The sequence below is a fragment of the Rugosimonospora africana genome (assembly GCF_016862975.1).
GTDB classification, from domain to species: Bacteria; Actinomycetota; Actinomycetes; order Mycobacteriales; family Micromonosporaceae; genus Rugosimonospora; species Rugosimonospora africana.
The window spans coordinates 1-115,343 of record NZ_BONZ01000021.1 but is presented as its reverse complement, the minus strand read 5'-3'; the positions used below and the strand labels follow the sequence as shown (position 1 = coordinate 115,343).

Sequence of the window (115,343 nt, the reverse complement as noted above, 5' to 3'; positions counted from 1 at the left end):
TACGCGGCCAACTCCCGCGAGGTCCAGGCGCGGATCAGGCGCTACTGGAAGCGCGACGCGACAGTCATCAACCCCCCGGTGGACGTCGACTTCTTCGCCACCTGCCCGCCCGAGCAGCGCGACGCGCCCCGGGAGTACCTGCTCGGGGTCGGGCGGTGGGTGCCGTACAAGAACTTCGACCTGATCGTCGCCATCGCCGCGGAGGCGGGGCTGCCGCTGGTCATCGCGGGTTCGGGTCCGATGGAGGCCCGGCTGCGCCGGCTCGCCGCCGTCGCTCCGGTACCGGTCACCGTCGAGGTGCGGCCCAGCCGGGAGCGGCTGCGCCAGCTGTACTGGGGAGCTCGCGCCCTGCTCTTTCCGGCGCACGAGGACTTCGGCATGATCCCGGTCGAGGCACAGGCGTGCGGCACCCCGGTGATCGGCCTGCGCCGCGGCGGCCTGCTGGAGACAGTCGTCGACGGCGAGACCGGGTACCTGGTCGACTCCCTCGAACCGCGCCCGCACGCGGAGGCGGTCCGGCGCCTGCCGGACCTGGCGACCGACCGGATCCGGGCGCACGCCCGCACGTTTTCCCGGGACCGGTTCGACGCCCGGATGGCGGAGTGGATCGCGGATGTCGCCGCCTGAACCGGCCTCCGTGGCCCGCGAACACGTCGACGGCCGGGCAGCGGGCCCGGTCACGACGATCGTCGACTGCAGCGGTGTCGGCCCCGGCGGGATCACCCGGGTGCTCACCGAGATCGTGCGGCACTGGCCGGCGGGGCACCGGCTCGAACTCGTCGCGGTACCGCCGGCCTGGGCGGTCCCGCCCGGACGCGATGGCGACGTGATCGTCCTCTCTGGACAGTCCGGCGGCCGGGCCCGCACGATCGCCACGGCCACGGCCGCGCTGCGCCGGGCGACCGGCCACGCGTCACGCGGTTCCGGGCGGGAATCGTCCGGCGGATCGGTGCGGGTACTGTCACTGAGCCCGTCGCTCGCGATCGCCGGCAGCCGGCTGCCGGTCACGACCGTGGTGCACGACCTGGCGTTCAAGCTCTGGCCGTACGGCATCCCGGCGGCGGTCCGCCAGTACCGGCGGGTCAGCTACGCGACCGCGGTCCGGCGTTCGGCGCACCTGATCTGTGTGAGCGCACGCACCCGGCACGACCTGTCCGGCGTGTACGGGGTGCCGGCCGCGCGCACCGCGGTGTGGCACCCGGGCAGCGATGTCGACGCCACCGGGCCCGGCCGGCTCCCCGCGTCGCTGGCCGAGATCCAGGCGCGCGGCCAGCGGTACCTGGCCGTCGCCGGCCACGCCGCACACAAGGGTGTGGAGCTGGCCATCGACGCGCTCGCGTCCGACCCGCGGTACGTGCTCGCGGTGCTCACCGGGGGCCAGCGGATCCCGGAATTCGAACAAGCCGCGGCGGCGTCCCCGGCGGCCGGACGGATCGTGTTCCTCGACCGGCTGAGCGACGAGGACTACGTCGCGGTGGTGTCCGGCGCGGCCGGGTTCCTGATGCCCAGCCACTTCGAGGGCTACGGGCTGCCGGCCGCCGAGGCGCTGCGGCTCGGTACGCCCACGGTCATCTCGCCCGATCCGGCACTGGCCGAGGCCACCGGCGGCGCCGCGATCCAGATGGACAGCTGGACCGGTGCGGCCCTGGCCCGCGCGCTCGCCCGACTCACCCAAGCGAGCACCGTCCAGGTAGGAACGACGGAGCGCAGCCGGAGCCGGGGTGTGGCGGAGGCGCCGCGTGAGCTGCCGGCCCGGCGCTCCTGGCGCGAGGCGACCGAGGAACTGTCCGCGCTCGTCCTGGGGGCTCCGGCGGCGCCCGTTCTCGGTTAGGGGCTCACCGTGCGGATCGCCATGGTTCATTCGTCGTTCGCCGTCCGGGGTGGCGCCGAGTATTACGTCCGGGAGCTGTCCCGCGAACTCGTGGCGCGCGGGCACGAGGTTCGCGTGTTCTGCCGCGGTTCCGAGCACCGGGAGGCCGGCGACCACACCGTCCGGCGCCGGTTCTCCGCCCGGATTCCGGTACTGCGGAAGGTGTTCACCCACCTCGGCGACCTGGCCGACCCGACCGGGCTGAGCCTGGCCGACCTGGACGGCTTCCGTCCGGACGTCGTCCACGTGCACAACTGGCAGGGCCTCGGCATCCTGCCCGTCGCCCGGCTGTCGCGCCGGTACCCGACCTGCCACACCGTCCACGACCACGCGATTCGCGACCCGAACAACGCGCTGCCGCAACGCGGCGGCGGAGCGCCGGTGAACGCGCTCCTCGCGCTGCGCGCCGCCTGGCTGGCGCGGCAGTTGCGGGACGTGACGCCGATCTGGCCGTCCGAACGCACCCGCGATCTGGTCAACGCGCGCGTGCCGCGGGCGCTGCGCCGCCCCGGCCGGCTCATTCCCCCGATGCTGCCGATGCCCGAGCGGGACTGGGCACCCGGGGGCCGGGACGTCTTCCTCTTCCTGGGCGCGCTCAGCCCGCACAAGGGGATCAGTATGCTGCTCGACGCGTGGCGCGCTGTCGCCGGTGAGGTCGGCGGAACCCTGCTGATCGCCGGCGAGGGGCCGCGGCGTGACGAGGTCGAGGCGGCTGTGCGGGAATGCCCGTCCATCCGGTATCTGGGCCATCTCGATACCACGGGAAAGGTGCGGGCGATGCAAGAGGCCGGCTGGCTGGTGTTTCCGAGCCAGTGCCTGGAGACCTTCGGGATGTCGTGCGCGGAGGCGCTGAAAGCCGGGCGACCGGTCATCAGCAGCGACATCGCCAGCCCGCCCGCCGCGTCGGAAGACTCCGTCATCCGGTTCGGGGATCTGGCCGGGCTCCGCGACGCCCTGCGTGCTTCGGCGGGGATCTCGGCGCAGCGGTACCAGGAGATGTCGGCATCCGCCGCCGCGGACGGCAAGCGACTCGACTGGGCCGGCCACGTCGACGAGGTGATCGGCACTTACCGGGCGCTCGAGGCCGCGACGGTCTCCGGGGTCGGCGCGGCATGATCGATCTCGCACGCGGAGTCGAGGCCCGGGTCGAGCCGTCGGCCGCCTGGTTGCGCCGCCACGCGAGGATCCTCATCGGTGGCGCGGCGCTGCTCGTCATGGCGACGCTCGCCTGCGCGTTCGCCGGCCTGTCGCCCTGGCTCCCGGTTGTGCTGGTCTTCCTCGCGCTCGTCGCGAGCCGGCCGATGGCCGGCCTGGTGTACGCGATCGTCGTGCTCAGCATGCCGCTCGGGCTGTGGGCGATCGGAGTGAAAGCCGTCGTCGGCACGGCGTTCGGTGACCGCGACTACATGCTGGACATCACGGCGGCCGCCGTGGTGTTCCTCCACTTCGCCCTCACCGCGATCCGGTGGCGCCCGTCCCGGAACCAGACGATCGCCGCGGGTGTCGCCGCGGCCGTGCTCCTGGCCTCCGCGCTGGTCGGCTTCGCGCACCACGGAATTCCGCAGACCCTCATCGGCGTCCGGTACGTCCTGCTCCCCGTGGCGGTCCTGGTCGTGGTCGTCGCGCGGTCGGCCCGCGACCTCACCCGGCTGGTCGGCCTGCTCGCCTGGGCGATGATCGCCAACGCGCTCGCCGCCGTCGGCGAGTTCATCATCGGCCCGCCGCGACTGGTCGCCTGGGGCCTCTCCGACGGCAACGCGATCCGCTACATCGACGGCAACTTCCGGGCGCCCGGACTGACCGACTTCAACGCCGAGCTGGGCATGCTCGCGGGCGCGTACCTGCTCGGGTACGCCGGCCTCTGGCTGACCCGGGACTCCCGTCCGCGGCACCGGGCCTGGCACGCCGGCGCGGCCGCCGCGGCGGTCTGCCTGGCGCTGTCCACCAGCCGGTCGGGCGCGGTCCTGCTGGTCGCCGGCCTGGTCGTCGGGGTGGTGCTGAACCGGGCCGGCGGCGCCGCCGCGCGCCGCCGCTCGCGGCTGCTCGGGCTGGCGGTGCTCGTCGCGGTCGCGGTCGGGTTCGTGGCGGTCGGCGCGACCGGCGCGGACAGCCTGATCCAGCGGCTCGACGTGTGGCGCTCGCTGCTGCACGGCGACGTACCGCTGTACGGCCTGGGGGTCGGCGCCGTCGGCGCGGCCTCGAACTCCCGGGTAGCGGCCGGATCGCAGGTGTTCGTCGACAACTACGTGCTCAGCGTCGCGCTGCAGTTCGGTCCCGTCGTGGCGGTGGCGTTCGTCGCGTTGATCGTGGCCGCGCTGGTGTGGCTGTACCGCCGATCCGCCGACCACCCGGGCGACGTGCTGTACATCGCCGTGGTCGCCGGGCTCGCCGCGTCGTTCCTGCTGATCGAGAGCTGGGAGTACGGCAGCGCCATGGCGTGCCTCGCGGTGTTCGTCGGGTACGGGCTGCGCCACCGGCCCGAGACGGTGCCGTGAGCGCGCGCTTCCTCGCCCGTACCGCCGGCCACCTGCAACGCTCCCAGCTGTCGGTTCAGGCGGTCAGCCGGCTGTCCAGCGTGGTCGTGTTCCTGCTGGCGTCCTGGACGGACGGGCGGCACCTGGCACTCGTCGCGCTCCAGGGCGCGCTGTTCGCGATCCCGTACACGCTGATCGAAGCGCTCGTCGGCCGGCCGCTGTCCGCCGGCCTGGTACCGGCGGAGTGGAACGTCGACCGGTGGGCGCGCCGGGCCGGTACGGCGGCGATCCTGCCGGTCGCCGTGGTGGCGTACCTGTCGGCGGCGGTCGCCCTGCCGCACACCGGCCCGGTGAGCCGGCTGCTGATGATCACGCCGGTACTCGTCCAGTTGCCCCTGGAGGCGGCGTTCTGGTCCCTGGCCCGGACCCGGTCCCGCGAGTACGCCAACCTGGTGCCTCAGCTCGTCTCCGCCGGTACGGTGCTGGCCGGCGCGGCCTTCGCGGTGCTGCACGTCCGGATCGACCTCGCGGCGCTGCCGGCCCAGGTCATCGTGCTCGGCTGGGTGTTGCTGCGGAAGCCGTCCCCGGCCGCCGGGCAGGTCCGTCCGCCGATCTGGCGCAGCGTGCGCATCGGCGCCGCGTACTGCCTGGCGGCCGGGGTCGACCTCGTCTACACCGTCGCGCTGCCGTCGGTCGCCGGCCGGCTCGTCGGGCCGCAGGCGATCGTGGTCCTGCGCGCGATGGAGTTGGCGTTCGGTCCGTTCAACGTCGCCCTGGCCGCCACCGTTCGGGAGGACATCGTCGGGGGCCGGTCCAGCCGGCTGCGCACCGGCACCCGGGCGCTCACCGTGGTCCTGCTGGTCGGGGTCAGCGCCGTCGTGCTGGGCAGCCGCTGGGTGCGGCACCTGCTCGCGGACGACCTGGCGACGGTGGGCCTGGGGGCGGTCGCGGCCTACTGCGGGTACAAGGCGGTGACGACCGTGTCCACCTGGCTGTCGGTCCGTCACATGATCTGGGCGGCGCCCCGGCGCTTCCTGGTCTCCGCCATCGGCTCCCGGGTCCTCGCGCTGGCCGGCATCGCCGCGTCGGTCGCCTTTGTCCGGCACACCGCAGGGCTGTTCATCCAGCTGATGATCGCCGAGGTGCTCGTCGTCATGTGGTACTGCCTGCGGATGCGCTCGGCACCCACCGACGTGTCCACCGCCGCCCGGTCTCGATCGACGGACGCTCCAGCAGCCGGTGCACCAGCCAGCCGACCAGCGGGATGACCAGCAGGTTGACGATGACGAAGACCGGTCCGTCGGGCAGGCCGGAGCGCCGGTGCAGGATGTCGATGACGATCGGGTGGAACAGGTATACCGCGTAGCTGATGGCGCCGGCGAACAGCAGCGGCCGGCCGAACTCGTGACGGCGCAGGGCGCGGCAGCCGACGAACAGCGCGATGCCCGCCAGGAACGAGACCGAGTAGGTGAACGGCGGCCACTGGCCGTCGGGGTCGGCACCCAGCACCGCGCCGGCCGGAACGAGTACCACGCCGGCCAGCAGCAGCGGAAGCCAGGCGCGCGAGCCCGACCTGTCCCGCAGCCAGAGCGCGTGACCGACGCCGGCGGTGAACAGCAGCGCCGGCAGCGTGGTGGGCATCGCCCGGGACGTCTTCCACTCGACCAGGCACAGCAGCAGGTACAGGGCCAGCCAGGCCAGGCCGAGGTACGCCGAGATGTCCAGCCTGCGTACCGCCTTCGCGGCGGCGGACTGGAGGTAGAAGATGAGTTCGATGCTCAGCGTCCACGCCGGCGGCAGCGCGCTGACGATCCCCACCATGCCGTGCACCATGAGCACGTTCAGGACCAGCCCAGGCGTGCCCACCTGGCGCACGATCTCGTCGAAGTGCAGGGCCAGGTAGAGGGCGAGGGCCACCCAGTATGAGGGGTAGAGCCGGAAGAACCGGCGGGTGGCGAACGTGCGCAGGGTCTGCCCGGACAGGCTCAGCGGAATGACGTACCCGCTGACCAGGAAGAACGCGACCACACCGACGCGGCCGAGGTCGAGGTGGTGGTAGGTCCAGCGTTGGTAGGCCGGGAACTCGTCGGCGAGCAGGTGTTGGAGGACCACCAGGGTGGCCGCGATGCCGCGGACCGCTTCGAGGAATTCGATGCGTCTCGTCCGATCGACGATGTCGTTCGAGACGGCCTCTGTCGTCGCCATGCGCCCCCCTGCTGATCGCGGGTCCTCCGACACCGGCCGCGCTGCATAGTAGTGGACCCTGTCCCGCCGGGTGCCGGCGGACCTGCGCCGTCGTGGGTTCGGATACGCTCTCAGGGTGGTCGCATCGAACAGCCCTCGTCCCGCCGCTTCCCGTTCGACCGGGAGAGTGTGAGGGGCGCATGGTTCGGGACGACCGGCTTCGGCTGCCGCGGTCCCTCACCGCGATCTCCCGGCGAGCCATGCTCACCCGGGGTGGCGCGTTCGCGACCGGCGCCGGTGCGGCGATCCTCGGCGGGGCGGTGGTCGGCGCCGCATACCACGGCGACTCGGACGACGGTGGCCAGTCCGCCGAGACGGCCTTCAACGTGCGCCACTTCGGCGCCGCGGGCGACGGCACCACGGACGACACGGACAGCCTGCGGAAGGCGATCTCCGCCGCTCGGGAGCACGGCGGCGTGGTGTTCTTCCCGCCCGGCACCTACCTGACCCGGCGGCTGACCATGTATTCCGGGGTACATCTGCGCGGCTCCGGCGGCGACGCGACCACGCTGCGGCTCCACCCCGGCGCCAACTCCGCCATCCTCGAATCCGACGGGTTCGCCACGCTGACCGGCACCGGCCACAACGGCGGCATCACCATGTTCAGCGTCCGTGACCTGGCTCTGGACGGCAACAAGGCGCACAACCCCAAGGCCGGCTACGGCCTGCGGGTGTACGGGTACGGGTACGAGTTGACCGAGGTCGTCGCGTTCGACTGCCGCAACGACGGCATCTACAGCGAGTGGGCGCCGATCGGTGCCCTGCCGGCGCCCTCGCACCAGATGGAGTCACGGCTGACCGCGATCCGCTCGCACGACAACGGCGGCGACGGGATCCGCTTCAACGGTCCGCACGACTCGATGTTTCTCAACTGCGTCAGTTCGCAGAACGCCGGCGCCGGTTTCCGGCTGGACGGCGACAGCGCCGGCACGTCGATGGTCAACTGCCACGGCTGGGGCATCGACCAGAACGTGTCGTTCGAACTGGCGGCGCCCACGATCGGCTGCATGAACTGCTATGCCGACATCAGCGGCGGCGTCGGGGTACGCATCTCCCGCAGTGACTGCCGGTGGCTGGGTGGGCTGGTCATCGGCGGAAACCAGGCGCCCCCCATCCGGGAGATCGGCATCCAGCTCCTCGCCGCCCAGCAGACGCCCGAGCCGGCCGGCGTGGTGATCGACACCAAGATCATGAACTGCGGGACGGCGGCCATCGATTTCGCCGCGGACCGGGGAGCGTCCAACATCCGGGCCGTGGTGTCGCAACCCGGCGCGACGACCGGCGGCGGTGCCACGATCGCCGGCACCGGACTGGGCTGGCTCGGCAAGCCCCACCCGACCACCCAGGTCGAGATCACCGGTGGGCTCGGCAACACGGCGCAGGACCTGGTCGTCCGGCCCGCGTTCGACCTCCGCGCGCAGCCCACACCGCCGGCCCCGGACCCCGCGACGGTGCGCGTCTTCAGCCGAACGAACGGCGGCAGGACCGAGTTGTGCGCGCTGTTCCCCAACGGCGTGGTGCACGTGTTGGCCGCGGAGGCGTGAGCCCGCCGCGGTGACCGGCGACGCCGCCCGCCATCACGGACGCCGGCCATCATGGACGTCGGCCGACAGACACACAGCGGTCATGGGCATCCGCGCACCCATGACCGCGACGGCCGGCTCGATCCCGGTGTCAGTGCTGGAACTTGGCGACGTTGGCCTTCTCGCGCGCCTGCATGATCTCGGCCGCCTTGAGGACCGCGCCGCGGATGCCGCTCAGCAGTTGGTGGATGTCGTTCGCCGCGTTCGTCCACTCCGTCTTGCGCTGCACGAACGCCTGCTGGGCTTCGCTCTGCCAGGTGTGCACCAGCGGCTGGACCTGCGAGTTTATGTTGTCCAACTCGGACTGCATCGACGACAGTGCGCTGTTGATGTCGTCAGCCGCCTGCTGCAAAGCGGCGAACTGGACGACGATCTGCGTGCCGGACAATGGTTCCTCCCCGTTCGACTCAGTTGAGCTTGAGTGCCTGGGTGATCTCGCCCGCCGACGCACCCGCGCGCTGCATCTCCGACTTCATCTCGTCATCGCTGACGGTGTAGTCGCGGCCGGCGCTGCCAACCGCCTCGGCGATGCTGCGAAGCGCCACGTTGAGGTTGGCGACGTCACCGTCGAACCGGTCCTTGACCTGTTGGAACGACGAACCGCCGGAACCCACCCAAGCGGACTGCAGCGGCGTCAGCTCGTTCATCAGCTTGTTGAACATGCTTGTGAGCCGGTCCACCGCGCCGTCGATCTCCTGAGCGGTCTTGGCCATCGTCGCGGCATCGGTGGTTACGCCATCGCCTGCCATCCCGGACCCACCTCCATTCGGTCTGTCCGCGCCTCCCCGTCGGGGCGGCATTGCCGAATCGTGCCCGCCGGCACGTCTGTTGGGTACGACGGTATCGAAGGAATGCCACTTCCGGACAGGGGCAACTACGAACCTGACACCGGAAGCTGCGCGTCCGCGGGATCCAGGCTCGGCCCGACCGGGATCCGCGAGACCACGAGCGACGGGAGGTTCAGCGGCTTCACCGACCCGTACCCGAGCCAGGACAACTGCTCCACGTCCGGCACCGGGTACCGCTTGCCCTCGTCGGTCACCAGGAAGAGCGTCCCGAGGCCGGAGTCCGGTGAGGACAGTGCCCGCACCACCGCCGCGTAACCCGGGGGCACCACCACCCGGTCGACGACCGCGGTCGCCGAGTCGCCGCCGGTCCCGACACCCTGGCCGTACGATGCCTGACTCACGTCGTACGCCAGCGTCGCCCCGGACGTGCCGTCGCGGTACATCGCGCACACCGCCGCGTTCGGGTCCGGCCGCGCCATCGTCGGTATCCGCGCCGGTGGGCTCTCATCGGTGGACGCCGGACGGGTGGCCTTGGGTACACCGGCGATCTCGGCAGGGTTGACCTGCCTGACGGTCGGCGTGGCGCCCGGATAGGCGCTCGCGGTCGCCGGGTCGGCCAGTTCGGTCGCCTCCTCGACGGCCGTCATCGGCAACAGGTCGGCCGCCCGGACCAGGTAGTACTGCGTGTCGCCGCCACCGGTCGCCGCGTAGATCTGGCCGATCAGAGCGCCCGGTACCGCCGTGGACGGCCGCCCCCGCCCGTCCAGGCCGATCGGCGAGATCGCCTGCCCGGCCGGTACCGCGTCGAGCCAGGCATCGTCCACGGTCAGCTGCGGCTGCTGGTCGCCACCCAGCGCGGCGAGCATCAGGTTGCTCGTCAGCGGGTACCGGTGGCCGTTCGTGACCAGGTAGATGGCGCCGGTCGACTGCTCTTTCACGATCAGCGCGGCGTTGCCCAGCGCCTTGCCGTCGCGCGGCGCGCGCCCGGCGAGCAGCCAACTGGTGGCCGTGGTGGCGCCGGTCGCGTCGGTGCCGGACTGCGCGCAGACCGTCCACGGCGCGCCCAGGACCCGCCCGGCCGGCGGCAGCGCGTCGGGCGCGCCGACGATGCCGATGAGCGGACCGCGGGTGACGCCGACGAGCGACTCCCGGGAGACCGAGACGGTGCTGCCGGCCCCGCCCAGGGCCAGCACGGCGGAGACGTAGTTGGCGACCGGGTACAGGGTGTTGGCCCGGTAGATGTAGCGGGTGCCGGTCTCCTTCTCGACGATGACCGACTGCGGGTTGCGCCACGACGCGTTGCCGCCGTGCTTGATGAGGCCGAAGACGCCGACGGCGGCGACCACCAGGGCGGTGATCATCACGCCGGCGAACCCGGCACCGGCCAGCCGCCGCATGGGGGACAGCTGCGGGTCGGTCTCCCCGGCGACGAACGCGTTGACGACCCGCTGCATGAGGTACTGGTAGGACTGGACCTGCTCCCGGCGGGACGGCATGCGCGGCTCCCCATCCTCCCCACGCGCCGAAAGGGCGTTCGGCTGCCTACGATAGGCCAGGCTGACCCGTGAGGGCGAGGCCGAGCCGCCGAGGCGTGCCGCGACGCGGACCTGCGTAGCGGCCATCCGGGGGAGGGTGTCTGGTGGTAACCGCAGAACAGGCGACGGAGCTGGCCAGGCCGTGGGCGCTGGCCAGCCTGCCGGCCAGCCGCGGCGCGGTGGGCCTGTACGAGTTCGAACTCGGCTTCGTGGTCTGGCCGCTGCCGCCACCCGCGCCGCCCCGGGACGGCCCGCCGGCCACGATCGGCGCCCCCCGGCTGGTGATCGACAAGGAGACCGGCGAGCAGTCGATCTGGCCGTCGCTGTCCGCGGAGGCCATCGCCGAGCGGTACCGGGTGGAGCGCCGGGCCGGCCAGCGGTTCACGGCCGAGGTACGCGAGGTGCTGTCCGGCGCCGGCTGGCAGCCCGGCCGGGACGTGTCGGCCTGGGTGTCGCAGTGGCTGGCGAAGGTGTACGAGGAACATCCCGACGCGGGGCGCCGGCTGCCGATGTTTCCGGCGGCCCGGGCCGCCCTGGCGGAGTTCGGCGGGCTGCGCTTCACCCAGCTGTCCCGGGTGGGCTACGCGGGTGGCGGCTTCCGGGTCGAGGTGTGGCCGGACGTCGGGCGGGTACTCGTGGACCTGTTCGCCGAGTTCGCCGCGGACATCCGTGTGCCGGTGTTCCCGTTCCTGTGGTACGAGGACGGGCCCAGCGACGCCGTCGTCGACGAGAACGGGAGGGTGTTCCTGCTGCACCCGGCCGGCGAGTTCCTGGTGGCGGACAGCGTGGACGAGGCCGTCACCGCGTTCGTGCGCGGACCGGAGCTGCGCGCGGTCGACGACCACGGCGAGGTGATCGGCGGGCAGTGACCGGTGGCCGGCCGGCGCTTGAGTCCGGCCGGTTCAGCCGCCCAGGCCGCGCACGTACCCGTAGACCCCGAGTACCCCGCAGGCGATCGGGATGGTCGCGAGGACCAGCACGATGTCCGCGATGTCGGCGAGCCGGCCGACGTACACTGACGGCCCTCGCCGGCTGTACCGCAACCCGGCCGCGATCGTCGCGCCGGCCGCGAGAACCAGCAGCACGCCCGCGCCCATCCGGATGCCGAGTGCCTCCCGACCCAGTGCCGGCAGCAGAGTGGCCAGCCCCAGCAGGCCGGTCACCAGCCACGGCAGGCGGTGCCGCACGGTACCGAAGATCCGGGCGCGCAGCAGGCAGACCAGCGACACCACGGCGATCAGCAGCGGCGCGGCCACCCCGGAGGCGCGGCTGATCAGCCACAGGGAGACCACGTTGACCGCGGTGAACGCGAGCATGCAGCCGGTGAGGATCTCGTCGGCGCGGGCCACCGTGGCGTACGTCGACACGGCCGGTGGAGTCGGATCCTGCTGGAGCAGGTCGTCCGCGGTCCGTGGCAGGGCGGGCAGCGGCACCTTGCCCAGGCGGATCGACAGCAGCGGCAACGCCGGTGCGAGCAGGGCCAGAGCGGCGACCGTCGCGGCGGCGGTGGCCGGCGCTCCCAGCCCGGTGAGGCCGACCAGTCCGGCCAGGATGCCGAGCAGGCCGGCGGCGGCGCCGGCGACGAACAACCGCACCATCGCCGCCACGCCGAGGTAGCCGAGCAGGCCGAAGACGAGCAGGACGGCCGAGCCGAGCAGCAGGTGCGGCGCGCCGAGCCGGCCGAGGGAGTCGTGCCCGCCCAGCACCGTGAGGCCGCCGGCGAACGCGTACACCAGACTGGTCGCGCCCACCGTCGCTCCGGCCATCGCGTCGGGCAGCGTCCGGGACACCACGATCGCGGCGATCAGCAGGCAGACCGCGACGGCCAGCGCCACGGTCGACGGCACCACCCAGCCTGGTCCCGAGGTCAGCAGCATGCCGAGCGTGCCGAGCAGCACGCACACCCCCGCGACCAGGCCGGTCACCCGGGTGGCGGCACTGCTCCAGGCCAGCCCGTATCGGCGCGCGCCGGCCGCGATGGCTTCGGCGACGTCGTCGTACTCCAGCTCCGGCCACTCCCGGTAGCGGGGAGTCAGGTGCAGGATCTCGCCGTCGCGCACGTTCTGCGCGGCCAGGGTCCGGCCGAGGTCCAGAGTGGACCCGTCGGTGCGCCGCAGTGTCCAACCACCGTGTTCCAGGCCGCTGTCGGCCAGCGCCTCGTCGGCCCGGGGCAGGACGCTGGGCAGCAGCATCGCGAGCGGGATCTGTTCGGGCAGTGCCAGGTCAAGCCGGCGCTTCGGGGCCGCTATCACCACCTTGGCCAGTCCGGCGCCTGGGCTGTCAGCCATCGCTGTGCCTCACCATTCGACTCCGTGGATCGGTGTGGTCGGGACAGCCACGACGGTCGAACCGTCGCGCGTGCCCAACGTAGCAGCCGCGCGACTACCATGTGCCCTGGTACGCGGGACCGATGTCGGCACAGCACCGCACTGTCGCGACCGGGCATCGGCCACCGCACCTCACGGAGGTGACGCAGGGGTGAGCACCATCGTGCACCGCCGGCCGGCACGCCGGCCGGAGCCGGAGTACCCGTCGGGTGAGATCCTGCTCGATCCGCCGCCGGAGGTTCCGGCGCCGACCGGCCGGGGCTGGGCGCAGCTCATGATGATGGTGCCCATGCTCGCCGGGTCGGGCTCGATGGCGCTGATGTTCGCCGGCCAGCGTGGCGGGTCGCTCGCGTACCTGACCGGCGGCATGTTCGGCCTGTCCGCGGTGGGCATGCTCGCCTCCCAGCTCGGCCAGCACAGCGGTCCGGGCAAGCAGGAGATGCTGCTGGCCCGCCGCAACTACATGCGCCACCTGAGCCAGCGCCGCCGGCAGGTGCGCCGCAACGGCGAGAAGCAGCGGGCGGCACAGCTCTACCGCTACCCGGATCCCGAGTCTCTGTGGACGATTCCGGGCAGCCAGCGGCTGTGGGAACGGCGGCCCGGCGACCGCGACTTCGGCATGGTACGGATCGCGATCGGCACCCAGGAACTGGCCACCCCGCTGGTACCGCCGCAGAGTAAGCCGCTGGAAGACCTCGACCCGATGTGCGCGGTCGCGCTGCGGAAGTTCATGACGACCTACGCGAACATCGACGGCCTGCCGATGGTCATGGCGCTGGACGGCTTCGCCCGGATCTACCTGCGCGGCGAGCAGGCCAGCACCCGCGCCCTGGTCCGGGCCGTGATCGCGCAGGCGGCGGCGTTCCACGCGCCCGACGACATGCTGGTCGCGGTGTGCGCCTCGCCGGCCAACGCCGGTCACTGGGAGTGGCTGAAGTGGCTGCCGCACGGCCTGCACCCGAGCCGCACCGACGCGCTGGGCCAGCTCCGGCTGATCGCGCCCAACGTGCCGGGCCTGGAGGCCATCCTCGACGACGTGCTGGCCAACCGCCCACGGTTCAACCCGTCCGGCAACGAGAACAGGGTCGGCGGGCCGCACCTCATCGTCGTGCTCGACGGCGGCGACGTGCTCGGCTCCGACCACCTGAGGACCGACGGCGGCGTCGAGGGCGTGACCGTTCTCGACCTCACCGGCACCCCGCCGCGCATCCTCGACCAGACCGCGCTGGTGCTGGACATCGACGACGCCGGCGGGCTGGCCAGCACCACGTTCGAGGGGCGCGCCGAGGTGGGCGCGGCCGACGGGCTGGGGCAGGTCGAGACCGAGGGGCTCGCGCTGCAGCTGTCGCCGTTGCGGCTGTCCGCGGCGTCACGCACCGAGCGGTCGATCGGCGGCGAGATCAACCTGCCCGACCTGCTGGAGGTCGGAGAGCTGTCCGAGTACCGCGCCGTGGACCACTGGGTGCCCCGGCCCCAGCGCGACCGACTGCGGGTCCCGATCGGCTGGTCGCCGGACGGCAGCGCGGTGGAGCTGGACCTCAAGGAGTCGGCGCTGGACGGGATGGGCCCGCACGGCCTGCTCATCGGCGCGACCGGCTCCGGCAAGTCCGAGCTGCTGCGCACGCTGGTGCTCGCGCTGGCGGTGACGCACAGCCCGGAGAGCCTCAACTTCGTGCTCGTCGACTTCAAGGGCGGCGCCACGTTCACCAAGCTGGACGCCCTGCCGCACACCAGCGCCGTCATCACCAACCTGTCCGACGAGCTGCCGCTGGTCGACCGGATGACCGACGCCATCAACGGCGAGCTGCTGCGCCGGCAGGAGTTGCTGCGCAAGGCCGGTCAGTACGACAGCCAGCGCGAGTACGAGAAGGCCCGGGCGGCCGGAGCGCAGCTGGCTCCGCTGCCCAGCCTGCTCATCATCTGCGACGAGTTCAGCGAGCTGCTCACCGCCAAGCCCGACTTCATCGACATGTTCGTGCAGATCGGTCGCGTCGGCCGGTCGTTGGGCGTGCACCTGCTGCTGGCCAGCCAGCGGCTGGAGGAGGGCAGGCTGCGCGGGTTGGACACCCACCTGTCGTACCGGGTCGGCCTGCGCACCTTCTCCGCGGTGGAGAGCCGGATCGTGCTCGGCGACACCGCCGCGTTCGAGCTGCCCCGCTCGCCCGGGCACGGGTACCTGCGTTTCGGCACCGAGCCGCTGCGCCGGTTCCGGGCTGCGTACGTCTCCGGCGTGTACCGGCGGGACGCGCCCGCGCTGCTCGCAGCGACCGGTGGACCGGCCGTCCGCGACTACATCAGCGGGTACGTCGCACCGCCGGTCACCGAGGAGCCGGCGGAGGCCGAGGAGGAGCAGCAGGAAGCGGTCGGCGAGAGCGTGTTGGACCTGCTCGTCGAGCGGATGCGGGGGCAGGGGACGCCGGCGCACCAGGTCTGGCTGCCGCCGCTCGCCGAGCCGCCGACCCTGGACGCGCTGCTGCCGCCGTGCACCGCCGACCCGGATCGCGGGCTGAACGTGCAGGTGCCGCAGTTGCAGGGCGGCCTGATGGCGGTCGTCGGCATCGTGGACCGGCCGCTGGACCAGCGCCGCGACCCGCTGTGGTGGGAGCTGGCCGGCTCGGCCGGGCACGTGCTCGTGGTGGGTGGCCCACAGAGTGGCAAGAGCACCCTGATGCGCACGCTGATCCTGAGTCTCGCGCTGACCCACACCCCGCGCGAGGCACAGTTCTACTGCCTGGACTTCGGCGGCGGCGCGCTGGCCTCGCTGCGCGACCTGCCGCACGTGGGCGGGGTGGCCGCCCGATTGGACACCGGAGAGGTCCGCCGCACGGTGGCCGAGATGACGGTACTGCTGGCCGAACGGGAGCGGCACTTCGCCGAGCACGGCATCGCGTCGATGGCCGACTACCGCCGGGCGCGCCGGGCCGGCCAGTTCGCCGACGACCCGTTCGGCGACGCGTTCCTCGTGATCGACGGCTGGTCCACCATCCGCAACGACTTCGACGACCTCGAGGCCAGCATCAACGACCTGGCCAACCGCGGCCTGACCTACGGCATCCACGTGGTCGCCACGGCGAGCCGGTGGGGTGACCTGCGGCCCGCCGTGCGCGACGTCTTCGGCAACCGGTTGGAGCTGCGTCTCGGCGACCCGGGCGACTCGATGATCGACCGGCGCTCGGCGATGAACGTGCCGGACCGTGCCCCCGGTCGCGGCATCGTCACCGGTGGCCTGCAGTTCCTGTCGGCGCTGCCGCGGATCGACTCCCGGCAGGAGGTCGACGACCTTTCCGAGGGCGTGGACAAGCTGGTGCAGGAGGTGCGCAACGGCTGGCAGTACGCCGGTGCGCCGCCGGTGCGGCTGCTGCCCGCGGTTCTGCCGTACGAGAGCCTGCCGGTCACCGATCGCGACCACCCCGGCCTGCCGATCGGCATCGCCGAGGCCGACCTGCGCCCGGTGTGGATCGACTTCGACACCGAGTCGCACTTCATCCTGTTCGGTGACTCGTCGTCGGGCAAGAGCGCCTTCCTGCGCGCACTGGGTCAGTCCATCGTGGACAAGTACGAGCTGACCGAGGCACGGGTCATCGTCGTCGATTACCGCCGCAGCCTGCTTGGCGCGATCGACAGCACGCACCTGATCGGCACCGGGAGCACCGCCGAAGGCACCGTGAAGATCATCAACGAGGTCTGCGACGTGCTGCGCTCCCGCCTGCCCGGCCCCGACGTGACCGCCGACCAGCTGCGCAAACGCAGCTGGTGGAAGGGGCCGGAGCTGTACATCCTGGTCGACGACTACGACCTGGTGGCCGGTGGCAACGTCAACCCGATCACGCCGCTGCTGGAGTTCCTCAGCCAGGCCAGAGACGTGGGCCTGCACCTGGTCGTCACGCGTCGCAGCGGCGGTGCCAGCCGGGCGCTGTACGAGTCGGTGCTCATGCGGCTGCGGGAACTCGGCTCACCCGGCATCCTGCTCTCCGGTGACCGCGAGGAGGGCACGTTGCTCGGCAACGTACGCCCGTCGGCGCAGCCGCCCGGGCGCGGATGGCTGGTCACCAGGCGCGGCGGCAGCCAGCTGGTACAGCTCGGATGGCTCCCGCCGCCGGAGTGACGGCCGCCGTTTCGTGCACAATCGGACCGCAACCCTTCAATGTCCTTGCAGGTGGCCGGTACGATTGAGCGAAGTCGATCACGTATCCGCCGCGCCCCGGGGGAGGCGACATGGGCAAGCCCACCGACAACTGGCATCCGGTCGATCAGGCGCCGATCAAAGTCGACATCAGCGGTCTGCAGGATTTCGCCAAGCTGCTCGATGACGAGCTGAAGAACGACTTCCAGGTCAACCTCAAGCAGGGCGTCGAGCCGATGTTGCACGTCGCCGCGCCGTTCGGTGGCGGTGGCTTGAAAGAGGGCCAGTTCTTCAACCAGATGCACCGCAACAGCGAGCTGTCGATCGGCCGCATGCTCGGCGACGTGGCGATGGGGCTGCAGGCGCTGAGCGCGGCGGCCACGTCGATCTACTTCGAGTACCTCGGCGGCGACAACCTCGGCTCGGCCGAGGTCGACGACGTGATGAACGCGTTCTACCCACCGCCCGGCACGATGACGCTGCGGCAGAAGGCCGCCCAGGACGACAAGGCCAACGACGGCGACCAGTCGGACGGGAAGACTCCGAGCGAGGACCCGAACATCCCGAAGATCGACCCGAACGCGAAGGTGCCGAGCTTCAACGCGGACGATCCGCAGGTCATCGCCAAGGGTCAGGCTGGCGAATACACGATCCCGGGCGACAGCGACCACATGGCGGACACGCCGGCGGATCCGATCAAGCCGTGACCGGTTGGGCCGGCGCGAGCGGACGATAACGGGGAGGCAGCGATGTCCGACGACGACAAGAAGTACTTCGACTTCACGCCGGTGGCGATGCCCTCGGACATCGCCCGGTACGACGACTACATCACGCCCGACGAGCAACTGCACGAGGCGACGTACGAGCCGACCCAGTGGGACGACTTCAACCGCGCCAACATCGACTACATGTGGGAGTGGATCAAGAACGAGTCCGACGAGCGGGTGACCGCGACCGCCGACATGTGGCGACGGATCTACACCCTGCTCGACAACACCTCGATCCACCTGCGCCGCTTCGCCGACGCGCTGGACAAGAAGTGGAACTCGGACGCGTCCAAGGTCTTCCTGAGGGAGATCGGCAAGTCGCTCTACTCGCTGGACGAGTGGAAGACGATCGCGCACACCAACGCGTCGGGCCTGGACGTCGTCGCCGGGAGCATCAAGAAGAACCAGGAGAAGGCCAAGCCGATCTACCTCACCTACGTCAAGGCGATCAACAATCCGGGATCCGTCGCCGGCAGCGCCGCCAAAGAGGGATTTTTCAGCACGGAGAGCGAGGACGACCGCAAGAAGCGCCTCCGCCAGGACTACACGAAGCAGATCAAGCCGTTCGTGAAGGACCTCGCCGACACGTACATGGAAGTCTTCTTCCACCACCTGAGCCGGGGCGGCAAATACAAGGGTCCGACCGACGCGGTGTTCCCGACTCCGCCAGCGGCCCCGCACGGCAAGCTGCCTCCCGGCGGCCTGCCGATGCCGAGCTTCCCGAAGCCCAACCTGCCCAAGCAGAAGCTGCCCGACCCCAACCTGATGCACATCACCGGGCAGCCCACTCCCGACCTGCCCACCGCGGACCTGCCGACCGCCAACCTGCCCACCGGCGACCCGCACTCGCTGACCCTGGCCGGGCAGATGTCCGCGATGCCGCAGGTGGACATGCCCAACGTGTCGAACATGCCGACGGTGTCCGCGCCGCCTCCACCGAACGTGCCGGCGATGCCGGTCCCGCCCGGCATGCCGAACGTCGGCGGGCGCCCGCCGGGTGCCGGCGAGCCGGGGGCGGGCAGCGGCTCGGAGCCGGCGGGGACCCGACCGTCCATGCCCGGCCGGCCCAACCTGTCCGGGCAGCGCAAGCCCGGGCAGGCGCGGCCACCCGCGCCGGGTCGCGGCCGGCCGAACCTGCGCGGCGCCAAGGACCGGGCCGGGCTGCAGGCCGAGGGCTCGGACCTGCGCGAAGAGGTCGAGCACCCGAACGCGCGCGGACCGATGTCGCCGCGGCTGGCCGGCCGTCGGGACGGCACCTCCGGGCAACGGCCCGGTGCGGGTTCCGAGGAGGAGCCGCCGGGGCGCGGTCCGGGCATGCGGACGCGGGCGGGCGAGGAGTCCGAGCGGCTGTCTGGCCGGCGCCGGCCGGGCGGGCCGGAGGAGGAGCAGGAAGCCTTCCGCGAGCACGGAGCCGGCCGGCCCGACCTGGAAGGCCGGTCGGCGGCCCGGCACGGTGCGGTCCCCGCGGAGCCGGAGGAGGCCGGCCACGGCCCGGCGCTCGGCGGCAGGAACGCCCAGCCGACCAAGGCGCGGCGGTCCGGGGACGACGAACGCCAGGACGGGTACGACTTCGTCCCCGAGCCCGGCGGGGAGGACAGGCTGTGGGAGGTCGAACAGGCCGCGCCCACGGTCATCGACGCGCCGCACACGCCGCGCCGCGCCGACCCCGGTCCCGCGCTGGGGCGGCCGGACTGACCCTCGCTCCGCCCGAGGCACGCCCTCGTGATCGCGACTGGTCTGGGTCGTGGCGCGGCGCCAGACGCGCCGAGCCAGACCAGTCGGAACTGCTTCCGGATCGCGACCGGACTTCAGCTGAACGTCAGCCCAGGTCGCGATCCGGAAGCGCGAAGAACACCGTCTCGGGCTCCTCGACCGTCGGTGGAATCCTCGGCGGTGCCGCGTTGCCCGGTCGCCAGTCGCGCAGCCGCCCCCGTCGCACGGCCACCGCGAACCCGGCGCCGCCGGCCGCCACCAGTACGGCGAGCCCACCGACGATCAGCGCCACCTGACCGTGGTGGTGCCAGTCGGCGGTACGCGCCACTGCGGCGGGGTCGACCGTGGCGGCGGGTATCGGGGCGGGGGACTGCGATCCCGCCACCGGCAACTGCTCGCTCAGCGCGCGGTACGGGTCGACCAGCCCGTACCCGTACTCCGACCCGTGGTTCGAGCCGGGCATCGGATCGGCGGTGTGCGTCAGCTGCCACATCACGTTGATGTTGCTCATCGCCGGGTGCGTCGACCACAGCAGGGCGGCGGCAGCGCTGACCAGTGGCGCGGCCATGCTCGTGCCGTTCCAGTACCCGTACCCGCTCACGCGGGTCGCGGCGAGGACGTTGCCCCCCGGTGCCACCAGGTCGACATACGGTCCGACCTGCGACTCGTCCAGCCGTTTGCCGCCCTCGTCGATCGCGCCCACGCCGAGCACGTTCGGGTACGCGGCCGGGTAGGACGGCGGGTCGCTGACCGCCGACGGGCTGACCCCTGGCACGGATGGCGTGGCGCCGGTGGTGACCGTGTGGTGGTTGCCCACCGACGCCACCACGACGCAGCCCTTGACCTCCTGCGCGTACCGCACCGCCTGCGCGACGGCCGGGAAGTCCGCGTCCAGGGTGAGCGAGATGTTGATGATTCTCGCGCCGCTGTCGGCCGCGTACCGGATGGCGTCCGCGAAGACCTGCGGGCTGACCGCGTCCTTGGGATTGTTGTCGTTGTCCTCGTGGTCGCTGACCCGCAACGGCAGGATGGTGACGCCGGGCGCGAGCCCCTCGAACCCGATGCCGTCCACGTGTTGGGCGGCGATCAGGCTGGCGACCGCCGTGCCGTGGGACACGCAGTCGAAGTTTCCGCCGGGAGTGTTGCGCAGGTAGTCGTAGCCGGGCAGCACGCGGCCGGCCAACTGCGGGTGCTGCGCGTCCACACCCGAGTCGATGACCGCGACCGTGATCCCGGCGCCGGTCGACAGTGGCCGCAGCCGGTCGATGGCGAGAAGCTGCTGCGCCCATGGCGTCTGCCGGATCATCGTGCCGGGGTCGGCCGCGTTCGTGCAGGCACCGGCCGGCGTGGCCACTGCCGGAGCCGATATCGCGAGACCAGCCGCCAGCCCCACCATGAGGGCCGCCACCGGTGCCACCCGCCTGAGCCGGCGAGGTTCTCCACGATGCACTCCGCGCGCCTTTCTGACGGTGCGAATGGTCTGGTGATGGGTAGCAGTGTTTCAGTATCCTCCGAAGCGGAGGGATGCTGCGGGGGAGGCGGCGTGGATTACCGCGAAGACAACCGTCAGTTGAGAGCGCGCGCGGAAGAGCTGATGGGCGAGTTCAACCGCCTGCGCACCGGCATGGGCGAACTCCAGCAGAAACTCCGCCAGATCACCGCGACCGCCAAGTCCGACGACGGCTACGTCAAGGCCACCGTCGGGCCGCGCGGCCAGCTCATCCGGCTCGACCTCGATCCCCGCATCTACCGGCGTCCCGACTCCAAGCAGCTCGCCGAGACCATCACGGAGACCATCAAACGCGCGACGGCCGACGTGATGGCCCAGGTGTCGGAGGCGTGCAAGCCCTACATTCCCGAGGAGGAGTTGCAGGCGCATCTCCAGTTCGACGTCGACGGCATGCGCCGCCGGCTGGACTCCGAGCTCGAATTCCTCAACCTGGAGCGGCCATGACAGGCGAGAAGGCGACCGCGGTCGATCCGACGGCGGCCCTGACCGGAGCGGGCCAGCTGACCGGTGTCGGCGACCAGATGCTGACCAAGTGGCGCAGCCTGCGCAAGCGCATCGACGATCTGAACGCCAAGCGCCCGTGGGGCGACGACGAGGTCGGCAAGCAGTTCAACAAGAACTACCTGCAGGACGGCGACAAGTCGCCGGCCCACAACATCCTCGACGTCGGAGAGACCCTGGTCGTCGCGGTGTCGAAGCTGGGCCCGCAGATCACCGAGGGCGTGAAGGGCACGGAAGACCTCGACGATCTGACCGCGCAGTGGTTCGGCAAGCACTGAGATCGCCCGCGACGGTCGGTTGAGACGGGGAGCGGGTCGACGTGGCTATTGATCGACCGACTCTCCACCCGTTCGACTGGCTCTTCGACGCGGTCTGCATCATCGGCGGCGGCTCCGCCTGGCCGGACGGCGATGAGGATGTGCTGCGTGAGCTGAGCGACGCCTGGCGCGACCTGGCCAGCGAGCTGAACAAGAGTCTGGCCAGCGCCGACAACGCCGCCATGCAGGTGTTGACCGCCTGGGGCGGTGACGCGGGCGAGGCGTTCGACAGCTTCTGGAGCGCGATCGCGGTCGGGCCGAGCAACGGCCTGCCGCAGATCATCGACGCCGCTCAGAACTTCGCCGACGCCAGCGACGACGCGGCGATGCAGATCGAGTACGCCAAGCTGGTTCTCACCATCACCCTGCTCGTCACCGTCATCACCCTGATCATCTGCCAGGTGCTCGCCATCTTCACCGGTGGCGGCTCGGAGGCCGTGGCCGCCGGTGAGGTGGCTGCCGCCCGTACCGTGGCCGGTCAGATCTTCCAGCAGCTGATGAAGTGGATCGGCAAGAGCCTGCTGCGCAAGATCCTCGCGAAGTTCATCATGCACGAGGTCCAGCAGGTCGTGCTGCAGGTGGGCGCCGACTTCCTCGCGCAGGAGATCCAGATCAGCGAGGGTACCCGCAAGTCCCTCGACACCGAGTCGCTGAAGCACAGCCTCATCTCCGCCGCCATCACCGGCGTGCTCACGTTCCCCGCGGGCCTGATCCACCTCAAGATTCCTTCCGGCTGGAAGAAGGTGGCGACCAACGCCCTGATCCACACGGTGAACAACACCATCGCGATGCCCGCCTCGATGATGCTCACCCAGGGTCTGACCACGGGGAACTGGAACTGGGACAACCTGACCAAGGACATCTCGCTCAGCACGTTCCTCGACGCGGCCCTGATGGGCGGCGGGATGGGCGTCATCGGCCAGGCCAAGCTCCCGGAGTCGGTGAGGAACAGGATCAACCCTCGCGACACCCGCACGGCGGCGCCGACCACGACCGACAGCTCGACGTCGGCACCCGACGTGGCACCCGATGTCGCTCCGGACGGCACGTCGGACGGCACGTCGACCGGCTCGCCGGACGTGACGACCGCTCCGTCCGGCGACGCGACCGAGACGTCGACCGGCCAGCAGGGCACCGACACGGCGCCCGGCACCGGGACGACGGGCACCGAGGGCACGGGCACCGGAACGACGGGCACCGAGAGCACAGGCACCGAGAGCACAGGCACCGGAACGACGGGCACCGAGAGCACCGGCACCGATCGCACCGGCACCGGGACGAGCACCGACACCACGAGCACTGAGTCGACAGGCACCGAGTCGACGGGCACGTCGGGCACGGACACCGCGGGCCGGGACACCGCGGGCACGGACACGTCCGGCACGGGCGCGACTGGCAGGGACACCGCGGGCACGGATACCGCGGGCAGGGACACGTCGGGCAGGGACACGTCGGGCACGGGCACGTCGGGCAACGGCACGTCGGGCACCGATACCGCCGGCAGGTCGGGCACGGACGGCACGGCCTCGACCGGGTCGGGCGAGGGCGCCGGGTCCGGCAGGGACTCCGCGCCGGGCGACGGCCGGTCACTCGCGCCGGACACGAGCGAGCCGTCCGGCGGTTCGGTGACCGCGCCCGCCGACCAGCAGGCCGCGGCGTCCGACACCCGATCGGCCGACGGCGGCTCGACCACGGACCGGTCCACCACGACCGAGCCGGTGACCTCGACGGGCACCGACCGGCCGGCGACGACCGACGCCGCCGCGCCGGGAGACCGGGCGCCGACCACGGTCGACCGGTCGGCCGAGCCGACGGCCACGACCGAGGACCGGGCCGCCGTGCCGACCGAGGACCGGGCCACAGCACCGTCGGACACCGAGGCGGTACCGGTCGAGAACGCGACCGCACCGGTCGACCCGACCCGGGAGGCGGCACCGGCCGGCAGAGAGACGGCACCCGCGGGCAGGGAGCCCGCGACCGGCAACGAGCGCGCGGTCGCCCCGACCGACCGTGCCAGCGATCCGGCCCGGCCCCGCGTCGAGGCGACCGACCGGCCGGCCGACCAGACCAGGGCCGACCAGACCCGGGCCGACCCCTCGCGGACCGATCCGACGAAGTCCACGACCGCGCCGGCCGACCGGTCCGCGACCGGCTCCCGGCCCACCGACGCGCCCAGGAGCGACCGGCGCGCACCGGACGCCACCAGACCCGACTCCAGCAGGCCCGACTCCAGCAGGCCCGACTCAACGAGGCCCGACGCCGCCAGGCCGGACTCCAGCAGACCGGACCAGAACAGGCCGGACTCCACCCGGACCGATGACAAGAAGGCCGCGGCCGCCGGACCGGTGGCCGCCGCCCTGCCGCTGATCGAGCAACGGTCCGGTGAACTCGCGCTCGCCGGGTCCGGCTCCGGTGAGCACAGTGGTCCACCCGCCCGGCTCGGCGGCGGGCACGACGAGACGACGGTGACCACCGATCGCACCGAGCAGACCACGTCGCCGTCCGACCAGCCGACCGCGAAAGACGGCGGCTCCGGCGGTGGCTCCGGCGACGGTGGTGGCGGCGGTGGCAACGACCGGCCGCCTCCGCCGGGCGAGCACCCCGACAACGAGTACCCGGCGCAGCAGTCCACCACCAAGACGGCACACGACACCCGGAGCTACGAGGGGCCGGTCAAGCAGTTCGAGGGCGACCCGCAGGGCACCGAGGCGAAGCGGGCGGTCACCGACGCGTCCCGCAAGTTCGCGGACTCGGTGCGCGACAAGATGAGCAGCGAGGGGCTGGGTACCAAGAACAAGGTACGTATGTCCGGCGCGATGCTCTCGGACGAGCACGGGACGACCAACGTCCGTAGCCACTCCAGCATGCGGACGATCTCCCCCGGCGACGGCAGCCCCAAGGTCGAACCGCGGATTCATCCCGAGGCGCAGCGCGTCCTCGACCGGATCGCCGCCGATGCGGAAGCGGACCCGAACAAGCACGTCGGCGCCAACCACGGCAAGTGCGCCGAGGTGGCCCTGATCTCGGACCGTCTGTGGGACCTCCAGGCGCAGTGGGAGGCGGAGGGGAGCCCGGGCGACTTCGCCAACTACGCCCGGGACCATCTCGACGGCAGCCTGATGTCGACTCACTGGGTTGGCGACTCGACGAAGCAGTCGCACGGCGACTACGAACCGCCCTGCAACACCTGTGAACCGTTCATGGACGACTTCCACGTCCAGGCGGTGGACCCGCGGGACGGGTTCGAGCCGCCGCCGGGTCAGGATCCGCACGGGCCCGGCGGCCCGGGCGACCCGCCACCACCGGGCTCGCCGCCTGATCACCCCTCCGCCCCGCACGGGCACGATTCGCAGACCCCCGCTCCGCCCCGCGACCTCGGAGCGGTCGGGGACGGCGTACCGCTGGAGGACACCCGGCCGTATGGCAGCGACCTGTCCCCGCCGGAGGAACATCACCAGGAGATCCTGGAGGCGCTGGTACCGCGCGGGCGGGACGGCGAGCCGCTGGTGCACCCGGATCCGCGCCGGGGCGACTGGGCCGGGCGGGTCAACGACGGTGGCTCGCGGGTGTTCGGGCGCGCGAACAACTGCGTGGATGTGTCGATGTCGTTCCTGGCCACCTGGTACGGCGACCCGACGGTGGCCGCGTCGATGCTCGATCCGAGCCTGGCGGGCGAGACGGGCGGCCCCGTCCGGATCGTGGACTGGACGCGGTCGAGCTGGGACCACCTGGGTACGGACCCGACGGCGCTGAACGAGGTGGCCGCCCGCCTGCGCGACGCGGGACCGGGTTCGTCGGCTGTGGTCGTGGTCGAGTGGACGTCCAAGGACACCGGTCACGCGTTCAACGCGGTCAACGTCGATGGTACGGTCGTCTGGGTCGACGCGCAGGTCAGCGCGGTGTCCGATGCCGGGCCGATGCACGACACGAACATCTCCGGCGTGTGGTCGATCGTGCTGGACGCCAATGGGGAACCGTTCACCCCCGGTGCCCAGCCGGAAGCGCTGGCGCCGACGCACACCTCGCTGGATCCGAGCGCGTCGTTGGAGTTCACGCTCACCCACGACGAGTCGGGCACCCGCCCGGAGGAGCCCTCGTTCACCGAGCACGACGGCGGTGACTACGACGGCGGTGATTACGACGGAGGCGGCGACCCTTACGGCGGCGGTGATCCGTATCGCGGTGGCGACCCCTATCGGGGCGGCGATCCCTACCGCGGTGGCGAGCACGGCGGCGACCCGTACGGCGGCGGCGAGCGGTACGGCGATCACGCGGAACCGCCGGCGTCCCACGAACGGACCGACGGGGTCGAGGGCGGCCGGCCCGAAGACGGGCGACCGGGCGACCGGGGCCCCGGGGGCGGGCCGCACGACGACCGGGGCCCCGAGGACGGGCGACCGTCCGGCGGCCGTCCCGAGGACGTGCGGACAGAGGATCGCTCCGGCACCCCCCGGAGCGACGACGAGCGGGCCGGGGCGCCGGATCCGCGCACCGAGGGGCGCGGTCCGGAGGAGCCGCTGATCCCCAGCCAGCGCGAGGCGTCATCGATCGAGCACCTCGCCGCGGACGAGCACGGCACGCCGGAACAGCGAGGTCCGCTGGATGACTCGGTACGGGCGGACGAACCCGCGCCGATCCGGGACGAGCAGGCGATCCCGGACCAGCGGACGCCGGTGTTCGATGAGCGGCGGCCGGCGGATGAGTCGCTGGCGCGTGATGAGCGGGCGCCGGTGTTCGATGAGCGGCGGCCGGCGGATGAGTCGCTGGTGCGCGACGAGCGGGCGCCGGGGTTCGATGAGCGGCGGCCGGCGGATGAGCCGTTGGCGCGCGACGAGCGGACGCCCGTCGACGAGCGGGCCCGGCCTGAGCGGACGTTCGCGCCGCGAGACGAGCACGAGACCCTGCCACCCGGACGCGACGACCCGACACCGTCCGGGCGCGACGACCTTCCGCCCGGCGGACGCGACGACCTTCCGCCCGGCGGGAGCGATCACCTTCCGCCCGCTCGGCACGAGATCCTTCCGCCGGGTGAGCACTCGTCGCTGCCCGAGGTTGGCGCGCGGGAGCGCGAGGTCGAATCCCCGGAGAAGTGGACCGAGGACGATCTGGAGACGACCTCGGTCAAGCTCGCGCGGTTCAGCGACCCGCTGTCGAAGGACTCCGAGGGAAGGTTCCACTTCCCCGGGGACGCGAAGAACACGTACCGGACCGCGTCGGGGAAGCCGCGGTTCTACCGCAGCCAGGAATGGGCGCCCGACCCGCGTGCCGGGGAGATGATCGACCTCAAGGTCAAGGCTGACCAGGGGCCGCCCGCTCCGCATGACCTGTCGAATGACCCGAGGTCACCGGCAGGCGATACGACCGGCGCGATCCGGGAGGCGTCACGGGCCTGGCACGCCGCCCACGAACGCATCCTCGCCCTGGAGCCCGAGCAACACCGGCTCGTCGACGAGGCGAACCGGCGGATCGCGGAAATCAACGACGCCGCCGGCTACGAGCGAGTGAAGCCGGTCAAGCCCAGCGAGTTCAACAGGAAGAACCTGTCCCGTACACAACGGAAGCTGTTCAACGCCGGAGTGGACACCGGGCTGATCGACCGGCTCAGGGATACCTCGACCCGGCTCAGCGACGCACACGCGGACCGTACCCAGGCGGTCAACGAGATCGGCATGCACGGCGGCCGGGACTACGTCCTCTCCACGCTGGGCAAGGACGGCGACGGCATCCCGATCGAGGTGTACGGCGATCCGCGGGCCGAACCGCGCAGCGGTGAGCTGGACCTGATCGGGCTCAAGTGGGACCCGAACGATCCGGGCCACAGCCGGCTGGTCATCGTCGAGGCGAAGGGCGGCGCGGGCGAACTCGGCACCCGGGTCATCGAGGGGTACGGCCGGGTACAGCAGGGCAGCGCCCCGTACCTGGCGCACTTCCTCGAACACGACGCCACGCTCCGCCAGCTCTTCCGGGACAATCCCGGCCTGGCCGACGCGATCCGCGACGGTACGGTCCGGGTGGAGTACTACAAGGTCTCGCAGGACGTGTTGCCGCGCCTTCCGGAGCTGGGCCCGGACGGAAGGCCCCTGGTCGAGGTTCCCGACGGGCCGACGACCGAGGTGCGGCAGTTCCGGTTCCGTGAGCCGCCGAACGTGCTGGACCCGTCGCGCCTCGACCTGTCGGGACGGCCGGACGAGGCGCCACCCCCGTCGATCGGCGGCGCACGACCGGTCGAGACCGACGGGCTCGGCCCGCACGCCGGCCCGCTGCCGCACGACGGTCCGGGCGAGCACGACGGGCCGGTCGAGCACGACGGTCCGGGCGACGACGGGCCGGGCGAGGGCAGCGGGCCGCCCGCGGACGACGGGCCGGGCGGGGGCAACGGCGGACCGCCGCACCGGGACGACGGTGGCGGACCGCCGGGTGCGGGTGGGTCGCACGCCGATGCGCCCGACCTGCGGCACGCCGCGCTCGGGCATGAGCTGGGCGGCGCGTACCTGGCCGACGCCGACCCCGCCCGTACCCACGCGGCACTGGCCGACACCCTGGCGACGCCGGAGTTGTTGCCGCACGGTGCCGTGGTCGACCCGACGACCGGGCACGTCCGGCTCCAGTTTTCCGGCGATCACGCGTACGAGGTTCGGTTCGAGACCGCTCCGGTGGGCGAGCACGACACGGTCACCGCGGAGGGGCAGCGGTACGCGCCGACCGCGTCCGTGCGCTACCAGTCCGATCACGCCGTCGTGTACCTGTCCGAGAACGCGTCAGCGGAGCACGTGCGGCGGGCCGTCGCGGCGTCGCTGGCCGAGGTCGACTCGGTTGCCGGCGACCGGATGGCCGGTACCCGCTCCGACGTGACATCGATCCTGGGTGAGGGCGCCGTCCCGTCCGGTCGGGGCCGCCACGGCCTCGGCCCGTTCGACCGGGGGCGGGCTGCGGCCATGCGCACGCTGGTGTTCGACCTGCGGGCGGCCGACGCCGCCGGCGACACGGCCCGGGTGGAGCAGTTGCGGGCGGACGCGGCCGGGATGGCCGTGGCGTACGGGCTGGACGACCGGGGCTCGCCCGGCGACATACACAAGCTGGGGTCGAACCGGCCGAAGGTGGGCGACGCGGCGAGAGAGGCGCGGGAGAAGGCCCTGAGCCGGTACCTCGGTCGGAACAGCGGCGAAGTCAGCACGATCACCGCGAGCCTGATGGGCGACGACGGGCGCCTGCCGCTGGCCGACGAACTCCGTGCGCTGCGGCACGCCGACCGGCTGCGGCTGGCCGACGGAGTACGGGACCTCATCGCGCGTCGCGACACGGCGGACGGGCTGCTGTGCGAGCGGGTGGACGCCGCGCTGACCGGCGGTATGCTGCCGGTCTTCGACCGTCTCATCATCGGCGACGGCTGGGCGGCCACGTCCGACTACCTGAACCTCGGGGCGGCCGGCGACCGCGGCGACGGGGTACCGCCGGTGATGTGCATCGGCGACCACGGCGAGCCCTGGCTGGGCCGCGGCGAGCTGGAGACCGGCCAGCTGCCCCTGGAACTCGAACTGCGCGGCCTGCCGCTGCAGCCGAGCCAGTTCGCGCTGGACGGCACCCGCTTCACCCGGTCGGACCACTTCGGGCTCGCCGTCGGCGCGGCCCGGGCGATGAGCGACATGCCGACCTATCACGGATCGGTGACCTCCATCGAGGTACGGCCGGGGGAGCACGCGCCCGGTTGGCCGGACGGCGCGACGTACCGGGTGACGGTCGACGGGCGCCCGCCGATGTACGCGAGCGCGGTGGACGTGGCGAGCGGACCGGGGCCGGCCCGCATCCCCGGGATGGGAGAGCGGGTGCCCGCCGGCCGGCTGGTCGATCCGGCGACCCGGTTCAGTGTCGACCACGCGAGCGGGACGCCGACGTACCGCGACCCGTCCGGCGGCGTGGTGGCGCCGCGCGACCTTCCGCGCGAGGTGCAGACCCGGTTCGGCCTGGACGGGGGTGGCGAGCCGCTGGAGTTCCGCGGGAACCCGGTCGGGCCGCTGCTGGCGGACAACTCCGGGCGGCTCACCGATCCCCGGGTGGTGGACCCGGCCACCGGGTTCTCGGTGGACCCGGACACCGAGCGCCTGTACGACCCGGGTGGGCGCCCGATCCACCAGTCGTCGGTGGACCCGGCGGCGCTGCGCCGGCTCGGCTTCGGACCGGAAGGGTTCAGGGATCCCCGGTTCGTCGACCATCCGTCCGGGTACTCCGTGCACCCCACCACCGGGGAAATCGTGCGCACCGGCGACCGTACCCCGGTGGACCCGGCCGACCTGCCGCCCGGCCTGCACGACGAGCTGCGGCAGGCGGCGAGTACCCGCCAGGTGCAGTTCGGTGGGCACAACCTGGCCGGCGACTACCGGCCCGAGGACCGGGTGCTGGTCTATGGCGCGGGCGCGTCCGGCGCCTGGGACGTGGAGCAGGCGGCGGCGAGGCCGGGACATCACGTCGACTGGACCGCGTTGGACACCCTCGGCGGCGGGACGCACACCCGGGCCGAGGTCGACGGGGCGTTCAGGAAGGCGGGCGGGTACAACCGCCGCAACACCGACGAGCACGGCGCGTACTCGAAGGAGGTGTGGAGCCGGGTCCGGCGGTCGCTGCGCAGCCCGGTCGAGGTGCTCCAGACGACCGAGGGCAGGCTGCGGGTCCGCTTCGACACCGGGGACGTCGAGGTGTACGACCGGATCGTGATCTCCATCGGTCAGGAGAGCTCGTACCCGACCGGTGTCGCCGACGTGGTCTCCAGGCACGAGCTCCAGCCGCTGTACGGGGTCAACGGCGAGATCCACGGCCTGCGTGACGCCGGCGGCGGGCTGCGGCTGCTCGGCTCGGCCGGGGTCGTCGGGCGACCGGGCACGGCACTGTCGGAGAGGCTGCCGGAGCACCTGCGAGCGGCCGCCTCGGCGCTGGTGGGGGAGCAGGCGTCGGTGCTCCCGCACGACTCCCGCGACATCCCGCCGAGCATCCGCAACCAGGCGGGCCGCATAGCCGATGTGAACCTGCCGGTGGAGCACTTCTCGCCCGCGGTCGCCGATCCGCGGGGCCACCTCGGCGACCAGTCACGCACCGTCGCCGACGACCTGGCCGCCGCGGGTGTGGCGGTGCGCGGACTGCCGGAGATCAACGGCGAGTCGGACGTTGGCCTCCTGCGGTACGGGCCGGACAGCCCGGGTGCCGTCGCTCTGCTCCGCGAGCTGCCATCGGCGTCTCGCGGCCTGCTGAAGACCTCGTTGGAGAACGCCCTTGAACGGGCCCGCGCGGCCGATCTCTCAGAGATCGTGCTGGACGGCCGCAGCGCGGGGCTGACCATCGCCCAGGCCGATGACGCCCTGCGGCAGGTCCCCGATGGAGTCCGCCGCGGTGTCATGGTGCGGTTTATCGTGGACGGCGGTTCGCTGCACCCACCGTCCTCGGAAGGCCAGTGATGAGTTCGCTGCAGATCGAGTTGCGCGCCGACACGCCCGCCTACGCCGTGGCGGCCCAGCTCGCGGCGCGGCTCGGCTTCCGCATGCGGCGCACGGTCAAACGGCTCAATCTTCTGGAACGGCCGATGTCGGGCGAACCGTCGAAGACAGTCACCGTACGCGTCAGTGATCGCCGGTGGGACCCGTCGCGGGTCAACATCTCGCAGGGGTACGGCACCGAGCTGCAGGTCGCGGTGCCCGCCTACCACAGGTCCGATCGGTTGGCCGAGGTATCGGCGCTGTTCGACGAGGTGTGCCGGGAGTTCGGCTACCCGGCGCTGCTGCGGGACGACGTCCTGCTGCTGGCGGCCTGGTCGCCGGCGCTGGGACGGCGCGATTTCCCGGCCGAGACGTTCGTGATCGCCGACGACGAGCGGCGGTGGGCCGAGTACGCGCTGCCACCGGTCACCGCGCCGATCGCGGTGGCTCCCGAGGATGTCCTCGGGCAGCTGTACGCGCGCATCGTGGCGGAGCCGGACGACGACGGGCTCCGGCTGGCCTACGCGGACGCGGTGGAGCCGGAACATCCGGACTACGCGCGGCTGATCCGGCTGCAGGTGCGGTACACGCTGGACCGGCAGGCGGGCGTCGCGTGGAGCCCGGTGCGGCTGAGGGAAATGAACCAGCTGGAGCGCCAGTACCACACCGAAGTGGTACCGCCGGAGGTCTGGGGCCCCATCGGGAAGGACTGGCACGTCCGGCGCGGGTTCGTCGAGGCCGTTGCCATGAAGGCGAGCTGGTTCATCGAGGACGCCGGGCTCTTCGTGGCCCACGTGCCGCTGCGCATGCTGTACCTGACCGGCGAGGCGGATGAGCGGATCGACGAGCTGGCCGCGCTACCGGAGTTGGCCCGGCTGCGGGGGCTGTCGTTCTGGGGCAACCCGATCGGCGACGACGGCCTGCACCGGGTTCTCGCCTCGCCGTACCTGACCGGGCTGCGCTGGCTGAGCCTGGACAACACCGGGGTGACCCTGGCCGGGATCGAGGAACTGGCCGCCAGCGACGCGCTGCCCGAACTGCGGTACCTGCGGGCGGACCGGAACCTGCGGCTCAACGCGCTGCCGGGGTACGACTACGACGGCACGCTGGTCAGCGTCGACAAGCCGTACCGGGCGATGGAGCTCGCCGAGCGGTACGACCGGGCGTGGCTGCGCTGGCAGCCGAGCGGTGTGGACGAGCAGGTGTTCGACCCGGAGTACGCGGAGGTCTGACGCGTGCTCCAGCGCGGACGGCGCCGCGCCGGGCTTCGATTTCGGACGCGGCCGGGCGGCACGGACGGCGCCGGTTCGGGCCTCGAATTCGGATAGGGTGAGCGCATGACTGAGGGCCAGCCGGTGCAGCGGGAGGCCGCACGCGAATGGCGGATGCTGTCCGCCGACGAGGTCCGTTCGCTCGCCCAGCGATTGATCGACGTCGAACCGATGCTGCGCCGGGCCGAGCCGGCGCAGATCCTGGCGCGTCTCGGGTGGCGGGCGGCCGAGGAGCCCAGCGGGATCCGTAACCTGCTGTTGGCGGACTCCGGGTTCGGTCTGACCGACAGCCCGGGCATGCTGTGGCTGGATGACCACGATTCGAGCCAGGTGGCCTCCGTCTCGACGGCGGTGTGCGACACCATCAAACCGTTCGTTCCCGCGGTGGAGCCCTTCCTGCAGGACACCTTCGCGCTGGCTACCCGGGCGTTGACCGAGTCGTTCGGCCAGCCGACGGAGGTGGAGGGCGGCCTGGACGCCACGGCCGCCTGGCGCATGGACGTGCTCACCCTGACGCTGGAGAAGGAACCGACGACGGTGACGCTGGTGCTCGACCGCAACAGCGACCTCGACTTCGCCGACGAGACGTCGGCGTACGGGTCGTGACCGAGGTGGGCACACCGGCGCCGGACGGCGCGGCCGACGGGTGGGACGGCTTCGCGCGGGCCCTCGGTCACGAGCTGAAACGGCTGCCCATGGAAGCCACTCTGATCATCATTGAGCGCGGCAATCCACTGCACTACGCACAGTTCTTCCAGGACAAGGGGGAACTGCAGGCCGAGGCGCCCGGCGGGACCTTCGACGACCCGATCGGGTCGCTGTCGATGCGGGACCGGCGGCTGCTGGCCGCCGTGGGTTGGCGCGAGCCGACCCGCGAGGACGAGGTCCCGAACTGGACCATCCGGCTGCCGTGGCCGGCGACGACCGGGGAGTACGAGCGCCTGACGGCCGCCGTGGTGACCGCGCTGCGGGACGTTCAGGAGATTCCGGCTCCGGCCAGCCTGGTGTACCGGTCGTGGGAGCTGACCAACCGGCGACGGGCGGTGGGGCTGCCCGGGGTCGAGCCCGACGAGGGCTACGCACCCGAGGAGGACGGCGCGGCCTGAGTGCCGCTCAGTCTTGGGCCAGCGGGAGGCCAACGCCCGTCAGCTCTGCGTGGCGGAAGGCCGGCGCTCGTCAGCTCTGCGTGGCCAAAGGCCAGCGCCCGTCAGCTCTGCTTCGCCGGGGACGGCACCGGTGGCAGCAGGTCGGGCCGGTAGGCGCGGACCCACTCGCCGATCCGGCCGGTCTGCCAGTCACGGTCGATGACGACCAGACGCAGCCCGAACTGGTCCAGTGTCTGCCGGTACGGCAGCCACTCCGGTCCCTGCTTCCGCTGCTGGTCCGCTTCCGCCCGGGTGAGGCTCTCGCCACGGCCGAGCAGACCCGGCCCGGTGTTCGCCGCCACGTACGCGCTCATCGACGCGCCGGCCGCCGCGCGTGCCACACCGTACGGCGCCACGATGCTCCGGCCGCTCTGCGCCACCACGGCCACCTGCTCGATGTCCGGCCAACGCATCCGTACGATGCCGCCGTCGCGACGGAGCAGCTCCACCCCGTGCCCGGAGACCCGCAGGCCCTGTGACCGGCTCGCGTACCGGCTGAGCGCCACGATCGCGGCGATCAGCACCACCGGAATGACGACCGAGGCCACCGGCCCGCCGATGACATATCCGATAACCCAGGTGAGCAACAGGATCACGATGTTCACCGGCAGCCACGGACGCAGGTTGAGCTGCCAGGTCTGCGACCAGGTCGGCCGGAACACCTCCGGCTGTCCGTCCTGCATGGTCATGCGGTCCACCTCCCCGGGCCCGGCAGTGGTGGTCAGCCGGTTCCGGTGATCGCGTCGATGTCAGACTTTTCGATGAGCCGCAGCTCGTCAAGGCTGGGCCGGCGCCCGAGAACCCGCAGGCGCTGCGCCTGTGCCTTGCGAACACCCTCGAACAGCTTGCGCGCCTCCCGGGCGTTGCCGAAGTTCGCGTCCCGCTCGATGGTGCTGAAGTGTATCAGCAGGGTGTGCTCCACCTGGGCACCTAACACGTAGTCGTCCGCCGCGCACATCCGCTGCACGATGCGGAGCAACTCCTCGGGGCTGTAGTTCTCGAAGACGATGCTCTTGGAGAACCGCGACGCGAGGCCGGGGTTGGCAGACAGGAACTCCTCCATCTCGACTGTGTAGCCGGCGGCGATCACCGCGATCTCGTGGCGATGGTCTTCCATCAGCTTCACCAGCGTGTCGATCGACTCCTGGCCGAAGTCGCCACCGGAGCCCATCGAGCGCGACAACGTGTATGCCTCGTCGATGAACAGCACGCCACCGCGGGCTTCCTCGAACGCCGCGGACGTCTTCTCGGCGGTGTGGCCCAGATATTGACCGACCAGGTCCCTGCGGGCGACCTCCTTGAACGCGCCCTTCGGCAGCACGCCGAGCGCGGCGAGCAGCTTGCCGTACAGCCGCGCGACCGTGGTCTTACCGGTGCCCGGGGCGCCCGAGAAGATCAGGTGATGGCTCATCCCGCCGACCGACAGGCCGGCGCTGCGCCGCCACTCGTTGACCTGGATCTCGTCGATGAGCGCGCGTACCTCGCCCTTGACTCCGGTCAGGCCGACCATCGAGTCCAGCTCGGTCAGCAGCGCCTCGACCGCTTCGGCGTCACCACCGGCGTTCGGGCCGGGATCGCCCATCTTGAGCGGGGGAGCGTCGGGTGCGGCGGCGACCACCGTCGTGGTGGCGCCGTCGGCGATCTCCACCGCCGGGTCGGCGGTGTTCTCCACGCGGCACTCCTCGACCGAGCCGGCACAGCCCCGCGCGAACGACAGGCCCACGCCCTGGGTGTCGTGAACCCAGCAGCGCCGGATCGTCGGCGAACTCTGGTGCGCGACGGCGATGCCCACGTCGCCGGCCTGGGTCACCTCGCACCCTTCCAGGGTCGGGCGGCCGAACTGGTAGATGTAGACGCCGCGCCGCCCGCAGCCGCGGACCGAGCTGGCCGTGACGACCGGATCGGCGCCGATGCGCAGGATGATGCCGTCTTCCGCCACGTCGCTGATGTGGCAGTCGTCGACGATGCCGGACGCGTCCTCGATGACGATGCCGTACTGCGCCCCGGCGATCGTGCACCTGCGCAGGTCGACGCGGCCGCCGGTGACGTCCACGCCCGGGCCGAACCGGGCCGCCAGGTCACAGCCGGACAGGGCGAGCTCGGTGCCCCGAGCGGTGACGACCGGGGCGTCGCCGGCGCGCAGCGTGAACCCCTCGATGGTCAGGGTCGCGTCGCGGCAGCTGACCGCCGGATGGGGCATCCGCGTCGCGTCCAGCGTCACCGTGCCGCCGGACTCGGCCGGGATCAGGCGTACCCGTTTGTTGGTGAGGTAGATGGCTTCGAGGTAGGTGCCGGGCGCGACCGCGATCACCGAGTCGTCGGTGGCCGCGGCGAGGGCGTCGCCGATGGTGGCGTAGGCACCGCGCTGCGCGGGGGAGACCAGAAGGGTGCGGCTCATAGCTCCAGGCTGGGTCGAGGGCCGGAGTCGGGCGGTGTCGCGTCGACTCCCCGCATTATCGCAGCCGACCGCGATCCAGACGATGGGCGACGTGGTGTGCTTGCGCCCGCCGGCCGCGCTCCGGTCGGATGTTCCCGCCTCGCTGGGCGGCCCGCGCGGCGGGTACGCCGGATAGGGTGTCAACCACGAGGCCCGAACCGGTGGTGGAGGCATGGCGACGAGTCAGACACGAGGCACCCGGCAGCTGCCGCTGACCGCGGGGGCGTTGCTGGTCAACGGCGCCGTGTACCAGCACACCTCGGTGCGCGGCGACACTCCTCCCGACCTGCATCCGGTGGTTCGCCGGTTCCTGCACGAGCTGCCCGTCGAGCTGCGCGAGCGCTACACCGGCTGGTGCGCGGAGGCGGTACTCGTCTCCGACGTGCTCTACGCGGCACAGGCGGAGGCCGGCGGCACGCTCACCGCGAACGCGGCACGGGCGCAGCTGTGGGGGGCGCAGTTGTCGCTGTGCTGGATCCGCGAGGCCGGCGACCCGGCGCACGGTCTGGCCGCGGCGCCGTGCCGGAGCTGCGCGGCGATGCTGGAGTGGTTCGGCGTGGAGGTGGTCGAGGAGTGAGCCGGCCATGACCGATCGGTTCCCGCCCGACGTGGCTCAGGTCCTGGCCGAGGCCGGTTGGACGCCCGGCCGGAGCGAGCCGGCCCGCGCCCGCGCATGGGCCCTGGCACTCGCCGCGCACGCCGCACCGGACGGGCGCCAGCACACCGTGGTCGATGCCGCGCTGCCCGCCTTCGCCGAGTTCGGTGGCCTCGCGGTGGGCCAGGACGGCGCGGGTGAGCAGGTGGCCCGGTCGAGCTTCGTGCTGGACCCGATGCGCGGCCTGCACAGCGTGGCGGCGCTCGCCGAGCTGGGTGCGCTGGTCGGCGCGCGGCTGACCCCTCTCGGCGAGGAGGGCGGCGGCACCGGGGTGCTGGCCATCGACGAGCAGGAGCGGGTGTTCCTGCTCGACCACACCGCTGACTGGCACCTGGGCGATGACCTCGGGGAGGCGCTTTCCACGCTGGTACGGGGCCGGATGCCGGAGCGGGTCCGGGAAGACGGCACATGGACGTGAACCCGTCGTCGGTGCTGCGCGCCGACTGGCAGCCGGCGACCGAGGCGGAGACCGCCATGGCGGCCGCGGCACTCGACCGGGACCAGACCGCATACCTGCGCGCGTTGGGCGGCACCGCGCTGGTCCTGCCCGTGACGGGTGCCGCGGCGGCCGGCCGGGAACCGGCCAACTGGGCCACCAGCGTCGCGCGCGGCACCACGTACGTGCTCGCGTTCACGTCGATCGCGGCGCTGCCGCCCGGCCCGCCGATGGTCGTCCGGCGCAGCCCGGTGTTCGACGTGGTCCGCGCGATTACCGAGCTGGGGTGCGGCCTGGCCGTCGACCCCGGGCTGCCGATCCAGGCGTTCTTCACCCCGGAGGCGGTGGCCGACCTGCGGGAGTGGGAGCCGGAGTGCCAGCCGCTGGACGCCGCGCTGCGCGCCGCCGTGGCCGCGGACGACCGGGACGCCTACCTGGGTGCGCTGCTCGGCGCCAGGCTGGTACTGCCGCTGCCGACCGAGGCCGACGCGGAGTTGGAGGCCGAGCCGGAGCCGGAATCCGAGTGGACCGGATCGGCCGGCGCCGGCTCCTGGACGGCGGCGGGTAGCGGGCCCGGCGACCAGCCGCCGGCCGACTACTGGACCGCGGTGCGCAGCGACCGGCCGTTCGTGGAGGCGTCCGCGGTCTCCCGGGACGTGACCGACCCGGAGTTCCCGTGGTGGCGCACCGAGCGGTTGGACGGCGAGCCGGTGATCCTGGCGTTCACCTCGGCGGCCCGGATGGAGGCGGAGCTGGGCGAGCGCGAGTGGGTAGAGCCGACCTTCATCGAGACCGTCGCGGCGTGGCCCGACTGGAGGGCCGGGCTGCGACTGAATCCGGGTACGGACGCCGGGATGGAGCTGCCCGGGGACGCCCTGAACCGGATGTACGACGCGTTCGTGGAGACGATGCGGGAGCGGAACCCGGGCCTGCGTGACGAGGACGGCGACCGGCGGGGCTGAGCGGCGTCAGCGCCGGGGAGCGCCGTTGTACTGGCGCTCGATGCCGGTCGGCGAGAGCCACACGTACCGGGTGTCCCCGTCCAGCAGCGCGAGCATGTCCTCGCCCATCAGCTGGAGCAGCTGGGTGTTCTGGCCGGTGAGGCCCATGGCCTGTACCGCGACTGACGCCTCGGGCGCGGCCAGGCGCTGCATGATGACCAGGTCGCAGTCCTGGAGGGCGCGTACGTTGTCGGCGCCGAGCTGCCGTACGACGACGAGCTGCGTCTGCCACGGGCGGGGCTCGGGCAGCGGCGCGGCCCCGTACGCGCCGGTGTCGTGGATGATGAGCGCCGGCTGCTGCGCGGTCGCCGGGACGACCGGCGGCCGGGGGTTGTTCCACAGCGCGACCCGGTCGGACCGGCCGGTCGCCAGCTCGCCGAAGCCCTGCCAGGCACCGGGGTCGGTGGTGATCAGCACGACCCGGGCGCCGAGAGCGAGCGCGCGGAACGCGAGCAGCCGCTGCGCCCACACCCCGCCGACGAGGGTCACCTTGGTCGGCGTCGGCCGGAAGAGCCGTACCAGAATCGGCTGGCGCTGCTGGTCCACGCCGAGGATCAGGCCGGTGCCCGGCGACGTCCCGGTCATCCGGCGCAGCGTCTCGGTGGTCACCAGGTGCCAGCCCGCGTGCAGGGCGGTGAGCCGGTGGGACAGTGCCCGCCGCCGCGCGTCGCGCAGCGCGTGCTGGCTCTGCAGCACGGTACCGCGGGGCGGTCCGTCGTCCGGTGCGATGGCGGCCGGGAACGCCGGAGCTTGCGCGGCCCCGGCCGCGGCGGCGGCTGCGCCGGCCGCCGTCGCCTCGGCGGTCACGGAGGTCTGCCAGGGCGCGACGATGGCCGGCACGGTGTAGGTCGTGGCCGGCGGTGTGGCGGCCTGAGGCGATTGCGCGGCGGTGGGCTGTGCGACGGACGGCTGGGCGACGGATTGCTGCCCGGCGGTGGGCTGCGCGACGGATGGCTGTGCGACGAACGGCTGCGCGGCGGACGATTGCGGCCGCGCGACCGCCGGGGGAGTCTGCGCGGCGGGCGGAGCCTGCGCGGCGGGTGGTCGCGGCTTCGCGGCGGCCGGCGGAGTCTGGGCGGCCGGCGGAGTCTGGGCGGCCGGCGGAGTCTGCGTGGCGGGCGGAGTCTGCGTGGCGGGCGGAGTCTGGGCGGCGGGCGGAGTCTGGGCGGCGGGCGGAGTCTGGGCGGCCGGCGGAGTCTGCGCGGCGGGGGGCGGCTGCGTGGCGGCGGGCTGGCCGGGCGCCCGCTGGACCGGTATCCGCGGCTGCCACGGGCTCGGCCCCGCAGGCTGCTGCGGCTGCGAGGGCTGCGGCTGCGAGGGCGACGGCTGCGAGGGCTGCGGCGCCTGCGGCTGGCCGGGCTGCTGGGGCGGGTGCTGGGGCGGGTTCTGCTGTGGTGGGTTGGGCTGCTGGCCGGAAGGCCGCGGTCGCTCGTCCGGGTCGTGGGACGGGGGCTGCGGGTCGCTCACGCGGCACCTCCTCCGGTGGGAGCGGACGCGTATACCGCCGGTCCCTGCTCGCCGTCGAGCCGGAACAGCTCCGCGTTCACCGCCCGCGCCCGCTGGTCGAGCGTCTCGCACAGGTGCGCCAACCCGTCGCCCGGCGCGGCCACCCTGATCAGGCAGCGCATCGCGAGGTCGCCGTGGTCACGGGTCAACGCGAGGGAGACGGTCGTCGACGCGGACGGGGTGGCGGACAGCCCACCGAACAACGTCGCGGCATCGTCGACCCGTGGCCAGTCGCGGAGCCAGAACGACGCGTGGGCGGCCCGCCCGGAATGCCAGGCGGTCCACTCCTCGCGGGGCGCCTGGGCCGCGCCGCCGGCGTCCGAGTCGAGGTCACAGGCGCGGCTCAGCGCGTCGATCAGCTCGTCGGCGGACAGGACCTGGTGCGGCAGCCGGGACTCGCGCAGCGACCGGCTCACCTTGCGGACGAGGTTCGCGACCAGGGTGGGCGCGTGTTCCGCGTCGTACCCGCCGGCCACACCGGCCTCGGCACGGGACCGCGCCTCAAGGCGTACCGCGACCCAGGTGGTGCGGTCTGCCGGTACCGGGCCGGCGAGGGCCTGCAACTCCTGGTACGAGTGGGCGGCGAGGTGCCGGCTGTCCATGTCGAGGCTCGGCGCCGGTACCGACTGCGTGACGACCTGGACCACGGCGCCCGGCTGCTCGGCGTCGTCGAGGGATCGGGCCAGCACGTCGAGCGGTACGCCGGACCCGCCGTCCCCGTGCATGCTGTCCGCCTCGCCGATCGCGATCGCCCCATACCAGCCGGCCGCGTCGCAGGCGATCCCGGTCCGCGCGCCGGTTTCCGACTCGACCTCCGAAACGGTGAGCCCCGGTGTGAGCCAGTGCAGCGCGGCGAGCCGGGGATCCTTCTCCCCGACGTCCGGGTGGCCGCGACGGCGCCGGTACTGCCGGGCCACCGTCTGCTGCTCGAACCACCAGCGCCCGCCCCGGCGCAGCGTGGCGGCCAGGATGAGCAGGGCCCCGGCGCCCGCGGTGATGCCGGCGGCCAGGTAGTTGTGGGTCAGCGCCCCGAGCACGCCGAACAGGACCGCTTCCACCAGCAGCAGTTGCACCACGTGCACGGCACCCAGGTAGCCGGGGCGGCGCTTGAGCTGGGGTTCGGCGTCGTCGCGGACCGGCTCGACGGTGGTCACTTGGGCCACGGCCCGCACGCGCGGGGGCGCTTCGGTCATCCGATCGGTACCCCCATCGGTTCGTCTGCTCCCGGCCGTTCACGATGCGCTCACGAAAGCCTACCGACTGCGGTGGTCGTTGGGCGGTCCCGGCTTCCGGCACTAGCCAGAGTAGATCCCTTCTGGGACACCTGACAGGCCGCCGATCCGCTGATGTCCGTCGAACCGATACGGTCGTGGACGTCCATCCGACAGGATCGCCGTGCGGTCGCCGTGCGGACCGGCCGCGAGGAGATCACGAGTGAGAGTCATCGACAAGGTCGCCTGGATTCGCCTGGAGGACGGCGCGATCCTCAGCTCCCGTTCCCGGGGCAAGGACGTCTACTACCTGCCCGGCGGCAAGCGGGAACCCGGTGAGGACGACATCGACACGCTGGTTCGTGAGGTCCGCGAGGAGCTGAGTGTCACGATCGCCACCGGTACCGCCCGGTACCTCGGGACCTTCGAGGCCCAGGCGCACGGGCACCCGGACGGGACGGTGGTGCGGATGACCTGCTACACCGCCGACTACGACGGCGTACTGCGGCCGGACAGCGAGATCGAGGAACTGGCCTGGCTCTCGTACGCCGACCGTGGCCGCGTGTCACCGGTCGACCAGGTCATCTTCGACCACCTGCGCGAGACGGCCGGCCTGCGCTGACCCGCCCGGTCCGGCGCTTCGGCCCGGGTACCGGCGGAGCCGGTAGGGTCGGCGGGCATGTGCGACGGAGGAGACCGGCCCGTCCCGGAGATGGCCCGCGATATCGTCGGCGCGTACCTGAGCGCAGTCGACGAGGAGGCGCCCGGTCTCGTCGAGGGGCTGTACCTGACCGGTTCCGTGGCGCTCGGCGACTTCCGCCCCGGCGCCAGCGACATCGACTTCGTCGCGGTCACCGCCGCCAAGCCCACGGACGAGCAGATCGCGGCCGTGCGCCGGGCGCACGACCGGGTCTCCGCCCGGTACCGCCGCCCGTTCTTCGACGGCCCGTACGTCACCTGGGACGAACTCGCCGGTGACCCGCTGAGCGCGGCACCAGGCCCGTACCGGCATCGGGATCGCCTCGCGGCCTCGTCCCGCGACGAGCGGCACCCGGTCACCTGGCACACGCTGACCCGCTACGGCACGGCGTTCCGCGGCCCGCTGCCGGGCGAGTTCCCCGTCCACGCCGACGACGCCGGGCTGCGCGCGTGGACCCTCGGCAACCTCGACACCTACTGGCGGTCCTGGCGGGCACGCGCCGGCAGGCTGCCGTCGCCCACCGGCCTGGCCTGCCTGAGTTCGTTCGGTCCGGTGTGGGCCGTCCTCGGGGTGAGCCGGCTGCACCACACGCTGGTGACAGGGGCGATCATTTCCAAGGCTGCCGCCGGAGACTATGCCCGCGACCGGTTCGACGTGCGGTGGCACCCGATCGTCGCGGAGGCGCTGCGCATCCGCCGCGGTGGCACGGATCCGCGCGGCTACCGCGACCCGCTCCGGCGGCGGCGCGACACGCTCGCCTTCATGGACCACGTCATCGAGGACGCCCACGGGTTCGGCGAGCACCAGACCGGCGAGGCGGACGAGACCGGCGGGACGGGCGGCACGGGCAGGGGCGGGGACCCCGGTCTGGCCTAGAGCCGGACCGCCCGGCGTACCGCTCTGGGGTAGTAGCCGTGCCCCTCCAGCCGGGCGATTCCCCCGACGTCGCCCATGGTCGGTCCGTTGACCGTCGACCGGGACGAGATGAACCGCAGGTGTCCCTGGTTGTCCTCGCCGAGGAACATGCCGGCGTGGGACAGGTACCGGGGGTCGCTGTGCAGGGCGAAGAAGACCAGGTCGCCCGGTTGCAGCCGGCCGAGCTGCTTGGCCGAGGGCGGCGCGTCCACGCTGTCGAAGACGGGGACCACGAGGGCGCAGCCGGCGATCTGACGGGCCTCGCGGGGCAGTGCCGCGGTGTCCCTGCCGGCCGCGCCGGGGAGCATGGGCAGTCCCATCCGGTACCCCCAGACCAGGCGCAGGAAGCCGGAGCAGTCCACGTCCCGGTACCGGTTCGGTCGGGGTGCCGAGGTGGTGCCGTCCGGCCAGGTCCACGGGATGCCGAGGTAGTCGTAGAAGTCCGACCGCTGGTCGCGGACGCCGTCGATGAGCGGGCCGAACCCGGCGTCGCCGGCGTACGGGACGCCGGCGCTGTCGACGAGCCTGGGCGTACCCGTGACGTACTGCATGGCGATGCCCATGGCGTCCGGCCGGGTCGAACCGTCATGGGCGGCGAACCAGCCGGTGAACCAGGTCTGCGCCTGCGCGCCGAAGTGCCACGGCCGGGGTGCCAGGCGCACCCAGGAGTTCGATCCGACGTGCGCCCTGGTCGTGGCGGGCTCGGCGAACCTGCGGCGCGGGCCGGTGAACACGACCGTCCGGGCGCCCTCGGTCAGGGTCGCGACGGGCGTGCTGTGCTCGTCGTACACCGCCGTGCGGTCGGGGTGCGACAGCCGGACGTACCGGTAGCGGCCGAACAGGGGCTTCGCTCGCGCGCTCACCTCGGACCGGTCGATGCGCTCCAGTACCCGCGGGGCCAGGACCGGCGCCGCGCCGAGGCTGCCGGCCGCCGCGGCGCCGGCCACGCACCAGCTCAGCATCTGGCGCCGGGTCAGGGGTCTCACAGCGCCACCACGGCGAGCGCGACGACGGCGGAGGCCAGCGTGATGACGCTGGTCGCGACGAGGGTCGGGAGCTTCGGCTGGCGCACCAGCTGGTACGCGACCAGGCCGGGCACCACGAAACCGAGGGTGTCGTGCGGGAACAGCTGCGGCTGCCGGTTGTGCAGCGCCAGGAACGCGGTCGCCTCCAGGAACACGCCGACGAGCACGACGATGGCGAACAGTCGCTTGCCGTACAGGATGGACCAGCGCTGCAGCAGCTTGGCCACGACGAACGTGGCCACCATGGCCACGCCCGTGATCAGGATGGTGTCCACCCCCTCCACGAGGGTCAGCGCCAGCCAGCCCGGCACGATCATCCCGCCCGGGGACAGGTTGGTGAACGCGTAACAGACCAGGGAGAACAACAGGCCCAGCGCCAGTACCAGGCTCGCGGTCGAGCTGTCGAAGTCGACGTGCGTCGGCATGTCAGTTCGCTCCGGACAGGGACGGCGGCTCGACGGCGGGCTCCAGGCGTACCCGAGGGAGGAGCGCGGGGTCGTCGACCGCCGGCCGGGTGGCCCCGCCGATCAGGGCGTCGAGCAGGTGCTCGCCGCGGCCGTGGATGTTGCCGACCATCACCAGCCCGTGGTCGTCGCGCGGCATCTGGGCGGTGATCGCGGACAGGAGCTGGGTACCGCTGCGGTGCTCGCCGCCCAGGTCCACCACCCGGTGGCGCAGCTCGCTGGGAATCGTGCGCAGCGCGGAACGGGTCGGCGTGCCGATCAGGTACACCCGTTCCGGACCGATCTTGGCGACGATGTGGCCCATCTGGCCGTTGCGCTCGATGCGGTCCGGCCGGCAGTTGATGACCATCGACAGCGAGCCGGGCAGCTGCCCGGTGTTCTGCAGCAGTTCGAGGTTCATCAGCGTCGACTCGGGATCGTTGGCGGCGAACAGGTTCGCGGCGAGGAACGAGTGGCCGGCGTGCTCGCAGCGGTCCACCCGCAGGACTCCCGGGTCGGGATCGGCCCGGTACATGCCGGCCAGCGCGTCGGCCCGGGGTACCCCCATCAGATCCGCGACGGCGAGCGCGACGGCGACGTTCTCTTTGAAGGTCACCCATCCGAATCCGGCCATCTCCCGGTCGGAGACGGACTCCGGATCGGCGACGACCAGTGAGCAGTTCCGCCGGTCCGCCTCGGCGCGCAGGATGTGCAGCCGGTCCCGCTCGGCGGTGACACAGACTCCACCGGCCGGCATCGAGCGGCACAGCGACCGGGCGACGTCGTCGAGGGTCGGGCCCATCACGTCGAGGTGGTCCTCCCGCACGTTGGAGATCACCACGATCGTGGCCTGGATCAGCTTCTCCTGGTTGAGCTGTTGCAGGTCCGGGTTGACCGCCATGCACTCGATGACCAGCGCCCGCGCGCCGGCCTTCGCCGCGTCGGCGACGACGTCGACCTGCTCGATGATGTTGGCCAGACCGAAGCGCCGCTCGAACGGCACCTCGTGGCCGTCGGCGAAGATGAAGCGCGCCGCGGTACCCGTGGTCTTCGCGACCGTGGGCAGTTGGCCGCGCAGGGAGCCGGCGACGAGGCGGGTGATTGACGATTTGCCGCGGATACCGTTGATCACGATCCGGACGGGGACGCGCGCGAGCCGCCCGCGGTGACGGTGGCCCTCCACCAGTAGGGAGATCAGTACGGCCGTGAGCCCGATCGCGAACACGACGTAGAACGTCGAGTAGTGGCGCCCCACGCCTACCCCCATGGTCGTATGCCCGTTTCATCAGGATATAGGGCAGATTGGGCGCGATGGTGTAGACGACCATGTCCGATAAATCATGATTTGTGCCCGTGCTCTGGTTCGCCACGGATGGCGCGAACCGTCCCACCGGGCCGGATGAAGCGAACCGCCCACCGGGCCGCGCGGAGGCGGCCGGTGGGCGGGGTGCTCGTGGGTCGGGCGGGTGCTCCTGGGTCCGGCGGTGCTCCTGGGCCTTGGCGGTGCTCCCGGGCCTGGCGGTGCTCCTGGGCCCGACGGGCTCAGCGTTCCTCGCGGAACTCCACGTGCCGGCGAGCCACCGGGTCGTACTTGCGCAGGATCAGCCGGTCCGGATCGTTGCGGCGGTTCTTCCGGGTGACGTACGTGTAGCCGGTACCGGCGGTGCTGCGCATCTTGACCACCGGGCGGACGTCGGCTTGGCGAGCCATCGGATCGGTACCCTCCCTCGGCGCGCGACAACTGCGCCGCCGGAACCCGAGGTGGTGGCGGCAATGTCGCGTCTGCTGCGGCACTACCCGCGAGGCCGGCTCCGAAACGGCGGCTCCCCCATGGCGGCTCCCAGACGCCCGGCTCCGAAACGCCCGGACCAGGGTCGCGAGGCGGCCTGCCGCTGCGCGCAACGACCTGCTGCCGCGCACCGAGTAGTGTGCCTGGGCATGATTCGGGCACGGATCGTGGCGATCGGTGGCGCCGTGGTCGTCCTCGTGGCCGCGATGTTCTTTCCGGTGACCACGGCGTACACCGAATGGTTCGGCGCCCGGGCCGTCGCGACCGTCACCCGCTGCGAACCCGGCGGGAAGGCTCCGCGCTGCCACGGGACCTGGGTCGACGCCGGTGGGCGGCACCGCTCCGGCGTGATCGCCGGTGTCACCGACGGTGTCGGTGAGCGGGTGCGGATCCGGACCGGGCCGCTGGGTGCCAGCGCCCAGGCGGGCCTGGGGTGGACATCGGTGATCATCGTGGTCGTGTTCGGGGTCGCCCTGCTGGCCGGTTTCGTCGTGGTCGCGCGCCGGTTCCGCCGGATGCGTGATGCCGGCGAGGCGCTGCTGGCCGGCGTCGCGCCGGGCGCGACCGTGTTGATCGTCGACCGGGAACGGGTGTGGCGACCGGACGGATCCACGGTCGCGGTGCTGCGACCGGCGCCGCCGTCCGCTCGCGTCGCGGACGCACGGCCGGCGCCGCGATCGGGGTCGGACACGGGGTCTGGGTCGGACACAGGGTCGGGCACGCAGTCGGGGTCGGGCACGCATCCGCCGGCTCACGCCGGAGCACGGCCCGGGCCCGGACCGGGTGAGCACCCGCCGGCGCACGCCGCGGGAACTCGGCCGCAGCGGGGCAAGTCCGGTGCGCCGCTGCTGGATGGCGTCCGGTGGCTCTGGTACAACCCGCCGGAGGGAGAGAGGCTCAGCGTCGCGTACGGGCCGGACGGGGCGGTGCTGTTCATGATCAATCGGATACCCACCGGATGGGAGCTGCCGGAGACGGCAGTCCTCGGTCCCGACGGAGCGCTCCGGGCCACGATCCGCCGGACCGTACGGCATCCCGCTCAGCTCACGCTGCTCGACCCGGAGGGGGCGCGCCTGGGCGGCATCACCTCCACCGGTTCCGGTGCCACGCTGCTGACCCTGGTCGACGCGACCGGCCGGCGGGTCGGCGCGGTCGGTCGAGGGCGGGGCCGGCGGGTTCTCGTCCTGGAACCGGGCGGCGCGGGGTTGGAGCCCGGCGGTGCGGCGGTGGAGCAGGGCGGTGCGGCGCTGGAGCGGGACGGTGGGGTGCTGCGTGATGCCGCGGTCGCGTTCGCCGTCGACCTGGGCCGGTTGAGCGCATAGCCCGGACTTCCCGGCCACGACGATGCCGGCCACGACGATGCCGGCCACGACGATGCCGGGCCCGGCCGATCCGGTCGGCGTCCCGGTTCGGGGCGACCCGGGGCGTCCGGGACTTTTCGGGTGAGGCGTCTCACAGGCGGGCAACGCGCAGGTCACCGGCGGTGTCCGGTTTCCGCGCGAGCCAGGGGCAGCGCCGAGATTCGTGGGGGCTAAAATTGGCCGCACTGATGCCGGGCGCCATTCGGCAGTTTGATCCCAAACGCGGTGTATAGCTGACCGCCGATAACGACCTTACCGGGGGAACCATGATTGAGGCCAGGGGCCTCACCAAGAGGTACGGCGACAAGGTCGCCGTCGATGATCTGTCATTCACTGTGAAGCCGGGGACAGTCACCGGGTTCCTTGGCCCGAACGGCGCCGGCAAGTCCACCACGATGCGGATGATCCTCGGGCTGGACCGGCCCACCCGTGGCACGGCGCTCGTCAACGGCCACCCGTACACCCACGCGAAGGCCCCGCTGCGGGAGGTCGGCGCGCTGCTGGACGCGAAGGACGTGCACGGCGGCCGGACCGCGCGGGCGCACCTGCTCTCGCTCTGCCAGTCCAACGGCCTGCCCCGCCGTCGAGTCAACGACGTGCTCGAACTGACCGGCATGTCCGAGGTCGCGGGCAAGCGCATCAAGGGCTTCTCGCTGGGTATGTCGCAGCGTCTCGGCATCGCCGCCGCGATGCTCGGCGACCCGCAGATCCTGATGTTCGACGAGCCGGTCAACGGACTGGACCCCGAGGGCATCCTGTGGATCCGCAACTTCATGCAGTCGCTGGCCAGCCGCGGGCGGACGGTCTTCGTGTCCAGCCACCTGATGAGCGAGATGGCGCTGACCGCCCAGCACCTCATCGTGATCGGCCGCGGCAAGCTGCTGGCCGACATGAGCACCCAGGAGTTCATCAACCAGAACTCGTCGGCCCGGGTACGGGTGCGCACGCCGCACGCCGAGGCGCTGCTCGACGCGCTCGCCGCCCAGGGCACGACCACCCGGAAGGTCGACGCCTTCATCGAGATCGACGGCCTGACGACAGACGCGGTCGGTGACCTCGCCGCGAAGCACAACGTCACCATTCACGAACTGTTCGCCCAGCGTTCTTCGCTGGAGGAGGCGTTCATGGAGATGACCCGGGACTCCGTGGAGTACCACGCCACCGTGGGCGATCAGCAGGTTCCGGCAACCGTGGGAGGTGCGCAGTGACCGCCGCGACCGCCGCACCGGTGGCGACCGGGTTCGACGACCGCCGCACCCGCACGACTATCTGGCACGTCATCCGGTCGGAGTGGACGAAGATCTGGTCGGTCCGCTCGACCTTCTGGACGCTGCTGTCGCTCGTGCTCGTCACGATCGGGCTGTCGGCGCTCATCGCCTGGGGCGCCAGTTCCAACTTCGACAAGATGAACCCGCAGGACCGCGCCCACTTCGACGTGGCCGGCTCGGCCATGAGCGGCCTGGTCCTCGGGCAGTTGGCCATCGCCGTCCTCGGCGCGATGGTCATCACCGGGGAGTACTCGACGGGCGGCATCAAGGCCACGCTGACCGCCGTACCGGCCCGGATGCGCGTGCTGTTCGCCAAGTGGCTCGTCTTCGGGGTCGTCGCGACCGTCGTCGGGGAGATCACCGCGTTCGGCGCGTTCTACATCTCGATGATCTTCTGGTCGCACCACGACATGGCCGCGCACCTGAACGACCCGGGCGTGCTGCGCGCGATCATCGGCGGTGGGCTCTACGTACTGGCCAGCGGCATGGTCGGGTTGACCGTCGGTGTGCTCATCCGGCACACGGGCGGCGCCATCGCCACCGCCGTCGGGCTGCTGTTCGTGGCGCCGATCCTGACCAACCTGCTGCCCGGCACCTGGGGCAAGGACATCTCGAAGTACTTCCTGTCCAACGCCGGCCAGCATGTCTCGGACGTGGTTCACGTCGCGGGCAACCTGTCGCCGTGGACGGGGTACGTGGTCATGAGCGTGGAGTGGGTGGTACCGCTGCTCATCGGCGCCTGGCTGATGAAACGCCGGGACGCGTAGTCGGCGACTGGCCTGGGTCGCGGCGCGGCGTCAGACGCGCCGAGCCAGACTGGTCGCACACGGCAAAAAAGGGGCGGCCGTCCACAGTGGACGACCGCCCCTTTCCCGTTTTCTAGTCGATGTCCAGCACGCTGGCCGTGGGTACCGCCTCGCCGGTGACGAAGGAGCGGTTCGCCGCCAATCCGGTCACCAGTGCCAGCGCCCCGTCCCGGGCACTGGCCCGGTCGGCCGCCTGAGACGCGTCGCCGTCCAGCAGGGTGGCGAGCAGCCGTGAGTCCGCCCCGCCATGCCCGGCGTGGTCGTGGTCGACGGTCATGTCCACCGGAGGCGCCCACAGCGGCCGCAGCGTGATCCGGGTCTGGCCGGCGGTCGGGGCGGCCAGATGCCCGTGCACCTGACCCCGGCCGGACTCCACCCGCTCGTGCGGCCTGGTCCAGGTCGACTCCTCCACCTCCAGCTCGACCCGGCCGCGCGAGCCGTTGAACATCACCCGGTAGCCCTCCCACGGCGAGTACGCGGTGAGGTGGTAGCTCATCGACGCTCCGGTGTCGTACCCGACGAGTACCGCCATGTCGTCCTCGATGGTGACCCCGTCGGCGAACACGTTGCGGTCGCGGTAATACCCGTCGTGCTCCTCGGCGTCCAGGTACAGGGCGCGAAGCGTGGGGTTGTCGTCCAGGTGGAGGGCGAACGGGTCGTCCTGCGCCTCCGGTGAGCCGTGTGCCCGCTGGTAGTCGCGGGCGTACCCGTGACGGCGACCGGCCTCCGGCCCGTAGAACGCCAGCCGGCCCTGTCCGAAAACCACCCGGGGCGCCGCGCCCAGCCACCAGTTGACCAGGTCGAAGTGGTGCCCGGCCTTGTGCACCATCAGGCCGCCGGAGTTCGCCTTGTCCCGGTGCCAGCGGCGGAAGTAGTCCGCGCCGTGCCGCACGTCCAGCAACCACTCGAAGTGCACCGACGTCAGCTCGCCGATCTCGCCGTCCGCGAGCAGCTGCCGTACCCGCTGGTGCACCGGATTGAACCGGTAGTTGAACGCCACGGTCAGGTCGCCCGCGGTGCGCGCCACGGTGTCGAGGATCCGCCGCGCCTTGTCGGCGTCGGTGGTCATCGGCTTCTCGGTGATGACCCGCACGCCGGCCTCCAACGCCGCGACGATGTAGGCGTCGTGCGTGGCGTCCACGGTGGTCACCACGAGCAACCCGATCCGCGCCTCGCTCAGCATCTCGGCGAACCGTTCCGGCGGCCAGGTCGCCGCGGCCGGTCGTCCGGCGGCGGTCAGGATCTGGTTGTGGAAGGCCATCCGGGTCGGGTTCCGGTCGCACAGCGCCACGACGAGATACTCGTCGCGCTTGGCGAGCCCTTCGGTGAACAGCTGTGCGCGGCTACCGGTACCGACGATCGCGGTGCGGACCGGAGCGGACATGACGCCTCCTTCAGGTGTGGGTGGATGGGACCGTCACTGCTTGACGGCGCCGGCCAGCCCGTTGACGAAGAACCGTTGCAGGAACAGGAAGAGCACGATGATCGGGGCCAGGGTGATGACCGTACCGGCGCACAGCAGCGTCCAGTCGGTGGAGTTCTCGCCGATGAACGCGTACATGCCGACCGCCAGGGTGCGCAGCTCCGGCCGGCCGAGGGTGAACACCAGCGGCAGGAAGAAGCTGTTCCACGCGGTGATCGCGGTGAACAGCCCGACGGTGGCCACCATCGGACCGGACAGCGGCAGCATGATGCGCCAGAAGGTCTGGTTGAAGCCGGCCCCGTCGACCTGCGCCGCGTCCTCCAGCTCGCGGTCGATGGCCATGAAGTAGCCCATGAACAGGAAGGTGCCGAAGACGACGCCGCTGGACGCCTGCACGATGATCACCGACCACAGGCTGTCCAGCAGGTGCACGCGCTGCATCAGGTCGAAGATCGGGATGATGGTGTACCCGTGCGGCAGGAACAGGGTGGCCGAGACGAGGCCGAGGCACAGTTTCTTGCCGGGGAACTGGGTACGGGCCAGCACGTAACCGGCCATCGAGGTCACCACCAGGGTCACCAGCACGGTACCGAGGGTGATCAGCAGCGTGTTGAGGAAGTACCGGCCGAACGACGCCTCCTGCCACGCCTGCAGGTAGTTGGACCACATGAAGTGCGACGGGAGCGGGTTGAGCCCGCTCGAGAAGAACTGGTCGTCGCTCTTCAGCGAGCTGCCCAGCGCCCAGAACAGCGGGTACAGCCAGGCCAGCCCGCCGATCAGCAGGGCGAAGTGGGTCGCCAGGCTGACCACCCGCCGCCGGCTGCGGTACCGGTTGCGCCGTCCGGCGCTCTGCTGCACGGCGATCGCCGTCATGACTGGCCTCCCTGCCTTTCCCGTCCGGCGGCCCGCCGCCGCACCAGCGTGCGCAGCACCACCACCTGGACGACCGAGAACACGATGAGCAGCAGCCCGAAGAAGAACGACGCCGCCGAGGCGAGCCCGACGTCCGGCTGCACCGCGCTGGCGTTCGTGCCCCCGAACGCGAGGTGGTAGATGTACGTGTTGACCACCTCGGTGGAGAAGTACGGTCCGCCGCTGGTGAGCACCTGCACCAGGTCGAAGATCTGGAAGGTGCCGATGATCGCGAGCACCAGGATGACCACGCCAACCGCGCGCAGCATGGGGATCGTGATCCGCCGGAAGATGGCGATCCGGCCGGCGCCGTCCAGCCGGGCCGCCTCGTAGAGCTCCTCCGGGATCGTCTGCAACCCGGCGAGGAAGTAGACCAGGTTGTAGCCGAACGTGTGCCAGATGCCGACCGCGATGACGATGCCCAGCGCGAAGTGCGGGTCGCCGAGCCAGTCGATGTGCGAATGGGTCAGGTGCAGGTCCATCAGGATCGTGTTGATCGAGTCGCCGAAGTTGGACACCAGCAACTGGATGACCACGCCGATCACCGCGGCCGAGGTCACCACGGGCAGGAAGAACAGGGTGCGGTAGAACGACGCGAAGCGCAGCCGCCGGTTGTTGAGCACCAGGGCCAGCGCGAGCGCGAGCACCAGCTGGACCGGCACCACGATGGCGGCGTAGACGAACGTGTGGCCCAGGGAACGCCAGAAGATGCTGTCGTGGATGATCTGGCGGAAGTTCCCCAGCCCCACGAAGGTGGACGGATCCCCGATCCCGTTCCACTGGTACAGGGTGTAGCCGAGCGACGCCACGATCGGGTACACGATGAACGCCAGCAGCAGTACCAGCATCGGCGTGAGATACAGGTACGACCACAGGTACTTGCGGGCACGCCGCCGCGCCGACCTCGCGGCCGGCGCGGGGGCCGGGGCGAGGTCGGCGCGGCGGGTGTGGGAGACCGCCACCATCAGGAGGCCGGCTTGGTGGTGTAGGGCTTCAGCGGGTCGAAGTCGGGGAACACGAAGTCGGCCTGGCTCACCTTCGCGCCGGAGCCGTTGGCCTTCTTGATCGCGTCAGACAGCGCCGTGTTGCGGCGTCCCTCCAGGTCCGACAGGGAGCTGGCGACGTTCTTGATCTGTCCTGTGTAGACACCGGCCAGCACGTCGTTGATGTCCGGCTTGACCGTGCCCAGGGTCAGCTTGGCGACGTCCGGGTTGCGGATCGTCGGCTGCGGCCCGTACACCGCCGTGCCAGCCATCGCGACATACTGCGCGAACGGCTTCGAGGTGATGTTCTTCGTGTCGTTGGCGTCCGGGTAGATCGACAGGCCCTGACCCGACTCCACGTAGCGCTTGCCGGACTCCACGCCGCCCAGCCAGTCGAACCAGGCGAACGTCTCGTCCGGGTGCTTCGCCTTCGAGGAGATGGCGAACAGGTACCCGCCGGGCGGACCGTAGAACAGCGCCTGCGGCGTCCCGGTGGGCGAGGGCAGGGTCATCAGGCTGTAGTCGGTGAACTTGTGCTCGGTCCACTCCGGCTGGTTCCACACCCCGCCGACGGTCATCCCGAACTGGCCGCGTTCGAAGTACGCCCGCGCCTGCTCGTCGGAGATGCTCATCGAGTTGGGGTAGATGTAGCCGTTCTTCTTCCACTGCAACAGCAGCGCGATGAAGTCGGCGTAGTTGCGGTCGGACGCGTAGGTCCACTTGCCGACCCGGCTGTCCATGCTGTCGATGCCGGCACTGGCCGCGCCGCCGGGCGATCCCGCCCCGCGGACGAACAGGTCCAGCCACCAGGCCAGCGTGGTGTTGGCCGAGTTGCCGAACCCGAACCCGTACACCTTGCCGCCGCTCTTGGCCTTGATGGTGGCCGCGGCCCGGCTCACGTCGTCCCAGGTCTTGGGTACCGCGACGGAACCGTCCGGGTTGGTCAGCCCGGCATTCTTGAACACTCCATTGTGGACGTACAGCTGGAGCGACGGCGCCGGGCCGGCGAACGGGGCGCTGTAAATCTTGCCGTTGAACTCGTTGTTGCCCTCGATGAAGCTGTTCTGCGGGTACCGGGACTTCCACGAGTCGGTCGCCCACTTGTCCAGCGGCGTCAGCCAGTTCTGGGTCACCTGCTGGGTCAGCGGCGGGCTCTTGGGCAGCTGGAACATGTCCGGTGCGTTGGCGCTGCGGAAGGCGAGCGACACCAGGTTCGGGTACTGGTCGGATACCTGGGTGGTCTTCTTGATCTTGATCTTCGGGTTGGCCTTCTCGAACAGCTTGATCTCGTTGTCCACCCAGGGCGCCTGGCTGACGAACGAGTCCCAGTAGTTCACGGTGATGCCATCGCCGGACGAGGACGAGCTGGAGGAGCAGGCGGACAGGCCCGCGCCGCCCAGCGTGGCGGCTGCGGCGCCCATGCCCGCCGCGCGCAGCAGCGAGCGGCGACTGAAGGTTGGGGACGACATGGCGTTTTTCCTCCTATCGGGGCCCGCCGGCGGTGCCGGCCGCCGGCGGGCTTGGTGCGTCAGCAGGCGGGCGAGGTCTTCGTGGCGGTCTGGGAGGACCCGTTGAGACTCCAGGTCAACGGGGACTTCCCGTCCCAGGTGACGGCGACCCGCTTCGGGCGTTGGAACGGCAGGAAATATTCGGTCTGGCCGCGGTCGGCCGCACCCGTGGTGAAGAAGTTGCTCGTCCCCACGGGTACCGGGATGTAGTAGTTGTTCGCGTTGGAGTAGCCGAAGTACGCGGTGTACTGGCTGCCCTGGTCGTCGACCACACAGGCGGCGGTCGGCTGCACCGGGTTGAACGCGGTCTGTTCGACGCCGGCCGGCTGCAGTGCCGCGTCGTCGACGAAGAAGTCGTCGGCGCCGGTGGTGGTGCTGACCCACCACTCCGCCTTGGCGAGCGTGCCGGTCCAGCTGACCGGGATGTTGTTCGCGGAGAGCAGCGTCCAGCCGTCCGCGGTCACCGGTGCCGAGGCCATCGGCACGGTCACCGAGGAGCCGTCGGTCATGGTGAGCTTCAGCCGTACCTGGGCGGTGGTACCGGCCGCGCCGGCGGCCATCCGTACCCAGGCGGACGTCTTGTACTGGGCGCCGTTGGTCACCTGGACGCCCTGTGCCGGCCCCGTGTAGTTGAACTCGCGGCCGGTGGCCCGTACCGAGGTCGCGCCGCCGTGCACCTGGTCGGTGGCGGTCTGCGCGACGCAGGGGGAGAAGCAGTACCAGCCGAACAGGCCCTGCTCCGCGTCGCCATTGCCGAGCAGGTCCGCCCCGGCGACCGGGGTGGCCATCGGCGCGAAGGACGCGTCGTCGACCAGCAGGTCCTCGGTACCGGTGGCGGTGCTGACCCACCACTCCGCCTTGGTCAGCGTGCCGGACCAGCTCACCTTGACGTTGTTGGCACCGATCCGGGTCCAGCCGTCACCGGTGATGGTGGCCGTGCCGAACCGGTACGTGTTGGTCCCCGTCGACGTGGTGAGTTTCAGCGAGACCATGCCGGTGTCGGTACCGGGCTGGGCCAGGCGCAACCACGCCGAGGAGTCGTACAGCCCGCCGTTGCTGGGCAGCGCCACGCCCTGCGCCGGCCCGGCGAAGGCGGCCGTGCGGCCGGTCACGGACAGGTCACCGGTTCCGGTGTGCGGGGTGGCGGCCACGTTCTTCAGGGTGCAGGTACCCAGGCAGTACCAGCCGGTCGTGTTGGCGTGGTTCTCCAGGGTTCCGTTGCCCAGTGCGGACGGCGTGGGCAGGTACGGCGTGATGGCCGGCGGGGCCTGCGGTGGCGGTGGCGTGCCGGAGGTCGGCGTGATGCTCACGTCGTCCGCGTCGCAGGTCGCCGAGGTCGGATTCGGGTTGGACCAGACGAAGGTCTGGGTCCAGGTGGTGCCCGTCGGTGGCGTGAACGCCAGCAGCTTCTGGGTGTACCCGCGCTCGTCGGAGTACGTCGACTCGTACTGGAAGGTGGGCTTGCCGGCGGTCGCCCCGCCGCGTACCCCGATGTAGCACTGGGTACCGGCGCCGGACAGCTTGGCCCAGCCGGACAGCAGGTAGCTGGTGCCGGGGGTCAGTCCGGTGAGGTTCTGGGTGACCCCGCTGCCCGGAGCCAGGGCGAGCGCCGAGCCGCCGCTGTGCGCGTCGGAACTGGTGGCCGGGCCGGTGCCCAGCGGCGTCCAGCCCTTGGCGGCGGTCTCGAAGTCGCCGTCGCCGACCGGGTTGACCGGGGCGGTGGCGGGGGAGGCGGCGATGCCGTCCGCGACCACCGTGACGGACGCGCCGGCGGTGGTCGGCATGGACACCTTGACCTGCTTGGAGATGCCGCCCACGGTGACCGTCACCAGGTAGTCGCCCTGGAACGCGCGCACCCCGTAGACACCCCTGGTGTCGGTGCCGCCGGTGACGTCGGTGTGCCACTGGTGCTCGATGAGGTTCTCGTACGCCAGCGCGTTGGGCTTGGGCGACCAGTCCGGGTTGAAGAGGGCGACCAGCGGGTTGTAGATGTTCTTCGCCCAGAACCCGAAGTTGTCGATCTCGGTGACGTTCGGGTCGGAGAACATCGCGGTCATGAAGTCGCGGGTGTAGTCCGCCTGCAACTGCTGGTCGTCGGTGGCCACGTCGAACTCGGTCACCCCGACCTTCACGCCCAGCGCGGCGAACTGGTCCACAATGGACAGCAGCTGGTCGGGCGGGGTCAGCTGGAGACCGTTGAAGTGGCTCTCCATGCCGATCACGTCGACCGGCGTGCCGGCCGCCTTCATCGAGGAGAGCAGGTTGTAGTCGTACGCGCGGTGCCGGCCTTCCTCACCGCCGTTCTCCAGGATGCCGTAGTCGTTGAGCGACAGCCGGGCGTCCGGGGCGGCCTGGTGGGCGAGCGAGAACCAGCTGCCGATCTCGTTCTGGCCGAGGACGTCCTGCACGTTATGTTCGGAGTACGGCTCGTTGACCACGTCGATCTCGTCGGCGATGCCGTTCATCGCGGACGCCTCGTCGGTGACGTGGTCGTCGATCCGCTTGCGCAGCGCGGCCGGGTCGCCGGCCAGGCTCGCCACGTCGGTCGGCATGTTGCCGTACGACGGCCAGACCAGGTTGTGGGCGCGGATGTTCAGGTTGTGCGCGCGTGCCCACTGCAGCCCCGGGTAGGTCAGCGTGTCCCGCTCGGTCTGGTTCTCCCAGTGGTTCCACTTGAGGTTGTTGCCCATCGAGACCGTGTTGAACAGCGACGTGCTGATGTCCTGGTAGTGCGCCGCGTCGGCGGCGGTGATCCCACCCGACGGGTCGTCGATGAGCCGCGCCGCGTCATCGGCGGTACCGAAGTCGAACGCGCTCTTCTGCTCGGCGACCCGCACCGTCGCGCCGTTGACCGGCCTGCCCTGCGGGTCCACCACGTTGACCGTGAGGTCGCCCTTGCGGTACTGGTCGATGCGCTGGGCTGCGGCGGTGCGCCAGGCGGCGTTCGGGTCGCGCCCGTCGTAGGTCACCTTCGGGTACCCGGCCGGGTCGCCGGGGCCCAGGTCGGTCACCGACACCCCGGCGACCTGCAGGGTCTGTGCGCCGTAGCCGAGCCACAGGTTCAGGTGCGCGCCCGCCGACGGGTAGCTGACCGCCGCGCGGAAGGGGAACTGGAACTGCTGCCAGTCCACGCCGAACTGCAGTGCCGCGTTCATCGACTTGGTGAACGGGTTGCCGTCGGTCTCGAACACCAGATGCGCGTTGCCCGTGGTACCGCCGGCGATCGGCTGTGTCGAGCGGGCCCAGACGGTGGCCACCAGAGCGTCGCCGGTGGTCACCGCGGCGGCGGTCGGCGTGCCGAGGGTGATCTCGTACTCGCCGTCCAGCCCGGCACTGGTCGGCCCGTTCGGCACCGCGATCTGCAGCGCCTGGGTGAAGTTCGCGTTGCCGGTCACCGGGACGATCTGGGTGGCCGAGGTGGGCAGCGACTTGAACTCGGTGAACGTGGTCAGCGGGTTCGCCGGCAGTACGGCGAATGGCGCGGGGTCGGCGTGTGCGGGCGCGGCGAAGGCTCCGACCGCGGCCGTGGCGAGCACGGCGAGCGCGGCGCCGAGGGCACGGCGCCTGGCCGGTCGCCCGTCGGGCGGGAAGCTGCGTCTCATGTACGGATCCCTTCCAGCGGTGGTGTGCGCGGGGGGTGCTCCGCCCGCCGGTGGTGCGCGGTGGGCGGCCGCCTGCTGGGTGGTGCGGGCACGCGAGTGTCCGTCCGGCGCCGCTGGTGCGGCGCCGGAAAGGTGCGTACCCGCCGGATGTGGTTGTGGCGGGGCGCCGGCGGCCGTCAGGCCGGAGCGGTCGCCCGAGGTCGGCCCCGGCGTGGGTTGCTCACCGGGACGGGGCCGGTCGAGGCACGCACGACCAGGCTGGTCGGCATGGACAGCCGGGCCGGCTCGCCGGTCTCCTGCGCCGGTTCGCCGTCGTCGGCCGCGCGGATGGCGCCGAGCAGCAGGTCGGCCGCCTGCCTTCCCATGTCGAAGAAAGGCTGCCGGATGGTGCTCAGCGGGGGGTTGATCTGGGAGGCGGACTCGATGTCGTCGAACCCGATGACCGACACGTCCTGCGGTACCCGCAGGCCGGCGTCGGCCGCCGCCTTCAACACCGCGTACGCGGTGCTGTCGCTGTGCGCGAACACGGCCGTCGGCCGCTGCCGCTTGGGAAGCTCGAACAGGTCGCGGCTCTGCACGCGCACCGTCTCGGGATTGAACTCGCCGGGCTTCGTCAGCTCGGGATCGGGCTGGATGCCGGCCGCCCGCAGCGCGTCCAGGTAGCCGCGGTACCGGTCCTGGCAGCACCGGTACTCCATCATCCCCTGGACGCAGGCGATCCGTTCGTGCCCCAGGTCCAGCAGGTGACCCACGGCGGCCAGCGCGCCCTCGTAGTTGTCGGAGGTGACCGAGGGCAGGTCGACCTGCGTGCCGAGGGTGTTGACCAGCACCACCGGCATGCCGTCCCGGTGCAGTTGCACCAGCGGGTCCAGCGGTTGTTTGTCGGTGACCACCAGCAGGCCCGAGGACATGCTGGAGGTCAGGATGCGGTCGATGACCGGACCGTAGTCGCGGTCGTTGGTCGCGGTGTAGAGGATGATGTCGAAGCCGGTGCGTTCGGTCAGCGCCGCCACGCCCAGATTGATCGAGGCGATCATGTGCCAGGACAGCCCCGGCACGATCATGCCGATCAGGCGCGTGCTGCCCTTGGCGAGCGCGGTGGCGGCGAAGCTGGGCACGTAGTTGTGCCGCCGGATGACGGCGAGCACGTGCCGCCGGGTCGCCGGGTCGACCCGCGGGCTGTTGTTGAGCACCAGCGACACGGTCGACTTCGACAACCCGGCAAGGGCGGCGATGTCGCGGATAGTCAGCTTGGCCATTCGCACCCATCTCCTGCCCAGCGGGGCGGTCAACTGTTCCGGGCTTGATCCGTTGGACAGGTCCAACGCGTTGCCGGGACCGTAACAGCGGACCGGTCCAACGTCAATACAACGCAGGTAATTCCGCTGTTAACACGGCGTTGTCGTTGCGTCGGACGGAAGCTCGTGCCACCATCGAGCCACTTCCCTTTGGACCGGTCCAGCGGCGCGGAGCAACCCACGTTGGACCGGTCTAACGCCCGCCGGAAAGGCCACCATGTCGCCCTACACGCTCGACGACTTCGCCTTCGACCTGCGCCGTGCCGCGCCGCCCGCCGACATCTGGGTGGGCAGCGGCACCGGTACCGTCGCACCGCTGCCCGGCACCGTCTGCGGGGTCGGCGGCTGGTTCGCCCCGCCGTACGCGGTGGCCGGCGGCCGGCTGACCGTGGAGTTCGAGGTGGACGGTGCCCCGGTCGCGGACGATGGGCAGCGTGGCGCGGGCGACCGCGGGCTGCTCTACTCCGGCGGCACCTGGCGGCCGGACCGCATCGTCCGGCACGGCACCTACCACCAGTACCGGGACGGCCGGGAGCGGTCCATCGCGGTACGCAGCACCCTCGCCGCCCGGCACGGCGAACCCGGCTACGTGCTGGAGATCGCCGTCCGCAACCGGACCGACCGGAGCCTCCCGGTGCGGCTACGGCCCGGGCTGTCCGGGGACCGGGCCAGGGAGGTGCCGCTCGCCGACTGGGGCTGGATGCCCCCGCAGGCCGGTGGCGACGGGCAACCGGTCACTCTCGTCCACAATGGACTGTCGGTCGAGCTGGAACCCGGCGCCGAGCAGGTGTTCGTGCTCGGCGTGCAGGCCGGGCAGGCGGGGACCCGGGCCACCGCCGGCGACACCACCCGCGCCTGGGAGGCCCGGCTGTCCGACGTGCTGGCCCGGGTACCGCGCCTGTCCACCGACGTGCCCGGCCTCGACGCGTACTACCGGCGGTCCCTGGCCAGCGGCCTGGTGTGCCTGTGGGACAACCCGGCGTTCGTCACCACCCCGTTCGTGGCCACGTCCGGGATGGACGGCGGGGCTGTCTGCGGGTACGCGTGGGACACCGGCGGGTACGCGCCGCACCTGCTGACGCTGATGCTCGGCGACCGAGTCACGGACGTCATCGACGCGATGATCTCGGCGGATCTCACGAACCACTACGCGATCGCGCCGGACGGCACCGGGCTGGGCGTGCCGTACGCGTACAGCGCCTGGTCGCTGATCACTCTCGGGTACGCCGCGGCCGGCCACGTCGGCATCGACAGCGCGCTGGTGAAGCGGCTGTACGACGCGCAGGCCGCACTGGACGGCAGGTTCCTGCCGTGCGGCCCGGACGGCGTGCTGCGCGACTACGGCGACCAGCACAACCTGCTGGAGATGCGCAGCGCCGGCTGGGAGCACGTGGTCGCCAGCCCGAACGCGGAGCGCGCCTGGTCGCTGGAGATGCTCGCCGACCTGTCCGAGGTCTCCGGTGCCGGGTTGCCGGCGGCCGAGTTGCGCGCGTCGGCCGGCCGGATCCGGTCCGAGGTGGTCCGCCAGCTGTGGGACGCCGGGGCGGGCTGGTTCCGCAGCAGGTACCCGGACGGGCACACCGAGCTGGCGTACTCGATCCAGGCGTTCGACGCGTTGCGTGCCGGCGCCTGCCCGCCGGACGTCGCCGCCGCGTTGGTCGGGCACCTGCGCCCCGGCGCGTTTCTCGGCGACTACGGCGTCAGCAGCGTCAGCGCGCGGGACGAGCGGCACTACGAACTCGGCGACGTCGACTGGTCCGGCGGCGGCGCCTACAGCGGGGAGGCCCCGCAGCTCGCGCTGACCCTGTGGGAGCGCGGGCAGCCGGCCCTGGCCTGGGACGTCCTGCGCCGGCTGTTCTGGATGGGCGAACACTTCCCGTACTTCCCGCAGGAGCACTACTGCGACCGGCCGGCTGCCCCGCCGGTCGGCCGGCGGGCCAACGTCGTCGCCGGCCTGACCGGGGCCGAGGCGGTGGTGGCTGGGCTGGCCGGTGTGCGGCCCCGGCCGGACGGCTCGCTGGTGGTGCGGCCGCAACCGGTGGAGGGTGGCACGGTGGAACTGCGTGGCCTGTGGTTCCGGGACCGGTGCGTGGACGTGGTCTGCGCACCGGACCGGTGTCTGGTCACTGTGGACGGTCAGCCGGTGGCGGCCGGTCCGGACGGGGCGGTGCTCGCGGTGCCGCCGGCCGTGCGCGCGCTGGCTCCCGGTGCCTGAGCGGCCTTCGGCGGCCAGAGCGTGGGGCAGATCCGCGGGTCGGCGTAGTCCGGTGTTCCGCCGGTCGCGCCGTCGACCGTGCGGACCAGCCGGTCGTTGCCGTGCCGAGCCGGCTCGCCGGTGGCCGTCGGGTGCCGGCGCCACCGGTTGCCCGCCGGCTGCAGGTGGATCGCCAGCGACCGGCGCGGCTGCTCGCCGGTGTTCGGGCCGCTCCCGTGCACGGTGCGGCAGTGGTGGAAGCTGACCTGGCCGCGGCGCATGCGGGTGGGACGCGGCGCGATCCGGTGTCCCTGCCGGGTCAGCCGATCCGCCAGCGCCGCCAGGTCCTGGGCGAAGAAATCCAGCCCGGTCACGTCCCACCGGTGGCTGCCGTCCATGAAGGACACCGACCCGCCGGCCTCGTCCACGTCGTGGAATCCCACCCAGGCGGTGAGCATCTCGTCGGACTCGCAGGACAGCCAGTACTGGCGGTCGGTGTGCCAGCCCACGTTGGCCGGCACACCGGCGTCGTCGACCGGCTTGTAGAGCAGTTGGTCGTGCCACAGCCGGACGCCCGGGCTGCCGGACAGCACCGCGGCGCTCGCGCCGATCAGCGGGTACCGGACCAGCCGGGCCAGCTCGTCGACCCTCAGGGAGGCGTAGTCGTGCTTGCGCAGCCCGTGCCCGTCCCCGGGGCGGAACCCGCCCACCCCGGGCGGGTCGGCGTCGTAGTCCCCGGCGTAGTAGCGCCGCATGCCGCGCTCGGCGGCGTCGAGCACGTCGCCGGGCAGGATCACCGGCGAGATCCAGTACCCGTGCTCGCGGTAGAACGCCACGTCGTCCGGGCCGGGCAGCAACGCGCGCTGGCGTTCGTCGAGCGTCGCGACGGCGTTGTTCGCGACGGCGTTGTTCGCGACGGCGCTTCCGGCGGCGGCGTTGTCCGCGATGGCCTTGTCTGTGCTGGATGTCATGAGCCGACGCTAGCCAGGCGGCCCGCCGCGGGGCTTGCCCATTGTGCAGGACTACGTGCACGATTTTCAGGTGCCCGGCGTCTGGAGACCCACCGGCCTGCGGGCCGGATTCCACGCCGAGCCGGGGGCGACGGGAAGCGGGTTGCGGCACGCGGGGGAGCAGTGGGCACCGGCCCGCTTCCTGATCAAGCCGCACACCCATCCGGTCTGGGAGCTGTACCTGCAGCTGCGCGGCGTCAGCCGATGGTCGGCCGGCGGCCAACCGGTCACCCTGGGGCCGGGGCACCTGTTCGCGGTGGCGCCCGGTGTGGAGCACCACATGGCCGAGGAGTCGACGGCCAACCACCATTTCTACTTCGCGGGCATCGACCTGGCACCGGTGTTCGCCCGGCAGCCGGCACTCGCGCGGCGGTGGTCCGGCCTGCCGCCGGTGGTGCACCGCGCCGACGCGGCGGCGCTGGCCGACCCGTTCCACCAGCTGATGCGGGAGCTGACCGCGAAGCGGGCGTACCCGGAAGAGGGGCTGGCGCTGGCCGTCGATCGGCTGGCGCTGGAGGCGGCCCGGCTGCTGGAACCCGGCGCGGCGACGCCGGAGCTGGCCACGCATCCGGCCGTGACCCGAGTGCGCGCCCTGCTCGACCGGGGATACGAGCGGCACTGGACGCTGCGCGAGCTGGCCGGACAGGTCGGGCTCGCGCCGACGTACCTGGCCGGGTTGTTCGTGCGCGAGCTGGGCGTGCCGCCGCACCGCTACCTCAACGAGTGCCGGATCAGGCGTGCCGCGCAACTGCTGCGGACCAGCGACCTGCCGGTGACCGCGATCGGCATCGAGGTGGGCTTCGGCTCCGGGCAGCACCTGGCGAGGGTGTTCCGCCAGCTGACCGGAACGAGCCCGCGGGAGTACCGGGCCGCCGGGCGCGAGCGTGCGCCGGCAGCCGAACCATCGTCCACAAAGGAGAGTCATGACCACCCTGATCGAGCGACCGGATGACCCGGTGGGCGAGGAATCCGCCCCGGGCAACGCGGTGATCGTGCACGGCAAGCCGGGGCGCGAGGAGTACTACAACCCGGACGTCCCGTCCAGCAGCAACCACCACTGGCTGCCGTGGCTGGCCAAGCAGCTGATCGTGCGCGACATCCCGGCGCACACCCCGGAGATGCCGCACGCGTACGCGCCCAACTATCCGGCGTGGTGCCGGGAGTTCGAGCGGTACGACGTGAATCCCGGCACCTTGCTGGTCGCGCACAGCTGCGGCAGCGGCTTCCTGGTCCGCTGGCTGTCCGAGCACCCGGCGGTGCGGGTCAACCGGGTGGTCCTGGTGGCGCCGTGGCTGGATCCGGACGGCAACCGGGCGCCCGGATTCTTCGACTTCGCGATCGATCCCGGCCTGGTCGGCCGTACCGCCGGCCTGACCATCCTGAACTCCGACGACGACGGTGAGCAGATCCAGCGTACGGTGCGGATCCTGCGCGACGCCCTGCCCGGCGCCGGGTACCGGGAGATGCACGGGCTCGGGCACTTCGGCTCGAACGACCTCGGCGGTGTCGCGTTCCCGGAACTCCTCTCGCTGCTGACCGACCCCGCGACCGTGCCCGCCTGACCCATCGCCGGGCCGGCTCGCGCGGCGTACGATGCCGGCATCGTCGCCACCCGAGGAGGATGCTGTGCCGGTGCTCGCCGACCTGCTGGGGGCCCTGGCCTCCGGGACCATCGAGGTCGTTGACCTCACCGCGCCGCTGACCGACACGACGCCGATCCTCCAGCTGCCCGAGCCGTTCGCCAACACGGTTCCGTTCCAGCTCGAGGAGATCAGCCGGTACGACGACCGCGGGCCGGCCTGGTACTGGAACAACATCCGCACCGGCGAGCACGTCGGCACCCACTTCGACGCCCCCAACCACTGGGTCACCGGCCGCGACGGGGACGATGTGTCGCGAGTGCCGGTGCGGCGGCTGGTCGCCCCGGCCGTGGTGCTGGACTTCGCCGACCGGGTCGCGGCCGACCCGGACTTCCTGCTCGACATCGACGACGTCCGCGACTGGGAGAAGGCGCACGGGCCGCTGCCGGAGGGCGGCTGGCTGCTGTACCGCACCGGGTGGGACGCCCGCTCCGGCTCGCAGGCCGACTTCCTCAACGCCGACGACACCGGTTCGCACACCCCGGGCATCTCCCCGCGCTGCGCGCGCTGGCTGGCCGATGAGGCGCCGGTCATCGGCGTCGGAGTGGAGACGGTCGGCACCGACGCGGGTGCCGCACCCGGCTTCGACCCGCCGTTCCCGTGCCACTCGTTCCTGCTCGGCGCGAACAAGTACGGGCTGACCCAGTTGCAGAACCTGGCCCAGCTGCCGGCGACCGGCGCGGTGGTCATCGCGGCGCCGCTGCCCATCGTGGCCGGATCGGGCAGTCCGGCCCGGGTGCTGGCACTGGTCGAGCGCTGACGCGCGGGAGGCCGGGGACGCATGCGGGTCGCGGAGGCGGTGGGCCGGTCGCTGGCCCAGCTCGGCATCGACCACGTGTTCGGCGTGGTGGGTAGCGGCAACTTCCACGTCACCAACGCGCTGGTCGACGCCGGAGCGCGGTTCGTGGCCGCCCGGCACGAGGGCGGCGCGGCGACCATGGCCGACGCGTACGGTCGGGTGAGCCGGCGGGTCGCGGCGGTCAGCGTGCACCAGGGTTGCGGGCTGACCAACGCGCTGACCGGCATCACCGAGGCGGCGAAGAGCCGCACTCCGATGCTCGTGCTCGCCGCCGAGGCCACCGAGCCCCGGTCGAACTTCGCGGTCGACCAGCCGGCGCTGGCCGAGGCGGTGGGCGCGGTCCCGGTCCGGGTCTCGTCGCCGGCCACCGCGCTGGCCGACGCGGCCCGCGCGTACCACCTGGCGCTGGCGCAGCGGCGGACCGTGCTGCTCAACCTGCCGCTCGACGTCCAGGCGGCCCAGCTGCCCGACGACGCGCTGGCACCGGCCGCCGCGCCGGCTCCGGTCGCGGTGGAGCCGTCGCCGGACGCGATCGCCGAGCTGGCCGACCTGCTGGCCCGGTCGCGCCGGCCGGTGTTCATCGCCGGGCGCGGCGCCCGGCTGTGCCGCGCCCGCGAGTCGCTGCTGCGGCTGGCCGACCGGACCGGCGCGCTGCTCGCGACGTCGGCGGTGGCGAAGGGCTTCTTCCAGAACCACCCGTGGTCGCTGGGCATCTCCGGCGGGTTCGCCACGCCGCTGGCCGCCGAGCTGATCGCGGGCGCCGACCTGATCGTCGGGTGGGGCTGCGGGCTGAACATGTGGACGATGCGGCACGGCAAGCTCGTCGGGCCGGACGCGACGGTCGTCCAGGTCGACGTGGAGGCCGACGCGCTCGGCGCGCACCGGCCGGTCGACCTCGGCGTGCTGGGCGACGTCGACCGCACCGCCCGGGCGGTCGCCGACGAACTGGCCGCCCGGGGGCCGGCGGCCGGCGGGTACCGGACGGCGGAGCTGCGTGCGCGGATCGCCGTCGAGGTCGGTGCGCACACGGTGCCGTACCACGACGAGGGCGACGGGTCGCGCGTGGACGCCCGGAGCCTGTCGATCCGGCTCGACGAACTGCTGCCCGCGCAGCGGGTGCTGGCCGTGGACTCGGGCAACTTCATGGGGTACCCGAGCGCCTACCTGTCGGTACCCGACGACGACGGGTTCTGCTTCACCCAGGCGTACCAGTCGATCGGTCTGGGCCTGGCCACCGCGATCGGTGCCGCGCTCGCGGCGCCGGACCGGATGCCGGTCGCGGCGTGCGGCGACGGCGGCTTCCTGATGAGCGTGGCGGACCTGGAGACGGTGGTCCGGCTGCGCCTGCCGATGCTCGTCGTGGTCTACAACGACGCGGCCTACGGGGCCGAGGTGCACCACTTCGGGCCGGACGGGCATCCGCTGTCCACCGTGACGTTCCCGGACACCGACATCGCCGCGATCGCCCGGGGGTTCGGCGCCGACGCGTTGACCGTGCGCGACGTGCGGGACCTCGACGCCGTGCGGCAGTGGCTGATCGGGCCGCGCGAACGGCCGCTCGTGGTCGACGCGAAGGTGACCGCGGAGCGCGGCGCGTGGTGGTTGGAAGAGGCGTTCCGGGGCCACTGACCCGGCGCTTGCGTGCGGGCCGGCGCTTGCGTGCGGGCCGGCGTGCCGGCCGTGAGCGGTGCTCACGAGCCGTCCACAACGGACAGTTCAACGAAGAATGCAAAACCGGCAATACAGCCGGGTACCGGCGGTTATATTGCGCTGCGTGCGATTTGTACCCATGGTTCGCGTCATCGGCGCCCTGGCGGTGCTGCTCGGTGGGACGGTGGCGGCCGGCCTGGCTGCCTCTGGAGCGTCGGCGGCCGTCGTACCGTGGGTGCCACGCCCACGCTGATCAACCACAACCGGATCACCGACAACACCGCCGCGGGATCGACGTCCGGCAACGGAATCTTCTTCACCAGCGGCGTGGCCAGCAACGTGACGATCAGCGACAACGCGTTCGCGCGCAACCGGCCGGCGATCAACACCACCGGGGTCGGCGACGGCGTGACCCGGTCGCAGAACGTCACCATCACCGGCAACACCAGCGTGGACGACGGCAACTTCGTGGCGTTGTTCCTCGCGCAGCACGTGCAGATCACCGGGAACACCATCGGCTGGACGAACCCGAACGATCCCGCGGCCGGGTCGGCGATTTTCGTGAGCGGCGGCAACGACGACGTCACCATCGCCAACAACACCATCACCGGCGGCGCCGCGTCCGGCATCAACCTGAACAACATCTTCTACTCGGCCAACCCGTCGACCGGCGTGCGGATCATCGACAACATCATCAGCCGGCGGCTCAACGGCGTCCGGGTCGCGTCGAGCAGCAACGCCGGACCGGTGGCCACCGACGTGACGATCAGCGGGAACGTGGTCACCGACGCCGGGGTCGGCGACCCGGTGTCCGGGCCGGCCGACGGCGGCAACGGCATCTGGTTGCAGGGCGGCTCGCACTTCACCGTCACCGGCAACCGGGCCACCAACAGCGTCAGCACCGACTGCCGCGACCAGACCACCGGGTCCGGCACCGCCGGCACGGCGAACACCTGGACCGGCAACCTCGGCGCCACGTCGTTCCCGGCCGGCCTGTGCACCGTCCCGGTGACCCCGTCGATCACCGGGGCGATCAACGCGACCAGCGTGCCGGTGGGCGGCACGCTGCGGCAGACCGTCACGGTGAGCGGTACCGGTGGCCAGCCGGGAACGTTGACCTGGCGGCTGCTCGGCCCGGTGTCCCCGATCGGCACGTCCTGCTCGGGGGTGAGCTTCGTTGGGACGCCGGTGCTTTCCGGCGGTGCGCTGCCGGTCAGCGGTGACGGACAGTACGCGATCCCGGCGACGTTCGTCTCGGCGGCGGGCTGCTACACGTACACCGACACGCTGACCGGGGCCGACTACACGGGTTCCGCCACGATCCCGGCGGGGACCCGTCGAACACCGCGCTGGCCACTCCGAGAGTCCTGCCCGTGACGGGTTCGGGCGCGCGACGGTTCCGCTGTCGGCCACCGGGCTGGCGCTGATCCTCGCGGGTACCGCGCTGGTGTGGATGACGCGCGGGCGCCGCACCTCCTGACGCGGATCCCGATCTCCCTGACCAGGGGAGTTCCGCGCGGTGGGTGTCCATTGTGGATGCTTTGCTCTGCTTACCTGGACGCAACACTCGAACGCCGTTTGTGTCGCGTATAGGTAAGCAGAGCAAAGCGCGTTGAAGAGGGTATCGCCCGAGGTTGCCGGTGACGGATTGTGCACCGGGGGCTGAGGAATCGCGGGGAGGAATCGAGGGGTACCGCGACGCTACGTCGTGTTGCGCGACCGTGACCGCGATCCGAAACAAGGTCACGATTGGGCAACGGGATATCAACACGTGTTGCTTCCGTTAACGCGCTCGTCACAAGATCTCTGCCAACACGCAAGCAACACGCGTTGCTGGGAGGCAGAGTGGCCGTTCGCCGAGCTGACGTCGCGAGACTCGCGGGTACATCGCCCGCGGTCGTGAGCTACGTGCTCAACGGTGGACCACGGGGTGTCGCGCCGGAGACGCGGGCACGCGTGCTCGCGGCGATCGAGCAGTTGGGGTACCGGCCCAACGGCATCGCCCGGTCGTTGCGCATGAACCGGACCATGACGCTCGGCCTCGTCGTGCCGGACACGTCCAACCCGTTCTTCGCGCAACTGTCCCGGGCGATCGAGGAGGCGGCGTTCGCGCAGGACTACACGCTGCTCATCGGTAACGCCGCCGAGGACGACGAGCGGCAGACCACGTACGTGCGCACGTTCCTGGCCCGCCAGGTCGACGGGCTGTTCCTGGTACCCGCGCACGGTCCGGCCAGCTGCGTACCGGAGCTGCAACGGTCCGCGGTCCCGTGGGTGACCCTGGACCGGCAGAGCCCCGGCGGCGGGGCTCCGGCGGTGCTGGCCGACAACCGCAACGGCGCCCGCGCGGCGACCGAACACCTGCTCGGCCACGGCCGGCGCAGCATCGCGTGCATCTCCGGCCCAGAGGACGTGGTACCGGCCAACGAACGGGTCGGCGGGTGGCGCGACGCGCTGGCCGAGGCGGGCGTGCGGCCGAGCGAGATGTCGGTGTGGCACGGCACGTTCGGTCGCCGAGCCGGCTACCTGGGCGGTCGCGCGCTGCTGGCGGACGGTCGCTTCGACGCGGTGTTCGTAGCCAGCGACGAGCAGGCGCTCGGCGTGCTGCGCGCGCTGCAGGAGCTGGGCATCCGCTGCCCCGAGGACGTCGCGATCGCGTCCTTCGACGGGATCGCGGCCACGGCGTACTCGACCCCGGCGCTGACCACGATGGCCCAGCCGTTCGGGCAACTCGGGCAGACCGCGGTGGCCCGGCTGCTGGACCGGATGGACGACCCGGACGCGGACCCGCACATCTCGGTGCTGCCGGTGACTCTGGTCGCCCGCGGCTCCTGCGGCTGCCCGGACCCGCCGGGCGGCGACGCGCCGGCTGAGACCGAGCCGGCTGAGACCGCCGAAGGAGCGCAGTGAGCCGGGTCGTGGTCGTGGGCAGCGCCAACGTCGACATGATCGTACGCGTCGAGCACCTACCGGAGCCGGGCCAGACGTTGCTCGGTACGGACGTGGCGCTGCGTACCGGCGGCAAGGGCGCGAACCAGGCGGTCGCCGCGTGCCGGCTCGGCGCCCCGACCCTGCTGTACGCGGCGATCGGCACCGACGCGTTCGGCCGCCAGACCCGCGAGGCGCTGGCCGGCGAGGGGGTGTGCCTCGACCACCTGATCGAGGTCGACGGGTCGAGCACCGGCATGGCGATGATCATGGTGGCCGCCGACGGAGAGAACACCATCGTCGTGGCTCCCGGCGCGAACCACGCGCTGGACGCGTCGGCGACCGGCGGCCTGGCCGGCGCGCTGGCGCCCGGCGCGGTGCTGGCCGCGCAGTTGGAGGTACCGATCGACACGTGCCTGGCCGCCGCGGGTGTGGCGCGGCGGGCCGGTGCCCGGGTGGTCCTCAACGCCGCCCCGCTGCCCGATCCCGGCCAGCCCGACTTCGCGGCGCTGCTGCGGGTCGTGGACGTGCTGATCGTGAACGAGACCGAGGCCCTCGCCCTGGCCGGCCGTCCCGCGCCGGACACCCCGGCCGGGTGGATAGGGCTGGCCGGCGACCTGCTGCGGCACGGTCCGGCGGCGTGCGTCATCACGCTCGGCGGCCAGGGTGCGGTGGCCCACGACGGTACGACCGGATGGGCGCAGCCGCCGTTCGCGGCCGACGTGGTGGACACCACGGGCGCGGGCGACGCGTTCTGCGGAGCGCTCGCCGCGTCGCTGGCCGGCGGGGTGTCGCTGGCCGATGCGGTACGCCGGGGGTGCGCGGCCGGGGCGCTGGCGACCGGCATGCTCGGCGCGCAGGCGGCACTGCCCACCCTCGCGCAACTGGAGCGGCTGCTCGGGGAGGACCGCGTGAGCGGTCCGGCCGTTCACGGGGCGGGCGTGGCGTCATGATGCGCCACGCCGGACTGTGGCACCCGCGGCTGGCCGCGCTCGTCGCCGGCATGGGTCACGGTGACCTGCTCGTCGTCGCCGACCCGGGGCTGCCGGTGCCGGCCGGTGTCGAACCCATCGACCTGGTCTTCGCCCGGGGAGAACCCGGATTACTCACCGTGCTGCGCACCGTGCTGGCCGACCTCGTCGTCGAGCGCGCCACGGTCGCCGACCAACTGGCCGACCCGGGGCTGCTGAACGGCCTGCGCGCGCAGCTCGGGGACATCCCGATCGACCGAGTGACACACGAACAGCTCAAGGCCGTGACGGCGACGGCGAAGGCCGTCGTGCGTACCGGCGAGGCGACACCGTACGCGAACATCATCCTTCAGGCGGGAGTGCCGTTCTGATGCCCATCACCGACGACTACACCGAACGGGTCTACGCCGGAGTCCTCGGCAAGATCATCGCGGTCTACCTGGGCCGGCCTTTCGAGGGCTGGACCCACCAGCGGATCGCCGCCGAACTCGGCGACATCACCTACTACGTCAACGACCGCCGCGACGTGGCGCTGAAGAACCACCTGCTCGTCGTGACCGACGACGACATCAGCGGCACGTTCGTGTTCCCCCGGGCGCTGCGGGACGCCGGCCTCGACCCGACCTCACGGGAGGTCGGTGCCGCCTGGCTGGACTACATCGTCGAGGACACCTCGGTGCTGTGGTGGGGCGGCTTGGGCAACTCCACCGAACACACGGCGTACCTGCGGATGAAGGCCGGGATCCTGCCGCCGGACAGCGGTTCGATCGCGCTCAACGGCACCGTGGTGGCCGAGCAGGTCGGGGCGCAGATCTTCGTCGAGGGCTTCGCGCTGACCTGCCCCGGCGACCCGGCGGCGGCGGCCGACCTCGCCGAGCGGGCCGCCCGGGTCAGCCACGACGGCGAGTCCATCCACGCGGCCCGGGTGGTCGCCGCGCTGGTCGCGGGTGCGTTCACCGAGGACAAGATGGACGCGCTGCTGGACACCGCGGTCGGCCTGATCCCACCGGACAGCCTGATCGCGCGGATCCATGCCGACGTGCGGTCCTGGGCCGCCGACGGCGACTGGAAGGCGACCAGGGCCCGGATCGACGAGCGGTACGGCTACCACCGGTACGGCGGCAACTGCCACGTGGTACCGAACCACGCGATCGTCATCGCCGCGCTGGCGCACAGCGGCGGCGAGTTCAACCGGGCGATGACGGTGGTCAACACGTCCGGCTGGGACACCGACTCCAACGCCGGCAACGTCGGCGCGATCTGCGGGGTGTTCGGCGGGCTGGCCGGGCTGGACGCCGGGCGGGACACCGGGACCGACTGGCGCGGGCCGGTGGCCGACCGGATGTACCTGCCGACCGCGGACGGCGGCGCGTGCGTCACCGACGCGGCCCGGGAAGCGCTGGCACTGGCCGACCTCGGCCGCCGCCGGTACGGTGCCGAACCGGCCACCGGCGAGGCGGCACCCCGCTTCGGGTTCACGCTGCCCGGCTCGGTGCACGGCTTCGCCGCGGTCGATGGTGCCACCGACGTCGCCAACGGCGGCGGGCACCTGGCGATCGGCGGGGCGGCCACGGTCGTGACGCCGGTGTTCATCCCGCCCGAGGCCCGGGACATGCCTATCTACGGCCTGGTCGGGAGCCCCGCGCTGTACCCCGGTCAGACGGTACGGGCCCGGGTCGACGGCACCGCGCGGCTGGTGGTCCAGGCGTACACCGGCGACGACGAGCCGCGTACCGTCGAGTGCCCGGTCGCCGGCACCGGCGAGCTGGCCTGGACCGTACCGGACCTGGGCGGCCAGCCGGTCGTCGCGGTCGGGGTACGCACCGACGGACCGGCCGCGCTGCACTACCTGACCTGGGACGGGGAACCCGACGTCACGCTCACCCGCCCGGCCGACGGCGGGACGATGTGGCGCCGCGCCTGGGTGCCGGCGGTGCACCGGTTCGACGAGCGCTGGCCGGAACCGTTCCGCATCGTGCAGAACCACGGCACCGGAATGCTCATCACCGGTGCCCGGGAGTGGCACGACTACACCGTCACCGCCGACGTCACGCCGCACGTCGCGGCCGGAGTCGGCCTCGCCGCGCGGGTACAGGGGCTGCACCGCCACTACGCGCTGGAGTTGACCGGCCGGGACACGGCGCGGCTGCTCCGGGGCGACACGGTACTCGCCGAGTGCCCGTACCCGTGGACATTCGGCACCACGTACCGCCTGGGGATCACCTGCTCCGGCGACCGCATCCGCGCGGCGGTCGACGGCACCGACCTGTTCGACGTGCGCGACAGCACCTTCGGGTGCGGCGGCGTCGCGCTCCGGGTGACCGAGGGGCGCACCGCCACGCAACGGGTACGCATCACACCAGTCTCGTCTAGTGAGGAACGCCAATGACCGGACCACAACTGAGCCGTCGCCGCATCCTGTCCGGCGCGGGCATGGCGGGGCTCGGCCTCGCCGCCCCGAGCCTGCTGTCCGCGTGTGGCGGAGGCGGCAGCGGAAGCGCCGGCAACGGAACCGGCACCGTCAACCTGTGGATCGACATCACCGGTGACGCCAACCAGAAGTACTTCAACGACAGCGTCGTGGGAGCCTTCGAGAAGGCGTACCCGAAGATCACTATGAAGACTACCTACTACAAGGGCGACGACCTGCGCCGGGTGGTGCAGACCGCGTTGCAGGCGCGCTCCGGCCCGGACATCGTCCGGGGGCCGAGCGCGACCCAGACGCTGACCTGGAGCAAGGCCCACGTGTTGACCGACCTGACCCCGTACGCCAAGAAGTGGGGCTGGGACAGCAAGCTGGCCGACTGGGCGCTGAAGGCGTTCACCACCAACGGCAAGCTGTACGCGCTGCCGATGCGGGTGGACACGATGATGCTGTACTACAACAAGACCTTGTTCGAAGCCAAGGGCTGGAAGCAGCCGACCAACCGGTCCGAGCTGGAGGCCCTGGCGGCCGAGTCGCACGGACAGGGCATCGTCCCGTTCGGATCGTCCAATGTGGACTGGACGGCGGCCGGCGAGTGGCTGATGACAGTGTTCTGGAACCACTTCTCCGGACCGGACGCGCTTTACCAGGCGCTGACCGGGAAGATCCAGTTCACCGATCCGGTCTTCGTCGACGCGGTCGCGCTGCTCAAGTCGTACTTCGACAAGGGTTGGGTGTCCGGCGGCACCGACAAGTACTTCTCGGTGCCCTCGGCCGAGATCGGCGCGAACTTCGGCAATGGCAAGGTGGCCACCATCCCTCAGGGTGAGTGGTTCATGAGCAACGTCGGCCAGTACTTCGGCGCCAAGGCCAAGGCGAAGAACGACAACGACTGGGACTGGATGCCTATCCCGGCGCTGCGCGACGAGGTCAAGTACCCGCTGTACGAGATGGGCATCGGCGGCTCGTTCGCCATCAACGCGGCCGGCAAGAACCAGGACGCCGCGGCGAACTTCCTCAACTGGTACTACGGCGACCGGAGCGCGGCCCTGCAGCGGATGGCGGACGTGCCGGCCACGTACAACATCCCGATCACCTTCACCGACAGCGAGATCCCGACGAAGACCGACCCTCGCGCGGCCCGGGTGCTGACCGAGCTGAACAAGGCGGTGTCCAGCGGCAACTACGGCTACGTCACCTGGACCTGGTGGCCGCCGAAGTCGGACACGTTCGTCTACCAGGGCTTGGAGCAGGTGCTCACGAACAAGCTGACGCCCGCGGCCTACTGCAAGCAGCTCGCCGACACCTTCACCGAGGAGCGCAAGCAGGGCACCATCCCGCAGATGATGCCGCGAGGTGCTTCGCAGTGACCAGCATGCCGGCCCAGGCCCCGCTGCGCGCCAACCCGGCGCGCACGCGGGCCCGGCTGCGGCGCGGCCTGGTCGGCTGGGCGTTCCTCGCCCCGCTGCTGATCCTCAACGTGCTGGTCGTGCTGGGCCCGTCGCTCGCGACGGTCTACTACTCGTTCACCGACTGGTCCGGCATCGGGCCGGCGACCTTCACCGGGTTCGCGAACTACACGCACGCGTTCACCGACCCGGCCGTGCGGGAGGCGTTGCTGCACAACGCCATCTGGTTCGTGCTGTTCCTGACGGTACCGATGGTGTTCGGCCTGCTGGGCGCGCACCTGCTCAACCAGGTGCGCCGGTTCCAGATGCTGTTCCGGGCGCTGTTCTTTATCCCGTACATCACCGCGAGCGTGGTCAACGCGGCGGTGTGGAAGATGCTGATGTCGCCGGACAGCGGAATCGGTCACCTGCTGGGCACCGACCACGCCTGGCTCGGCGACCCGTCCACGTCGCTGTACTCGGTGAACTTCGTCGTCGACTGGCACTGGTGGGGCTTCCTCGCGGTCATCTTCTTCGCCGCGATGCAGGGCGTCGACGCGCAGTTGTACGACGCGGCCAAAGTGGACGGTGCCAACCGGTGGCAGCAGTTCAAGTCCGTGACGCTGCCCGGCATCCGGCCGACGATGGTGTTCATCGTGCTGATGACGATCATCTGGTCGCTCAAGGCGTTCGACTACATCTACATCATGACCCACGGCGGCCCGGCGCACTCCAGCGACGTGGTGTCCACGCTGATGTACGACGAGGCGTTCAACCAGTACTCGGCCGGGTACGCCGCCGCGCTCGGCCTGTCCATGACCGTGGTCACCGGGGTGGTTCTCGCGGTGTACCAGTACCTGCGCCGGAGGGGGTGGGAGGAGTGACGGTCGCTGTTACCGCCCGCCGCGACGTACCACAGGCGGGTCGGGCCGACGCGCCCCGCGGCGGTCCGCGCCGCCGGCGCCGGCTGCACGTGCCCACCTACGTGGTGCTGATCGTGCTCGCGCTGTTCGCGATCGGCCCGCTGATCGCGATGCTGTTCAACGCGTTCAAGAACAACGCGCAGATCGGTGCGGATCCACTGTCGCCGCCGACCTCGCTGAGCCTGTCGAACTTCACCACCGCGTGGCGCGAGGGCGACTTCGCCACGACCATGCGCAACAGCGTCATCCTGTGCCTCGGCTCGGCCCTGGGTACCTGCGTCATCGCCGGCCTGGCCGCGTACTCGCTGAGCCACCTGAACGTGCCGGGTGGCAACGGCGTGGTGACGTACCTGTTCCTGGGCAGCGCGATGCCGGTGCAGTTGTTCGTCGTGCCGCTGTTCTCACTGTGGACCAGCCTGCACCTGACCGACAGCCTGTTCGGCCTGATCGTCATCTACTGGGCGACCGACGCGCCGTTCGCCACGCTGCTGCTGCGCTCCTTCCTGATGAAGGTACCCAAGGAGTTCGTCGAGGCCGCGCGGCTGGACGGCGCCTCGGACCTGCAGATCGCCCGGCGGGTCATGCTTCCGCTGGCGTGGCCCGGGTTCATGACGGTCGCGCTGATCGTCGGCCTGTGGGCGTGGAACGAGTTCTTCTGGGCCATCACGTTCATCCACAGCCCCGGCAAGCGCCCGATCTCGACGAGCTTCCTGGCCTTCCAGGACCAGAACTCCACGGACTGGGGGCTGACCAGCGCCGCCGCGCTGTTCATGCTCGTCCCGGTCGTGCTGTTGTTCCTCTCGCTCCAGCGGCGTTTCGTCGCGGGCCTGACCTCTGGTGGATTGAAGTGACCCGTCCGAACATCATCCTGATCATCTCCGACCAGCTGCGCCGCCAGGCGCTGGGCTGCTACGGCGACCCGAACGTCAGCACGCCGAACATCGACGCGTTGGCCGCCTCGGGCGCGCGGTTCACCCAGACGTCGTCGACGTACCCGGTGTGCGTGCCGTTCCGGTTCACGCTGATGACCGGCGAGTACGCGCACACCCGGTTCATCCCGGCGATCGAGTGGCGGATGTCTCCGGCCGAGCGCACGCTCGCCGACGAGTTCAACGACGCCGGGTACGACACGGGGATGTTCGGCAAGTGGCACCTGTACGGCAACTTCGGCCACTACCCGGGGCACAACGTGGTGAAGGCGTCCCGGACTCCGGTGCCCCGGCCGTTCCAGGGCCGGTTCGGCACGTTCGCCGGGTTCGACATCGCCAACGACCCGTACGACACCTGGTACTCCACCCACGACGACCCGACCATGCGCAAGCTGGACGGGTACCAGACCGACGAGCTGTTCGGCATGGCGGCCCGGTACGCGACGCAGGAGCGGGACAAGCCGTTCGCCGCCGTACTGTCGGTGGAGCCGCCGCACCCGCTGTTCACCGCGCCGCCGGAGTACCTGGAGCGGTGGCGTGACCGGCCGCTGGTGCTACGGGAGAACGTCGAGCTGGACAAGGAGTACCGCAAGCGCGGCCCGCACGGCCGCGACCTGCTCGACGACCTGCGGGTCTACTACGCGATGATCGAAAATCTGGACGACAACGTCGGCCGGCTGGTCGCCGCGCTGCGCGACGCCGGGACGCTCGACGACACCATCATCGCGTTGACCGCCGACCACGGCGAACTCCTGGGCTGCCACGGGCTGCTGGCCAAGCAGCGACCGTGGGAGGAGTCGTTGGGGACGCCGCTCATCGTCGGCAACGTCGGGCCGGGTTCGCGGGTGGTCGACGAGCCGACCTGCACCGAAGACCTGTTCCCGACGCTGCTCGGCCTCGCCGGCATCACCCCGCGCGATCCCAAGCCCGGGCGCAACCTCGCGCCGATCGCCCGGGGCGAGGCCGACCGGCTCGACCGCGAGGGTGTGCTGCTGGAGTTCGTCGGCGAGCTGCGGCCGAACATCGTGTACCACGACGAGACGTGGCGCGGCGTGCGCACCCGACGGTACAAGTACACCGTCCTCGGCGACGCGCACGGCGGCAAGCCCTGGCAGTTCTTCGACCTGGAGACCGACCCGTACGAGCTGACCAACCTGGTCGACGACCCGAAGTACGCCGACGAGGTGCGCCACCACCACGAACTGTTGCGCGAGCGGATGGCGGAGACCTACGACCACTACGTCCTGGCGCCGGCCTTCGGCGTGCCCGGCCTGAATCTCTGGGACCCCGAGGCGGAACACCAACTGCGCTTCGGCTGAATGCTTCGCACTCCTTGAAGACCAGTGCACGTCAGCGAAGAGGAGGCACCATGCGTCGTTTCCTGCTCGTCGCCGCGCTCGCAGCGACCGGGGCGCTGTTCGTCCCGGCCGCGGCGTCGGCGAACGGTGCGCCGTACACCGGCCACCAGTACGACTTCGGCGGCACGGTGACGCCGATCAACGGCAGCATCTCGACGGTCGACTCGATCGCGAACAGCATCACCGCGTCCACCCAGGCGACCGAGGCCGATGTAGCCGCCCACCGCGCGGCCCTCCCGTACGGCGACATCACCCCGGGTGCCGGGCCGGCGCTCAGCCTGTACCCGGGGCCGGCCGGCGTACCCGCGTCCAACCAGTACTCGGTCACGGTGAACGGCCAACCGTCCTTTGTGTACAAGTCGCTGGCCCGCAAGACGGACACCAACCGGGAGCTGGACACGTCGTGGACCAGCTTTTCGTTCGCCGGCTCGGTGACGGTGAGCGTGACGGCGTTGGGCCAGACCGGCCTGACCGGATGCATGGTCCGGCCGTACTCGGCGGCGATCGCCACCACGTTCGCGAACAACACCTGCACGTTTACCATGAGCCGGGCGAAGAACGTGTCGGTCGAGTTCGAGCCGAACATCCACAACCCGATCCTCCACCCGATGCTGGTGTTCGCGAACCCGCCGGAGAACGACGTGCCGCCGGCCACCGGTGACCCGAACGTGCTGTACTTCGGGCCGGGTGTGCACACGATCGGCTCCGGGGTGGTGCTGCACTCGAACGAGACCGTCTACTTGGCCGGCGGCGCGTACGTGCAGGGCGCGTTCATCGCCAACGGCCCGGTGGACAACGTCACCATCAAGGGCCGCGGCGTGCTCGACGGCCTGTTCATGGACACCGGCGACCAGGACGCCAACAAGAACCAGCCGGGCATGATAGACATCGCCGACCAGTCGTCGGCGAACCTGCTCATCGAGGGCATCACGCTGGTCAACGCGCCCCGGTTCAACGTCCGGGCGCTGGCCCAGTACACCACCATCGAAAACGTCAAGACGATGTCCTGGTGGTACAGCACCGACGGGCTCGTGGCCGGCAACAAGGCGGTGGTGGAGAACAACTTCGTGAAGTCGAACGACGACTCCATCAAGCTGTTCTGGGGCGACGAGGTGGTCCGCGGAAACACGGTCTGGCAACTGGAGAACGGCGCGCCGTTCATGATCAGTTGGAACCTGGAGCAGGACAGCAACACGTTCCACGTGTACGACGACGACGTCATCCACGCCGAGCACTACCAGATCGAGAAGTCGGCCATCTTCCGGGCGCTGCACGCCGGCGCCGGTACGCCCAACCGGTACCTGTTCGAGAACATCCGGGTGGAGAACGCGAACTGGCGGCTGTTCTACCTCACGGTCGAGAACAACAAGTGGTACGACCCGACCCTCGGCTACGGCGAGCTGGACCAGCTCATCTTCCGGGACATCCACGCGTACACCAACTTCACCCACCCCAACGTGGTCGCGGGCATCGACGGCACGCACAAGGTACGGGACGTGAACTTCGTCAACGTGTTCACCGAGAACGCCTGCCAGTCCGACGCCAGTGACTTCGACATCGATCCGGCCACCACGAACGCGGTCCGGATCGTCAAGAGCGCCGATGGGAGCTGCTGGACATGACGGATCCGCGCACGCCGCCGAACATCGTGGTCGTGCTCGCCGACGACATGGGCTGGGGGGACCTGGGCTGCTACGGCTCGGCGATCCCGACGCCGCAGATCGACCGGCTGGCCGGCGAGGGGGTGCGGGCCACCAACTGCCACTCGGCGTCGGCGGTCTGCACGCCCAGCCGGTACGCGCTGATGACCGGTCGCTACGCGTGGCGCGGGCCGCTGAAGAACTTCGTCCTCATGGGCCACGGTCCGGCGCTCATCGAGCCGTCCCGCCCGACGCTGGCCAGCGTGCTCCGGCGCGCCGGGTACGCGACCGGGGCGTTCGGCAAGTGGCACCTCGGGCTGGGCTGGCGGCACACCGACGGTTCGGTACGCGACGCGTTCGCCCCCGGCGCGCGGCTGCACGACGACATCGAGACGGACTTCGGGCGCGACATCGACTACACCGCACCGGTGTCCGGCGGCCCGACCGCGCTGGGCTTCGATCGGTTCTTCGGCATCGCCGGCTCGCTGGACATGCCGCCGTACGCGTTCATCGACCAGGATCGCACGGTCGGCGTACCGGAGCGGGAGAAGAAGCGGTACCTCACCGAGCAGCGCCCGGGCCTCGCGGTCGAGGGGTTCGAGGAGAGCGAGGTCGACGCGCGGTTCGTCGCCGAGGCACGCGCCTTCATCCGGGCCCAGGACGGCCCGTTCCTGTGCTACCTGGCGCCGTCCGCGCCGCACCGGCCCAACGTCCCGCCGGCGTTCATCCGCGGCCGTTCCGGGCTGGGGGACCGGGCCGACGGGGTGTGCCTGATCGACTGGGCGGTCGGGCAGCTGCGTGCCGAACTCGAGGCCAAGGGGGTGCTGGACGACACGCTGTTCGTGGTCACCAGCGACAACGGCGCACCGATGATCTTCACCGACGACGGTGACGTCCGGCAGCACCGGCCGAACGGGGACTGGCGGGGACAGAAGGGCGACCTGTGGGACGGCGGGCACCGCGAGCCGTTCATCGCCCGCTGGCCCGGCCGGTTCGCGGCTGGTACGGCGACGGACGCCCCGATCTGCCTCACCGATGTCCTGCCGACCGTGGCGGCGGCGGCCGGACTGTCCGTACCGGTCGAGGACGGGCGCGACATCCTGCCCGTACTCGCCGGTGCGGACCCCGGCGAGTCGGACCGGCCGATCGTCCACCACAGCCTGGGCGGCCGCTTCGCGCTGCGCTCCGGCCGCTGGAAGGCCATCTTCTCGGCCGGGTCCGGCGGCGGCTTCTCCGAGCCGTCCATCACCGACCTGTTCGCCACCGGCTCCGGTAAGGCGCACCCGGCCCCGCCGTGGGACGTGGCGCACCCGGCCGGCCAGCTGTACGACATGGAAGCCGACCCGGCGGAGACGGACAACCTCTGGGATCGCGAGCCGGCCCTGGTCGCGGCGCTGTACGAGCGGCTGCGCGCGATCTGCGGCGACGAGTCGAGCGGGTTGCCCTTCGACGTACCGGTCGACTGGTCTGGGTCGTCGCGCGGCGCCAGACGCGCCGAGCCAGACTGGTCGGTGGGCCCTGGAGTAGGTTCGGTGCGGTGAGCAGCTGTTGTTCCCCGTCTCACGGAGGCGAACCCGCGGCGGGCGGCACTGTAACGTCGGCCGGTCCGGCGCTCGGCTTCGAGCCGCCGCGCCGCACCCGCGCCGAGGTGATCCGGGGCATGGTCGCGGTGCCCGAAGGCCCGTTCCTGATGGGCGGCGACGACCCGGACGCCTTCCCCGACGACGGTGAGGGTCCGGTTCGCGAGGTCTTCGTGTCCGCGTTCCACATCGACCCGAAGGCGGTCACCAACGCCCAGTTCGCGGCGTTCGTCAAGGCGACCGGGTACCGGACCGAGGCCGAGCGCTTCGGGTGGTCGTTCGTGTTCGCGGCGTTCGTCACCGGCGAGGCGGCGCACCGGGTACTCAACGCCAGCGTGCCGCAGGCACCGTGGTGGCTTCCCGTCGAGGGGGCCGACTGGCGCCACCCGGCCGGCCCGGGTACCGGCATCGGCGACAAGCGCAACCACCCGGTGGTGCACGTGTCGTGGGCGGACGCGAACGCGTACGCGACCTGGGCCGGCAAGCGCCTGCCGACCGAGGCGGAGTGGGAGAAGGCGGCCCGGGGCGGGTTGCGCCGGGCCCGCTTCCCGTGGGGCGACGAGTTCACGCCCCGCGGGCAGCACCGCTGCAACACCTGGCAGGGTGAGTTCCCGAGGCGGAACACCGGCCTTGACGGATACCTGTCCACCGCACCGGTCGACGCGTTCCGGCCCAACGGGTACGGGTTGTTCAACACGTCCGGAAACGTCTGGGAGTGGTGCGCCGACTGGTTCAGCGCGGACTGGCACGCTCCGGAGGCCGCGCACACCCGGCGCGATCCGGCCGGCCCCGGCACCGGCGCGTCACGCGTGATGCGCGGCGGCTCGTACCTGTGCCACGAGTCGTACTGCAACCGGTACCGGGTGGCCGCCCGCACCTCCAGTACGCCGGACAGCAGCACCGGCCATCTCGGCTTCCGCTGCGTCGCGTGACGTGACAGGCAGTCCCATAATTGGTCGGAGCCGATCGACGGCTCGACCAGTCTGGCTCGGCGCGTCTGGCGCCGCGCCACGACCCAGACCAGTCGCGGGGGTGCCTCATGATGCAGCCGTACCAGCCGTTCACCGGCGTCCTGCTGATGCCGGACCGGAAGGTGTTCGGGACGACCTCACCGGTGATGTTCCCGAACGGGCAGCCGGTCGCGCAGATCCGCTGGCACAACTGGTCGATGCGCGCCCGCTTCGAGATCCTCGACCCGAGCGGCGCGGTGGAGCTGGCCAACGGCGGCCGCAGCGGCGGCTTCGGCCGCACCTACCGGGTCACCGCCCCGCGCGGCGAGACGCTGCTCGAGTTCAAGGTGGGCTGGTGGGGCAAGGGCACGGTGATCCTGCCCGGCGGTCAGCTGCTGACCACGAAGGGCAGCTGGACCAGCCGCAAGGTCTCCGTCTACGACCAGGTCGAGCGGCCGGTGGCCCGGATCGTCACGACCAGCCGCGCGTTCGCCGTGCGCCAGGACAGCTACGCGTTCGAGGTCGGGGCGCCGGTGCTGTCCATCGCGCAGGCGGTCGGGCTGGCCCAGTGCCTGCGCGCCGCGGCGGAGTCCGCGCGCCAGAGCGCGGCCGCGGCCGGCGGCTGACCGGCCGGGTGTCCGACCCGACCGCTGACAGGTGAGCCGACCCACACCGGGTTACCGGCCGCCTCGACTACGGTGGGACAGTGAGAGCAGTCATCTACGCCAAGTCCGGCGACCCCGACGTCCTGAGTCTCGTCGACCGTCCGGTGCCCGATCCGGGACCGGGCGAGGTACGGGTCGCGGTGCGCGTGTCCGGCGTCAACCCCACTGACTGGAAGTCCCGCCGCCGCCAGATGGGCTTCGACGAGCAGGTACCCAACCAGGACGGCGCCGGTGTCATCGACGCCGTCGGCCCGGGTGTCGACCCGGCCCGGACCGGCCAGCGCGTGTGGATCTGGGAGGCCGCGTGGCAGCGGCCCGGCGGCACCGCCCAGGAGTACGTCGTGCTGCCCGAGCGGCAGGCGGTCGCGCTGCCCGACGGCGCGTCCTTCGACCTCGGCGCGAGCCTCGGGATCCCCGCGCTGACCGCGCACCGCTGCCTGACCGTCGCCGAGGCCGGCCCGCAGCGCCTGGTGCCCGGCGCGCTGTCCGGCCGCACGGTGCTCGTCGCCGGTGGCGCCGGCGCGGTCGGCAACGCCGCGATCCAGCTCGCGGTGTGGTCCGGCGCCCGGGTCGTGACGACCGTCAGCAGCCCGGAGAAGGCCGAGCTGGCCCGCGCGGCGGGCGCCCATCACGTGGTGAACTACCGCACCGAGCAGGCCGCCGAGGCGATCAGGTCGGTGGCGCCCGGCGGCGTCGACATCGTGGTCGAGGTGGCCCCGGCGACCAACGCGGCACTCGACGGCGACGTGCTCGCGGCGAATGGCGTGGTCGCGATGTACGCCAACGAGAGCGCGGAGCCGGTGATCCCGCTCGGTCGGGGCTATGCGCTCAACGCGCGCTGGCAGGGCGTCCTGGTCTACACCGTGCCGGTCGAGGCCAAGGAGCACGCGGTGGCCGACGTCGTCGCCGCGGTCGCGGCCGGGGCCGTACGGGTGGGTCCGGACGCCGGCCTCCCGCTGCACCACTTCCCGCTGGAGCGCATCGCCGACGCGCACGCCGCCGTGGAGAACAACGCGGTCGGCAAGGTACTGGTCACCATCTGACGATCGATCGTAGGCGTAGCCTGTACGCTGTCAAGCGCCATGCCGCGCCCACGGTCACTCACTCAGCCCCAGCTGGCCGCCGCCGCTCTCGCCGTCATCGACCGCGACGGGCTCGGCGGGCTGACCATGCGCGCCGTCGCCGACCAGCTGGGCATGAGCACGATGGCGCTGTACCGGTACGTGCGCGACCGTGAGGAGCTGGAGCGCCTGGTCGTCGAGCTGGTTCTCGAGGCGGTCGACCCGAGCCGGCCGACCGAGGACACGTGGCGCCGGCAGATCGAGGTACTGGTCGGGCGCATCCGGGACGCGATCGGCGCCCACCCGGCGATCGTCCCGCTGACCCTCATCCACCGGCAGAGCCTGCCCGCCCCACTGCGCTGGGGCGAGAGCGTGCTGGCCGTCCTGGCCGACGCGGGCGTCGAGGCCGCGCGGCGCCCGGTGGCGCTGCGCGGCCTGATGAGCTACGTCGTCGGCGCCATCCAGCTGGAACACCTGGACGAGATCGACCCGGCCGAAGGCCGCCACCGCGGCGACGCCCTGAGCCAGACGGCACGGCACGGCCGGACGATCGGACCCGACGAGGAGTTCGGCGGCGGGCTCGCCATCCTGCTCGACGGCCTGCGGCTGTGATGCGGCCTAGGGCTGTGATGTGCGGTCTGGGGCCGTGGACGCGCGGCCGGTGGGGCGTGCGGCGCGGCACCGGCGTCCTTGACCCGTTCGCCCACCCACCCTATGGTCAGTATGCCTAACGGTAAGACCAATGAGCAGCGGAAGGGCCGACGTGACGAGCCGACCTGACCTGGCCGAACTGCGCGAGACGGTGGCCGTCGCATGCCGGGTGATGGCCGAGCGCGGCCTCGTGGAACACGTTCTCGGCCACATCAGCGCCCGGCTGTCGGCCAGCGAACTGCTCGTCCGCTGCCGTGGTCCGGAGGAGTCCGGGCTGGCGTACACCACCGCCGAGGACATCCTGCCGGTCTCGCTGGACGGCGGCGGTGACCACGGCGCCTGGGCCGCACCGAACGAACTGCCGATCCACACCGAGTTGATGCGGCGGCGCCCGGCGATCGGCGCCGTCGTGCACGCCCACCCACCCGCCGTGGTGGCGCTGTCCCTGGTCGGTGTTCCGCCGCAGCCGATCTACGGTGCCTACGACATCCCCGGCGCCCGGCTCGCCGCCGACGGCATCCCGACCTGGGACCGCTCCTCGCTGATCCGGACACCCGCCCTCGCCGCCGAGATGGCCGACGCCCTCGGCGACCGGCCGGTGCTGATCCTGCGCGGCCACGGACTGGTCAGCGTCGCCGAGGGGCCGCCGCGGCTCGCGGTCGCCCGGGCGGTACTCCAGGCGGTCGCGGTCGACACCCTGGCCCGGACCACGCTCACCGTGCTCTCGTCCGGCGGAGTACCGCGACCGATCAGCGACGAGGACCTGGCCGAGTTGCCCGACCTCGGCTCCGGCTTCACCGTCGACACGCTGTGGCGGCACCTGTGCCGCCGTCTCACCGCCTGACTACGGTCCCGGGTCGTGGCGCGGTGCCAGACGTGCCGAGCCGGACTGGTAGGACCGGCAGCGCTCTGAATCGTGAGCGCGCGACCGGCGCCGTGCGCTTTCAGCGAAACGCGTGCCGCGCTCGCCCCACCGCTGGCTACATTGGCCCGGTACGGGAGCGAGGAGGGCGCCATGGCACCGGTGGCGGCGTACGACGAGATCGCTGACTGGTACGAGACGACGTTCGTCGGCGAACGGGGCGGCAACACCTCGCTGGGCGTCGACGACGCGCTGCGCGACCTGCTCGGGCCGGTCCCGTCCGGCCGGCGGGACGACCCGTGCCTGCTGGTCGGCTGCGGCACCGGCGCGTACACCGACCTCGTCCGCGACCTGGGCTGGAGTCCGGTCGGCGTGGACCTCTCGGCCGGGATGCTGCGCCACGCGATGGCGCGGCTGCCGGTGGCCCGGGCCGACGCCGAGCGGCTGCCGATCCGGGACGGCTCGGTTCCGGCCGCGACCGCCGTGATGGTGCACACCGACATGCCCGGCTACCCGGCCGTGCTGCGCGAGGCGGCCCGCGCGCTGGCGCCCGGCGGGGTGTTCGTGCACATCGGCGTGCACCCGTGCTTCTGCGGTGGGTTCGCCGACTTCGCCGATCCCCGCGCGGTCGTCATCCGGCCCGGCTACCGGGACAGCTACTGGACCAAGCAGTCGTGGACCAACCAGGGGCTGCGCGACAAGGTCGGTGCCATGCACCGTCCCCTCCCCGAGTTGCTGCACGCCTTCCTCGACGCCGGGCTGGTGCTGGAGCGGTTCGCCGAGGGCGGCTCGCCGACCCCGACCATGTTCGCCGCCCGGGCACGCAAGCCGCGCTGACCGCGGCCCGATTCCGGGCGAATGAGCCGGCCGACCGACCGGCATGGGTGCTCACTCGTCCGGGTCGGCGTCCCTCAGGTACTCCAGCACGGCCAGGACCCGCCGGTTGTCGTCCGGGTCGCCGGGCAGGTCGAGCTTCGTGAGGATGTTCGTGATGTGCTTGCCGACGGCTTTCTCGGTGACCACCAGCGCGGCGGCGATCGCCGCGTTCGACCGGCCCTCCGCCATCAGAGCGAGCACCTCGCGCTCCCGGCCGGTCAGCCGCGCCATCGGCCGGCGCCGGTCGGCACGGGTCAGCAGGCGGGACACCACCTTCGGGTCCAGTACCGTGCCGCCGTCGGCGACCCGCCGTACCGCGTCCACGAACGCGTCCACGTCGGCGACCCGGTCCTTCAGCAGGTACCCGATGCCGCCGTCGCCGGAGGCCATCAGCTGCCGGGCGTACAGGTGCTCCACGTACTGGCTGAGCACCAGCACCGGCATGCCGGGCCGCCGGGTACGGATGTCGATCGCCGCGGCCAGCCCCTCGGTCGTGAACGTCGGCGGCATCCGCACGTCCACCACGGCGAGGTCGACGGGTGACTCGTCGATCGCCGCGGCCAGTGCCACCGGATCGGCGACGGCCGCGACGACCTCGATGTCGTACGCCTGCAGCAGCCGGGTCAAGCCGTCCCGGAGGAGGACGTGGTCTTCAGCGATGACAACGCGCAAGGTATCTCCATCGTGACTGTGGTGCGGCCGCTGTCCGGGCTGCTCACCCGGATCGTGCCGTCGAACGTCTCCAGGCGCCGGGCCACCCCGGACAACCCGGTACCGGCGCCGATCCGCGCCCCGCCTCGGCCGTCGTCGCCGACCACGACTGACAGCCGCCCGTCGCGGTGCTTCAGGTCCACCCAGGCGCGGTTGGCTCCGGCGTGCTTCCCGACGTTGGCCAGGCACTCCGCGACGGCGAAGTAGGCGGCCGACTCGACCGGCGCCGGCGGGCGCCCCGGCACGTCGGCGGCGACGGACACCGGGACGGCCATGTCCAGGGCCAGCGCCTCCACCGCGCCGGCCAGCCCGAGGTCGGCGAGGACCGGCGGGTGGATGCCGTGTACCACCGCCCGGATGTCGTCGAGGGCGGCCAGGGCGGTCGCCCGCGCCTCGGCGAGTACCCCGGCCAGCGCCGCCGGATCGGTGGCCACCAGGCGCTGCGCCATGCCGAGCCCCATCGCGAGCGACACGATCCGGGCCTGCGCACCGTCGTGCAGGTCGCGCTCGATGCGCCGCAGTTCGGCCGCGTGAACGTCGACCGCGCTGCTGCGCGTCCGGGTGAGTACGGCGACCCGCCGGATCAGCTCCTGCTCGCGCTCGGGCGGCAGGCGGGCGACGATCCAGGCGTGGCCGCCGAGTACCAGGGCATACAGGAGAGCCGGCAGGATCGGCCAGAACCACCCAAGTCCGGACAGCAGCCAGATCGTCACGTCCATGACGATCAGCACGACGGTGACCGCGCCGTGGATGGCCAGCCTGCGCCGCCGACCGGCCGGGCCGCGCGCCGCGCCGAGCACCGCCGCGGCGAGCACGACCGGGAGCAGCGTGCCGAACCACACCCATCTCGGCCAGAAATAGCCCTGACCGGTCAGCGCCCAGGTGACGGTGCACGCGGCGCCCGCGACCACCGCCGCGATCGCGCAGTCGAGCACGCCCCTGCGCCAGCGCCCCACCCGGCGGTCGCGGTCGGCGCCGGACCGGTCGCCGAAGGTGATCGCCTCCGCCATGTGTGCCAGGCTAACGGTCACCGACCCCGAGCGGGATCGGGGGGATCACCCCAGCTTCGCCGGCGGCGGGGGCTTCACGGCCCGCGCTGACGGTTCCGCCGGCGGTGGTCGCGGACGGCTCGGCGGTGGCCGCCGGCCGGCCAGGACACGGCGCGCGGGTAACGGCCGGATGACCATCAGGTGCCTGACCCGGCTCTCTCGTCACCGCTCCCGCAACCGCCTAGCCTGGGCGTATGGCTCAACCCGCCCCCATGAACGAGCTGCTGCTGGACCGGCTGGACCAATACCGGGTCAAGGACGACGACGATGACGATCCCGTCCTGGTCAACCAGGACGGCGAGCCGGTGGACACCTGGCGGGAGGGCTACCCGTACCCGGAGCGGATGAGCCGGCCGGAATACGAGCACCAGAAGCGGCTGCTGCAGATCGAGCTGCTCAAGCTCCAGAACTGGATGAAAGCCTCGGGGGAGCGGTTGATGGTGCTCTTCGAGGGGCGCGACGCGGCCGGCAAGGGCGGCACCATCAAGCGGTTCATGGAGCACCTGAACCCGCGGGGCGCCCGGGTCGTCGCGCTGGAGAAGCCGAGCGAGCGCGAGTCCACCCAGTGGTACTTCCAGCGGTACATCCAGCACCTGCCGGCGGCCGGGGAGATCGTGCTGTTCGACCGGTCCTGGTATAACCGGGCCGGCGTCGAGCGGGTGATGGGCTACTGCACCCGTCCCGAATACCTGGAGTTCATGCGCCAGGCGCCGGAGCTGGAGCGGATGCTCGTGCGCTCCGGCATCCACCTGGTGAAGTTCTGGTTCTCGGTGTCCCGGCGCGAGCAGCAGACCAGGTTCGTGATCCGGCAGATCGACCCGGTACGGCAGTGGAAGCTCTCGCCGACCGACCTGGCGTCGCTGGACCGGTGGAGCGACTACACCGAGGCGAAGGAGGCGATGTTCTTCTACACGGACACCGCCGACGCCCCCTGGACGGTCATCAAGAGCAACGACAAGAAGCGCGGCCGCATCCAGGCCATGCGCCACGTGCTGAGCCTGTTCGACTACGACAGCAAGGACGTCGAGCTGATCGGCACCCCCGACCCGCTGCTGGTCGGCCGCGCGTCGCAGCTGTTCGAGGTCGACGAGCGGCCGGGCCAGCAGTTCCCGCAGCTGTAGCGCGCACCACGCCACCCGCCGCGGGAACCACCGACCGCGGGACTCACCGCCGCGGCGGCTACAGCCGCGGGTCCACCGGTTCGGACTCCAGCGCGAGCACCGCGAACACCGGTTCGTGGACCCGCCACAGCGGTTCGCCGGCGGCGACCCGGGACAGGGCCTCCAGGCCGAGGGCATACTCGCGCAGCGCCAGCGACCGCTTGCGGTTCAGGCTGCGGCGCTCGCGCAGCCGGTCGAGGTTCGCCGGTTCGGTGTAGTCCGGGCCGTAGATGATCCGCAGGTACTCCCGGCCCCGCACCTTGACGCCGGGCTGTGCCGGGACGCGCCCGGCGCGGACCAGGTTGTCCCACGGCTTGACCACCATGCCCTCGCCGCCGGCCTCGGTCAGCTCCCGCCACCAGGCGATCCCGGCCGCGACGGAGTCCGGGTCGGTGGTGTCGACGGCCAGCCGCCGGGTGGTCTCGATCAGGTCGGGTGCCGCCTCGGCGAGCCGGTCCGCGACGTCCAGGTGCCAGCCGTGGTCGCGGTCCTGGTAGGTCGCCCCCTCCGAAGCGAGCAGCTGGAACGGGGCGATCCGGACGCCGTCCAGGCCGTCGGTGGGCCAGCAGTAGCGGCGGTACGCCTCGGTGAACGCCTCCGCGTTGACCGCCCGGGCGCGGGTACGGGTCAGCAGCGCGTCCACGTCCAGCCCGGAGCCCCGGGCGGCGGTCAGCGCCTCGACGGCGGCCGGCAGTGCCGACCGGGCCGCCGCCCCGACCGCCGCGTACTGGTGGCGCAACAGCTCCTCGGCCTTGGCCGACCAGGGCAGCAGCTCGCAGTCCAGCAGCAGCCATCCGGTGTCCAGCCGGTCCCACAGCCCGGCGGCGGTGGCGGTCGCGCGCAGCCGGTCCACCAGCGCCGCGGTCGTCTCCGGTCCGAAGAACGGCCGGCCGGTCCGGGTGTAGACCACGCCGCCCGCGTCCTCGGCGACGCCGAACCGCCGCACGGCCACCTGCTCGTCGCGGCAGATCAGGGCGACGGCGCGGGAGCCCATGTGCTTCTGCTCGCAGATGACCCGCGCGACACCGTCGGCCCGGTACGCGTCGAACGCCTCGGCCGGGTGCTCCAGCAGGTCCGGCTGCGCCGAGGTGGCGCACGGCGCCATGGTCGGCGGCAGGTACAGCAACCAGTGCGGGTCCAGCGCGAACCGGCTCATCACCTCCAGGGCTCCGGCCGCCTGCTCCTCGCGTACCGTCACGCGACCCAGCAGGCCGGTCTCGACCCCGCGCCGGCCGAGCACGTCGTCGATGTCGAGCAGGTCGGGCTCCCGGCGGCCGGAATCCTCACCCGGGCGCGGGAACGGCTTCGCCGGCTCGTACCAGACCCGGTGCGCTGGCACCGAGACGACGTGCTTCTCCGGGTACCGCAGCGCGGTCAGCTTCCCGCCGAACACGCAGCCGGTGTCCAGGCACATGGTGTTGTTGACCCACACCGGTTCCGGGGTCGGTGTGTGTCCATAGAGGACCATCGCGGGACCCCGGTAGTCGTCGGCCCAGGGGTAGCGCACCGGCAACCCGAACTCGTCGGTCTCTCCGGTGGTCTCGCCGTACAGGGCGAAGCTGCGCACCCGGCCGGACGCCCGGCCCTGGTACGCCTCCTTCAGGCCGGCGTGCGCGACCACCAGCCGGCCGCCGTCGAGGATCCGGTGCGACACCAGGTCGCGGCAGAACGCCAGCACCTCGGCGCGGAACTCGTCGGACTCGCCGGCCAGCTGGTCCAGCGTCTCGGCCAGCCCGTGAGTGCGCTGGACACTCCGGCCGGACAGCGCCTTGACCAGCTTGTTCTCGTGGTTGCCCGGGACCGCCTGCGCGTGCCCGGCGGCGACCATGCCCATCACCAGGCGCAGTACGCCGGGGGAGTCGGGGCCGCGGTCGACCAGGTCGCCGAGGAACACCGCGGTCCGCTCCGGGTGCGCCGCGTCGACCGGCCGGCCCGAGGAGTCCCGGCTGATCTGGTACCCGAGCGCCTCCAGCAACTCCTCCAGCTCGGCGCGGCAGCCGTGTACGTCCCCGATGACGTCGAACGGTCCGGTCAGGTGCCGGAAGTCGGAGAGCAGCCGCTCGCGCACCACCACGGCGGCGGAGATCTCCCGCTCATCGTGCAGCACGTGCACCCGGCGGAACCCTTCCCGGGCCAGCCCGCGCAGGCTCCGGCGCAACTGGTCGCGCTGCCGGCGAACGACGTGCGCTCCGAAGTCGCGGTCCGGGCGCTGCGCGTTGCGCCGGACGCAGACCTTCTCGGGTACGTCGAGCACCACGGCCACCGGCAGGACGTCGTGCGCCCTGGCCAGCTCGACGAGCTTGCGCCGCGCCTCGGGCTGCGTGTTCGTCGCGTCCACCACGGTCAGGCGCCCGGCGGCCAGCCGCTTCCCGGCGATGTAGTGCAGGACGTCGAACGCGTCGGCGGTGGCCGCCTGGTCGTTCTCGTCCCCGGAGACCAGACCCCGGCAGTAGTCGCTGGAGATCACCTCGAACGGGCCGAAGTGGTCGCGCGCGAACGTGGACTTGCCCGAGCCGGAGACGCCGACGAGGACCACGAGGGCCATGGCGGGGATGCCGAGCCGGATCGGCTCGGTGGCCGGGACGGTAGCCGATGCTTCGGTCAGCGTGTCGCTCACGCGGCCTCCCCCTTCGCCTCGTCGTCGGCGGTCGTCCCCGACGCCTCGTTCGTCTTCGCCGACGCCTCGTTCGTTTCCGCCGTGCCGCCGGTCATGTCGGCGACTGCCTTGCTGTCGCTGGCGTCGGTGAACACGGCCAACTGGGTGGGCGACCCGACCTCGGGGTCGTCCGGCCCGACGGGCTCGTGCCGCACCGCGTACCCGTACCGGGACGCGACCCCGGCCGCCCACTGGCGGAACTGCTCGCGCGTCCACTCGAACCGGTGGTCGCGGTGGCGCAGGGTACCGGCGGGCAGCCCCGGGTACCGCACGTTGTACTCCGCGTTCGGGGTGGTCACCACGACCGTACCGGGCCGGGCGTACCCGAACACGCAACGTTCCAGCGCCGGCAGGCGCGGCGGGTCCAGGTGCTCGATGACCTCCATGAGCACGGCCGCGTCGAAGCCGGCGATGCGGGTGTCGCGGTAGGTCAGCGACGACTGGATCAGCGTCACCCGGTCGCGGCGCTTCTCGGGCAGCCGGTCCAGTCGCAGCCGGCGCGCGGCGACCTCCAGCGCCCGGTGCGACACGTCGACCCCGAGCACCTGCGTGACCGACGGCTCGTCGAGCAGGTCCCCGGTCAGCGCACCTCCGCCGCACCCCAGGTCGACGACCCGCCCGGCGCCGGCGGCGCGCAACGCGGCCAGCACCGCGTTCCTGCGCTGGACGGCCAGCCCCGGCTGCCGGTCGGCAACCGCCTCGGAAGCCTCGTCGGCGGTCCCCGCCGCCGTTGCCTGGGTTCCGCCGGCCACAAGGGTGTCGGCCGTTGCAAGAGTTCCGGTCGCCACAAGGGTGTCGGCCGTTGGCGGGATTCCCGCGGGCTCGGCCGGCTCGTCGTCGGGCACCGCGTTGTCCAGCACCTCTGGCTCCGTGTCGTCGACCTCGGCCAGCCGCCCGACCGCCGTGGTCACCAGGCCGCGCCGGTGCGCCAGGTACCGCTCGGCGATCAGGCGGCGCTCCGGGTGGGTACCCAGCCAACCCTGCCCGGCCCGGACCAGCTTCTCGACCTCGTCGATGCCGACCCAGTAGTGCTTCGCGTCGTCCAGCACGGGCAGCAGCACGTACAGGTGGTTCAGCGCATCCGCCAGCCGTACCTCGCCGGACAGCCGCAGGTCGAGGTAGCGGGACTCGCCCCACGCCGGAATCGCCGGGTCCAGCGCGACCGCGGTGGCCCGCACCGACCAGCCCAGCGGGGCGAACAGCCGCTCGGCCAGGGCCGCGCCGCCCCGGCATGCCAGCGCCGGCACGTGGATCGCCAGCGGCAGCGGCCGGCCGGGCAGGTCGGGCCGCGCGTCACAGCGTCCGGCCAGCGCGGTGCGGAACACCCGGCCGAGGGCGACCGCGAGCATCGACGAGGCCGCGTACGGCCGGTCGTTGACGTACTGCGCCAGCGAGAACGCGTCCGGCGCACCGGCTCGCCTGCCGCGTACCAGCGCGATGGGGTCGACCTCCAGCAGCAGCGCCGCGGTGCACCGCCGCTCGTCGGCCTCCGGGTAGAACACGTGCGCGCGGCCGGCCGCCAGGTCGAACTCCTGCACCCGCCCCGGATGCTTGTGCAGCAGGAATCCGAGGTCGGTGGCTACAGGCGCGGTCGAGGTGATGGTCAGCAGCACCGCAACAGTGTGCCCCAACCGGGCACGCGTGATCGACGGGAATATCCGGGCGCTAGCCGGCCACCGGCGGGCCGGGAGGCGTCTCATGCGGGCCGGGAGGTGTCGCGCGCAGCCCCGCGCAGACCACCGCGATGACCCGGTCCAGCCCGCTGCTGTCGTTGGCACCGTCGTCGTTGGCGCCATGGTCGCCGTCGCCCGGCTCGTCGCGGTCAGCGTCCCGGCCGTCCTCGGCCGCCCGGGCGAGGCAGCCGGCCATCAGCGCCTTCACGTCGGTGTAGGTGATGCCGGCCCGGACCGAGCCCGCCTCCCGTGCCCGGCCGAGCAGGGCACGCAGCCGGCCGGGTACGTCGTGCCCGGCGCGCACCGCCGCCGCCTCGACGTCGCAGGCCCCGGCGAGCGCCTCGGCGAGACCCCGGTGGGCGGCCCCCTCGTGAATCAGCGTGGCGAAGAACGCGAAGAACGCCTCGCCCGGCTCCCGGGTGGCGGCCAGTTCGTCCGCCCGGCCGGCCAGCACCGCCATGCGGTCCAGCAGGATCGCCGCGAACAGGTCCTCCTTGGTGGGAAAATGGCGGCTGACCGTGCCGGTACCCACCCCGGCACGCCGGGCGATCTCGTGGACCGGCACCGACAGCCCCTCGGCGGCGAACACCTCCGCCGCCGTCTGGAGCACCCGGGCCCGGTTGCGCTGGGCGTCCGCGCGGGGCGCCCGACCGGGGCGCGGGCCGTCGCCGGCGGTCCCGGCGCCGGCCGGGGTACCGGTCGTGGAGGGCGTGTCCGTCATCGCCGGTTCGCGCCTCCTCGCCGTGTCGGACTCGCTCATCGGACTCGCTATTCGGACGACCCGGGACGTACGCCCCGGACCAGTCGGTACGGCCGTCCCCACCGGACGTCCATCCCGACACTAGATGGCGGTCGCGCCGGCAACCAGCGACGCGGCGGCGGGCACCTGTGGAGGTGACGCGAGTGAGCCGTTGGACGGACGGGTGGGTCGCCGGCGAGGTCGGCGACCAGCGGGGGCGCACCGCCGTCGTCACCGGGGCCAACACCGGCATCGGGTTCGAGACCGCGACGGTCCTCGCCGCGCACGGCGCCACCGTGGTCCTCGCCTGCCGGGACGCCGGCCGGGCGAACGCCGCGGCCGCGCGGATCGCCGGCACGGTACCGGATGCGGCGGTCGACCCGCTGGGCCTCGACCTCGCCTCGCTCGCCTCGGTATGCCAGGCCGCCGACCGGATCCGGTCGCGGTACCCGCGCCTGGATCTGCTGATCAACAACGCGGGGCTGATGATGCCGCCGTTCGGCCGGACCGAGGACGGTTTCGAGCGCCAGTTCGGCACCAACCATCTCGGCCACTTCGCGCTGACCGGGCGGCTGCTCGACCGGCTGCTGCCCACCCCGGGCGCCCGGATCGTGACGGTCAGCAGCCTGGTCCACCGTGGCGGCCGGATCGACTTCGACGACCTGCACTTCGCGCGCCGCCGGTACCGGAGGCCGGCCGCGTACAGCCAGTCGAAGCTGGCGAACCTGATGTTCACCCTTGAACTGCAGCGCCGCCTGGCCGCCGCGGCCGCCCGCCCGGTCGCGCTGGCGGCGGAGCCCGGCCTGGTACCGACCGAGCTTCCGCGCCACACCGCCGCCCCGGCGCGCCTGGCCGTGTGGCTGCTGACCCGGCTGGCCGGGCAGCCGGATGCCGCCACCGGTGCGCTCGCCACACTGCGGGCGGCGACCGACCCGCGGGCGCGCGGCGGCGAGTACTACGGGCCGGACGGGCGGCTGCTGCGGGCATCCGGGCACCCGGTCCGGATCGAGCCGAGCGAGGCGGCCCGCGACCCGGAGGCGCAGCGCCGGCTGTGGGCCGAGTCGGAGCGCCTGACCGGCGTCACCTACCGGTTCGGCGGGCCGGCCTGACATCCGGGGCAGGGAGCCGGCCGTTCCGGCCCGGCCGGCCGGCGCGGGCGGCCGGGCGCGATACTGGCGGTCATGTCAGTCGTGGTACGCCCGGCCACCGTCGACGACGCCGCCGGCCTGGCCCAGCTCTGGATCGACAGCGGCCGGTTTTTCGCCAGCATCAACCCGGACACCGCGCAGGAGCCCGACCCCGACGGTCTGGTGGAGTGGTTCGCCGAGCTGTACCAGAAGCTCGTCGCCGATCCGTCGATGCTCGTCCTCACCGCCGCGGTGGACGGCACGCTGGCCGGAGAACTGTCCGCCCGGCTCCTCGAGCCGCTGCCGTCGGCCGCCCGCCAGGTGCAGAGCGACTTCCGGCGCCGCCGGGTGCACGTCGACTCGCTGAGCGTCGCCGAGCCGTACCGGCGGTCCGGGGTCGGTACCGCGCTCATGACGGCGGCCGAGCGGTGGGCCGTCGAGCGGGGAGCCGAGGTGGTGACCCTGGAGAGCAACGCGGACAACCCGACCTCGATGCCGTTCTACGAGCACCGCATGGGGTACCGCCGGCACGAGGTCGTGTTCCGCAAGGTGCTGGACGCCCGAGGGTAGCGACCGGTCGCCCCGGCGCACGGATCAGTCGCCGGCCGCGAACGCCCGCCGGTAGATGTCGTCGATGACGTCGTTCTTCGCGTCCGTGTACGCCCGGATGTCGTCGGTGCCGCCGGCGAGCCGGCGCTTGGTCTCGGCGTACCGGTCCCGGTCCTCCGGGTGCGCGCGCAGCCAGTCGCGGAACACCGTGTGGCGCGTGGTCTCCGGGCAGTTCGGCGAGAACACGTGCAGTTGAGGTTCGTGTCCGGGCCCTTGAACATCCGGTGCTCGTGCCAGTTCGGCTCCCGGACGGTCAGCCGGTACCCGGCCGCGACGAGCGCGGGCAGGTAGGCGTCCTCGTCGGCGGAGTCGGGTACGACCAGATCGATGTCGATGATCGGCTTGGCGGCCAGGCCCGGTACCGATGTCGATCCGACGTGCTCCACCGCGACCACCGAGTCGCCGAGCAGGTCGCGGATGCGCCGCTGTTCCCGGTCGTACAGGTCCGGCCAGGCCGGGTCGTAGTCGACGACCACGATGGGGGCCGGGGGTGGCGGGCCGTCGACGTAGGCGGAGTCCAGTTCCTCCTGGGTGCTGACGATCCGCTCGACGAGCGTGGGGTCGGTGGCCATGTGCGTCCTCCTGACGGTAGGCAGCCCGCCAGCATAACCCGGCGGCAGTCATCCCCGGAGCGGCCGGCGCTCACCGGTATCGCGCGCACCCGCGACCGTGTGGATGCAGTCTTGCTACGTTTCCGCAAAAGATTGCGCGTGTGTTATCGAACTATTGCGAGGATCTGTCGGCGGCTGGCAGGATGAGGCAGCGATCGCGCTCGATCAATGAGATCCACGCTGGGATCGTCGCTGAGATCCCCGCCCGACCTCCGTCCCGGTCGGGTCCGTCCAGGCTGCCCGGCCGCGTCCCGGCCGGGCAGCCCGTGGGAAGGAGTGCACATGGGAGTCACCCGCCGCTCGGTCCTCACCAGCGCCCTCGCCGGTACCACCCTCGCCGCGCTGTCGGCCACCGAACTCGCCGCCACTGCCGATGCCGCCACCGCCGGCGCCGCCACCGCGGCGAGCCCGGTCGGGGACGTGGTCGGCAAGATAACCGTGGGCTACCAGGGCTGGTTCGCCTGCCCGGGCGACGGTGCCCCGATCAACGCCTGGTGGCACTGGAGCCAGAACTGGTCCCAGGCACCGTCGCCGAGCAACAACGTCATCAAGGCGTGGCCGGACATGCGGGAGTACGCCAGGGGATACCAGACCGCCTACGCGAACCTCAACAACGGAGCGCCGGCGACCCTGTTCTCGTCGTACGACCAGCAGACGGTCAACACTCACTTCCAGTGGATGCAGCAGTACGGCTGCGACACCGCGGCCCTCCAGCGGTTCAACCCCAACAGCTCCGAGGGGCCGACCCGGGACGCCATGGCGGCGAGGGTGCGCTCGGCGGCCGAGGCGTACGGGCGCAAGTTCTACATCATGTACGACGTCACCGGCTGGACGGCCATGCAGTCGGAGATCAAGGCCGACTGGAACGGCAAGATGTCGGCGCACACCGCGTCGGCCGCGTACGCCCGGCAGAACGGCAAGCCGGTCGTGTGCGTCTGGGGCTTCGGGTACAACGACAACAACCATCCCTGGGACGCCGCGACGTGCCTCGACGTCATCAACTGGTTCAAGGGTCAGGGCTGCTACGTGATCGGGGGAGTGCCGCGGGAGTGGCGTACCGGCGTGGGCGGCTCCCGGCCCGGCTTCCTCGACACGTACCACGCGTTCAACGCGCTGTCCCCGTGGATGGTCGGCGCGATCGGCACCGCGGCGGACTCCGACTCGGTGTACCAGAACATCAACGTGCCCGACCAGGCCGACTGCAACGCGCACGGCATCGACTACCAGCCCTGCGTGCTGCCCGGCGACGTGTCCGCGCGGCAGCGGGCGCACGGCGACTTCATGTGGCGCCAGTTCTACAACATGGTGCGGGTCGGCGCGCAGGGCATCTACATCTCGATGTTCGACGAGTACGGCGAGGGGAACCAGATCGCGAAGACCGCCGAGCACTCCTCGGGCGTACCGGCGAACTCCGGGCTGTGGGCGCTGGACGAGGACGGCATCACCTGCTCGTCCGACTACTACCTGCGGCTGACCGGCGACGGCGGCCGCATGCTCAAGGGTCAGCTCCCGCTGACCGCCACCCGGCCCACCCCGCCGGTGGTCTCCGGCGGCGGCACCACGAACCTGGCGCTGCGCAGGCCGACCGCGGAGAGCGGCCACACCCAGGTGTACGGCAGCGCGAACGCCGTCGACGACGATCCCGGCACGTACTGGGAGAGTGCCAACAACGCGTTCCCGCAGTGGCTCCAGGTGGACCTCGGCGCGACGATGAGCACCCGGCGCGTGGTGCTGAAGTTGCCGCCGGCCTCGGCCTGGAACACCCGCACCCAGACTGTGTCGGTGTCGGGCAGCACCGACGGGTCGGCGTTCACGACCGTGGCGGGTCCGGCCGGATACACGTTCAACCCGGCGACCGGCAACACCGCCACCATCGTGTTCCCGGCCGCCGCCAGCGTCCGGTACCTGAGGCTGACGTTCACCGCGAACACCGGCTGGCCGGCCGGGCAGGTCTCCGAGTTCGAGGTCTACAACGCCTGATACCGGCGTGTTCGGGCGGATTCCACGGTTATGCTGGACTCGCCGCTCTGGGCGGTACCGCGCGGTGGTGGCCGCTTTCCGACGCGGCGGATCCCGCGTCCGGCGCGGGGTCCGGTTCCCAGGGACAGAGGTGACGGCAGATGGCCAGGGCAGTCCGGTTCGACCGGTACGGCGGGACCGACGTGCTCTACGTCGCCGACGTCGAGGTACCCGCTCCACGACCGGGTGAGGTGCTGGTCGCCGTCCGGGCCGCCGGCATCAACCCCGGCGAGGCGGCGATCCGCGACGGCGGGCTGGCCGCGATGTTCCCGGCGACGTTCCCCAGTGGCGAGGGCAGCGACCTGGCCGGCGTGGTGGAGCAGGTCGGCGACGGCGCCGGCCCGTTCGCCGCAGGCGACGAGGTGATGGGCTGGACCGACGGCCGGGCCAGCCACGCCGAGTACGTGGCCGTGCCGGCCGACCACCTGATCCGGAAGCCGGCCGGCCTGTCCTGGGAGGTCGCCGGGTCGCTGTACGTCGTCGGAGTCACCGCGTACGCCTGCGTCCGGGCGGTCGGCGCCGGACCGGGCGACACGATCGCCGTGTCCGCCGCGGCCGGCGGTGTCGGGTCGGTCGTGGTGCAGTTGCTCAAGGTGCGCGGCGCAGACGTCATCGGCATCGCGTCCGATCCCCACCACGCGTGGCTGAGTTCGATCGGTGCCATGCCGATCTCGTACGGCGACGACCTCGCGCAACGCATCCGCGAGGAGGCGCCGTCCGGCGTGGACGCGTTCATCGACACCTTCGGGCCGGAGTACGTCCGGCTCGCCGTCGAACTCGGCGTCGCCCGCGACCGGATCAACACCGTCATCGCCTTCGACGCCGCGAAGGAGTACGGCGTCAAGAGCGAGGGCAGCTCCACGGCCGCCAGCGTCGAGGTGCTGGCCGAGGTGGCCGAGCTGGTCGCGTCCGGCCGCGTCCGGATGCCGATCGCCGCGACCTACCCGCTCGACGAGGTCCGGGCGGCCTTCGAGGAGCTGGAGAAGCGGCACACCCACGGCAAGATCGTGCTGGTGCCGTAGCGCCCGACCGGCCTGTCGGGTCTCCGCGCGGGCACCGGCGGACCGGCGAGCCGTCCGGCGGCTGGCCGCGGCGGCCGGGCCCAGAGTGGGTGGATCTACAATCTCGTGACCGAACCGGGCTACGGCGGAGGTGACGAGTGCGGCCGGACTGGGCACCGCCGGAGGTCGACGTCGACCGCCCGGCGTCCTCCCGCATCTACGACTACATGCTCGGCGGATCGCACAACTTCGCCGCCGACCGGGAGGTCGCCGAGCGCGCCATCGCCGCCATGCCGGAGCTTCCGGCGGTACTGCGGGAAAACCGCGCCTTCCTCGGCCGCGCGGTCCGGTACCTGGCCGCCGAGGCGGGTGTGGACCAGTTCCTCGACCTGGGCTCCGGCATGCCGACCGCGGGAAACGTCCACGAGATCGCCGGTGCGATCAACCCGGCGGCCCGCGTCGTGTACGTCGACCTCGATCCCGTCGCGGTGGCGCACAGCCAGGCGATCCTCGGCGACCACCCGCGCTCGGACGCCATCCACGCCGACCTGCGCGACCCGCTGGAGGTTCTCGCCCACCCGGCGGTCCGCGACCTGCTGGACCGCGACCGCCCGATCGCGGTCCTCCTGGTGGCGACGCTGCACTTCGTCCCCGACGAGCAGCGGCCCGAGCGGATCCTCGGGCAGCTGCGCGAGGCACTCGCCCCCGGCAGCTACCTGGCCCTCTCGCACGCCAGCGCCGACGGCCGGCCGCCGGCCGGGCAGCGCGACGCCCAGGCGGTGTACGCCCGCTCCGACAACGCCGTCCTCATGCGCAGCCGGGCCGAGATCGCCCGGCTGCTGGACGGTTGGCGACTCGTGCCGCCGGGGATCGTGCGGTGCCCGGCGTGGCACCCGGAGCCGGGGCGGGAGCTGGGCCCTGAGGCTGACCAGTTCCCGGGCTACGCCGCGATCGGCCGGCTCGCGTGACGGCCGCCGACGAGGCCGGCGGCGCGGGTGTGCCGTCGGGCCCGGTCGTGCTGTTCGCGCTCGGCGGCACCATCTCGATGGCCGGCCGGGGCGTCGGCGGGGTGATGCCCCGGCTGACCGGTCGTGACCTGCTGGACAGCGTGGCCGCGAGGGGGCCGGCAGCCGGGGCGACCGGCGACCGGGCCACGGACTCCGGCGGGTTGGCCGGCATCGACGTCGAGGTCCACGACGCTCCCGCGGTACCCAGCCCGAACCTGACCTTCGGCGACATCCTCGACGTCGTCGCCGCGGCCGGTGACGCGGTGGCCGGCGGCGCCCGCGGGGTCGTGGTCACCCAGGGCACGGACACGCTGGAGGAGACCGCGTTCCTGGTCGACTCGGTGTGGCCGCACGACGCCCCGTTCGTGCTCACCGGCGCCATGCGCAACCCGACCCTGCCCGGCGCGGACGGGCCGGCGAACATCGCCGCCGCGCTCGCCGTCGCGGCCTCCGGCGCCGCCCGGGGCCGCGGGGCGCTGGTGGTGATGGACGACGACATCCACGCCGCGCGGTTCGTCCGCAAGGCACACAGCACCAGCACCGCGGCGTTCGTCTCGCCGGACGCCGGCCCACTCGGGCACCTCGTGGAGACCGTGCCGCGCTTCCTCGTCGACGTGCCCCGGCGCCGGCCGGTCACCGGATTCACCCGCGAGGCCGTGGCCGCGACCAGGATCGCGCTGTACCCGATGACGCTCGACGACGACGGCGCGTTCCTGCGCGACCTCGAACGTACGCATCACGGGCTCGTGGTGGCCGGCTTCGGTGTCGGTCACGTACCCGCCGCGCTGGCGCCGGTACTGGGTGGGATCGCCGCCGCCGTACCGGTGGTGCTGACCTCGCGCACCGGCGCCGGTCCGGTGCTGTCCGCCACGTACGGGGCGGTCGGCTCCGAGCGCGACCTGCGCGAGCGCGGCCTGATCGGCGGCGGCTACGCGCACCCGTACCAGGCCCGGGTCCTGCTGCGCCTGCTCGTCGCGGCCGGTGCGTCGACCGACGCGATCACCCGGGCGTTCGCCGAACTCGGCTGAGCCGGCCCGGGCGCTACTGGGCGACGAGGTCGACGGTCTGGTGCGACTCCGGCCCGTCGACCTCCAGGGTCTCGGCCCGCAGGTGGGTGTGGAACTCCAGGCCGGGCCAGCCGATGACGGAGAGCGTCTCGGCCGGTGCCAGGTTCACGCCGTCCTTCGTGACGACCGTGTGCCCGGCCGTGACGATCGGGAAGGAACCCAGCGCGTGCTGTGCGGCCACGATGAGCGAACGGCTGCGGCTCAGCGCCAGCGGCAGGCCGTACATCGTCGGGCCGTGCTGACCGAACACCGCTCCGACGATGGTGAGGGTCTTCCCGGCGACCTGGTAGCGCGCGGCGAACAGCAGGCAGCCGCCGGCCGCACTGGTCGAACCGGTCTTGATGCCGTCCACGCCGGACGAGCCGAGCAGCGTGTTGTAGTTCTTCACGGTGCCGGCGACCGGTACCTTCGCCGAGTGCTGCGCCACGATCTGCGCGAACGCTGTGATCTTCATCGCCTGAGCGGCGAGCACGGTCTGGTCGTCCGCGGTGCTCACCGTCGATGAGGCGAGGCCGGACGGGTCGGTGTAGTGGGTGTTGGTCATGCCCAGGGACGCCGCGGCGTCGTTCATCTTGTCGAGGAACGCGTCGACGCTGCCCGCGTCCCACCTGGCCAGGATGAGCGCCATGTTGTCCGCCGAGGGCAGCATCAGCGCGTCCAGGGCCTCGCGCTCGGTGAGCACCTCACCGGCCGTGACCTTCACCAGCGACTCGCCCTTGGCCACCTCGTCCGGGTAGCGGGCGGCCTCCTCGTCGGAGACGGTGAGCGATGGGCCGTCGGCGCCGCCACTGAGCGGGTGGTCGCGCAACACCAGGTAGGCGGTCATCACCTTGGTGACGCTGGCGATGGGTACCGGCCGCTGGTCGGGGGTGGTGCCCAGGCTGCCGACGCCGACCACGCGCAGGGTCGACTGGCCGCTCTTCGGCCACGGCATCTCCGGCGGGGTGCCCGGCACCGTGTAGGTCGCGGGCAGCGCGACGCCGGACGGGCTCGGGCTGGGCGGCGGCTGGACAGCGATGGCGGGCTGTGTCGTGTCGCTCGGCCGGGCGCCGGTCCACTGCGCGGTCGTCGTGATGGCCCCGGGCCCCCGCCGGGCGGCGACCGCTCCGGCGCCGCCGGCGACCAGGACGGCCAGGCCGATCGCCGTGAACGCGAGCGCGGTACGGGGGCGGCGCGTCCGCGCGTCCGCCGGTTCGCTGAGCCCCCGGTCGGCCTCCCGGTGCTCGTCGTGCCACGGCTCGTCCTGCCACGGCTCGTCGGTCCGCGGCCGGTCGTCCCGCGGCTCGGGGCCCCATGACCCGTCCCGCCGGGCGTCACCGTCCCAGGCCCCGCCGTCCCGGGCACTGCCGCCCCAGGTCCCACCGTCCCGCGGGTGAGCGTTCCGCGGGCGGGCGGCCGGTGACTCGGCGAACCCGGAAAGCTCAGCGGTCCGCTCGGCGTGATCCGACAGGTCGGCGGTCGGCTCGGCGTGGTCGGACAGGTCGGCGGTCTCGTCGCCGGCCCGCCCGGGAACGTGCACGGTCGAGGACGGCGTGGGCCGTTGCCGGGCCGTGGCGCGTCGTGACATCGGAACCCTTCGCGTGGAGCACGTTACCGGCGGGTGTCACGCCGGAACGGGTAGTTGATCGTTACAACACAGTACCGGCGGCGGCCCGGTCGCCGGGACCGGCGATTGATCATAAAGCGCGTGGGCTGGGGCAAGTGGGGCGGAGATTCTGCGCGCATCCCGGACTGGCGGTCGCTGCGCGTACCGTCACTGTCGCCTCTGCGTACGCCCGCGTCGCCTCGCGACGGGTCACGGCGCGGACAGTGGCGCCGACTCGCTCAGCGTGGTGAGGAGGCGGTACAGCAGCGCCTGCACCGCGTCGTCCGGAATGCCCGCCGCCCGCGCCCGGTCGGTCGACCACCGGTACCGCAGGCTCACGTCGACCTGGGTCCGCGTGCCCTTGTCGGCGAACGCGAAGCGGACGGTTCCCTCGTGCGGCAGCGGGGGATCCGCGGTCTCCCACGCGATGAGGACATCGGGAACGTCACCGGTTATCCGGACCACCACGGCGACCGGCTCCCGGCCCTCGCCGCCGTGCACCCACAGAAACGAATCGTCGCCGAGGGGTTCCGTGGAGACCGTCGGGCCCAGCGCCGCCGCGAGCCGGTCCAGGTCCCGGAACAGCTCGTAGACCTCCTCGCGGGGCCGGGGGAAGACCAGGGTGGCGGTCGTCCGGCGCCGCTCGGGCCGGCCCTCGCCGCGCCACTCCCGCGTACCGCGCCGGGCCGCCCGGACGGCGACGACCACCACGGCGGCGGCTAAGGCGGCGACGGCGGCTCGCGTGGCGTTGCGGGTGACTGCGTTCACCGTGGCGAGGTACCCATGCCACCCTCGCGCCACGCCGCGACGCGCGGATTTTCCCCCAACCGGCGACCGGAGGCGCCGTTCACCGGTCGCGCTCCGGACCGTCGGCCCGGATCGGCAGCGGCCCGGCCGGCAGCGCCGCCGGTGCCTGCTGCTCGAGCGTCTGAGCCTCGACCCCGCCGGCCGGTTGGCTCCCGATCGCGCTCTCCGGCCGGGCGCCCTCGGGCCGGGTGCTCTCCGGCCGGATGATCTCGGGCCGGTCGCCGGCTCCGCCGGGGGCGGGAGTCGTCGGTGCCCCGGCCGCGCCGGCCAGATCGACGGTCGCCGGCTTGACATCGACCGGCTCGGGCCTGGCGGGCTGCGGCTGCCCGCCGTCCGGAGTCCCGCCCTCGGGCGCGCCCCGGCCGTCCGTCGCGCCCGGAACGGGGACGAAGAATCCCAGGACGGCACGGCGCCGTCCGCCGAGTATCTCGTTCGGGCGCTTGGGTACCACCCAGTCCGCGTACTCCAGCACCCCCTCGCCGCGCTCGTCGATCGGGCCGAGGGGCTGACGGATCTCGATGTAGCGCCCGTCGGCGGTCCGGCGGATCAGGCCCGTCTCGATGCCCTCGTGCAGCACCATCCGGTCGTGCTGCTGGAGGTTGAGCGCCAGCCGGTTTACCGCGTAGAACGCTAGCGGCGGCAGCAGCAGCACCGCGAAACGTCCGGCCCACACCAGCGCGTTGAGGTCGATGTGGAACTTCACCGCGAAGGTGTCGTCGGCCGCCCACGCCGACAGCACCAGGTAGAACGTCACAGCCATGGCGCCGAGCGCGGTCCGCCCGGGCGCGTCCCTGGGCCGCTGCGCCAACTGGTGCGACTCGCGGTCGCCGGTGAGCCGGCGCTCCACCCACGGGTACGAGAAGGACAGCGCGACGAGCACTCCGGGCAGCACGACCGCCGGCCAGAAAGGCGCCGGCACGGTGTACCCGAACGCCCGGATGTCCCACCCCGGGAACAGTCGCATGGCCCCCTCCAGGAACCACACGTACCAGTCGGGCTGCGCGTTCGCGCCGACCACGTTGGCCTCGTACGGACCCCACAGCCAGACCGGGTTGATCTGGGCCACGCCCCCGAGCGCGGCGATCGCCGCGAACACGAACATGGCCAGCCCGGTGCTGGTCATCGCGAAGTTGGGCACCATCCGGGTACCGACCACGTTGTGCCGGGTGTGCCCGGGCCGGTGCCACTGCGTGTGCTTCTGGATGACGATCAGTCCCAGGTGGACGCTGATCAGCGCGATGATCAGCCCCGGCAGGATGAGGACGTGCGCGATGTAGAGCCGGGACAGGATGAGCGTGCCCGGGAACTCCCCGCCGAACAGGCTGGTGGACAGCCAGGAACCGGCGATCGGGATGCTCAGCATGATGGAGTCCGCGATCCGTAGGCCGGTTCCGGACAGCCCGTCGTCGGGTAGCGAGTAGCCGCAGAATCCCTCGGTGAAGCCGAGCCAGAACAGGCTCGACCCGATGAGCCAGTTGATGTCGCGGGGCTTGCGGAACACTCCGGTGAAGAAGATCCGCAGCATGTGGACGACGATCGCGGCCATGAACAGGTTCGCCGCCCAGTGGTGCATCTGGCGTAGGAAGAGCCCGCCCCGCACGTCGAACGACAGGTCCAGAGTGGACCGGTACGCCGCGGTCACCGGAATGTCGCGCAGCGGCGTGTAGCTGCCGCGGTAGGGCGCCTCCGCCATGGACGGGTCGAAGAAGAACGCCAGCAGGGTGCCGGTCAGCACCAGCATGATGAAGGAGTACAGGGCGAGCTCGCCGAGCATGAACGACCAGTGGTCCGGGAAGACCTTGTTGATGGTCCGGCGCAGCGGCGTCCCGATCCGGAGCCGTTCCTCGGTCCCCTGAACGGTCGCGCTCACGGCGGCCACGGCACGTCGCGGCCGGGACCGCCGCCCCAGTAGCGTGCCCAGCATCCGCACCCCCTCCGGTGGCGCTCGTGATACCCGGAACAAACGGCAGGAAACGCAGCCAACGGGCCGTTTACCGCACATACCGGGTTTGGTCGGACGGCGCTCGGGTAGCCGGCCGGGATGGATCAGCCGCGCCCGACGTCTGTGGCGCACGCGCGTCCGCGCCCGGAGGCGGTACACCGCGACGAACGGACGATCCACCGGGGATCGAGGGGCGGTACGTTCGGCAGCCTGCTGCGGACCACCGACGCCAAGCAGATCGGACTGCTGTACCTGACCACCGCGTTCGGGTTCTTCATCGTCGGCGGGGCGATGGCCATGCTCATGCGCGGCGAACTGGCCCGGCCCGGGCTCCAGTTCCTGTCGCTGGAGCAGTACAACCAGCTGATCACCGAGCACGGCACGATCATGCTGCTGCTGTTCGCCACGCCGATCCTGTTCGCCTTCGCGAACTACATCGTGCCGCTGCAGATCGGCGCCCCGGACGTGGCCTTCCCGCGGCTGAACGCGTTCGCCTACTGGCTGTACCTGTTCGGCGGCGCCATCGTCGTCGGTGCCTTCCTGGTACCGGAGGGGGCGCCGGGCTTCGGCTGGACCGGGTACACGCCGCTGTCGGACGGCATGCACACGCCGGGGCCGGGCGCCAACCTGTGGATCATGGGTCTGGTCGTGTCCGGCCTCGGTACCATCCTGGCCGCCGTCAACATCACCACCACGATCATCACGCTGCGGGCACCGGGCATGACGATGTTCCGGATGCCGATCTTCACCTGGAACATCCTCATCACCGCCATCATGATCCTGATGGCGTTCCCGGTGCTGGCGGCCGCGCTCCTGGCCCTGCTCGCGGACCGGGAACTCGGCGCGCACATCTACGACCCGGCGGTGAACGGGCCGCTCCTGTGGCAGCACCTGTTCTGGTTCTTCGGTCACCCCGAGGTCTACATCGTGGCGCTGCCATTCTTCGGCATCGTCACCGAGGTCATCCCGGTGTTCAGCCGCAAGGCGCTGTTCGGCTACAAGGGCATGGTCGCCGCGACCATCGCCATCGCCTCGCTGTCGATGACCGTGTGGGCACACCACATGTTCAGCACCGGGCAGGTGCTGCTGCCGTTCTTCTCGTTCCTGTCGTACCTGATCGCGATCCCCACCGGCATCAAGTTCTTCAACTGGATCGGCACCATGTGGAAGGGGCAGCTGACCTTCGAGACCCCGATGATGTTCGCGATCGGGTTCCTGCTCACGTTCCTGCTCGGCGGCCTGTCCGGCGTACTGCTGGCCTCGCCGCCGGTCGACTTCCACGTCACCGACACGTACTTCGTCGTGGCCCACTTCCACTACGTGCTGTTCGGCACGATCGTGTTCGCCGTGTACGCGGGGACGTACTTCTGGTTCCCGAAGATGACCGGCCGGATGCTGGACGACCGGCTCGGCCACGTGCACTTCTGGCTCACGTTCATCGGGTTCCACACCACGTTCCTGGTGCAGCACTGGCTGGGCGCCAGCGGCATGCCCCGCCGGTACGCCAACTACCTGCCCACCGACGGGTTCACCACGCTCAACACGGTGTCGACGATCGGCGCGTTCATCCTGGGCGCGTCGATCCTGCCGTTCCTGTTCAACGTGTGGAAGTCGTACCGCTTCGGCCAGCGGGTCACCGTCGACGACCCGTGGGGGCACGGCAACGCCCTGGAGTGGGTCACCTCCTGCCCCCCTCCGCTACGCAACTTCACCCACCTGCCGCACATCTACTCCGAGAGACCGGCGTTCGAGTGCCGGTACGGCCGCGGTCGCGGCAGCGTCAGTCACCGGCCGCCGTCTTGACGTGGTAGTACTCGAAGAGCAGCCCGCCGGTCGTGAGGAAGACGCCGATCAGCCCGAGGATCGCCAGCCAGGACTGGGCCATCGCGATGCCGATCGCGCCCACCGCCACCGCGAGGCCCAGCCCGAGCGGCCAGTAGCTGCCCGGGCTGAAGAAGCCGATGTCGCCGGCCCCCTCGGCGATCGCGGCGTGCCGGTCTTCCGGACGGGGATGGATGCGCCGCGCCACGAAGGCGAAGTACATGCCGACCGCCACCGCCAGCGTGCCGGCCAGGAGCAGCTCCATGGTGCCGGCCCACTCGATACGGTTCAGCTTGTCGGTCCACCACGCGTACGTGCCGGCGCACAGGTACAGGAAAGCGCCGATGATGTTGAACAGCGTGGACTCGGTCCGCACGTCGCGCCCCCTGGATCAGCGTCGCCCCGGGTCAGCCCCCGGGCAGCCGTCCGGCCGCGCCGGTGATCGAGGCCCAGCGGCGGCGGGCGGCGGAACCCAGCCCCGGCTGGGCGGCCAGCGCGGCCCCGGCCGCTATGCCGCCCACGATATGCCCCAGCCAGGCCACGCCGGGGGAGAAGTCCCGGGCGGCAACCGGATCGAGTTTCGGCCACACGAGGTAGTCGCCGATCACCCACGCCGCGTTGGTGTAGACAGCGGCGCCGACCAGCGTCACCGGGGCGGACAGTCCGGCGCCGGAGGCCAGCGCGGCGTACGGGGCGATCAACACGATGCCGGCCGCCAGCAGGATCAGCAGGCCCACCACGGCGCCCATGAGGCTGAACCCGCCGGACGTGGGCGCGTCGCGCCACACCACGTGGGCGACCAGGTTCAGCGGCCGCCACGTCCCGCGGCCACCCACGCCGTATGACCCGACCGTCCAGGCGGCGAAGCCGCAACCGGCCAGCACGCCGGCGATCACGGCGCGGCCGAACGGCCCCACCCGGCCGGGCGACGGAGCACCCAACGGTGCTACCGCGCGGCGCCCGGGCGGTACGCCCGCCGCACCTGGCTGCTGATCCTGCGCCCGAGCACCGACAGTTCGTTGGCGACCTGGTCGGTCATCCGCTGGGCGCCACCCCCGGCGGCGCGCAACTCCCGGACCGCGGCGGCCGTGGTACCCGCGGCGACACCCAGGTACCCGACGGCCATCACCGCCGCCGCCCACCGGGGCGACAGGCGCGTCTCCAGCGCGCGCAGCGCGGCCGTGGACGCCATCGACACGGCCAGCACCGCGGACACGCCGCCGGCCACCAGCAGGGTCGCTCCACCCGCGACGCCGGACAGCGCGGTCAGCGCGTCGTCGCGCAGCGCGGCCGCCTCCTGATGGCCGACGGCGGCGAAGTCGGAGGCCAGCCGGTTGACCGCGTCGTCGTCGGCCCCGGCCGCCAACCGGGCGGTGCGTCGCTCACTCATCGCGTCCCCTTCCCGGCAGCCGGGGTCGGGCCGGGCTGGACCGGCGGTGCGCCTTTGCGGATCATTGCCACCTCTTCCGGCGAATGCTCGATACCGGGCACATTGTCGCCGGCCGGCGTGCCGGGCGTCCCGGATGCGGCGGTAGCCGGGGCGGACATTCACCGGAACGGGTACCGCCCACTCGGGCGTACCGGGCGAAACCGGGAAGCGAATCCTACGGGCGGTCCCGCTCTCCTCGATCGAGCGAGGCCACCGCTCCGAAGAACTCGTGAATCTTGGAGAGGGCACCCTGGAAGTCGTTGTAGTCGATGGCCTTGGTGACGAACGCGTTCGCGTACGCGTGGTAGCTGCGCGCGATGTCCTCGGCCGCGGCGGACGTGGTGAACACGATGACCGGGATCGACTTCCACGGCGAGTCGGCGGCCTTGATGACCTGCAGCAGTTCCCGACCGTCCATCCTGGGCATGTTCAGGTCGAGCAGGATCAGGTCGGGGCGCGGCGCGTCCCCGAAGCCGTTCTCCCGGCGCAGGAACTGCAGCGCGACGATCCCGTCCGGCACCCGGTGCAGCTCACCCGGCAGGGACTGCTCGTCGAAGTACTCCTCGATCAGCGCGACGTCGGCGTCGTCGTCCTCCACCAGCAGGATGGTCAGCGGCGGTGCGGCGAGCGCGGCGGCGGCCATGGGGTCCCCTCTCCGAACGGGAAGTTACTGCACTCTAATCGGCGGCGCCCGGCGGCGGTGCGTTACCCGGCTGCCCGGCGGCGGCAGGCTCGGCCGTCCGGCTGTTGACACCGTACGGCGATATCTCCAAGCTTGCCGTGGGAGCGTTCCCACACCCCGTCTGCTCGTTCCAACCCGAAGGAGCATCCGTGCGTATCCCCTTGACACGACACCGGCTCGCCATGGCCGCGCTGGTCGCCTGCCTCGGCGCGGCGACGACCGGCGCCGCGGTGGTGGCCACCACCGGCACGGCGTGGGCCAGCGCGCCGTCCACCGGCCGGGCACTGACCCCTGGCACCAGGTTCTACGTGAATCCCGACAGCGAGGCGGCGCACCAGGCCGTCACCGACCTGCTGCACCGCGACTTCCCGGGCGCGGCCGCCATGGCGAAGCTGGCCACGTGGCCCGAGGCGACCTGGTTCACCCAGGGCACCCCGGCGCAGGTGAAGGACCAGGTTCGCACGCTGGTACGCCACGCCGCCGCGCAGCGCGCCGTACCGGTCCTGGTCGCGTACGACATCCCGTTGCGCGACTGCTCGCAGTACTCGGCCGGCGGCGCGCAGTCCGACGCGGACTACCAGGCATGGATCGCGGCCTTCGCCAGCGGTCTCGGCGACGGCAAGGCGGTGGTGATCCTCGAACCCGACGCGCTGGCGAACCTGCCGTCGGACTGCGGCCCGACAACCGACCCGACCGGGGCGATCAGTGCCGCGCGCATCGCCGACATCAGGTACGCGATCGGTGTCCTCGAAGCGCACCCGGGCACCTCGGTGTACCTCGACGCGGGGCACAGCCAGTGGCACGCGGTCGGCGACATGGCGGCCCGGCTCATCCAGGCCGGCGTCGCGCAGACGCAGGGATTCTTCCTCAACGTGTCCAACTTCGAGCCGACCGGCCAGGTCGACGAGTACGGCACCTGGGTCTCGGAGTGCGTCTGGTTCGCCACCCTGGGACCCGACTGGGCCGCCGGACACACCGACTGGTGCGCGAGCCAGTACTACTCGGCCGCGGCCCCGAACGACGGGGCACCGGGCAACTCCGTGTCACCGTCCGACCCGAGCACGTGGCACTGGACCGACGCCTGGTACGCGCAGAACGCCGGTACGCCGCCGGTGGCGCAGCTGACCCACTTCGTCGTGGACACCAGCCGCAACGGGCAGGGCCACTGGGCCCCGGCGCCCGGCACGTACAGCGGCGATCCGCAGGTCTGGTGCAACCCGCCCGGTCGCGGCATGGGCGTACGCCCGACCGCCAGTACGGGCGTCCCGCTCGTCGACGCGTACCTGTACGTGAAGACGATCGGTGAGTCCGACGGCCAGTGCAACCGTGGCATCGCGGGCGGCACGGTCGACCCCGAGTACGGCATCGTCGACCCGGCGGCCGGCGCGTGGTGGCCGGCACAGGCGCACACGCTCGCGCAGAACGCGAACCCGCCGCTGACGGTCAACCCGAACCTGTTCTGAGCCGATCCGCCGCGCGCTGCCCCGGCCGGCCTCCCGGCCGGGGCAGCGGTTCGCCGTGATCGGGCTTGACCCGTACTGAGACCGTTGACACGGTCACCACCGGACGGGACGGAATCGGGAGGCGGCATGGGAGGCGCAGCCGGACGCGGGTTCTGGCGGAGGCGACCACGCGCCGACGAACCACGCTCTCGCGAACCGCGGCCGGATCGCGCGGGCCTATCCGACCTGGGCTCCAGGGTCGAGCGGATCCTCCGGCTCGCCGAAAGGCAGGCCGAGGACCACCGGACGGCCACCGAGGCTCAGGCCCGCGCGACCGTGGACCGGGCGCGTGCAGAAGCGTCCGCGATCCTGAGCGAGGCCCGTGCCGCGACGCCGCGGGCGCCCACGAGCCTTCAACTGATCATTGTCGCCGGTCAGCTCCACCTGGATCCGGCCGACCGTGACCGGTACCTGACCGGCGTCGCCGAGGTCGCTTCGCGGGCGCGGCAGGCGCCGGGCTGCCACGACTTCGTCCAGACGGCCGACCCGATCGACCCCGGGCGCATCAACATCTTCGAGCGGTGGGCCTCCGACGAGGACCTGCACCGGTTCCGCGACTCGGGCAGGCCGCTGCCGGACCTCCCCGACCTGCGGTCCGTCGAGGTCCACAAGTACCGGATCGCCGGCATCGAGGCGCCGTAGAGCCGGGCCCGACCACCGAGTCCGGCGATCCGCCGCCGGCGACTCAGTCGATCGCGCGGGCCCGCAGCTCCGCCATCACCTCCGGCGGCGGCCAGGCGCTGACCCGGTACCGGGCCGGGGCGAGCAGCGGCTCCGGCTCCAGGCCGACCAGCTCGGCGACCACGCGCCACGGCACCCGGGGGCCCGGGCCACCGTCGCCGACGAACGAGATGTACTGCGCCTCGGGCAGCAGCGAGGTGATCCCGTCGGTCCAGGTGGCCACCGTGACCGCGGGTTCGCCCGGCCGCGCCACGGCCAGCAGGCGCCCGACGTACACGTCGATGCCGGCCTGGTCGTACTGCTTGGCCAGCCACTGGGTCTGCGCGCCGTACTCGGTCGCGGCCAGCAGCACCTCGGCCCGCCGCGCCGCGACCCGGTCGGCGTGGTCCACCGGCGCGTACGGGACCACCCGGCCGTCCGGGCCGGCCACGTACCCGACCGGGGACAGCCCACGGATCGCCTCGCCGTACTCCTTCTCCACCATCTCGTACAGCGCGGCGAGCCCGCCGCCCGCGACGTCGCACAGCAGCACGGTGTTGGTGTCCGGGACGAACGCGACGACCGGCTTGCCGGCACGCCGGGACACCTCGGCGAGCCAGTCGGGTGCCAGCAGCAGCGACGTGAAATAGCCGTCGCCGGTGTCGATCATCCTGATCAGCGCGTCGTCGCCGGGCCAGTCGTGGCGCAACCACTCGTCGGAGATCTGCGTCAGGTTGGCCCGGGCGGCGTCGAAGACCTCGTCGACCGTCACGCCCCAGGCGTCCAGCCGGCTCGGCCCGACGTAGGCCATCGACTCCGGCTGGTCGATGACGACGAGTTCGCGCAGCAGCGGCAGCGCGGCACGGGAGATCGGCGGCACGACCCCGGTCACTCCGGCCTGACCGAACGTGACCGGACGCAGCACCGGGCGCAGCTTCGGGCGCACCGACTCCCACGCCTCGTCGACGTGCGGTTCGGCCATGATGCGGATCAGCCGGTCGATGCGCTCCCGACGCTCGGAACGGGAGGCACCGGCGCACTCGGCGTACACGTTGGACAGGTAGATCCAGATGGGTTCGCGGGCGCCGGGCCGGCGTACCGCGATCGCGAACGCCTCCCGGTCGTACTGCGCGCTGACCACCCCGGCGGTGCGTCGCGCGATTCGCAGCGCCTCCCTGGCGAACCTGTCCCGCGAGGATCCAGCGAACCGGTCCAAGATTCCCATGCGGGGCACGCTATCCGATCGTTACCACCGGCGCTAACCGTCAACGCTGCGCCCGGGGCGGCGGCCACACCAGCTTCTTCAGTCCGGCCATCCCACCGTTGACGACGTCCCGGTCGTGGTCGTCGCGCTTGCTCGGATTGCCCGGCGCGTATTGCCACAGCGCGAACGTCGTCCACCCGGCCGGCAGCGTGGGCGGCTTCTTCGTGTAGTTCGACAGGTCCAGCGGGTACCGCCCGAACGACGCGTCGTTTCCGGTGCACGGATCCCACCAGTGCGCGTTGGTGTAAATCATCGGCTTGCGGCCGATGCCGGCCTCCAGGCGGCCGATGAAGGCGTGGATCCACGCACGCAGCTGGGCCGGGTTCAGGTTGTAGCAGGAGTTGGTCTTCACCGCGGCGTACGGCCACTCCAGGTCGACGAACGGCACGAGGGTGCGGCCGTCCCGGACGCGCTGGATGTGGCGCAGGAAGAACTCCGCCTGACCGATCGGATTGCCGCGGTCCGGGCGGGCGTACACGTACGCGCCGACGTAGCGGCCCGCGGCCCGGGCGTCGGCGGAGTCACGGACGAAGTACGGATTCACGTACGTCGTGCCCTCGGTCGCCTTCACGTAGACGAACTGGCTGCCGGCCGCCGCCTCGGTGGCCCACTGCACGCCGAACCGCTGGTGGTCGTGGCCCGAGATGTCGATGCCGCCGATCGGGTACCCGGTGGGCCGGCCGGACCGGATCGCGGCCACGGTCGTCGGGTTCACGACGACGGCGGGCGGCCGGTTTCCGAGGTCGGTGACCGGTGTGCCCGCCGTACCCCAGACCGGGCTCAGTACCGCGGTGAGGCCGAGCACGACGGCCCGCTTGCGACGGCGCGTCGATACCAGGGGCGCCAGGAACACCGGTCCAGTCTCCCGTACCGGTGTCACGCGGCGTTACGGGCCGAATCGTGCCGCAATGCGCGCCTGACCCGGCTCGACACCGGCGAGCGGGCGCGGTTCGTGAGCGGGACGGTGTCAGTGAGCGGCGGTGTCAGTGAGCGGCGGCGTCGGTGAGCCTCTGCCCGTGGGCCGTGCGAAACGCACGCGCGGGGCGTGACGTTCACCGGAGTCGGCTCGGTCAAACCCACGCTGACCAGTGACAACGCACACTGGGGCGGCACCGGCGCCACGACGACGATGTACGTACATCGTCCGGCGCTGGAGGTTGACGGGATTGAGCGAGCGATACGAAGCGTTCTGCGTGGCTCATCCGCTGTTCTACGACGCGCTCCATTCGGAAAGCACCGCCGGCAAGACGTTCCCGACCGCGAGCCGCCCGCTGCCCGACGGGTGGCGGCGCGAGGAACAGAGCGACTGGCTGGTCTTCGCTCCGCAGGAGGTGGACCTGCCGGCGCAGGGCTGGAAGATCCACGTCTCGGCGACCCTGACCAACGCCGTCCGCATCCTCGACACGGTGTGGGACTACTGCCTGACCCGGGGCATCGAGTTCAAGTTCCTGCGCTCCGAGACCGCGCTGTGGCTGCGCAGCTCGAAGTACGCGCCCCGCGGGTACAGCGGCAAGCTCGTCACCATCTACCCGCGCGACGACGCCGCCTGCGAACGGATCCTGCGCGAACTCGGCGACCTCCTGGACGGTGAGCCCGGCCCGTACATCCTGAGCGACCTGCGCTGGGGCAGTGGCCCGCTGCACGTACGGTACGGCGGCTTCGCACCCCGGCACTGCGTCGACGAGTCCGGCCAGGTGGTGCTCGCCATCGAGGACGGCACCGGCACCCTGGTCCCGGACCGGCGGGACCCGGTCTTCCGGGTACCCGCCTGGCTGACGCTGCCCGACTTCCTGGCGCCGCACCTGGCCGCCCGCAACGCCGTCACGGTGTCCGACATCCCGTACACCATCCAGAGCGTCATGCACTTCTCCAACGGGGGCGGGCTGTACCGCGGCACGACCGTGCCGGACGGCCGGCCGATCGTGCTGAAGGAGGCCCGCCCGCACGCCGGCCTGGACGGCAGCGGGGCGGACGCCGTCGCCCGGGCGGCCCGGGAGTTCGACATCCTGCGGCGCCTGGCCGGCGTCGCGGGGATCCCGCAGGCGTACGAGTTCTTCACCCTCGGCGAGCACCGGTTCCTGGCGATGGAGTACATCGACGGCGTACCGCTGCACAAGGCGCTCGTGCGCCGGTACCCGATGATCGAGGTCGGGGCCGCCCCGGACGCGTACGCCGAGTACGTCGACTGGGCCCTGCGCGTGTACTGGCAGGTCGAGGCGGCGGTGCTGGACATGCACGAGCGCGGCGTGGTGTACGGCGACCTGCACCCGTTCAACGTCCTCGTCCGGCCGGACGACACCGTGGCGCTGCTCGACTTCGAGGTGGCCTCCCTGGTGGCGGAGAACGCCCGGCCGGCACTGGGTAACCAGGGCTTCGCCGCCCCGCAGTCGGTGACCGGCACCGGCGTCGACCGGTACGCGCTGGCCTGCCTGCGGCTCGCGCTGTTCCTGCCGATCACGCAGATCCTCTGGCTGTCCCGGGCCAAGGTGGAGCACCTCGCCGAGGTGGTCCGCCAGCACTTCCCGGTGCCGGCGGAATTCCTCGCCCACGCGGTCGACGTGATCCGCGCGGCGGACGCCGCCTCACCGATGTCCGGCGCCGCGTCGTCCCCCGTCGGCGCGGCGCCGGCCGAGCCGGTGTCTCTCGTGCCCGTCCTCGCCGCGGCGGCAGCCCCCACGCCGGTCGCCACCGCCGTGCCCGCGTCCGCGCCGGTCGGCGCCGGGCCGGTCGCCACCGCACCGCTCGCCACTGGGCCAATCGCCACCGCGCCGCTCGCCACCGCGCCGGCCGGTGACCCGCCGGTTCCCCCCCCCC

General features: G+C 72.0%; 92 protein-coding genes and 1 pseudogene (1 of these 93 running past the window's edge). 57 read left to right on the top strand and 36 right to left on the bottom strand.

Annotated features, from left to right (window positions below; all coding sequences use genetic code 11):
• The 5 genes in view from Raf01_RS11370 to Raf01_RS11350 are tightly spaced (at most 21 nt apart) and all read left to right on the top strand, a layout consistent with a single transcriptional unit that may run on beyond the window.
• Positions 1-627, top strand: partial view of a glycosyltransferase gene (locus Raf01_RS11370; RefSeq protein WP_239133526.1) — the 3' portion only. Its footprint begins 468 nt before the window's first position; the window shows 627 of its 1,095 coding nt (coding positions 469-1,095); its start codon lies off the left edge, out of view; it ends in the stop codon at positions 625-627.
• Positions 614-1,831 carry a glycosyltransferase family 4 protein gene (locus tag Raf01_RS11365; RefSeq protein WP_203917760.1) on the top strand — a complete coding sequence of 406 codons (1,218 nt, stop codon included), beginning with the start codon at positions 614-616 and terminating at the stop codon, positions 1,829-1,831. The genes Raf01_RS11370 and Raf01_RS11365 overlap by 14 nt, the downstream gene beginning before the upstream one ends.
• Positions 1,832-1,852: 21 nt before the next feature.
• Complete coding sequence (locus tag Raf01_RS11360; protein WP_203917759.1) at positions 1,853-2,986, top strand: glycosyltransferase family 4 protein; 1,134 nt, start codon at positions 1,853-1,855, stop codon at positions 2,984-2,986.
• Entirely contained in the window at positions 2,983-4,365 is a 1,383-nt protein-coding gene (locus tag Raf01_RS11355) for a hypothetical protein (protein WP_203917758.1), read from the top strand. The genes Raf01_RS11360 and Raf01_RS11355 overlap by 4 nt, the downstream gene beginning before the upstream one ends.
• Positions 4,362-5,612 (top strand): hypothetical protein, encoded by a 1,251-nt coding sequence (locus Raf01_RS11350; protein WP_203917757.1) that lies wholly within the window; start codon positions 4,362-4,364, stop codon positions 5,610-5,612. Before Raf01_RS11355 ends, Raf01_RS11350 begins: the two co-directional genes overlap by 4 nt.
• Here Raf01_RS11350 and Raf01_RS11345 read toward each other — a convergent pair.
• Positions 5,497-6,549, bottom strand: a complete 1,053-nt coding sequence (locus Raf01_RS11345) for an acyltransferase family protein (protein WP_203917756.1) — start codon at positions 6,547-6,549, stop codon at positions 5,497-5,499. The genes Raf01_RS11350 and Raf01_RS11345 overlap by 116 nt on opposite strands.
• Before the next feature lie 179 nt (positions 6,550-6,728).
• On the opposite strand from Raf01_RS11345, the gene Raf01_RS11340 reads away from it, so the two are divergent.
• The gene (locus Raf01_RS11340) at positions 6,729-8,132 is read left to right on the top strand and encodes a glycosyl hydrolase family 28-related protein (protein ID WP_239133525.1); all 1,404 of its coding nucleotides are present in this window, start codon (positions 6,729-6,731) and stop codon (positions 8,130-8,132) included.
• A gap of 130 nt (positions 8,133-8,262) precedes the next feature.
• Here the strand turns inward: Raf01_RS11340 and Raf01_RS11335 are convergent, their stop codons facing one another.
• From Raf01_RS11335 to eccB, 3 genes are all read right to left on the bottom strand, one after another.
• A complete protein-coding gene (locus Raf01_RS11335; protein WP_203917755.1) occupies positions 8,263-8,559 on the bottom strand; it encodes a WXG100 family type VII secretion target in 297 nt (98 codons plus the stop codon).
• A 19-nt stretch (positions 8,560-8,578) separates the two neighbouring features.
• The gene (locus tag Raf01_RS11330) at positions 8,579-8,920 is read right to left on the bottom strand and encodes a WXG100 family type VII secretion target (protein WP_203917754.1); all 342 of its coding nucleotides are present in this window, start codon (positions 8,918-8,920) and stop codon (positions 8,579-8,581) included.
• A 125-nt stretch (positions 8,921-9,045) separates the two neighbouring features.
• Positions 9,046-10,455 (bottom strand): type VII secretion protein EccB, encoded by a 1,410-nt coding sequence (gene eccB / locus Raf01_RS11325; RefSeq protein ID WP_203917753.1) that lies wholly within the window; start codon positions 10,453-10,455, stop codon positions 9,046-9,048.
• A gap of 143 nt (positions 10,456-10,598) precedes the next feature.
• Between eccB and Raf01_RS11320 the strand changes: the two genes are divergently transcribed.
• Positions 10,599-11,363, top strand: coding sequence for an SUKH-3 domain-containing protein (locus Raf01_RS11320; protein ID WP_203917752.1), 765 nt, complete (start codon positions 10,599-10,601; stop codon positions 11,361-11,363).
• A gap of 33 nt (positions 11,364-11,396) precedes the next feature.
• Here Raf01_RS11320 and eccD read toward each other — a convergent pair whose 3' ends face one another.
• Positions 11,397-12,782: a type VII secretion integral membrane protein EccD gene (gene eccD / locus Raf01_RS11315; protein ID WP_203917751.1), complete on the bottom strand. Its 1,386-nt coding sequence runs from the start codon at positions 12,780-12,782 to the stop codon at positions 11,397-11,399.
• A 190-nt stretch (positions 12,783-12,972) separates the two neighbouring features.
• Between eccD and eccCa the strand changes: the two genes are divergently transcribed.
• The 3 genes from eccCa to Raf01_RS11300 all read left to right on the top strand — a co-directional run bounded on the left by eccCa (position 12,973) and on the right by Raf01_RS11300 (position 19,406).
• Complete coding sequence (gene eccCa, locus Raf01_RS11310) at positions 12,973-16,926, top strand: type VII secretion protein EccCa (RefSeq protein ID WP_203917750.1); 3,954 nt, start codon at positions 12,973-12,975, stop codon at positions 16,924-16,926.
• Between the two features lie 110 nt (positions 16,927-17,036).
• Positions 17,037-17,651, top strand: a complete 615-nt coding sequence (locus Raf01_RS11305; RefSeq protein WP_203917749.1) for a hypothetical protein — start codon at positions 17,037-17,039, stop codon at positions 17,649-17,651.
• Positions 17,652-17,693: 42 nt separating this feature from the next.
• A complete protein-coding gene (locus Raf01_RS11300) occupies positions 17,694-19,406 on the top strand; it encodes a YML083C domain-containing protein (RefSeq protein ID WP_203917748.1) in 1,713 nt (570 codons plus the stop codon).
• Positions 19,407-19,530: 124 nt separating this feature from the next.
• Here Raf01_RS11300 and mycP read toward each other — a convergent pair whose 3' ends face one another.
• Positions 19,531-20,832, bottom strand: coding sequence for a type VII secretion-associated serine protease mycosin (gene mycP, locus Raf01_RS11295; RefSeq protein ID WP_275412977.1), 1,302 nt, complete (start codon positions 20,830-20,832; stop codon positions 19,531-19,533).
• A gap of 135 nt (positions 20,833-20,967) precedes the next feature.
• Between mycP and Raf01_RS11290 the strand changes: the two genes are divergently transcribed.
• The 6 genes from Raf01_RS11290 to Raf01_RS11265 all read left to right on the top strand — a co-directional run bounded on the left by Raf01_RS11290 (position 20,968) and on the right by Raf01_RS11265 (position 33,590).
• Entirely contained in the window at positions 20,968-21,378 is a 411-nt protein-coding gene (locus tag Raf01_RS11290) for a YbaB/EbfC family nucleoid-associated protein (RefSeq protein WP_239133524.1), read from the top strand.
• The gene (locus Raf01_RS11285; protein WP_203917747.1) at positions 21,375-21,713 is read left to right on the top strand and encodes a hypothetical protein; all 339 of its coding nucleotides are present in this window, start codon (positions 21,375-21,377) and stop codon (positions 21,711-21,713) included. The genes Raf01_RS11290 and Raf01_RS11285 overlap by 4 nt, the downstream gene beginning before the upstream one ends.
• A gap of 41 nt (positions 21,714-21,754) precedes the next feature.
• On the top strand, positions 21,755-31,195 hold the full coding sequence (locus tag Raf01_RS11280) for a WXG100-like domain-containing protein (RefSeq protein ID WP_203917746.1): 9,441 nt from the start codon (positions 21,755-21,757) through the stop codon (positions 31,193-31,195).
• Positions 31,195-32,445 (top strand): TIGR02996 domain-containing protein, encoded by a 1,251-nt coding sequence (locus tag Raf01_RS11275; protein WP_203917745.1) that lies wholly within the window; start codon positions 31,195-31,197, stop codon positions 32,443-32,445. The genes Raf01_RS11280 and Raf01_RS11275 overlap by 1 nt, the downstream gene beginning before the upstream one ends.
• A 105-nt stretch (positions 32,446-32,550) precedes the next feature.
• The gene (locus Raf01_RS11270) at positions 32,551-33,090 is read left to right on the top strand and encodes a DUF6301 family protein (RefSeq protein WP_203917744.1); all 540 of its coding nucleotides are present in this window, start codon (positions 32,551-32,553) and stop codon (positions 33,088-33,090) included.
• The gene (locus tag Raf01_RS11265; RefSeq protein WP_203917743.1) at positions 33,087-33,590 is read left to right on the top strand and encodes a TY-Chap domain-containing protein; all 504 of its coding nucleotides are present in this window, start codon (positions 33,087-33,089) and stop codon (positions 33,588-33,590) included. Before Raf01_RS11270 ends, Raf01_RS11265 begins: the two co-directional genes overlap by 4 nt.
• Positions 33,591-33,691: 101 nt before the next feature.
• Here the strand turns inward: Raf01_RS11265 and Raf01_RS11260 are convergent, their stop codons facing one another.
• Both Raf01_RS11260 and Raf01_RS11255 read right to left on the bottom strand, forming a co-directional pair.
• On the bottom strand, positions 33,692-34,318 hold the full coding sequence (locus Raf01_RS11260) for a hypothetical protein (protein WP_203917742.1): 627 nt from the start codon (positions 34,316-34,318) through the stop codon (positions 33,692-33,694).
• 32 nt (positions 34,319-34,350) lie between these two features.
• The gene (locus tag Raf01_RS11255; protein ID WP_203917741.1) at positions 34,351-36,027 is read right to left on the bottom strand and encodes a right-handed parallel beta-helix repeat-containing protein; all 1,677 of its coding nucleotides are present in this window, start codon (positions 36,025-36,027) and stop codon (positions 34,351-34,353) included.
• 211 nt (positions 36,028-36,238) lie between these two features.
• On the opposite strand from Raf01_RS11255, the gene Raf01_RS11250 reads away from it, so the two are divergent.
• From Raf01_RS11250 to Raf01_RS11240, 3 genes are read left to right on the top strand one after another with little or no spacing between them, the layout of a single operon-like run.
• Positions 36,239-36,643, top strand: a complete 405-nt coding sequence (locus tag Raf01_RS11250) for a YwqJ-related putative deaminase (protein ID WP_203917740.1) — start codon at positions 36,239-36,241, stop codon at positions 36,641-36,643.
• A gap of 7 nt (positions 36,644-36,650) precedes the next feature.
• Positions 36,651-37,139: an SUKH-3 domain-containing protein gene (locus tag Raf01_RS11245; RefSeq protein ID WP_203917739.1), complete on the top strand. Its 489-nt coding sequence runs from the start codon at positions 36,651-36,653 to the stop codon at positions 37,137-37,139.
• Positions 37,130-38,119 (top strand): SseB family protein, encoded by a 990-nt coding sequence (locus Raf01_RS11240; RefSeq protein ID WP_203917738.1) that lies wholly within the window; start codon positions 37,130-37,132, stop codon positions 38,117-38,119. The genes Raf01_RS11245 and Raf01_RS11240 overlap by 10 nt, the downstream gene beginning before the upstream one ends.
• A gap of 6 nt (positions 38,120-38,125) precedes the next feature.
• Here Raf01_RS11240 and Raf01_RS11235 read toward each other — a convergent pair whose 3' ends face one another.
• Both Raf01_RS11235 and Raf01_RS11230 read right to left on the bottom strand, forming a co-directional pair.
• Complete coding sequence (locus tag Raf01_RS11235; RefSeq protein WP_203917737.1) at positions 38,126-39,625, bottom strand: hypothetical protein; 1,500 nt, start codon at positions 39,623-39,625, stop codon at positions 38,126-38,128.
• Complete coding sequence (locus tag Raf01_RS11230; protein ID WP_203917736.1) at positions 39,622-40,857, bottom strand: type VII secretion protein EccE; 1,236 nt, start codon at positions 40,855-40,857, stop codon at positions 39,622-39,624. Before Raf01_RS11230 ends, Raf01_RS11235 begins: the two co-directional genes overlap by 4 nt.
• A 241-nt stretch (positions 40,858-41,098) precedes the next feature.
• Here Raf01_RS11230 and Raf01_RS11225 point away from each other — a divergent pair, with 241 nt between their 5' ends.
• Together Raf01_RS11225 and Raf01_RS11220 are read left to right on the top strand one after the other, a co-directional pair.
• Complete coding sequence (locus tag Raf01_RS11225) at positions 41,099-41,497, top strand: NUDIX hydrolase (RefSeq protein ID WP_203917735.1); 399 nt, start codon at positions 41,099-41,101, stop codon at positions 41,495-41,497.
• Positions 41,498-41,554: 57 nt separating this feature from the next.
• Complete coding sequence (locus Raf01_RS11220; protein WP_203917734.1) at positions 41,555-42,451, top strand: nucleotidyltransferase domain-containing protein; 897 nt, start codon at positions 41,555-41,557, stop codon at positions 42,449-42,451.
• Here the strand turns inward: Raf01_RS11220 and Raf01_RS11215 are convergent.
• From Raf01_RS11215 to rpmG, 4 genes are all read right to left on the bottom strand, one after another.
• The gene (locus tag Raf01_RS11215) at positions 42,448-43,476 is read right to left on the bottom strand and encodes an NlpC/P60 family protein (RefSeq protein WP_203917733.1); all 1,029 of its coding nucleotides are present in this window, start codon (positions 43,474-43,476) and stop codon (positions 42,448-42,450) included. The two genes, Raf01_RS11220 and Raf01_RS11215, sit on opposite strands and share 4 nt — an antisense overlap.
• Entirely contained in the window at positions 43,473-43,940 is a 468-nt protein-coding gene (locus tag Raf01_RS11210) for a poly-gamma-glutamate biosynthesis protein PgsC/CapC (protein ID WP_203917732.1), read from the bottom strand. Before Raf01_RS11210 ends, Raf01_RS11215 begins: the two co-directional genes overlap by 4 nt.
• A 1-nt stretch (position 43,941) precedes the next feature.
• Positions 43,942-45,225 (bottom strand): poly-gamma-glutamate synthase PgsB, encoded by a 1,284-nt coding sequence (gene pgsB / locus Raf01_RS11205; protein ID WP_203917731.1) that lies wholly within the window; start codon positions 45,223-45,225, stop codon positions 43,942-43,944.
• Positions 45,226-45,500: 275 nt separating this feature from the next.
• Complete coding sequence (gene rpmG, locus Raf01_RS11200; RefSeq protein ID WP_203917730.1) at positions 45,501-45,668, bottom strand: 50S ribosomal protein L33; 168 nt, start codon at positions 45,666-45,668, stop codon at positions 45,501-45,503.
• Between the two features lie 228 nt (positions 45,669-45,896).
• On the opposite strand from rpmG, the gene Raf01_RS11195 reads away from it, so the two are divergent.
• The 3 genes from Raf01_RS11195 to Raf01_RS11185 all read left to right on the top strand — a co-directional run bounded on the left by Raf01_RS11195 (position 45,897) and on the right by Raf01_RS11185 (position 49,143).
• A complete protein-coding gene (locus tag Raf01_RS11195; RefSeq protein ID WP_203917729.1) occupies positions 45,897-47,069 on the top strand; it encodes a hypothetical protein in 1,173 nt (390 codons plus the stop codon).
• 305 nt (positions 47,070-47,374) lie between these two features.
• Positions 47,375-48,316, top strand: a complete 942-nt coding sequence (locus tag Raf01_RS11190) for an ABC transporter ATP-binding protein (RefSeq protein ID WP_203917728.1) — start codon at positions 47,375-47,377, stop codon at positions 48,314-48,316.
• A complete protein-coding gene (locus Raf01_RS11185; protein ID WP_203917727.1) occupies positions 48,313-49,143 on the top strand; it encodes an ABC transporter permease subunit in 831 nt (276 codons plus the stop codon). The genes Raf01_RS11190 and Raf01_RS11185 overlap by 4 nt, the downstream gene beginning before the upstream one ends.
• A 112-nt stretch (positions 49,144-49,255) precedes the next feature.
• On the opposite strand, the gene Raf01_RS11180 is transcribed toward Raf01_RS11185, so the two are convergent.
• The 6 genes from Raf01_RS11180 to Raf01_RS11155 form a co-directional block, all read right to left on the bottom strand.
• On the bottom strand, positions 49,256-50,566 hold the full coding sequence (locus Raf01_RS11180; RefSeq protein WP_203917726.1) for a Gfo/Idh/MocA family oxidoreductase: 1,311 nt from the start codon (positions 50,564-50,566) through the stop codon (positions 49,256-49,258).
• 33 nt (positions 50,567-50,599) lie between these two features.
• Positions 50,600-51,478, bottom strand: coding sequence for a carbohydrate ABC transporter permease (locus Raf01_RS11175; protein ID WP_203917725.1), 879 nt, complete (start codon positions 51,476-51,478; stop codon positions 50,600-50,602).
• Complete coding sequence (locus tag Raf01_RS11170; protein WP_203917724.1) at positions 51,475-52,482, bottom strand: carbohydrate ABC transporter permease; 1,008 nt, start codon at positions 52,480-52,482, stop codon at positions 51,475-51,477. Before Raf01_RS11170 ends, Raf01_RS11175 begins: the two co-directional genes overlap by 4 nt.
• Positions 52,482-53,969 carry an ABC transporter substrate-binding protein gene (locus Raf01_RS11165; protein WP_203917723.1) on the bottom strand — a complete coding sequence of 496 codons (1,488 nt, stop codon included), beginning with the start codon at positions 53,967-53,969 and terminating at the stop codon, positions 52,482-52,484. The genes Raf01_RS11170 and Raf01_RS11165 overlap by 1 nt, the downstream gene beginning before the upstream one ends.
• A gap of 59 nt (positions 53,970-54,028) precedes the next feature.
• Positions 54,029-57,610: an endo-1,4-beta-xylanase gene (locus Raf01_RS11160; protein ID WP_203917722.1), complete on the bottom strand. Its 3,582-nt coding sequence runs from the start codon at positions 57,608-57,610 to the stop codon at positions 54,029-54,031.
• Positions 57,611-57,786: 176 nt separating this feature from the next.
• On the bottom strand, positions 57,787-58,869 hold the full coding sequence (locus tag Raf01_RS11155) for a LacI family DNA-binding transcriptional regulator (protein ID WP_203917721.1): 1,083 nt from the start codon (positions 58,867-58,869) through the stop codon (positions 57,787-57,789).
• 256 nt (positions 58,870-59,125) lie between these two features.
• Here Raf01_RS11155 and Raf01_RS11150 point away from each other — a divergent pair, with 256 nt between their 5' ends.
• A complete protein-coding gene (locus tag Raf01_RS11150) occupies positions 59,126-61,123 on the top strand; it encodes an MGH1-like glycoside hydrolase domain-containing protein (protein WP_203917720.1) in 1,998 nt (665 codons plus the stop codon).
• Here Raf01_RS11150 and Raf01_RS11145 read toward each other — a convergent pair.
• A complete protein-coding gene (locus Raf01_RS11145) occupies positions 61,045-62,073 on the bottom strand; it encodes a phytanoyl-CoA dioxygenase family protein (protein WP_203917719.1) in 1,029 nt (342 codons plus the stop codon). The genes Raf01_RS11150 and Raf01_RS11145 overlap by 79 nt on opposite strands.
• A gap of 70 nt (positions 62,074-62,143) precedes the next feature.
• On the opposite strand from Raf01_RS11145, the gene Raf01_RS11140 reads away from it, so the two are divergent.
• From Raf01_RS11140 to Raf01_RS11040, 21 genes are all read left to right on the top strand, one after another.
• On the top strand, positions 62,144-63,064 hold the full coding sequence (locus Raf01_RS11140) for a helix-turn-helix transcriptional regulator (RefSeq protein WP_203917718.1): 921 nt from the start codon (positions 62,144-62,146) through the stop codon (positions 63,062-63,064).
• Positions 63,036-63,674, top strand: a complete 639-nt coding sequence (locus tag Raf01_RS11135) for an RBBP9/YdeN family alpha/beta hydrolase (protein WP_203917717.1) — start codon at positions 63,036-63,038, stop codon at positions 63,672-63,674. The genes Raf01_RS11140 and Raf01_RS11135 overlap by 29 nt, the downstream gene beginning before the upstream one ends.
• A gap of 64 nt (positions 63,675-63,738) precedes the next feature.
• On the top strand, positions 63,739-64,512 hold the full coding sequence (locus tag Raf01_RS11130) for a cyclase family protein (protein WP_203917716.1): 774 nt from the start codon (positions 63,739-63,741) through the stop codon (positions 64,510-64,512).
• 21 nt (positions 64,513-64,533) lie between these two features.
• On the top strand, positions 64,534-66,180 hold the full coding sequence (locus tag Raf01_RS11125) for a thiamine pyrophosphate-binding protein (protein ID WP_203917715.1): 1,647 nt from the start codon (positions 64,534-64,536) through the stop codon (positions 66,178-66,180).
• Between the two features lie 252 nt (positions 66,181-66,432).
• The gene (locus Raf01_RS11120; RefSeq protein WP_203917714.1) at positions 66,433-67,578 is read left to right on the top strand and encodes a right-handed parallel beta-helix repeat-containing protein; all 1,146 of its coding nucleotides are present in this window, start codon (positions 66,433-66,435) and stop codon (positions 67,576-67,578) included.
• 468 nt (positions 67,579-68,046) lie between these two features.
• Positions 68,047-69,111 carry a LacI family DNA-binding transcriptional regulator gene (locus Raf01_RS11115; protein ID WP_275412976.1) on the top strand — a complete coding sequence of 355 codons (1,065 nt, stop codon included), beginning with the start codon at positions 68,047-68,049 and terminating at the stop codon, positions 69,109-69,111.
• Positions 69,108-70,082, top strand: a complete 975-nt coding sequence (locus Raf01_RS11110; protein ID WP_239133523.1) for a ribokinase — start codon at positions 69,108-69,110, stop codon at positions 70,080-70,082. Before Raf01_RS11115 ends, Raf01_RS11110 begins: the two co-directional genes overlap by 4 nt.
• Positions 70,079-70,471, top strand: coding sequence for a D-ribose pyranase (gene rbsD / locus Raf01_RS11105; RefSeq protein ID WP_203917712.1), 393 nt, complete (start codon positions 70,079-70,081; stop codon positions 70,469-70,471). Before Raf01_RS11110 ends, rbsD begins: the two co-directional genes overlap by 4 nt.
• Complete coding sequence (locus Raf01_RS11100) at positions 70,471-72,489, top strand: ADP-ribosylglycohydrolase family protein (protein ID WP_203917711.1); 2,019 nt, start codon at positions 70,471-70,473, stop codon at positions 72,487-72,489. The genes rbsD and Raf01_RS11100 overlap by 1 nt, the downstream gene beginning before the upstream one ends.
• Positions 72,486-73,895, top strand: a complete 1,410-nt coding sequence (locus Raf01_RS11095) for an ABC transporter substrate-binding protein (protein ID WP_203917710.1) — start codon at positions 72,486-72,488, stop codon at positions 73,893-73,895. The genes Raf01_RS11100 and Raf01_RS11095 overlap by 4 nt, the downstream gene beginning before the upstream one ends.
• 5 nt (positions 73,896-73,900) lie before the next feature.
• A complete protein-coding gene (locus Raf01_RS11090) occupies positions 73,901-74,797 on the top strand; it encodes a carbohydrate ABC transporter permease (RefSeq protein WP_239133542.1) in 897 nt (298 codons plus the stop codon).
• The gene (locus Raf01_RS11085) at positions 74,794-75,687 is read left to right on the top strand and encodes a carbohydrate ABC transporter permease (protein WP_203917708.1); all 894 of its coding nucleotides are present in this window, start codon (positions 74,794-74,796) and stop codon (positions 75,685-75,687) included. The genes Raf01_RS11090 and Raf01_RS11085 overlap by 4 nt, the downstream gene beginning before the upstream one ends.
• Positions 75,684-77,084, top strand: coding sequence for a sulfatase family protein (locus tag Raf01_RS11080; protein WP_203917707.1), 1,401 nt, complete (start codon positions 75,684-75,686; stop codon positions 77,082-77,084). The genes Raf01_RS11085 and Raf01_RS11080 overlap by 4 nt, the downstream gene beginning before the upstream one ends.
• A gap of 50 nt (positions 77,085-77,134) precedes the next feature.
• A complete protein-coding gene (locus Raf01_RS11075; RefSeq protein ID WP_203917706.1) occupies positions 77,135-78,745 on the top strand; it encodes a glycoside hydrolase family protein in 1,611 nt (536 codons plus the stop codon).
• Entirely contained in the window at positions 78,742-80,304 is a 1,563-nt protein-coding gene (locus Raf01_RS11070; RefSeq protein WP_203917705.1) for a sulfatase family protein, read from the top strand. The genes Raf01_RS11075 and Raf01_RS11070 overlap by 4 nt, the downstream gene beginning before the upstream one ends.
• Positions 80,268-81,275, top strand: a complete 1,008-nt coding sequence (locus Raf01_RS11065; protein ID WP_505973663.1) for a formylglycine-generating enzyme family protein — start codon at positions 80,268-80,270, stop codon at positions 81,273-81,275. The genes Raf01_RS11070 and Raf01_RS11065 overlap by 37 nt, the downstream gene beginning before the upstream one ends.
• 107 nt (positions 81,276-81,382) lie before the next feature.
• On the top strand, positions 81,383-81,919 hold the full coding sequence (locus Raf01_RS11060; RefSeq protein ID WP_203917703.1) for an LURP-one-related family protein: 537 nt from the start codon (positions 81,383-81,385) through the stop codon (positions 81,917-81,919).
• Between the two features lie 80 nt (positions 81,920-81,999).
• Entirely contained in the window at positions 82,000-83,001 is a 1,002-nt protein-coding gene (locus Raf01_RS11055) for an NADPH:quinone reductase (RefSeq protein WP_203917702.1), read from the top strand.
• 39 nt (positions 83,002-83,040) lie between these two features.
• Entirely contained in the window at positions 83,041-83,631 is a 591-nt protein-coding gene (locus tag Raf01_RS11050; RefSeq protein ID WP_203917701.1) for a TetR/AcrR family transcriptional regulator, read from the top strand.
• Positions 83,632-83,761: 130 nt separating this feature from the next.
• Positions 83,762-84,514, top strand: coding sequence for a 3,4-dihydroxyphthalate decarboxylase (phtC, locus tag Raf01_RS11045; RefSeq protein ID WP_203917700.1), 753 nt, complete (start codon positions 83,762-83,764; stop codon positions 84,512-84,514).
• 171 nt (positions 84,515-84,685) lie between these two features.
• The gene (locus tag Raf01_RS11040; RefSeq protein ID WP_239133522.1) at positions 84,686-85,369 is read left to right on the top strand and encodes a class I SAM-dependent methyltransferase; all 684 of its coding nucleotides are present in this window, start codon (positions 84,686-84,688) and stop codon (positions 85,367-85,369) included.
• 51 nt (positions 85,370-85,420) lie between these two features.
• Here Raf01_RS11040 and Raf01_RS11035 read toward each other — a convergent pair whose 3' ends face one another.
• Positions 85,421-86,080 carry a response regulator transcription factor gene (locus Raf01_RS11035; protein ID WP_203917699.1) on the bottom strand — a complete coding sequence of 220 codons (660 nt, stop codon included), beginning with the start codon at positions 86,078-86,080 and terminating at the stop codon, positions 85,421-85,423.
• Complete coding sequence (locus tag Raf01_RS11030; RefSeq protein ID WP_203917698.1) at positions 86,032-87,129, bottom strand: sensor histidine kinase; 1,098 nt, start codon at positions 87,127-87,129, stop codon at positions 86,032-86,034. Before Raf01_RS11030 ends, Raf01_RS11035 begins: the two co-directional genes overlap by 49 nt.
• 233 nt (positions 87,130-87,362) lie before the next feature.
• Here Raf01_RS11030 and ppk2 point away from each other — a divergent pair, with 233 nt between their 5' ends.
• Complete coding sequence (gene ppk2 / locus Raf01_RS11025) at positions 87,363-88,289, top strand: polyphosphate kinase 2 (RefSeq protein WP_203917697.1); 927 nt, start codon at positions 87,363-87,365, stop codon at positions 88,287-88,289.
• Between the two features lie 58 nt (positions 88,290-88,347).
• On the opposite strand, the gene Raf01_RS11020 is transcribed toward ppk2, so the two are convergent.
• The 3 genes from Raf01_RS11020 to Raf01_RS11010 are packed head-to-tail and all read right to left on the bottom strand — an operon-like array spanning position 88,348 to position 93,378.
• The gene (locus Raf01_RS11020) at positions 88,348-90,945 is read right to left on the bottom strand and encodes a polynucleotide kinase-phosphatase (protein ID WP_275412975.1); all 2,598 of its coding nucleotides are present in this window, start codon (positions 90,943-90,945) and stop codon (positions 88,348-88,350) included.
• The gene (locus tag Raf01_RS11015) at positions 90,942-92,597 is read right to left on the bottom strand and encodes a 3' terminal RNA ribose 2'-O-methyltransferase Hen1 (RefSeq protein WP_203917696.1); all 1,656 of its coding nucleotides are present in this window, start codon (positions 92,595-92,597) and stop codon (positions 90,942-90,944) included. Before Raf01_RS11015 ends, Raf01_RS11020 begins: the two co-directional genes overlap by 4 nt.
• A gap of 52 nt (positions 92,598-92,649) precedes the next feature.
• The gene (locus tag Raf01_RS11010) at positions 92,650-93,378 is read right to left on the bottom strand and encodes a TetR/AcrR family transcriptional regulator (protein WP_203917695.1); all 729 of its coding nucleotides are present in this window, start codon (positions 93,376-93,378) and stop codon (positions 92,650-92,652) included.
• Positions 93,379-93,560: 182 nt separating this feature from the next.
• Here Raf01_RS11010 and Raf01_RS11005 point away from each other — a divergent pair, with 182 nt between their 5' ends.
• On the top strand, positions 93,561-94,505 hold the full coding sequence (locus tag Raf01_RS11005; protein WP_203917694.1) for an oxidoreductase: 945 nt from the start codon (positions 93,561-93,563) through the stop codon (positions 94,503-94,505).
• A 72-nt stretch (positions 94,506-94,577) separates the two neighbouring features.
• On the top strand, positions 94,578-95,093 hold the full coding sequence (locus tag Raf01_RS11000; protein ID WP_203917693.1) for a GNAT family N-acetyltransferase: 516 nt from the start codon (positions 94,578-94,580) through the stop codon (positions 95,091-95,093).
• A 24-nt stretch (positions 95,094-95,117) separates the two neighbouring features.
• Here the strand turns inward: Raf01_RS11000 and Raf01_RS10995 are convergent.
• Positions 95,118-95,704 (bottom strand): annotated as a pseudogene (locus Raf01_RS10995) (GrpB family protein).
• A 321-nt stretch (positions 95,705-96,025) separates the two neighbouring features.
• On the opposite strand from Raf01_RS10995, the gene Raf01_RS10990 reads away from it, so the two are divergent.
• The 4 genes from Raf01_RS10990 to Raf01_RS10975 all read left to right on the top strand — a co-directional run bounded on the left by Raf01_RS10990 (position 96,026) and on the right by Raf01_RS10975 (position 100,798).
• Entirely contained in the window at positions 96,026-97,723 is a 1,698-nt protein-coding gene (locus tag Raf01_RS10990) for a glycoside hydrolase family 99 protein (protein WP_203917691.1), read from the top strand.
• Between the two features lie 140 nt (positions 97,724-97,863).
• On the top strand, positions 97,864-98,784 hold the full coding sequence (locus Raf01_RS10985; RefSeq protein ID WP_203917690.1) for an NADP-dependent oxidoreductase: 921 nt from the start codon (positions 97,864-97,866) through the stop codon (positions 98,782-98,784).
• Positions 98,785-98,921: 137 nt separating this feature from the next.
• Complete coding sequence (locus tag Raf01_RS10980) at positions 98,922-99,731, top strand: SAM-dependent methyltransferase (protein ID WP_203917689.1); 810 nt, start codon at positions 98,922-98,924, stop codon at positions 99,729-99,731.
• Positions 99,728-100,798 carry an asparaginase gene (locus Raf01_RS10975; protein ID WP_239133521.1) on the top strand — a complete coding sequence of 357 codons (1,071 nt, stop codon included), beginning with the start codon at positions 99,728-99,730 and terminating at the stop codon, positions 100,796-100,798. The genes Raf01_RS10980 and Raf01_RS10975 overlap by 4 nt, the downstream gene beginning before the upstream one ends.
• Positions 100,799-100,811: 13 nt before the next feature.
• Here Raf01_RS10975 and Raf01_RS10970 read toward each other — a convergent pair whose 3' ends face one another.
• The 3 genes from Raf01_RS10970 to qcrB all read right to left on the bottom strand — a co-directional run bounded on the left by Raf01_RS10970 (position 100,812) and on the right by qcrB (position 105,153).
• Entirely contained in the window at positions 100,812-102,404 is a 1,593-nt protein-coding gene (locus tag Raf01_RS10970) for a D-alanyl-D-alanine carboxypeptidase family protein (protein ID WP_203917688.1), read from the bottom strand.
• A 228-nt stretch (positions 102,405-102,632) separates the two neighbouring features.
• Positions 102,633-103,190 (bottom strand): SRPBCC family protein, encoded by a 558-nt coding sequence (locus Raf01_RS10965; protein ID WP_203917687.1) that lies wholly within the window; start codon positions 103,188-103,190, stop codon positions 102,633-102,635.
• Positions 103,191-103,269: 79 nt separating this feature from the next.
• Positions 103,270-105,153: a cytochrome bc1 complex cytochrome b subunit gene (gene qcrB, locus Raf01_RS10960; protein WP_203917686.1), complete on the bottom strand. Its 1,884-nt coding sequence runs from the start codon at positions 105,151-105,153 to the stop codon at positions 103,270-103,272.
• Between the two features lie 117 nt (positions 105,154-105,270).
• Here qcrB and ctaD point away from each other — a divergent pair, with 117 nt between their 5' ends.
• The gene (gene ctaD / locus Raf01_RS10955) at positions 105,271-106,974 is read left to right on the top strand and encodes an aa3-type cytochrome oxidase subunit I (protein WP_203917685.1); all 1,704 of its coding nucleotides are present in this window, start codon (positions 105,271-105,273) and stop codon (positions 106,972-106,974) included.
• Here ctaD and Raf01_RS10950 read toward each other — a convergent pair.
• From Raf01_RS10950 to Raf01_RS10935, 4 genes are all read right to left on the bottom strand, one after another.
• The gene (locus Raf01_RS10950) at positions 106,952-107,368 is read right to left on the bottom strand and encodes a cytochrome c oxidase subunit 4 (protein WP_203917684.1); all 417 of its coding nucleotides are present in this window, start codon (positions 107,366-107,368) and stop codon (positions 106,952-106,954) included. The two genes, ctaD and Raf01_RS10950, sit on opposite strands and share 23 nt — an antisense overlap.
• A 31-nt stretch (positions 107,369-107,399) precedes the next feature.
• Positions 107,400-107,933 carry a hypothetical protein gene (locus Raf01_RS10945; RefSeq protein ID WP_203917683.1) on the bottom strand — a complete coding sequence of 178 codons (534 nt, stop codon included), beginning with the start codon at positions 107,931-107,933 and terminating at the stop codon, positions 107,400-107,402.
• A 5-nt stretch (positions 107,934-107,938) separates the two neighbouring features.
• Positions 107,939-108,382 carry a phage holin family protein gene (locus tag Raf01_RS10940; RefSeq protein WP_203917682.1) on the bottom strand — a complete coding sequence of 148 codons (444 nt, stop codon included), beginning with the start codon at positions 108,380-108,382 and terminating at the stop codon, positions 107,939-107,941.
• A gap of 214 nt (positions 108,383-108,596) precedes the next feature.
• Positions 108,597-109,064, bottom strand: a complete 468-nt coding sequence (locus Raf01_RS10935) for a response regulator (RefSeq protein ID WP_203917681.1) — start codon at positions 109,062-109,064, stop codon at positions 108,597-108,599.
• Positions 109,065-109,252: 188 nt separating this feature from the next.
• Here Raf01_RS10935 and Raf01_RS10930 point away from each other — a divergent pair, with 188 nt between their 5' ends.
• Both Raf01_RS10930 and Raf01_RS49465 read left to right on the top strand, forming a co-directional pair.
• Complete coding sequence (locus Raf01_RS10930) at positions 109,253-110,566, top strand: glycoside hydrolase family 6 protein (RefSeq protein WP_203917680.1); 1,314 nt, start codon at positions 109,253-109,255, stop codon at positions 110,564-110,566.
• 126 nt (positions 110,567-110,692) lie between these two features.
• Positions 110,693-111,247 carry an antibiotic biosynthesis monooxygenase family protein gene (locus tag Raf01_RS49465; protein WP_239133520.1) on the top strand — a complete coding sequence of 185 codons (555 nt, stop codon included), beginning with the start codon at positions 110,693-110,695 and terminating at the stop codon, positions 111,245-111,247.
• A gap of 43 nt (positions 111,248-111,290) precedes the next feature.
• Here the strand turns inward: Raf01_RS49465 and Raf01_RS10920 are convergent, their stop codons facing one another.
• Positions 111,291-112,490: a DUF1444 domain-containing protein gene (locus Raf01_RS10920; RefSeq protein ID WP_203917679.1), complete on the bottom strand. Its 1,200-nt coding sequence runs from the start codon at positions 112,488-112,490 to the stop codon at positions 111,291-111,293.
• Positions 112,491-112,530: 40 nt separating this feature from the next.
• Positions 112,531-113,382, bottom strand: coding sequence for a GH25 family lysozyme (locus Raf01_RS10915; RefSeq protein WP_203917678.1), 852 nt, complete (start codon positions 113,380-113,382; stop codon positions 112,531-112,533).
• 313 nt (positions 113,383-113,695) lie between these two features.
• Here Raf01_RS10915 and lanKC point away from each other — a divergent pair.
• A partial coding sequence (gene lanKC, locus Raf01_RS10910) for a class III lanthionine synthetase LanKC (RefSeq protein WP_203917677.1) occupies positions 113,696-115,343 on the top strand: 1,648 nt, incomplete at its 3' end.

Bases quoted from the DNA above. Each gene is read 5' to 3' on its own strand.
- Raf01_RS11220 (WP_203917734.1), top strand. From the start codon at position 41,555: ATGTGCGACGGAGGAGACCGGCCCGTCCCGGAGATGGCCCGCGATATC.
- Raf01_RS11160 (WP_203917722.1), bottom strand. From the start codon at position 57,610: ATGAGACGCAGCTTCCCGCCCGACGGGCGACCGGCCAGGCGCCGTGCC.
- qcrB (WP_203917686.1), bottom strand. From the start codon at position 105,153: ATGCTGGGCACGCTACTGGGGCGGCGGTCCCGGCCGCGACGTGCCGTG.
- Raf01_RS11135 (WP_203917717.1), top strand. From the start codon at position 63,036: ATGACCACCCTGATCGAGCGACCGGATGACCCGGTGGGCGAGGAATCC.
- Raf01_RS10985 (WP_203917690.1), top strand. From the start codon at position 97,864: ATGGCCAGGGCAGTCCGGTTCGACCGGTACGGCGGGACCGACGTGCTC.
- Raf01_RS11260 (WP_203917742.1), bottom strand. From the start codon at position 34,318: ATGACCATGCAGGACGGACAGCCGGAGGTGTTCCGGCCGACCTGGTCG.
- Raf01_RS11180 (WP_203917726.1), bottom strand. From the start codon at position 50,566: ATGTCCGCTCCGGTCCGCACCGCGATCGTCGGTACCGGTAGCCGCGCA.
- phtC (WP_203917700.1), top strand. From the start codon at position 83,762: ATGAGCAGCGGAAGGGCCGACGTGACGAGCCGACCTGACCTGGCCGAA.
- Raf01_RS11365 (WP_203917760.1), top strand. From the start codon at position 614: ATGTCGCCGCCTGAACCGGCCTCCGTGGCCCGCGAACACGTCGACGGC.
- Raf01_RS11355 (WP_203917758.1), top strand. From the start codon at position 2,983: ATGATCGATCTCGCACGCGGAGTCGAGGCCCGGGTCGAGCCGTCGGCC.
- Raf01_RS11245 (WP_203917739.1), top strand. From the start codon at position 36,651: ATGACCGATCGGTTCCCGCCCGACGTGGCTCAGGTCCTGGCCGAGGCC.
- ctaD (WP_203917685.1), top strand. From the start codon at position 105,271: ATGGATCAGCCGCGCCCGACGTCTGTGGCGCACGCGCGTCCGCGCCCG.
- ppk2 (WP_203917697.1), top strand. From the start codon at position 87,363: ATGGCTCAACCCGCCCCCATGAACGAGCTGCTGCTGGACCGGCTGGAC.
- Raf01_RS11300 (WP_203917748.1), top strand. From the start codon at position 17,694: ATGTCCGACGACGACAAGAAGTACTTCGACTTCACGCCGGTGGCGATG.
- Raf01_RS11230 (WP_203917736.1), bottom strand. From the start codon at position 40,857: ATGACCGAAGCGCCCCCGCGCGTGCGGGCCGTGGCCCAAGTGACCACC.
- Raf01_RS11040 (WP_239133522.1), top strand. From the start codon at position 84,686: ATGGCACCGGTGGCGGCGTACGACGAGATCGCTGACTGGTACGAGACG.
- Raf01_RS11240 (WP_203917738.1), top strand. From the start codon at position 37,130: ATGGACGTGAACCCGTCGTCGGTGCTGCGCGCCGACTGGCAGCCGGCG.
- Raf01_RS11360 (WP_203917759.1), top strand. From the start codon at position 1,853: ATGGTTCATTCGTCGTTCGCCGTCCGGGGTGGCGCCGAGTATTACGTC.
- eccD (WP_203917751.1), bottom strand. From the start codon at position 12,782: ATGGCTGACAGCCCAGGCGCCGGACTGGCCAAGGTGGTGATAGCGGCC.
- Raf01_RS11030 (WP_203917698.1), bottom strand. From the start codon at position 87,129: ATGGCGGAGGCGATCACCTTCGGCGACCGGTCCGGCGCCGACCGCGAC.
- Raf01_RS11270 (WP_203917744.1), top strand. From the start codon at position 32,551: ATGACTGAGGGCCAGCCGGTGCAGCGGGAGGCCGCACGCGAATGGCGG.
- eccB (WP_203917753.1), bottom strand. From the start codon at position 10,455: ATGCCGTCCCGCCGGGAGCAGGTCCAGTCCTACCAGTACCTCATGCAG.
- Raf01_RS10990 (WP_203917691.1), top strand. From the start codon at position 96,026: ATGGGAGTCACCCGCCGCTCGGTCCTCACCAGCGCCCTCGCCGGTACC.
- Raf01_RS11075 (WP_203917706.1), top strand. From the start codon at position 77,135: ATGCGTCGTTTCCTGCTCGTCGCCGCGCTCGCAGCGACCGGGGCGCTG.
- Raf01_RS11145 (WP_203917719.1), bottom strand. From the start codon at position 62,073: ATGACATCCAGCACAGACAAGGCCATCGCGGACAACGCCGCCGCCGGA.
- Raf01_RS11255 (WP_203917741.1), bottom strand. From the start codon at position 36,027: ATGAGCCGCACCCTTCTGGTCTCCCCCGCGCAGCGCGGTGCCTACGCC.
- Raf01_RS11010 (WP_203917695.1), bottom strand. From the start codon at position 93,378: ATGACGGACACGCCCTCCACGACCGGTACCCCGGCCGGCGCCGGGACC.
- Raf01_RS11210 (WP_203917732.1), bottom strand. From the start codon at position 43,940: ATGCCGACGCACGTCGACTTCGACAGCTCGACCGCGAGCCTGGTACTG.
- Raf01_RS11285 (WP_203917747.1), top strand. From the start codon at position 21,375: ATGACAGGCGAGAAGGCGACCGCGGTCGATCCGACGGCGGCCCTGACC.
- Raf01_RS11070 (WP_203917705.1), top strand. From the start codon at position 78,742: ATGACGGATCCGCGCACGCCGCCGAACATCGTGGTCGTGCTCGCCGAC.
- Raf01_RS11170 (WP_203917724.1), bottom strand. From the start codon at position 52,482: ATGGTGGCGGTCTCCCACACCCGCCGCGCCGACCTCGCCCCGGCCCCC.
- Raf01_RS11330 (WP_203917754.1), bottom strand. From the start codon at position 8,920: ATGGCAGGCGATGGCGTAACCACCGATGCCGCGACGATGGCCAAGACC.
- Raf01_RS11345 (WP_203917756.1), bottom strand. From the start codon at position 6,549: ATGGCGACGACAGAGGCCGTCTCGAACGACATCGTCGATCGGACGAGA.
- Raf01_RS11195 (WP_203917729.1), top strand. From the start codon at position 45,897: ATGATTCGGGCACGGATCGTGGCGATCGGTGGCGCCGTGGTCGTCCTC.
- rpmG (WP_203917730.1), bottom strand. From the start codon at position 45,668: ATGGCTCGCCAAGCCGACGTCCGCCCGGTGGTCAAGATGCGCAGCACC.
- Raf01_RS49465 (WP_239133520.1), top strand. From the start codon at position 110,693: ATGGGAGGCGCAGCCGGACGCGGGTTCTGGCGGAGGCGACCACGCGCC.
- Raf01_RS11275 (WP_203917745.1), top strand. From the start codon at position 31,195: ATGAGTTCGCTGCAGATCGAGTTGCGCGCCGACACGCCCGCCTACGCC.
- Raf01_RS11060 (WP_203917703.1), top strand. From the start codon at position 81,383: ATGATGCAGCCGTACCAGCCGTTCACCGGCGTCCTGCTGATGCCGGAC.
- Raf01_RS11095 (WP_203917710.1), top strand. From the start codon at position 72,486: ATGACCGGACCACAACTGAGCCGTCGCCGCATCCTGTCCGGCGCGGGC.
- Raf01_RS11050 (WP_203917701.1), top strand. From the start codon at position 83,041: ATGCCGCGCCCACGGTCACTCACTCAGCCCCAGCTGGCCGCCGCCGCT.
- Raf01_RS11100 (WP_203917711.1), top strand. From the start codon at position 70,471: ATGCCCATCACCGACGACTACACCGAACGGGTCTACGCCGGAGTCCTC.
- Raf01_RS11090 (WP_239133542.1), top strand. From the start codon at position 73,901: ATGCCGGCCCAGGCCCCGCTGCGCGCCAACCCGGCGCGCACGCGGGCC.
- Raf01_RS10920 (WP_203917679.1), bottom strand. From the start codon at position 112,490: ATGGGAATCTTGGACCGGTTCGCTGGATCCTCGCGGGACAGGTTCGCC.
- Raf01_RS11175 (WP_203917725.1), bottom strand. From the start codon at position 51,478: ATGACGGCGATCGCCGTGCAGCAGAGCGCCGGACGGCGCAACCGGTAC.
- Raf01_RS11150 (WP_203917720.1), top strand. From the start codon at position 59,126: ATGTCGCCCTACACGCTCGACGACTTCGCCTTCGACCTGCGCCGTGCC.
- Raf01_RS11190 (WP_203917728.1), top strand. From the start codon at position 47,375: ATGATTGAGGCCAGGGGCCTCACCAAGAGGTACGGCGACAAGGTCGCC.
- Raf01_RS11165 (WP_203917723.1), bottom strand. From the start codon at position 53,969: ATGTCGTCCCCAACCTTCAGTCGCCGCTCGCTGCTGCGCGCGGCGGGC.
- Raf01_RS11000 (WP_203917693.1), top strand. From the start codon at position 94,578: ATGTCAGTCGTGGTACGCCCGGCCACCGTCGACGACGCCGCCGGCCTG.
- Raf01_RS11305 (WP_203917749.1), top strand. From the start codon at position 17,037: ATGGGCAAGCCCACCGACAACTGGCATCCGGTCGATCAGGCGCCGATC.
- Raf01_RS11340 (WP_239133525.1), top strand. From the start codon at position 6,729: ATGGTTCGGGACGACCGGCTTCGGCTGCCGCGGTCCCTCACCGCGATC.
- rbsD (WP_203917712.1), top strand. From the start codon at position 70,079: ATGATGCGCCACGCCGGACTGTGGCACCCGCGGCTGGCCGCGCTCGTC.
- Raf01_RS11125 (WP_203917715.1), top strand. From the start codon at position 64,534: ATGCGGGTCGCGGAGGCGGTGGGCCGGTCGCTGGCCCAGCTCGGCATC.
- Raf01_RS10935 (WP_203917681.1), bottom strand. From the start codon at position 109,064: ATGGCCGCCGCCGCGCTCGCCGCACCGCCGCTGACCATCCTGCTGGTG.
- Raf01_RS10940 (WP_203917682.1), bottom strand. From the start codon at position 108,382: ATGAGTGAGCGACGCACCGCCCGGTTGGCGGCCGGGGCCGACGACGAC.
- Raf01_RS10970 (WP_203917688.1), bottom strand. From the start codon at position 102,404: ATGTCACGACGCGCCACGGCCCGGCAACGGCCCACGCCGTCCTCGACC.
- Raf01_RS11155 (WP_203917721.1), bottom strand. From the start codon at position 58,869: ATGGCCAAGCTGACTATCCGCGACATCGCCGCCCTTGCCGGGTTGTCG.
- Raf01_RS11250 (WP_203917740.1), top strand. From the start codon at position 36,239: ATGGCGACGAGTCAGACACGAGGCACCCGGCAGCTGCCGCTGACCGCG.
- pgsB (WP_203917731.1), bottom strand. From the start codon at position 45,225: ATGGGGGTAGGCGTGGGGCGCCACTACTCGACGTTCTACGTCGTGTTC.